Genomic DNA, 110486 nt, shown 5'->3' with positions numbered 1-110486 from the left:
TGGCAACTGGCGCAGGCGAAGTGCCCCGAGGCGGACAGGCGCGGTTCGTTGAACAGCGCCTGCCCCAGTTCAGCGAGCGCGGCCTCCCTGCCTTCCAGCTTGGGCCGGGGCGGCAGCGGGCCGAATTCCTCGAACACCGCGCCTTCGCCGAGCTGCGGGCGCGGCCATTGCTCCGGCGGGCCGGAATAGAGCTCGCGCAGTTCCTGCGGTGGAGGGACCGCGTTGTGGCCAGTTCCTGCCGCCATCAGGAAGACCCCGATGGCGAGCAGGAAGACAAGCGAGGAGGGTTTGCGCGGCAGCGACACGACGCGTCAGAACCGGAACTTCGCGCCGACCCATGCCGAGCGACCGAGCTGGTAGGGATTGCTCGTGCTGATGTAATCGGTCGCCGGGACCGTATCGAGCAGGTTGGTGACCCGCGCATCGAGGATCAGCGTGCCATAGCGCGAGCGGACCACTTCCGCCTGCGCGTTGAGATCGACATCGATGCTGTCGGGATAGTGCGCCAGATCGTAGACATCGTGGCGAATGCCATCGATCACCTCGTTGATGCCCGTGTCCTCGATCCGATCGAAGCTCCCCCGATAATGCACGCTCAGGTTGGTCTTGAGCCTGGCGTCGAGCCAGCTGGACGACCAGGTGGCGTTGGCGAGGATCGGCGAGGCGAAGTTGAGCGCCTGGTTCATGTCGCGGATGTCGAAGGTGGTATATTGCTCGCCTTGGTAAAGGACGGGCTCATCCTCGAAGAGGACGTTATCGACGTTGGCCGTGTAATCGGGATTGGTCCGCTTCGTCTTCGAATAGTTCGCGCTGAGCACGACGGCGTGCCTGCCGAAGCTGCGCGACCATTCGAGCGAGACGCCGCGATAGCGGGTCGTGCCGGCATTGGTCATCTCGTAGAAGCGGTAGGTGGTGCCGGTGCCGTCGCCATTGTCGACCACGTCGTCCCGCCGCGGGGAGCGTGCGAACTCGTTCTCCCCGTTGCGCAGGATGCCCTTGAGACGCGCTGTCCCGCCCAGCACCTTGCCGCTGACGGCGGCGGTGAGTTCGTCAGAATAAGGCGTGTCGAGATCGGAGTCGCGATAGCCGACGGCTGAGGTCACCCGATAGAGATACCAGTCATCGTCCGAATATTGCAGCGTGCCATCGGTAGCGGTCCCGTTTCGGCGCCACAGCGACCAGTCCGGCACCTGCTCGCGGATCGCATAGGTGACCATGCTCCGGCCGTAATAGCGGTTGGCACCAAGACTGATTTCCACGTCGCTACCCGGAACACGATAGGATGCGGCAAGGCGCGGTGCGAACACGTGATTACCGAGGAAGCTCTCGTAGTCGTAGCGCACGCCGCCCCGCAGGGTCAGCGCATCGATGCGCAGCAGCGCCTCGGTCCAGACCCCCACACTGTCGAGCGCGATGTCGATGTCGTGCTCGGGATAGACGTTATACTGGGTGAGCGCATAGGAGCCGGTCTCGCACGCAAGGCCCTGATCGCCGACGCACACGATGTCCGGATCGACATCGGCCCTGCTATACATCCGCGCTTCTTCGGGCCGTGTGTTGGCTGCATCGAGATGTTCGTAGTCGATGCCCCCGCGAAGCTGGAGATGGCTGCCTAGAAACGCGTCGAAGCTCGCATCGAGGACGTAGCTGTTCTGGCTCTGGTCGAAATCGCCGATCCCGCCGGTCGAGCAATTCCGGCTGTCGCAAAAGTCCCCCGCGCCCGTTCCGGAATCGATGCTGTAGTGGAATTGTTCGGCCTCGCGGCCCGTGTCCGAATGCGAAAAGGCGCCCGACAGCTTCCAGCTGACATCCCCTTCATGTTCGAGCCCGAGCTTGGCGGTGATGCCGCCTCCGTGGGAGTCGACGGTCGAATTGACGGCGACGGGCGTGGACGAAGTGCTGCTGTAGGGGCTGTAGACGAACTGCCCGGTCAGCTTCGTGTCGGGCGTGATATCGAGCAGGCCCTTCACCAGGACATTATCGCTGATGCTGCGGAACTGGCGCGCCCCGCCCCCGTAATTCGCGCCCGCGTAGTTGATCACCCACGCTTCGGACCGGTTGTAGCCCAGCAGCAGGGAAGCATCCTGCGAGACAGGCAGGTCGATCGTCGCGCCATAGCGCCACTTGTCGAACTCGGGCTGCTGCGGAAGCTCGCGCCCCGCTTCCTCGAAAGCGTCGCGGGCGGCCTTCGATATCTTGTAGTGGGACAGGCCGTCATTGCTGTGGGACACAGTAGCCGTGACGCCGAGGATGCGGCGCGGATCGCGGGTCTGGATGTCGACCGAGCCGCCGGTGAATTCGCCATATTCGGCCGATATGTTCGAATCGAGCACCGTGACGCTGCCGACCAGCTCGGAATCGACCCACAGCGCCTGCGCGCTTGGCCCGGCGAGTTCGAACAGGCTCTGCGGATTGTCGTTCGTGACGTCGAGCCGGGAGTTCACGCCGATCCCGTCGACGGTGAAATTGTTATCGTAATAGTGCCCGCCGGAAATCGAGATTTGAGCCGGGCGAATGTCCTGAATGGACTCGCGCGTGGCGATGCCCCGGTTCCGGTCGAACTGCGCCGTCGGCAGGATCCTCAGCAACTCGTTGACATCGCCCGAGCCGGGCGAGCGGATTTCGATATCCTGCCGCTCGATCCGCGTAACGCCGGAGTCCACACCGCTGCCCAGTTCCACCGGCGGGGCGACTTCGTCCCCCTCCGCCACGACTTCGGGCAAAGCTTCGGGCTCTTCGACCCCCGCCGTCTGCTGCGCCTGCGCGGCCCCGCTCCACAGCGTTGCGGTGGCAAGGGCTATAACGGCTGCGTGTGTCTTCATTTCGGTCTGTCCCCGTCGATTTACGATCTGGAGGCGCCTCTAACATCCGCATGCGTTATTGCAACGCATTATCATTAGGGTTTGCAAGTGCCTGAGTTGCGGCACCGGGAAGGTGCGAAATCGCAGACCGGACGGTGGCAAAGGACCGCGGTCGAAGCGCTCCACACACCTGCGCGCATCATTCGCGCTGCCGATAGGTCATCGGGATCTGGAAGCTTCGCGGTTCCCCGCGCGGCGGGCGCGGAAAGGGCGCTCCGGCGGCCAGATGGCGAAGCGCGATGCGATCGAGGACACTATGCCCCGAAGACCGAACGATCCGCCTATCACGCAGCCGCCCATGCGGATCGATGGTGAAGGCCACCACCACGGTCCCGGCCAAACGCTGTCGGCGCAGAACCTGTTCGTAGCGCTGTTCGCGCCTGATCCGCCGGTGAATCGCCTGCCCGTACGCATCATCCCCTTCCGCGCCGGTGGCGGACGCGCCTCCCTCTGCTGAAGCGGAGGAGCCTTGCGCCTCCTCCGCATAACCGGAATCGCTGCTTCCCTGCGCCACTGCGAGCGACGAAACCGCAGGCATCGCGCGTGGCGCTGCCCCCGTGATCGCGAGCGGAACGACCTGCGGCGCAATCTGCGTCTCCACCTGCTCAAGGAGAGGCACCGGAGCGGTGCGGCCGAACGTCGCGGGAGCGGGCGGGCGCGCTTCCTGCGCCGGATCGCCATCGCCCTGCGGTGGCGTCGGCGCGTCTTCGGGGCGCGGCGATTCGATCCGCTCGGCCTGCGGAAGGGCAAAGCTGACCAGCCTGCCCTCGGCCGCGCCCTCCCGTTCCACGATCACATCCAGCGTAAGCAGGCCGACACACAGCGCGCCCGGCACCGCAAGGGCGAGGAGCACGGACGAAAAGCGCTCGGTTGGACTCAGATAGGATGGTGCTCGAAACATTGTTCGCGCGAGCCGATAAGCGACTGCAGTTGAAATTGCGAATCGCTTTCATTTGCTGCGCGACATCTTCTCCCCGGCCCTCCCCGATGGCGATCCGAATGGAGATTGCGCGGCAAGTAGCCGCGAGCCAGCGGTTGCCCCGCAATCAGCGGATTACGCGCGCCATTCGGAGCGGTTTCGTCCAGCACCTTTCGCCGCGTACAGCGCCTTGTCCACGGCCTCCAGAACGGCGCGGCGATCCTCCGCGCTGTCTTCGACGTCGCCTGGGATCATCATGGCCCCGGCACTCACGGTCAGCGTCCCGATGGGGCTCTTGGCATGGGGAATGCCGATCCGCGCCACCGCTCGCACCGCCCCCTCGACAACGCTGCGCCCACCGCCGATGGCCGGACAGGGAATGATCGCCGCGATCTCCTCCCCGCCATAGCGGTAGATCGAGGCGCCGGGCAAAGCCGCGCAGAGCTGCGACACCACCCTTTCAAGCGCCCGATCGCCGGCCACATGGCCGTAGTGATCGTTGAAAGGCTTGAAAAAATCGACATCGAACAGCGCCAGCGCGATGGCGGTGCCCGCCCGCGCATCCAGCGTGGCCTGGCGCAGATCCTCGTCGAAGGCCCGCCTGTTCAGCGCGCCGGTCAGCGAATCCCTGCGGCCCTGGTCGCGCAGCTGGCGGTTGGCGCGTTCGAGCTCCATAGTTCTTCTGGCAACCTTGCGTTCCAGCCCGGCCCGCATGTCTTCGACCTTTTCGGCCATCTGGCGGAAACTGCGCGCGAGCGTTCCGATCTCGTCGTCCCGGCCCACCGGCAGATCGTGCGCGCTGCCCGCGATCGAGCGGTAGTGCCCCTCCGCCACGTAGTGCGAAGCCTGCGTCATCTTCCGGATCGGCGCGGAAACGCTGGTTCGCAGCACGATGATCGCGGTCAGGATGAAGGCGCCGAACAACAGGGCGATGAGGACAAGGATCGACCCGGCCGACCGCAGCGCACGCGCCTCCACCTGCGCGGGCGGGTGGATGGTGACCAGCCACCAGCCCGGCCCGTCGATGCGGGCGCTGGCGATGTAGACATCCAGATCGGGATCGAACACGACGCTCGCCTCGCCGGCTTCGTCGGGATCGGCCTGCATCAACCGGCGATAGATCCTGCCCAGCGTCGGATTGTCCGTCTTGGATATCTCGATCTGCCCGGCATCTTTGGCAAGTCCGTCGAGGTGACTGGGATAAGCCACCAGCCTGCCATCGCGCGACAGGATCAGGTCGTAGGTTCCGTCGGGCGCGCCTTCGGAGACATCGTCGATCAGCGCGGTCAGGCTGACGTCCATGCTCGGCGTAAAGAGATGGCGCCCTTCCCGATCGACCGGCCTCTGGTAGGTGATCGTCCAGTTCGATGCCGTCGCGTCGTAATAGAGGCCGGTCCACACCGGGCGACGATCGGGATTATGAGCCTGCAGCGTGGAGCGCAGTACAGAGCCTTCGATCATGTTCAGATCGCTCGCCGCATCGAGGCCCCATGCCTTTTCGGGCCAGTACATGATCAGCGCATTTTCCGGCAGGCTGGCATGCACGTTCGCCAGATCGGCCGAGGCGCCCGGCCCGAACCGCGCCACGATTTCGTAGGTCAGCATGAGTCGCCGCTGCAGTTCGGGCGTCAGAGGCGGCCGGTCGCGTGCGACGATGCCCGACACGCCCGTGCTGCCGGGCAACACGCCCTTCCCGTCGCGATTGCCAGAAAAATACTCGGGCCGAAGGCGGATCGTGCCGTCGCCGGGGCGGTCGAAATAGTCGGAAAAGTCGGCCGGGGACGCGACATCGGGATTGGCATAGAGGGCGAGGAAACTCTCGGCCATGCGATCGGCCAGTTCCTCCGCGAGCAAAAAGCGCCGGCTCTCGTAACGTCCGCGCAGTTCGATCTGCGTCTTCCACTCGGCGATCAGCGTCTCCTCCGCCTCGTGCTTGGCGGCATGGAAGGAATACAGCGCAACGATCCCGGTCGCGCAGAACGCCAGAACGATCATCCGCAAGGCCGCCTTGCGCGCCAAGGACACGCGACGGCGACTGAAAGCCTCTTCGACGTGCCGGCCAACCTCGCCGGGAACAGGAATGCCTTCGTGCCTCACAGATCTCCGGTCCTCACAGTCGTGTCGTCCCCAGCGGTCGGCCGGGCTGGCTATTGGGCCATGGTTAACATCGCGTAAGGGCGGGCGCAGACAGCGCGCCAACAGGCAGTGCGCCCAGAGACTCTGGGCAACCGCAGGGCAAGCGCTTCTCTGCCGCAAGCCGATCTGGCATGGCCGGGGCATGACCGTCGAAACGCGCACCTCCGGCCCAGCGGCCGAAGCTTCCCCGCCCTTGCTCGACAAGCTGCACGAAGTGTTCGGATTCCGGTCGTTCCGGGGTGTCCAGCAGCAGGTCGTCGACCGGATCATGGCGTCCCGGTCCACCCTGGCCGTGATGCCCACCGGGGCCGGCAAGTCGCTGACCTACCAGCTGCCCGCCACGCTGCTGGAGGGGACCTGCGTGGTGATCAGCCCGCTGATCGCGCTGATGCACGACCAGCTGCGCAGCGCGAGCGCCAATGGCATCCGCGCCGCCACGCTGACCAGTGCGGACGAGAACCGCGCCGAGACGGTCCAGCGCTTGCGCGCGGGCGAGCTCGACCTGCTTTACGTCGCGCCCGAACGCGCGAGCCAGGGGCATTTCCGCGATCTGCTCTCGCAATGCAAAATCTCGCTGTTCGCGATCGACGAGGCGCATTGCGTGTCCGAATGGGGGCACGATTTCCGGCCCGATTACCGCCTGCTGCGCCCACTGATGGACCAGTTTCCCGAGGTGCCGCGCCTTGCGCTGACCGCGACGGCGGATGCGCATACGCGAAGCGACATCCTGACCCAGCTCGGGATCGCGCCCGAGGGGCTGATCGTCGCCGGGTTCGACCGGCCGAACATCCGCTACACCATCCGTCCGCGCAATTCGCTGACCCAGCAGCTGCGTCAACTGCTCGCCGAAAATCCCGGCCCCGGCATCGTCTACGCGCAGACCCGTGCGGCGACCGAGCGACTGGCTGCGTCCCTCTCCGACGGAAAGCGCGAGGTGCGCTGCTATCACGCAGGCCTGCCGCCCGAAGTGCGTGCCGCCAATCAGGCGGCGTTCGTCGCGAGCGAGAACATGGTGATCTGTGCCACGGTCGCCTTCGGCATGGGGATCGACAAGCCCGACGTGCGCTTCGTCGCCCATGCCGGCCTGCCCAAGTCGATCGAATCCTATTACCAGGAAACCGGCCGCGCCGGGCGCGATGGCGACCCTGCCACGGCGGAGCTGTTCTGGGGTGCCGAGGACTTCGCCAAGGCGCGGATGCGGATCGGCGAGGTTGGCGAGGCGCGCCAGCAGGGCGAGCGCGCGCGGCTGGCGGCGCTGGGCGCGCTGGTCGAGACTGCCGGATGCCGGCGCGCAATCCTGCTGCGCCATTTCGGCGAGAACCCGCCCGAGACCTGCGGCAATTGCGACAATTGCCTCAATCCGCCCAAGGCGGTCGATGCTACGGTCGTGGCGCAGAAATACCTCTCGGCCGTCGCGCGAACGCGGCAGATGTACGGCGCGGGCTATGTCGAGAGCATCCTCACCGGCCAGTCGAGCGAGCGCAGCCGGTCGCAGGGGCACGACAAGCTATCGGTCTTCGGCATCGTCGAGGGGGAGGAAGCCGCACTGCTCAAGCCGGTCCACCGCGCGCTGCTGGTGCGCGGCGCGCTGCTGCCGACCGAGCACGGCGGGATGATGCTGGGCCCCGAAGCACGCGGTTTCCTGAAGGGGGAGGAGCCGCTCGATCTGGTGATCCCACCCAAGCGGGCAGGCGGAAAGCGCGCCGGGCGCGGTGCTGGCTCCGGTCAGGAGCTCAACCCCGTTGGCGATCCGCTGTTCGATGCGCTGCGTGCATTGCGGCGCGATCTGGCGAAGGAAAACCAGGTGCCGCCCTACGTCATCTTCCACGATTCGGTGCTGCGCGACATGGCCGGATTGCGCCCGCAGACCCGCGCGCTGCTGGGCGAGCTGCCCGGCATCGGGGCGAAGAAGCTGGACGCCTATGGCGACGCCTTCCTCGAAGTTATCCGGCAGCACGAGCGATAGCGATCGCCGGACTGCGGCCCCGCGACCAGAAACCCGCGCGCTAGAGATAGGCCCCGCGATCGAGCCGTCCGCTGGCGCGGAGCAGCGCCGCCTGCGCGATCAGCACGTCGCTGCGCGCGCGGGCGAGCGCCAGCTGGGCGCTGCGATAGCTCTGTTCGGCCAGCAGGATATCGATCGTCGAGCGCAGGCCGAACTCGTATTCCGCGCGCACCCCGTCGAGCGCGAGCTGCGCGGCGGCGAGCCCGTCCACGCTCGCCTGTTCGCGTCGTCCGGCCGCCTCGAGCGCGGCCCATGCAGTCTCGACCGAGCGCATCGTCTCGCGCGCTTCGGCCAGCACCGCATATTCGTCCGCGCGCCGGATCGCTTCGGCTTCGCGCACCTGCGAGGCGACCAGCCCGCCGGTGAACAGCGGGATCCGCAGCGTCAGGCCCATGCTGGCAGCACTGTCGTAGCTGCGCAAATCTCCGCCCGTCTCGTGCAGGCCGCGCCCGAAGGCACCGGCGAGGTCGACGCTCGGCGCACCTTCGGCGCGGGCGCGGGCGATGCGCGCTTGGGACGCCTCGGCGACGCGCAGCCGTTCGAGAAGGCGTGGGTTGGCCTGCTCGGCAGAGGCGCGCGCGGCGGCCAGATCGGCAGGAAGCAGCGCGGGCGGCGGCACGGCGGCCGCCAGTTCGCCCGGAGCCTCCCCCACCACCGCGCGGTAGCCCGCCCGGGCGCTGGCCAGCGCGGCTTCGGCATCGGCGAGATTGGCAATGACGCTCGATCGCTGCGCCTCGAGCTGGGCGACGTCGGTGCGGGTCGCCTCGCCCATGTCGAAGCGCGATTGCGCCTCGCCAACCTGCCGGTCGAGCCGCTCGATCCCGATCCGCGCGACCTCGACCTCTTCCTGCGCGAACAGCAGGTCGGCATAGGCCGCAACCACGCGTTCGAGCATCGCGGCCTCGCTGTCGCGCACGCTCTCTTCGCCCGCCGCGACGTCGAAGGAGGCGGCACGGACGGCGGAGGAGACGCGCCCGCCGGTCCAGATCGGCATGGCCGCGCGCAGATCGGCGCTGCCCGCGCTGCCGTAGCCGAGATCGTCATGGCCGCCATCGACGCTGGCGGAGATCGTTGGACGGCCTTGCGCACGCTCCTGTTCGGGCTGCTCCTCCAGCGCGTCCTGTCGCGCACGAGCCTCGGCCAGCGTGGGGTTGGTGGCATAGGCCGCCGCGATCGCCTCGCGCAGCGTCTCGGCATGCGCCGCGCCGCTGGGCAGCAGCACCGCGCCGGCGAGCAGGGCGGCCCTGATCAGCGCGCCCCTAGTCATGACGCAGCGCCCAGGCCGGTGCGGTGCGGCTTGCGCGGAGCGACTGGCCGAGCACGGTCAGCACCGCAATCGCGATCGCGATCACGCTGGCGGCGATGAAGAACACCGGCGACAGGGCGATCCGGTCGTCGAACCCGGCCAGCCAGGTGCGCATCGCGTAGTATGCCAGCGGCCAGGCGATCAGGTTGGCAATGATGACCGGGCGCAGGAACTGGCCGACCAACAGCTTCACGATGTCGCTCGCCGACGCGCCGAGCGACTTGCGGATGCCGATCTCCTTTGTGCGCCGCGCGGTGTTGAAGGAGGCAAGCCCCCACAGGCCGACCACGCCGATCAGCACGGCGAGCCCGGCGCCGATGGCGAAAAGCCGCGCGGTCCGCTCGTCGTCTTCGTAAAAGGTTTCGAGCCGTTCGTCGGCGGTTTCCATCCCGAGCGGAAGCGCTCCGGCACTTTGTTGCCAGGCGGCCTCCACAGCGGCCTGCACAGGGCGCGGATCGCCCGTGAACCGCAGCGTAGGGATGGCGAAATCGGGAAGCTGGCTCTTGTAGACGTAGAAGGTCGGCCCGATTTCGGCGCGCGCCGACGTGTACCGCACATTGTCGACCACACCGATGATGGTGCGCGGCTGACCTTCGCCCACGACCTTGCCGATCGAGTCTTCGGGCGAATCGAAGCCGAGAACGGGCACGGCGTTGCGGTTGATGACAATGTTGAAGTTGCCCTCTCCGTCGGTATCGGTCGCGTCGTCGCGGCCGAATTCGGGGCTGAACACCCGGCCGGCGAGAGTCTCGATGCCGTAGGTTTCGAAGAACTTGTCCCCGACATCGATCTTGCGCAGGCTCGGGCCAAGTCCGGGCACGCCGGGCAGCTGGATGTTTTCGCCCGTATTGCTACCGCTGCCGCCCGCCGCCATCGTCGCGGAAGTGGCCGCGGTCACCTGCGGAATTTCGCGGAAGCGCGCCATCAGCGTGCCGCGCGCCGCAGCATCGAGCCCGGGATCGTTGAAGGTGCTCATCACCAGCAGGCCTTCGCGGTCGAAACCGAGTTCGGCGTTCCGGACGTAGCTGGTCTGCGCCATCATGACGGCGGTGCCGATCATGAAAGCGATCGACAGGCCGAACTGGAACACCACCAGCGCTTCGCGCACCCGTGTGCCGCCCTTGCCACCGCCCGGCGAGCGCGAGGAGGCGAGCACGGCGGCAGGCTGAAACCGCGACACGACCATCGCCGGATAGAAGCCCGCCAGCATTCCTGCGACGATCGCCAGCACGACCAGGGCAGGGACGACCAGCGCGTAGGGAATGTCGAGTGACAGCCCGCCTGCCGAATTGACGAAGGGTAGCCCCAGCTCTGCCAGAATCAGCCCGAGGAGCGAGGCGATGGCGACCGTCAGGATCGCTTCTCCCATGAATTGGCGCATCACCTTGCCGCGATCCGCGCCCAGCACCTTCCGCATCGCGACCTCGCGTGCCCTCAGGCCGGACCGTGCGGTGGCAAGATTGACGTAATTGGTGAGCGCGATCAGCAGCGTGACGAGCCCCACGATGCCGAGAGTGGCAACGGTCTGGCGTAGACTGTCGGATATGCCGAGATGAAAGCCGGCAATCGGTTCGACCACGTAGGACAGCATCCCATCCGGGTCCTCGCCGAGGTCGTCGCCATGCTGGCGAACGAAAGCAGGCATCTTCTCCAGGAAGCCCTGTGCATCCGCGACCCTATCGAAACGCACGTAGGTGTAGGCGCTGAGCGCGCCGAGATTGCGCTGCTCGGCGATCTCATCCGGCGTCGTCGGTTGTTCGAACGGGACCAGCATCGTGAAATCGAGATGCGTGTTTTCCGGCAGATCGCGCAGGATCGCAGCGACGGTGTAGTTCGTCGGGCCATCGTCGCGAGAAATCGTGATGGTCTGTCCTATCGCATCGCCCGAGGGGAAGTAGCGTTCGGCCGCGCTTTGGGTCAGCACCGCATTCTGCGGCGACTTGAGCGCGTCGCGCGAGCCGCCTGCCAGCTCGAGCCGGAAGAAATCCAGAAAGCCGGGAGCGACCGGAGCGATATCCTCTCCGGTTCCGACTCCGCCCTGGATCACGGTGCCATAGGCGGGCATGATCTTGGTACCTTCGAGGTCGGGGTCGGTCTCCCGGAGCATCTCGAGCAGGGCCGTCGGGGTCTGCGGAGTCATCCCGTCGAACGGGCTCCCGGGCAGGTTCCAGTCGCCCTGAACCATGTAGAGATTCTCATGATCCGGAACCCAGCGATCATAGCTGGTCTCGAACCGGACATAAAGGCCGAGCACGATGAACACGGCGATGCCGATCGCGAGCCCGCCGATATTGAGCGCAGCGTAGAGCTTGTGCCGGGTGAGCGAGCGATAGAGCGAGAGCAAGGCGAAGCGGTTCATGGCTGGGTTCCGGTAGTGGATCGGTTCAATCGCAGGAGGCGCTGGCCTCGCCGCCCTTGCTGAGCGTGCAGGTCGCCCCGCCGGTGACGCGGATGCTGCTCACGCCCGAGGCCGAGAGCGCGGCGGTCCGGCTGGCATGGGCCCTGATCGAGGCAGTGCCCGAAGCGGTGGCGGTGACCTGCGGGGCCAGGAGGTCGCGCGTGTCCGCCTCGCTCGCACCGCTGCTGCCGATCGCAACCACCTGGGCCGCTCCGGCGATGTTCGCTTCCGAGGCACCGGAGAGGTCGAGCGCGACGGTGTCCGCCGTGATCGATGTGGCCCGCAGTTCGGACGCGCCGGAGAGGTGCAACTCGGCCTCGCCGATCTCGAGTCCGGTCAGGTCGAGCGCGCTTGCGCCGGAAAGCTCTGCTTCGAAGCGGGGCCCGGAGAAACGTTCGATGGCCATGCGCGTCGCACCGGACAGCTCGATCTCGCGCAGCGCCGGCAGCGTGATCTCGATCGCGATCGGGACGTAGCCATCCTTGCAACCGCCCTTCTTGCGGTCGAGCGTCAGCCGGGTCCCGTGCGTCTCGGCTTCGAGCACCGCAAGGTCGCGCTGGGTGCCGCGGACGGTCACCACGAAGGAAGCGCCCGGCCGCACGGTGGCTTCGTCGCAGCTCGAGAGCCTGATGGTGTCGAATCCGTCCAGCGTGAGCACGCCGCCGACCTTCTCGGCGCTTTGCGGAGAGGCGGTCGGTTTGGGCTGCCCATGCGCGTCGGCGGCGCAGGCGATCAGCGGGAGAGCGAGAAGCGAAAGCGTAAGTTTGCGGATCATGGGAGCTGTCCTTGAGTCAGATGGCGCGCATGGCGCTGGCAACGATGCGGCCGTCGAGCATGTCGATCCGGCGCTTCGCCATGTCGGCGTGGCTGGGCGAGTGGGTGACCATTACGATGGTCGCGCCGCCGTCGTTGAGCGCGGTGAGAATGTTCATCACCTGCTCGCCATTGGCGGTGTCGAGATTGCCGGTCGGCTCGTCCGCCAGGATCAGTTTCGGCTCGCCGACGATCGCGCGGGCGATGGCGGCGCGCTGCTGCTGGCCGCCCGATAGCTGGTGCGGGAAATGGCGCGCGCGGTGGGCGATGCCGACCGTGTCCATCGCCGCGGCGACCCGGTCGCCCTTGTTGCCGTCGACGTCCTTGCGATAGGCGAGGCCCAGCGCGACGTTCTCCTCGATCGTCAATTCGTCGATCAGATTGAAGCTCTGGAACACGAAGCCGAGCTGCGCGCCGCGAAACTTCGCCAACGCCTTCTCGTCCATCGCAGCTAGGTCGGTGTCGCCGAACCAGTAATGGCCCGAGGTCGGCCGGTCGATCGTGCCCAGCGTGTTGAGCAGGGTCGATTTGCCGCAGCCCGACGGGCCCATGATGGCGAGGAATTCGCCCTCGGCGACTTCGAGGTTCACATCGACGAGCGCGGTCGTCTCGACCTCGTCCGATGCGTAGCGGCGTTCGATATTCTCGAGCTTGATCACGAAGGTCTTCCCTCTTTTCAGCGGATATTGATGGTGTCGCCCTTCACCCGGGCGAGATTGCTGGTGACGATGCGCTGGCCCGGCTCGAGGCCCGACAGGATCTCGACCTGGCGCGGATTGCGGCGGCCGATGTTCACGCTCACGCGGCGCGCGTGGTCGCCATCGGGACCGAGCACGAAGACTGAGGAGCCGCCTTCGGTCAGCCAGCCGCCGGTCGGGGCGATCAGCGCGGGCTTCGACGCGCCAAGCGTGATCCGAACGTCGAGGGTCTGCCCGCGATTGAGGTCCTGCTTCGGCATGGTCTCGAAGGTCAGCTCGACGCGGAAGCGCCCGTCCCTCACAGTCGGTAGAACCTTGGATACGGTCAGCGTCGCACCGTCCGAAGTGCGCGCTTTCTGGCCGAGCTCGACCCGGCCGAGGTAATACTCGTCGACTTCGGCTTCGAGCTTCCACGCACCTTCGCTGTCGACCTGTCCGGCCGGGTCGCCCGGCGCGAGCGTCTCGCCCGGCTGGAGTTCGAAATTGGTGAGGCGTCCGGCCATCGGCGCGCGGATCGTCAGCGCATCCAGGCTGCCGCGCACGGCGGCGAGATTGTTCTGCAAGCGCGCGCGGGTGGCGTCGAGCATCTGGCCCTGCGTCGCGGTGATCCCGGCTTCGGTAGCACGGCCCCTTCGCAGCTGGGCGAGGCGCTGGGTCTGGTAATCGACCTCCTCCTGATAGCTCTTCACCCCCGCATCGGAGACGAAGCCCTTTTCGTGCAGCTGGCGGCGGATATCGAGATCGCGGCGCGCGCGGATCAGGTCGTATTCGGCGGCGGCGACCTGCCCGGCGCGATCGACCTTCGAGCGCTGGATGCCGAGGTTCTCGCCCGCCACCCCGCCGAGCTGGCTGGCGATCTGGGCCTCCTGGCTGAGCACGGTGAGTTCGAGGTCGGGATTGGCGAGCCGGGCGAGCGGCTGGCCCTTCGTGACCAGCGCGCCGTCCTGCACGAACAGCTCCTCCACCTGCCCACCGCTCATCACGCCGACCAGCGTGGTGGTCGCGGGTACGACGCTGGCGCGCACCGGCAGGTAGTCGTCGAACGCGGTGCGCGTCACTTCGGCGGTCTGGAGCTCGTCGGCATCGACATCGGTCGATCCGGTGGCGGGCATCGCGCGCCATCCGACGATCGCGATCGCAATCACTGCGATCCCGATCAGGAAACGCCTGTCGCGCCACCACGGCGCACGCGTCTTTTCGACCTTGCGATCCATCGCTGCGCCCGGTGCAGGAGACGGCGTCGGCGAGGACAAAGTGTTGGACTGTTCGGCTGTCTGCGTCATCATGCAGCCATTATCGCCGAACCCGGCCGAAAGACCTAAAGCACTATGATTGCACGATATTCTCGCATCACCGCCGCGCCAGACCGTCCGTCATCGGACACGGTGTCCGCAAATGGACACCCGCGCGACGGGTCAAGCCGAAAGGCAAGCCTCGCGATTCTGCTGATCGACGACCGGCCCGAAGTCGCCACCGCCATGGAGATCGCCTTTCGCATGGCGGGGCACGATCTCACCGTGGCGCACGATCCCGAGGAGGCCTTCTCGCAGCTCGCGCGCTCCCGGTTCGACGGGATCGTGCTCGACCTCAATTTCTCTCCCGGCAAGAGCGACGGGAAGGAAGGGCTCGCCTGCCTCGAACGGATCATGGCCGACGATCCGGCAGCATGCGTGGTGGTGCTGACCGCACATGGCGGCGTGCGCATGGCGGTCGCCGCCATGCAGGCGGGCGCCCGCGACTTCGCGGTCAAGCCGTGGAACAATGCCGATCTGGTCGCCAAGGTCGAAGCTGCGGTGGCGCGCGCGCCCCTCGCCCCACCCGCACCAGCCGACACCCTCTCGCCGGACCGCGAGGCTGCGCCCGCTCGGATCCTCGGCGAGAGTGCGACGATCGAGCAATTGCGCCAGATGATCCGCCGCGTCGGGCCGACCATGGCGGGCGTCGCGATCACCGGCCCTTCGGGTGCGGGGCGCATGCTCGCCGCGCTCGCGGTTCACGCAGCTTCCGCCGATGCCGCGAACGCACCGCTCAGGATCGACCTGCGCGAGGACCACGCGCTCGACTCTCTGGACGCGGCGACGGGCAGCGCGATCCTGCGTTTTCCCGACCGGCTGGACGAGCTGGCGCAGGATCGCCTCGCGACGCTCCTGTCCGATCGGATTCGCCCGATCGCGATCGTCGATCGGATCGATGCGCTCACCCCGACGCTGCGCCGCCGGATTGCGACGATGGAGCTGGCCGTGCCGCCGCTGGCGCAGCGCCGCGACGACATTGCGCTGCTTGCGCGCCATTTCGCCACCAATGCGGCGACCCGCTTCGGGCGCCCCGCGCCGCGCCTCACCCAGGCCGCCGAGAGCGCCTTGCGCGAAGCCGACTGGCCGGACGAGGTGCGCGGCCTCGCCGCGGCGATCGAACGGGCGGTGCTACTGTCGGACGATGGCACGATCGACACCGGGGCGCTGGCGCTCGGCATGCATGCACCGTCCGCTGCGGCGGGCGAAGGCGACCGGTCCAGTTACGATCTCGACCGGTCGGAAAAGGCGATGATCGCCGCCGCGCTGGCCGAACATCATCACAATGTCAGCCACGCGGCCAAGGCGCTGGGGCTCAGCCGCGGGGCGCTTTACCGGCGGATGGAGCGCCACGGGCTATGAAGCTGTACCATCGGCGCGGATGGCGGGCGGCGGCGCTGGGCGTGGGGTTGCTCGCCAGCGCACTGGTCGCCGCCTTCGCTTGGGATTCGGGCCGCTGGGCCCTGCTGACGGGGGCGGTGCTGGCCGGGGTCTGGGCGTTGGCGCTCGCCTGGTGGAACGCCGCGCTGATGCCCTCGCGCCCACCCGAGGTCGGGAGCGATGCCGAGGACGAGGCGGCGGCGGTCCATCGCCTGCTGCTCGATGCCGCGCCCACGCCGCTGCTGGCGCTCGACCGCGATACCGCCCGCGTGCTCAACCGCGCCGCGCGCACGATCTTCGGCGCCGACGACCGGATCGTGCCCCCGCCCGCCGCGCTGCTCGACCCCGCTGCCGCCACGCTGCGCCACGAGGGGCGGCTGTGGCGGATCGACCGGGTCGAAGCCTCGACCGGGGTGACCGTGGCCGCGCTGATCGACGTCGAGCGCGAGGAGCTTGCCGCCGAAGCGCGTGCCAGTGCGGACCTGATCGAGGTGCTGGGGCACGAATTGCTCAACAGCCTGGCGCCCATCGTGTCGCTGGCCGAAAGCGCGGAGGCGGCGGCGGCGCAGGAACCGGTCGACACCGCGCTGCTGGCCGAGATTCTCGGCCCGCTCGCCCGCCGTGCCGAAGGCCTGCAGCGCTTCGCCACCGACTATCGCGCGCTTGCACGCCTGCCCGAGCCGATCCGTGCGCACGTCCCGCTCGCTCAATTCGCGCAGGATCTGGCGCACCTGTTCGCCCGGCGCTGGCCCGATGCCGCGCTGACGCTCGAGCTGGGCGGGGAGAGCGAATGGCCGATGGACCGCGACCAGATGCATCAGGCGGTCTGGGCGCTGCTGAACAATGCCGCCGAAGCCGCGCGCCTTGCCGAGACGCCGCAAGTGGGCGTGTCCTTCACGCGCGAGGACCATCGGCTGGCGATCATCGTTACCGATAATGGCGCGGGCGTGCCGCCCGAAAGCGCGGCGCTGATCTTCCGCCCGTTCCACACGACCAAGCCCGAAGGATCGGGCATCGGCCTCTCGCTCGCGCGGCAGATCGCCCGCGGCCATGGCGGCGCACTCGAACTGACCGGCGCCCACCCGACCGCGTTCCGGATCAGTCTGCCGCAGGCAGAGTGATGAATTTTGGGAGGGGGCGCCAGCGCCCGCTCAGCCCTCCTGTCCCTCCCTTGCGAAGCGCTTGGTCGCGGCGACCGCGTCCTGCCAGCGGGCCAGCTTTTGCGCGCGCAGGTCCGCATCCATCGCGGGGGTGAAGCGCGCGCTGGCCCCGCCCTGCTGGGCGAGGCGCAGGCCCGAATCGATCAGCCCGACCGCGCGCCCGGCGATATAGCCCGCGCCCACCGCCGTCGTTTCGAGGTTCGCGGGCCGCTCTATCGTCACGTCGAGAATGTCCGCCAGGAACTGGCACATCCAGTCGTTGCGGGCCATGCCGCCATCGACCCGCATGGTGCCCGCCGCCATCCCGTCGCTGGCCATCGCGGTCATCAGGTCGGCGGTCTGATAGCCCACCGATTCGAGCATCGCGGTGGCGATTTCCGCCGGGCCGGTCGCCCGCGAGATGCCGTAGATCGCACCACGCGCGTCGGGCAGCCAGTGCGGCGCGCCCAGCCCGGTCAGCGCGGGGACGAAGGCTATATCGGTGCCCGTATCGAGGCTGCGGGCCATCGCCTCGCTCTGCGCCGATTCCTCGATAATGCCGAGGCTGTCGCGCAGCCACTGCATCCCCGCCCCCGCGACGAAGATCGACCCTTCGAGCGCGTAGGCGAGTTCGCCAGAGAAGCGGTAGGCGACGGTCGAGATCAGCCGGTGGTCCGAGCGTACGATCTCCGCCCCGGTATTGAGGAGGATGAAGGCCCCCGTCCCGTAGGTCGCCTTGGCCTCCCCGGCGGCGTAGCACTGCTGGCCGATCAGCGCAGCCTGCTGGTCTCCCGCGATGCCGCGAACCGGGATCGGCCCGTCCGCGCCCTCCAGCTGCGCCGGGCCGAACTCCGCATCGCAATCGCGCACTTGCGGCAGCATCGCGGCGGGGATGCCGAACAGCTTCAGCAGATCCTCATCCCAAGCCAGTTTGCGGATATCGTAGAGGCTGGTGCGCGAGGCATTGGTGATGTCGGTCGCATGCACCGCGCCCCCGGTCAGCCGCCAAAGCAGGAAGCTGTCGATCGTCCCGCAGGCCAGCCGGCCCTGTTCGGCGGCGGTGCGCGCGCCGTCCACATTGTCGAGCAGCCAGGCGATCTTGGTGGCGGAGAAATAGGGATCGAGCAGCAGGCCGGTCCTCTCCGCAACCAGATCCTGCGCGCCGTCTGCACGCAGGCGCTCGCACTGCGGGGCGGTACGCCGGTCCTGCCAGACGATCGCGTTGTGGATCGGCTTGCCGCTCTCGCGGTCCCACACCACCACCGTCTCGCGCTGGTTGGTCATGCCGATGGCCTGCACCGCGAAGCCTTTCGTGCATGCCTGTTCGAGCGCATCGCGCGTCGTGGCGAGCGTCGCCTGCCATATCTCGTCCGCGTCGTGCTCCACCCACCCGCTCGCCGGGTAGATCTGCCGCAGGTCCTGCTGGCTCGTCGCAACCACCCCCATCGATGGATCGAACACGATTGCGCGGGTCGAGGTAGTGCCCTGGTCGATCGCGAGGATGGCTGGTTTCATGGCGTCTTGTCCGGTGTACAGGGGATCGTGCCCATTGGTCGATCAATGGCGGCGGATTGGCAAGGGTGCGTTCGCGGTAGTCCCAAGGCCCCCTTCATGCGATGGCTGCGTTGTCCTATCTGGAAGGGTACCGACACCCAGATTTCGGCCCCGACACCGGCCAGCGAGCGAACAGACATGCCAACCCCTCCCGCCCCATACGACATCGCCGTGATCGGCGGCGGCATCAACGGCTGCGGGATCGCACGCGATGCGGCGGGGCGCGGGGCGAACGTTCTGCTTCTGGAGGCGCGCGACCTCGCCAGCGGAACCTCGTCTGCCTCATCCAAGCTGATCCACGGCGGGCTGCGCTATCTCGAGCACTACGAATTCGGCCTCGTGCGCGAGGCGCTGGGCGAGCGCGAGCGGCTATGGGCGATCGCGCCGCACATCATCTGGCCGATGCGCTTCGTGCTGCCCCATGTGCAGGGCCTGCGCCCGCGCTGGCTGCTGCGCGTGGGCCTGTTTCTCTACGATCATATCGGCGGGCGAAAGAAACTGCGCACCGCGAAGAGCATCCGGCTGCGCGATCATCCTGCGGGCGCGCCGCTGAAGGCAGAATTCACCCACGGCTTCGTCTATTCGGATGCCTGGGCGGACGATGCCAGGCTGGTCGCGCTCAACGCGCGCGATGCCGCCGATCATGGCGCCGACATCCGGACCCGCTGCCGCGTCACCGCCTTCGCGCGCGAGGGCGACCTGTGGCGGATCGAGGCAGACGGAGAGACCTTCCTCGCCCGCGCGCTCGTCAATGCCGCCGGTCCTGCCGCCGTGCGCGTGCTCGAGGGGAGCGGGATCGAAGAGGACCGGCGCATGCGGCTGGTGCGCGGATCGCACATCGTGACGCGCAAGCTGTTCGACCACGACTTCGCCTATTTCTTCCAGCTGCCCGACGGGCGGATCTTCTTCGCGATCCCCTACGAGGAGGACTTCACCCTGATCGGCACGACCGACGCCGATCACGAGGGCGACCTCGCCCATGTCGAGGCGAGCGCGGAGGAGATCGCCTACCTGTGCGAGGGCGCGAGCCGCTTCTTCCGCCAGACCATCACCCCTTCAGACGTAGTCTGGAGCTTTGCCGGGGTCCGCCCGCTGGTCGACGACGGGTCGGGCAAGCCCGAGGCAGCGACGCGCGGCTACCAGCTCGAACTGTCGGACGAGGCGGAGGGCGCGCCGCTGCTCAACGTCTTCGGTGGCAAGCTGACCGTCTATCGCCACCTTGCCGAAGACGCGGTCGGCAAGCTCGCCACGCGGCTGAGCTTCGCACGTCCCGATGCATGGACCGCCACCAAACCGCTGCCCGGAGGCGATTTCCCGGCGGGCGAGGCCCACGCGCTGATCGCCCGGATCGCCGCGCGCTATCCCTTCCTAGGGTCCCGCACGCACCGCCGACTCGCCCATTCCTACGGGACGGATACGTTCGCGATCCTGGGCGAGCCCGAGAACCTGGAGGGGTGCGGCACGCATTTCGGCCACGGCCTGACCCAGCGCGAGGTCGACCACCTCGTGGCAAGGGAATGGGCGCGCAATGCGCAGGATATTCTGTGGCGTCGGACCAAGCTTGGCCTGCGCCTCGATGCGGACGAGGTCGCCGCGCTGGAGCGCTATCTCGAACGCTAGGCGGTCGCTTCGGAGCCCTTGGGCAGAGGCATGACGAGGCGGAACGCCGTCCCGCTGTCGCACGGGACATAGCCGCCGTCGGCGTGGAGCTGCGCGGACAGGGCCTGGACGATCCGCATGCCCAGCCCGGTCCCTTCCGCCGTGCGAGAGGCACCCTCGAAGCCGACCCCGTCATCCGCAATGGTCAGCACCAGATGCTCGCCCTCGATCCGGGTGCTCAGCGTGACCGTGCCCGCCTCGCCCGCAGGGAAGGCATATTTGGCCGAATTGATCGCCATCTCGACTACGATCAGCGCCAGCGGCACCGAATATTCGACGCCCAGTTCCACCCGCTCGCCCTCATGCTCGAAAGCATAGCGCACATCCCCCTCGGCATGGCCGATGGCCTGCACGACGTTGACCAGCAGGTCTTCCAGATACCCGACAATCTCGACCCGGTCGTGCGCGCTGGTATCGTAGAGCCGCTCGTGCACGCGGGCGACGGTTTCGACCCGGCTGCGCGCCTCGCGCAGGTGGCCTGCAAGTACCTCGTCGCCCATCCGCTCCTGCAGCTTGAGCAGCGAGGTGATGATCTGGAGGCTGTTCTTCACGCGGTGGTTGACCTCGTGCAGCAGCGCATCCTTGGTCTGCAGCGCGGTCTCAAGGTCGCGCTCGATCTCCTTGCGCGAGGTGATGTCGAGCGAGGCGAGAAACACCCGCGTATCCGAATTGCGCATCGGCGTGATCGTCGCGACGAACCAGCGGTGCACCCCGTCCGATTCCCACGGATATTCGACGATAGTTGGCTCTGCGGTCTGCTGTGCCTTGCGCAGCGATTCCATGATCCAGTCGGCATATTGCCTGCCCAGAACCGCGCGGCCCGATTGCCCGCACAGCGTATCGACCCCGAAGGCGGTCGCCATCCGCTGATTGCCCATCACTAGGCGGAAGTCGTCTTCCTCGACATCGATCACCGCGGTGTAGACGCCCGCCGTTTCGAAGAAGGCACGCACGGTCTCCTCGCTCTCGCGCAGTTCGTGGCGGGCGAGCATGGTGTCGGTCATGTCGCGAATGGTCAGGACGGCGCCGATCCGCTCCCCCTTCTCGTCGCGCAGCGGCCTCGCGCTACCGACCGCCCATATCTCGGTGCCGTCGGGCCGGCGGATGATCCATGGCGCGTCGAACACCTCTTCGCCGCGCACTGCGCGCACCAACGGCAGCTGCTCGAACGGGTGCGGATCGCCATCGACGGTGAACAGGTGGTAGCGGTGCGAATAGTCCTCCGGCTCGACATACAGGTCGGCAACGCCATGCATCTCGCGCGCGGCGTTGTTGACGTAGCGGATCGCGCCCGTCTCATCGGCGACGATGACCCCCTCGGCCAACTGGTCGAGCACGGGGGCGGAGGCGAGCTGGTCGAGTTCGAATATGGCGTGCGGCATTGTCGGGCGTGCTGATCCTGAAGCAACGTCCTTCGCGCCACCACCCGCAGCCGGACCAAACGGCGGTGCAATTATCACAGGCCGAAAGGCGGCGGAAGCTGCTGCGTGACGCCCGCGTCCCGGCGAGCGGGCCTAGCCTGCGGGCGACTCGGTGGTGCCCACTTCCTGGGCCTGCGGATTGTTGGGCACGAGGATCAGCGTACCCCCCTCCACCCGCCATTGGGCGAGGCGGCTGAGCAGGTTCATCCCGATCACGTTGGTTTCGCCGATATTGGGCGCGATCACCGCATCGAGCCCGAGGGCCGCGACATTGCCGAAGCGCAGTTCGTCCACCGTTGTGGTGGCGACCGAGATCGTGCCGTTGGCGGTGGTCATCATCACCGGCAGGCGATCGCGGCGCGGTTCCAGTCCGGCGGAGCGCGCTGTGTCGGCGGAAATCGCGGTCAGCGTGGCACCGGTATCGACGAGGAAGCGCGCGGGCACCCCGTTGACCTCGGCTTTGAGCCAGTAGTGCCCGTCCGGCGCGAGCGCGACGCGTGTCTCGCCGCCGACCACACTCTGTTCGGGCAGGCCGACATCGGACATCGCGACATCGAAGCGCGGATCCATCCGTGCCAGCTGGAGCACGATCAGCACCAAGACGCCGCACAACGCCAGCGTGGCCCCCGTGCTCATGATGCGCCCGATCAGGATATTGCGGCGGGCAAGCGCACCGCCGACCCATCCGATCAGGAGCGCGCCGACCGCCACGACCAGCAGCCCGCTCTGCGGGATGCTGCCGATGGTCGCGGCCAGCTGGTCGAACACAGGCTTTATGTCCATTTGCTCGATATAGAGCGTCGCAGTGCTCTATTCCATGAATGGGTTGCCCAAAAAAAACCCGGTCAGGGCGCGCGCCGCGGCACGCTCGCTTCGGCGAGGACCACGCTGAAGCGCCCCTCGCTGTCGAGCCAGCGCGCGATCGGCGTCCATTCGCCCGCCAGCAATTGCTTGTCCGCGCTGCGGCGGTCGAACTTGTGGCTGTTTTCGGTGTGGATCGTTTCGCCTGCCTGCATCGCGAATTCCTCTCCCGCGATCGTGAACGCGATATCCTCGGTCGCGACCAGGTGCATCTCCACCCGCGCGAAGAGGTCGTTCCAGCGGGCCGAATGTTCCAGCTTGTCGACCGGGATCGTGCCATCGAGCTCGCGGTTGACCCGCCGCGCGAGGTTGAGGTTGAACTCGGCCGTCACGCGCCCCGCATCGTCGTAGGCCGCTTCGAGCACGGAGACGTCCTTGATCAGGTCCATGCCGACCAGCAGCATGGAACCCTCGCCCAGCGTTTCGCGCATGGTGCGCAGCAGGTCGGTCGCGGTGCGCGCGACCATGTTGCCCAGCGTACCGCCCGGAAAGAAGCCGAGCTTGGGCATGTCGGCAACCTCTGGCGGCAGCTCCACCCGGCGCATGAAGTCGGCCTCCACCGGATGAACCGGCAGGCCGGGGAACTTGGCCGAAAGCTCGGCCGCGGCGGCGCGCAGGAAATCGCCGGCAATGTCGAGCGGGACGTAGGCCGCCGGATCGATGGCGGAGAGCAGCGCGGGGGTCTTCACCGAAGAGCCGCTGCCGAACTCAACCACCGCGCGCCCTTTGCCGATCGCTTGGGCAAATTCGGCCCCGCGGGTCTTCAGGATCTCGGTCTCCGCGCGGGCCGGGTAATATTCCGGCACCTGCGTAATGTCTTCGTACAGCTGCGATCCCGCATCGTCGTACAGCCAGCGCGCAGGGATCGCCTTCTGCTCCTCCCGCATGCCGGACAGCACGTCGGCGCGGAAGGCCCGGTCGACCCCCGTTTCATCGAGATCGACCAGCTTGAGGCCGCTATTGTCTGGCATCAGATATCCCTTGCGAGCCGCAGGCCGGTGAACTGCCAGCGCTGGTGCGGGTAGAAGAAGTTGCGGTAGGATGCGCGCGAGTGGCCCCGCGCCGTCGCGCAGCTCGCGCCCTTGAGGACGAACTGCCCGCTCATGAACTTGCCGTTATATTCGCCGACCGCGCCGGGCGCAGGCTGGAAGCGCGGGTACGGCAGGTACGCACTGCGGGTGAACTGCCAGCAGTCGCCGAACAGCCCGGGGGAGCCCACCGGGTGCGCCGGGCCTGCGGTGTCGAGCTGGTTGCCCTCGGCCGGATCGTGCGCGGGCGCCTCTTCGGCATGCTGGCCGCGCGCGACCGCTTCCCACTCGAATTCGGTCGGCAGGCGCGCCTTGTCCCATTGGGCGGCGGCCCAGGTCGCGAAGGCATCGGCCTCGTAATAGGAGATATGCGTAACAGGCGCATGCGGATCGCGCTTCTGCCATCCGGCGAGGGTAAAGTGCGCGTCGTCGCGCCAGTAGAGCGGCGCCGAAACGGCATTGTCGTTTACCCACGCCCACCCGTCCGAAAGCCACAGGCCTGCGGTCTCGTATCCGCCATCGGCGATGAAGGCATCCCATTCGGCATTGGTGATCAGCGTGTCGGAAAGCGCGAAGGGTTCCAGCAGCACCCGGTGGCGCGGACCTTCGCAATCGAAGGCGAACCCGTCGCCCTTATGCCCTACCGCCCCGATCCCGCCGGGATGCTCGGTCCAGCCGCGTGTCCGCGCCTCGGCCTTCGGCAAGTCGGCATCGAACATCGCAGGGCCGAGCGGGTTCTGGAACAGCGCGTGTTTGATATCGGTCAGCAGCAATTCCTGATGCTGCTGTTCGTGCGCGACGCCCAGCTCGATCAGCGGGGCGAGTTCGGGATCGCCCAGCAGATCGCCCATCGCCTGCGTCACATGCGCACGCCAGCCGAGCACTTCCTCGACGCTGGGACGCGAAAGCATCCCGCGCGAAAAGCGCCCGATGCGTTCGCCCTCGGCCTCGTAATAGGAATTGAACAGGAACGGCCAGCGCTCGTCGTGCAACCGAAAGCCGTCGAGGTGATCGCGCAGCAGGAAGGTTTCCCAGAACCACGTCGTATGCGCGAGATGCCACTTGGCGGGCGATGCATCTTCCATCGACTGGATGGTCGCATCGCTCTCGCTCAGCCGTTCGCACAGCGCTTCGGTCAGCGCGCGGGTGGCGGCAAAACGCTCCGCGAGCGGGCTTACCTCTGCCTGCGTTTTGAGTCTTGTCGAAGCCACGGATTCTCTCCCACCTGGCGAGCAATCCTGACCCACCCTAGAGAGAGGAATGCCGGAGAGGAAACCCGGTTTCCGGAATTACCCTTTGTATAGTCCAAAGCAGCAGGTAGCGGCCCCGGGCAGGCTCAGGCTGCGGCGGCCGAGCGGTCCACCTGCGGCTGCAGCATCTCGGCGATCGAGAACGCCAGTTCCAGCGCCTGCGCCGCATTGAGCCGCGGATCGCAATGCGTGTGATACCGGCTGGAAAGCTCCGCATCGGTGATCGCCACGGCCCCGCCGACGCATTCGGTGACGTTCTGCCCGGTCATTTCCAGATGCACGCCACCCGGATAGCTGCCTTCGGCGCGGTGGACGGCGAAGACATCCGCCAGCTCGGCCTTGATCCGGTCGAAGGGCCGCGTCTTGTAGCCGCTTTCCGACTTCACGACGTTGCCGTGCATCGGATCGCTGCTCCACACCACGGGGTGCCCTTCGCGCCGTACGGCCCGGATCAGCCCCGGCAGGTGCGCTTCCACCTTGTCGTGCCCGTAGCGGGTAATGAGCACGATGCGCCCGGCCTCGCGTTCCGGGTTGAGCGTGTCGAGCAGCTTCAGCAGCACGTCCGGATCGAGGCTGGGCCCGCATTTCACGCCGATCGGATTGCGGATGCCGCGCATGTATTCGACATGCGCGCTGCCTTCGAAGCGCGTGCGGTCGCCGATCCAGACCATGTGCGCGCTGGTATCGTACCATTGCCCGCTGCCCGGATCGCGCCGGGTCAGCGCCTGTTCGTAAGGCAGCAGCAGCGCTTCGTGGCTGGTGTAGAAATTGGTGCCCTGCAATTGCGGCAGTTCGGACGGATCGATCCCGCAAGCGGCCATGAAGTCCATCGCTTCGGTGATCCGGTCGGCCATGGCGGAGAATTTCTCCGACCATTGCGAACGGCCCATGAAGTCCAGCGTCCAGTCGTGCACCTGCCGCAGGTTGGCATAGCCGCCGCCCGCATACGCGCGCAGCAGGTTGAGCGTGGAGGACGCCTGATAATAGGCGCGCACCATGCGCTGCGGATCGTTACGGCGTGCCTCGGGCGTGAAGTCGATCCCGTTGACGTTGTCGCCGAAATAGCTCGGCAGAGTGACTTCACCCTGGGTTTCGGTGTCGCTGGAGCGCGGCTTGGCGAACTGGCCCGCCATGCGGCCCACCTTCACCACCGGCAGCGATCCGGCATAGGTGAGGACGACCGCCATCTGCAGGATCACGCGGAAGGTATCGCGGATCGTATCCGGCGCGAATTCGGCGAAGCTTTCCGCACAGTCGCCACCCTGCAACAGGAAGGCCTCGCCCGCCTGGACCCGCGCAAGCTCTCCCTTCAGCGCATCGGATTCGCCGGCGAAGACCAGCGGCGGGCAGCTGCCCAGCTCCGCCTCGGCCTTGGCCAGCGCCTCGGCATCCTCGTAGGCGGGCAGGTGCTTCGCCTCGAAATTCGTCCAGCTGTTGGGGCTCCAGTCGGAAGCCATGGCACTATGCTCTTTTTGTTCGATCCGTTCGCTTAGGCAAAACGACTGGCAACTGCGATGCGCGCACGCAACCCCATTTGTTCTTTAGTGGCTGTCGATCTGCCTTCGCGAAACCCCGTCACTCGGGCAGATCGGTCCCCTCGGGCACGATCGCGATTTCCAGCGGCTCGCGGCTGGCGAGATATTTCGCCGCCAGCGCCTGCATGCGTTCGGGCGTGGTCTGCGAATAGTCGTCGAGCAGCGAACCGATCGCCCGCAGGCGCTGCGGATCGCGGCTCGCGCCGCGCAGCTGCCACATCCAGAAGCCGTTGCCGGTGGTCGCGCGCAGGATCGTCTGCCGCAGCGGCTCGGTCACCCGCGCCAGTTCGTCGGCAGTCGGGCCATTGGCGGCAAGATCGCGCACGATCTCGTGCGATGCGGCGTAGAAGGGCTGCACATCGTCGGGCCGTAGCTGGGCGAGCGCGATGATCGTCCCGCCGCCGACATCGTCCATCGGCCAGTCGACGCGCACCTGCGGCGCATAGCTGGCCCCGGCACGCTCGCGCATCTCGTCGAACAGGCGGTTCATCACGATCTGGCCGAGGATTTCGAGCTGGCGGCTGTCGCTGACCTGCGCAAGCCCGCTGCCCACCGGCCAGGCGACCACTGCCGCCGCCTGGTTGGCGTCGCCGCGGTGGTAGAGCACCTCGCGCCCTCCCGCCTCGGGCTCGGCGGGTCGCGGCGCGAAGCCTGCCGGGTCCAGCGGAGCGCGCGGGGGCAGCGCCCCGAAGCTCTGCTTGAGCGCTTCGATCGCGCCGGCACGGTCGAAATCGCCGAAGATCATCACCTCGATCTCGCCCTGCTTCAGCAGCGGTTCCCACACCTCGCGGAAGCCTTCCACGCTCGTCCCCTCGATCATCGCGGGGCTGGGCGTGGCGAAGCGCGGGTCGCCATCGCGGATCAGGCTTTCGAGATCGCGATTGAGCAGGCCCGCCGGGCTGGTGGAATAGGTATCGTAGGCCAGCCGCGTGCCCGCCTTCGCGCGCTCCACGGGTGCGGCGTTCCACTCGGGCAGCGCCAGCTTGGCGGCGAAGAGGTAGAGCTGGTCGGCAAGATCCGCCTGCCGCGTGTTGGCGGAGAAGGTGAAGGCGCCCTGCCCGACCGCGAAGTTGAAGCCCAGCTTGCGCCCGGTCGCCAGACGGTCGAGATCTTCCTGGTCGAGCCCGGCCAGTCCCGAACTGATCAGCGCGGTCTCGCCCAGCGTGATGTAGGGTGCATCATCGGCATCGAAGGCGCGAATGCCCGCACCGAAGTGCACGTTGACCGCCACCCGGCCCGGTTCGGCATCGTTCGACCACAGCAGCGCTGTGACCCCGTTGGCCAGTTCCACCCGCTCGATGTCGAGCACACCCAGCGGGCCCGCCGAGACGACTTCGCCGGGCGCGCCGATCTTGGGCAGCTGGTCGAAATCGACCGTGCTCGCGGCGATCCGGGCGGAGCCGTCGGCCTCGACCGGCGCGGCCAGCGCAGCGCGCAGCGCAGCGGCACTCGCCTCGCCTTCTTCGGGGGTGACGTAGACTCCGCGAATCACCTCTCCGGCGAACAGCGCCTGCGTGCGTTCGAGAACGCGCTCGGGCGTGATCTTCTCGCGCATTCCGCGAAACACCTCGAGCACGGTCTCGGCCGAGGCGACCGTCTCGCGAATGTCGACCGCGTTGACCAGCGTGTCCGCCAGATCGGCGCCGGGTTCGACCTCGGCTTCCTCGACCCCCGCGACGAAGGCCACGTCGAACTCGGCGATCTCGCGCGCGAGCTCTTCCTCGGTCGGCGGATTGGTGGTCGCATCGGCGATCACCGCGCGCACATCGGCCAGCGCCGCCTGCCAGTCTTCGGTCAGCGGAGCGAAGCTGACGAAGGTCGCATCGGTGCTGCGGCTGACGTCTTCCTGCTGGACCTGCGCATAGAGATAGTCGCCGCCGCCACGCGCCCGCGATTCGAGCCGCCGGTTGATCAGCGACTGGGCGAGCGCATCCATCAGCAGGCCCTCGTTATATTCGATGGTGTCCTGCACCGGCCGCCAGTCGCGCAGGATCGAAAAGGTCAGCGAACGCGGCAGGTCGGGCTCGACCAGCACGCCGGTCTCGCCGACCGGGTTGGCCGGATCGACACCGGCGGGGGCCTGCGGATCGCCGAAATCGGGCTCTGCGGACACGTCGCCTGCAACCTGCCAGTCGCCGAAATACTTCTCGATCAGGTGGGCGAACACGCGCGGATCGGCGTCGCCGGCGACCGCGATCACGGTTTCCTGCGGGCGATACCACCGCTCGTGGAAGGCCTCGACCGCGTCGGCGCTCGCCGCCAGCAGCGTTTCTTCCGCGCCGATCGGAGGGCGGCTGGCGAGCCGCTGCCCCTTGAAGAAGACTTCGCGGCTTTCGCGGCTCACCCGTTCGGCGGCGCCGCCGCGCTCACGCTTTTCGGCCAGCACGATCGGCACCTCGGCATCGATGTTCGTCTGGCTGAGAACCGGTGCCTGGATCATGCCCGAGAGCAGGCGGAAAGCCTCGTCCAGCTTCGCGGGATCGGCTTCGGGCAAGTCGAGCTGGTACACCGTCTGCGTCGGGCTGGTCAGCGCGTTGGTATCATTACCGAACGTCGCGCCGAGGCGTTGCCAGGTCGGGATCGTCTCGCCCACGCCGAGATAGCGCGACTGGCGGAACAGCAGGTGTTCGAGCAGGTGGGCAAAGCCGCGCTCCTCCTCGCTCTCGAACAGCGAACCGGCGTCGATGCGGATCCGGATCGAGACCTGGTCGGGCGGGACGCCGTTGTCGCGGGTCGCGTAGCGCAGGCCGTTGTCGAGCACGCCGAAACGCCATTCCCGGTCGACCGGGATATTGCTGCCTTCGTAGAGCCACGGCGTCTCGTCGGCCGGCTGCAGCGAGGCGGGTTCTGGAAGCGCGCCGCTCTGCGGCGTCGGGGGCGAGAGCGCATTGCCCTGGGTGCGTGCCGGTTCGGCAGGCTGCCGGGGCGCCAGATCGGACGATTGCGGGGCCGGTGCGCTCGAGGTGGCAGGCTCGATCGTCGCCTCGAGAGAGGGCCCCGGGGTCGCACAGGCCGCTGCAAGGAGAGGGAGAATCAGCGCAAGGCGGCGGAACGCGAACGGAAATGCATGCATGAGGTCAGCCTATAGGGGGCCAGGAAGTGAAGGTCGGGTGAACATCGGCGGCAGAAGGAGACGGGAAAAGGGGCAAGAGTGCGGGCGCACATCCCGATCCATCATCCGACAAAGACGAGCCATCGCTTGTCGCGTTCCCGCCGCGCACCTACATTCGGTGGCGATGTATATAGAAACCGAAACCACGCCCAATCCCGCCACCCTCAAGTTCCTGCCCCAGCGGCAGGTGATGCCGCAGGGCACGCGCGACTTCGCCAGCCCCGAGGATGCGGAGGCGAGCCCGCTGGCGCAGGCGCTGTTCGACACCGGCGAGGTCACGGGCGTGTTCTTCGGGTCCGACTTCGTCTCCGTGACCAAGGGCGAAGGCGCACAGTGGACCGATCTCAAGCCGCAGGTCGTCGCGGTCCTGCTCGACCATTTCGTGTCCGAGGCGCCGCTGTTCCACGGCGGCAGCGCGGCGGGCATCGCGGTCCCTGCCGAGGAAACGCTGAGCATCGAGGAAGACCCGGCGGACGCCGACATCGTCGACCAGATCAAGGAACTGCTGGAAACGCGCATTCGCCCTGCGGTCGCGGGCGACGGCGGCGACATCGCCTATCGCGGCTACCGCGACGGGGTGGTCCACCTGCAGTTGCAGGGTGCGTGCGACGGCTGCCCGTCGGCCACCGCCACGCTCAAGCACGGGATCGAGGGCCTGCTGAAACATTACGTTCCCGAAGTCGTTGAGGTGCGGGCGGCCTGATCGCCCCCTCCCCCTTCACGGACCCCGAAAGAAAAGAAGACCCCATGACCAAGCAGTTCCACGGCCACGAATTGTCGCACGAAGCGCTCGAACAGCTGTTCCTCGAAGCGCGCAGCTATAATGGCTGGCTCGACAAGGACGTGTCCGAGGATCAGCTGCGCAAGATCTACGATCTGCTGAAGATGGGGCCGACCTCCGCCAATCAGCAGTCCGCGCGCTTCGTGTGGTGCACGTCGCAGGACGCGAAGGACCGCCTCGCCAAGCACGCGAGCGAGGGGAACAAGGAAAAGATCAAGACCGCGCCGGTCTGCGTCGTCATCGGTTACGACATCGATTTCCATGAAGAACTGCCGTGGCTGTTCCCGCATACCGATGCGAAGAGCTGGTTCGAAGGCGATGTCGAGGGCCGGATCACGCAGGCCAAGCGCAACTCCGCGCTGCAGGGCGCTTACCTGATGCTGGCCGCACGCGCGCTCGGCCTCGATTGCGGGCCGATGTCGGGCGTCGACCTGGAAGCGGTGACCGAAGAATTCTTCGCCGACCAGCCGCAGTATCGCGCCGACTGGATCTGCTCGATCGGCTATGGCGACAAGGAGACGATCTTCGATCGCAGCCCGCGCCCCGATTTCGAAAAATTCAACCGCATCGCCTGACGCATTCTGGGCTAGGGTCGGACGGCGCGGCGGTCATTCGACCGCGCGCGCGGTGAAGGGGTTGAGACGATCGGCGTTGCACGCACACTGGTGATCGACTGTGCCACACCGGCCTGCTCGGTGGCGCTGTTCGACGGGGACGAAATGCTCGCGGGCACCTTCGAGGTGCTCGGGCGCGGCCATGCCGAACGCCTCGTGCCGATGATCGCGGACCTGCCCGGGCGCGGGCGGGCATCGCGCATCGCGGTCGCACGTGGCCCAGGCAGCTTCACCGGTGTGCGGATCGGCTTGGCGGTAGCGCGCAGCCTCGCCTTTGCGTGGCAGGCAGACCTTGCCGGCTATTCCACCATGGCGCTGGTCGCGGGGATGACCCGGGCGCGCGTCGGCGAAAAGCCGCTCACGGTCGCGATGGCGGGCGGGCACGGCGAATGGTTCGTGCAGGGCTTCCGGCCGGACGGCATGCCCGTGGGCGATCCCGAATCGCTGCGGCCCGAAGAGGCCGTAGCGCGGCATCGCCTTGCTGTGGTCGCGGGCACGGTGGCGCAAGACTTCGTCGCCTTGGCGCAGGACGGCATCGCGCATCAGCTCCACAGCGATGCGCGCGCCTTTCCCGCCCTGCCGTCGCATGCCCTCACCCCCGAAACCACGCCGATCTACGGCCGCGGGCCCGATGCGAAGCCAGCCGCAGCGCCCGCCGCAAGGCCCGGGGGTGCGACATGAACCACTCGCCGGGCGACGCCGAACTCGATGCCATCATGCGGATCATGCAGGCCGCATTCGAGCCGCAATGGGGCGAGGCATGGAACCGCAACCAGGTCGGCTCGGCGCTGATGATGGCCAACACCCATCCCACCTTGCTGGCCGACGATGGCACCCTGGCGCAAGATCCCGCAGACGCCGTCGCCTTCGCGATCGTGCGCGCCGCGCCGGGTGAAGAGGAAATCCTGCTGATCGCGGTCGACCCCGCATGCCGTCGCAAGGGGCTGGGCGGGAAGCTGATCGCGTTCCTCGCAACACATGCCGAACAGCGCGGGGCAGAGCGGCTGTTTCTCGAAATGCGGGAGAACAATCCCGCCCGGTCACTATACGAAACGCATGGCTTCGCCCCGATCGGGCGTCGGAAGGCCTATTATAGTCTTAGCGACGGGGCGCGGATGGATGCGATTACGTTCGGGCTGGATCTCGGCCAGCGTTAAAACTGCAGTAGCTACTCCCGAGTAGAAAATATCTACGCAAGCATTGCATTTGCGAAGTCAATGATACAGGGGCTTATGCGTATGCAGCCCAAATCCCCCGTGGCCCGGCATCTGAAGACCCTAGAGGAAATTGATGGAAGACCAAGATCTCGAAATGACGCAGACGCTTATCGCGTTCACGTCCAACATCGTCGAAGCCTATGTCGCCAATAACTCGGCCTCGCTGGACGACGTCCCCGTGCTCATCAACACCGTCTATTCGGCACTCTCGGGCCTGTCCGGCGAGACCGCCGAGGAAGAGCCCCGGCCCGAACCCGCAGTCTCGGTCCGCGCATCGGTGAAGCCCGACTATCTCGTCTGCCTTGAAGACGGCAAGAAGCTGAAGATGCTCAAGCGCTATCTGCGCACCAATTACGACATGAGCCCCGAGGAATATCGCGAGCGCTGGAACCTGCCGAGCGATTATCCCATGGTTGCGCCCAACTATGCCGAAAAGCGCCGCGAACTGGCGAAGAAGATCGGCCTTGGTCGCGCACCGGGCCAGAAGCGCGGTCGTCGCAAGAAAACCGCCGAATAAAACTCCGCACTCGCCGGTCGCCTGCCCACAGGTCGACCGGCGAGGCTTGAGCGGGCCGCGCACCCGTCCTATGCCCCGAGCGAAAGCCTGAGGAATCCCGCGTGCCCCATAAAATCGATCTCGAACAGCTGTGTGCCGACAAGGGCCTGCGCATCACCGAACAGCGCAAGGTCATCGCGCGCGTCCTGTCCGACAGCGAAGACCACCCCGATGTCGAGCAGCTGCACGAGCGCGCCTCGAAGATCGATCCCAAGATCTCCATCGCGACCGTCTATCGCACGGTCCGCCTGTTCGAAGAGGCAGGCGTGCTCGACCGGCACGATTTCGGCGACGGTCGCTCGCGCTACGAGCCCGCGCCCGAAGCGCATCACGACCACCTGATCGACGTCGAGAGCGGCAAGGTCGTCGAATTCGTCGATCCCGAACTCGAAGCGCTGCAGAAGCAGATCGCCGAAAAGCTCGGCTACCGCCTCGTCGATCACCGGATGGAACTCTATGGCGTCCGCCTCGAACGCGACAACTGACAGCCGCACCGACTGGGAGACGCGGCAGGCCGCCGCGCGCGGCGAGAAGACGCCGATTTCCCTCATGGGCTGGGTCCGCCTGTGGACCCGCACCATCGCGCTGGTGGTGGTGATGCTGCTGTTTGTCGTGCCGCTCTACGTCACGCGCATCTTCACCTATGGGTCGCCATGGCCGAAGTGGTATCTCGCGATCGCGACATGGATCGTCGGTGCGCGGATCGAGCGCCACGGCACGCCCCTGCGGCGCGATGTCTTCTTCATCGCCAACCATGTCAGCTGGGTCGATATCCTCGCGCTCGCAGGCGCCAGCGGCACCGCCTTCGTCGCCAAGGCGGAACTGGCCAAGGCGCCGCTCGTGGGCTGGCTGTGCTCGCTCAACCGCACGGTCTTCGTCCAGCGCGAAGACCGGCTGCGCGTGGCCGAGCAGATCAACGCGCTACGCGAGGCGCTGATGGACAACTGGTCCGTCACCGTCTTCCCCGAAGGCACCACGACCGACGGGCATTCGCTGCTGCCGTTCAAATCCTCGATGCTGAGCGTGCTGGAGCCGCCGCCGCCGGGCGTGCTGGTGCAGCCGGTGGTGCTCGATTACGGCGCGATGGCCGAATGGATCGGCTGGATCGGCGAGGAAGACGGCCTCAACAACTTCAAGCGGGTGATGGCGCGCAAGGGCACCTTCACCGTCAAGCTGTTCTTCCTCGAACCCTTCAGCCCGATCGAGTTCCGCGGCCGCAAGGCGATCGCCGCCGAATCGCGCGCCCGGATCGAAGAGTGCCTGCGCGAAACGATGGGCCACGAACTGCGCCCCTTCGACCACGATGTCGCGCCCATCCGCTACAGCAAGGCGAAGTTTGCGCCGCTGGAGCACCCTGCGCCGTCCTCAGAGGCCGACGACACACCGACAGGCTGATCTCGGACGCTGTCTGCAATCCTGCGCATCTTAGCTAAGGTTGGTTTCGCACCCGGTGTACCCCGCCCCGCATTGTGCCCGCTATGGATGCCAGTATGGTTCTCGACCAACGGGTCGAACAATTCGAAAATGTGGTCAAAGGCCCCTCCTTCCCCTGCGTTGGCGCCAAGTCGGCGCTGGCGACGGGGAATATGGAATTCGTCCTCGCACGCGATCTCACCAGCGCGTGGAACGACATCAAAATCCACGAATCGCTGATGGCCTGGGCCAAGCGGGACTTGCCGGCCGACCGGTTGCGCAGTCTGGTCGTCATTTTCGACGGGCCGCTCGATCTGGACGAGGTGCAGTTCGAACGCGCGATGTGGGAGCGGATCCAATCGCTGTCGGACAAGGACGTGTGGCTTTCGCAAAAGCCCGACCCGACCGTCAGCAGCAATCCGGCCGAGCCCGATTTCTCGCTCAGCTTCGGCGGGCAGGCGTTTTTCGTGGTCGGCCTGCATCCCAACGCCTCGCGCCCCGCGCGTCGCTTCCCCAAGCCATCGCTCGTCTTCAATCTGCACAAACAGTTTGAATGGCTGCGCGACAGCGGCATGTACGAGCGAATGCGCCAGCGCATCCTCGACCGCGATGTGTCGCTTGCCGGCGACATCAATCCGATGCTTTCGCGCCACGGCGAGAGCAGCGAGGCACGACAATATAGCGGGCGCGCGGTCGAAGACGACTGGGCCTGCCCATTCAGGGGGCGAACATGAGCGAAACGATCGAGATACCGCCGCGCAGCGGCACCGCCTTCGTGGTGAAGGCCGGGCAGGCGTTTACCGTGATCGACCCGCAGGGCACGCAGGTCTCCGACATGGTCGCCTATGCGCAGGACGACGTGCGCGAGGTCATGTCGAACGGGCGCACCTTCGATTATGAAGAGACGATCCAGCTCACCACGGGCAACCGGCTGTGGTCCAACCGCTCCAACGTGATGCTGGAAATCGAGGAGGATTCTCTGGGTCAGCACGACTACCTGCTGACCCCGTGCAGCGAGGATACCTTCCGGCACTTCTACCCGGACAAGCTGGTCCATCGCGGGTGCTTTGGCAACCTGGCCGAGGCGCTGGCACCTTACGGGATCGAGCGCGACGCGATCCCGACCGCCTTTAATGTCTTCATGAACGTGCCGGTCGATGGCGGCACGGGCAAGCTCTCGGTCGATCCGCCCGCCAGCCAGCCGGGCGAGGCCATCCGCTTCCGCGCGAAGATGGACCTCGTCATCGGGCTGACAGCATGCTCGGCCTATGCGTCGAACGGGGGCAGCTTCAAGCCGATCCACTACCGGATCGAGAGCGCGGCATCTCCGGGCGATTGAACCGGGCGGCGCGATCGCGTAAATGCGCGCCTCCCATGAAAACCACGACTCCTCCCAAAACCTACCGCGTCAAGAGCTTCGGCTGCCAGATGAACGTCTATGATGGCGAGCGGATGGGCGAGCTGCTCGGCCAGCAAGGCATCGTGCCTGCGGCCGAGGGCGAGGACGCCGATCTGGTGGTGCTCAACACCTGCCACATTCGCGAGAAGGCGACCGAGAAGGTCTATTCGGACATCGGCCGGTTGCGGCGCGAAGACGGCACCAGCCCGCTGATCGCAGTCGCGGGCTGTGTCGCGCAGGCCGAGGGCAAGGAGATCATGCATCGAGCGCCCGCAGTCTCGATGGTGGTTGGCCCGCAGGCCTACCAGAAGCTGCCCGCGATGCTGGAGCGCGCCACGAAGGGCCAGCGCACGACCGAGATGGACCTTGCCGCCGAGGCGAAGTTTGCGGGCCTCCCGCAGCGCCGCACCGCGCCCCCGTCGGCCTTCCTCACGATCCAGGAAGGGTGCGACAAGTTCTGCACCTATTGCGTCGTGCCCTATACGCGCGGCGCCGAGATCAGTCGGCCGTTCGCCGAACTGGTCGGCGAGGCGCAGAGGCTGGTCGAGGGCGGCGCGCGCGAGATCATGCTGCTGGGCCAGAACGTTTCGGCATGGAGCGGCGAGGACGCCAAGGGCCACCGGATCGGGCTCGCCGGGCTCGTCCGCGCGCTGGCGAAAGTGGATGGCCTCGCGCGCATCCGCTACACCACGAGCCACCCGGCGGACATGGACGAGGACATCATCGCCGCGCATGGCGAGCTCGACAAGCTGATGCCCTACCTCCACCTGCCGGTGCAGGCGGGCAATGACCGCGTGTTGAAGGCGATGAACCGCAGCCACACGGTCGAAAGCTACCTCAGGCTGATCGAGCGTTTTCGAGACGCGCGGCCCGACCTGGCGCTGAGCGGCGATTTCATCGTCGGCTTCCCGGGCGAGACCGAGGCCGAGTTCGAGGATACGCTCAAGGTGGTGGACGAAGTCCGCTACATGCACGCCTTCAGCTTCAAATATTCGCCCCGCCCCGGCACGCCCGCGGCAGGCATGGACGGGCAGGTCGCGCCCGAGGTGCTGAAAGACCGGCTCGCCCGCCTGCAGGACCGCCTCAACCGCGACCAGCACGCGTTCAACATCGCGAGCGTGGGAAAGACCTGCGAAGTGCTGGTCGAGAAGAAGGGCAAGTATCCCGGGCAGTGGCTCGGCAAGTCGCCGTGGCTGCAATCGGTGTTCTTCGAACGCGATGCGAGCGTCGGCGATCTGGTCGAGGTGGAACTGGTCGAGGCGGGGCCGAATTCACTGGCGGGGAAGGTGCGCGAGCCGACGCCAGTCTGATCAGGAACCGATCGGCCTCAGATCGCCTTGCGCAATGACCGGCGTGCCGATCGTGTTGATCGGCTCAGCGGGCGGCACCGTGGGGTTGGCCGGGTAGGTCCGCCCGTCGAAAAACAGCACGCGATGGCCGAAGGGCATTCCGCCACCGCCCACGGACACGACGATATCGCGCATGCCGTGACGGCGCGTATCGAGGACCCCGATCGGCAGCTGGGTCACGCTAGTGCGCGCGATCGCTGCGATGCCGTCGGCGGTGTTGCGCAGCACGTAGAGGCTGCAGCCGCCACTTCCGCATCGTCCGGGGCCGCCGACGTAGACCAGCATCTCGTCGATGCCATCGCCATCGAGATCGACATGCCCGCTGCGGTACAGCGCGTCTGCGCCTTCCTCCTTCTGCAACCACACCTTTGCGCTGCGATCCAGAAGCGGCACATCTGCGGCGGGGGGAACCGGGGCGCAGGCAGACAGAGCCAGCGGGAGAAGGATCGGGAGCGTGCGGGACATACAAGACCTCTGCCGTGGCGAAGCACTGCTCGCAAAATACCGAGAAGTCCCACTCCCTCAACGGCTTTTCGCAACTGCCACGCGCCCTTACAAAAACGCCTGACCCCATACAGGGATCAGGCGCTCGCGCTTCAACTGGCGGCAATCACCAGAAAAAGCTGTCGTACACCGTCAGCACGCGGCCGTTGCGGGTGTCGATCAGCAGCACGTCGTTGCCGTAGCGGATCCACCGCTGATAGCCGTAGCGCGGCTGCGGCAGGTAGTAGTCGTAGGGGTCGATCCAGTAGCGCGAGCCCCAGAAGACGTTCGCCCGCAGCAGTCCGCCTGCACGCACCGGACGATAGTAGTAGCCGCGCGGGGCGACATAGGCACCGCGGCGGAAGGCATGCCGATCCGCCTGGCGATAGGCGCGCCAGTCGCGATACTGCGCGCGGCGGGCCTGGCGGTAGTCGCGGCGATCTTCCCGGCGATCCTGACGCCAGTCGCGGCGGTCGTCCCGGCGGTCGGCACGCCGATCATCACGGCGGTCTTCGCGCGCCTCGCGTCGGTCGTCGCGCCTGTCCTCACGCCGATCCTGCCGCGCCTCGCGCTGCTGCTGTTCGGCATAAGCCGCGCGTGCGGCCAGCCGTGCGCGCCACTCGGGGCTCGCATTGCGGGGCTGCGCATCGGCTTCGACGCGCGCATCGCGGCGGTTCTCGGGGCTACGCTGGGCATTTGCAGCAGTCGGCAGAACGAGCCCCGCGGCAACCGCCAACATCACTAGATTACGCATTACGGTCACTCCTGAAACATGCCCGCAACCGAGCACGCATTCATGTTTACGCCGCTTAATATGAACAGATGGCCACATATCGTGTTCATGCAGACATTTTTTTGCGCCCGGCCCGCAACGGTGCCGCCGGGTGACACCTGTGTGACTTTCCACCGTGCCGAGTACGGCCTGCGCTTGCCTCCCACCCAGCGCACCTTACATTCACGACTCGCAAACGCCTTCGCACGAAAGGAGCGCATGGGCCGCAGACCAACCCGCGCCGCAGAGCCGCGGCTCTCCCCGCCACCCCACCCGGGCCGCGAGATTCGTCGTGCCAAAGTGGATTTGGAGTTCGAGAACCAGTCGCTGCTGGTGCCGCTCTTCGGGCAGTTCGACGCCAATCTGGTGCAGGTCGAAAACCGCCTGTCGGTGTTCATCTCCGCCCGCGGCGACAAGGTTATGATCGAAGGGCCGGAAGACTCGGTCGCGCGTGCACGCGATGTTCTCCAGGCGATGTACGACAAGCTCGCGCTGGGGCAGGACCTCGACGAAGGCGCGATCGAGGCGATCATCGCGATGACCAACGAGCCAACGCTCGACGGGATCATCAAGGGTCGCAAGCCGGGCGAGGATGGCGCGCCGCCGATCATGATCCGCACCCGCCGCAAGACGATCGTTCCGCGCAGCGCGGTGCAGGCGCATTACATGCGCTCGCTCAGCCGCGACGACATCATTTTCGCATTGGGCCCTGCGGGTACCGGCAAGACCTACCTCGCGGTCGCGCAGGCGGTCAGCCAGCTCATCAGCGGCAGCGTGCAGCGCCTGATCCTCAGCCGCCCGGCGGTGGAAGCGGGCGAGAAGATCGGCTTCCTGCCCGGCGACATGAAGGAGAAGGTCGACCCCTTCCTGCGCCCGCTCTACGACGCGCTGTACGACTGCATGCCGCCCGAACAGGTGGAGCGGCACATCGCCAGCGGCGTGATCGAAATCGCGCCGATCGCCTTCATGCGCGGGCGCACGCTGGCCGATGCGTTCGTCATCCTCGACGAGGCGCAGAACACCACGCGCGAGCAGATGAAGATGTTTCTCACCCGCTTCGGGCAGAACGCGCGGATGGTGATCGCGGGCGACCCGCGACAGGTGGACATCCCCGGCGGCGACCGCATGAGCGGCCTCGCCGACGCAGTGGACAAGCTGGAGGGCATCGAAGGTTTCGGCACGATCCGCTTCACCAGCGCCGACGTGGTGCGCCACCCGATCGTGGGCCGGATCGTGGATGCGTATGAGGGCACGGGGGAGTAGCTTCGGCGCTCCCCCTCTCCATTCTCGTCACGGACTGACCGCGGCGATCACCCTTGCGTAGCGGCTCAGCGGCGGCGAGCCCTTGTCGGTAACGCGCAGGATGAAATGCAGCTCGCATTCGCGGTCGACCTCGGGAACGGTGAAGCCGCGTTCGTAGAGGTTGGCCGCGCCCGAGGGGACCGCACGCGCCGGGCAGCTGCCCGCTTCGGGATATTCGAACCAGTGATAGCTCAGGCTGTCGCCGTCGGGGTCGGTGGTGCCGAGCGCGTTCAGGCCGACATGCTGACCGCTGCGCACCCGCAGCCGGGCAGGGGTCACGATCTGCACGTTGGGAGGATGATTGGCCTCGGCAGGGGCCCGCACGGTCCAGTCCATCCGCGCGGCGAAATCGTTCTGGAAATCGTCCCGCCACCGCCAGATAGTCTCGCGGTAACCGCGATATGTCCGTTCCATCGGTACGATCGTGACGCCGAAGTCGTTCTTCCGAAAAGGCGTCACGCTGTCGGACGCATTGGTCCAGATCGGGCGCGTCTCCACCGGAATGGGCACGCCGCCCGTGAACCCGTCGGGATCGGTTTCCTCGCGTGCGGGCGTGCGTAGCACATAACGCCCGGACCAGCCGCCCCAGTCCGGGTGCTCGGGCGCATTCAGCCCGTTGGGGATCAGGCCGAGGAAGGATGGCGTGTCGCCCTCCATCCCGTAGGCCACATCGGGGTAGCTCGCGCCGAACGGGCCGTGGCCCTGCTGGATGTTGTCCGCGATCCAGCCGTTCGAGATCGTGCTGTTGTCGATGCCGTCGACCACCGCGCTCATCCCGATCCATGTCGCCGCGCCGTATCCTCCCGGGCTGACGATGTAGAACAGGTCGGGAAACTGCTCGCGCATCCACGGTCCGGAATCGTCTTGGTCCGAAATCGCATAGACGCGAAGTTTCGCGATCAGCCGGTCCGCCTCCTCGGCAGAACGGGTCGCGCGGATCGTATGGAGCGCCTGCGCGAGCGTGTTCGGCCCACCCCACGCCGCGACCCAGAGCGGGCGCGGATCGGGTCGTTCGAGCGCGTTGATGAGCGCACGAGAACCTGCGCTGTTTTTGCCCTCGCCTACGCCCGCCATCCCGTAGTCGAGCTGGCCCGCGCTCACCACAGCGCCGAGCGCGGGAGGCGGGGGATAGGCGGGATCGTGCAGGGCCAGATTGTCGCGGACCTTGGCGTATTTCGCGATCACCCCACGGATCCATGCGGTCGAGGGTGCGGACTTCTTGTGGGTCGAAGTCGTCGCAACCAGCCCCTCAATGTCGATATCGTTGGCGTAGAGCAGAAGGCGGATCAGCGACTGCATATCGTCGGGGTCAGCCCCGATATCGGTCAGCACGAAAAGACGCGCTTTCGGATTGGGAGCGATGGGGGGCGTGGGCACAGACTCGGCCGCAGACACGCCAGAAGCGCACAGACACAGTGCAAACGCCGCCAGCAGCCCCGATTTCATGTGCTCTTCCCCTTGCCCCGTTATGCCGAGGGTCGTCGAGCGCGGGCGTCAGGTCAAGCGGCAGGGGAATCGAAAGGGGCGGACCTCTCGGCCCGCCCCATCCTAGATCAGCCGCCCATCCCGTCGACAGCCTTGCTGACGAGGATGTTGACCGCAACACGGCGGTTCTGCTGCTTGCCGTAATCGGTGCTGTTGTCCGCTGCCGGATCGGCCTGCGCCATGCCGGTGGGCGTCAGCATGCGGTAGGGCTTCCAGCCGCACTGCTGCTGCAGGTAGTTCACCACCCGCTCGGCCCGCTTTTCGCTCAGTTCCTGGTTGATCTCGTAGGTGCCGGTCGAATCGGTGTAGCCGACCACCAGCAGCAGGGCGTTGTCCATCTGGTCGGCCTGCGCGGCGGCACCGCAAAGCTCCGCCTGCGCCTGACCCGACAGCGCATATTCGCCGGTGTCGAAGTAGACGTTGGTCGTGCCCTTCACATTGTAATTGTCGATATCGGCCACGCGCCCGCGCAGCGCCTCGGTCGCGGCGGTCTGTTCGGCGAAGCCCTGCTCGGTCCCGCGCTGGATCATCGCGGCGGTCTTCAGATCGCTGTCCTTCATGCTGATCCGCTGGGCGATCAGGCGATCGTTCCACTGCACGGTCCGCACCGTCACCGGCACGCCGTTATACAGCTGACCATCGTCGAGCGAGGTGCGGCCGAGGCCGAGGAAGCCGCCGCGGGCCTTGATCTCGGTCCCGTCGCTGACCAGCACGATCATCTGCGAGCCGTCTTCGCCCGTCACCTGGATACGGTCGTCCTGTCGGGCGGAAATGAACCCGTCGATTTCGGGGCCTTCAGGCAGCTCGGAAATATCGGCCGGCAGGGTGCCGGTGACGGTCAGCGTATTTTCGCCAGTCGTCTGATCCCATTGCTGCTGCGCCGAGAGGCTTGCCGGCATGGCAAGCGCGGCGATCCCGCACACGAACGCGGCCTTGGTGCTGGTGAAGGTGCTTTTCATCGTTTTCGACTCCATCGAATTGGCCCGCGCCCCGTTTCCGGATCCGCGAGGATTGGGCCGGTCGTCTCCTCAGGAGGGACCGGCTATGTGAAGCCCCCGTCAGACATCGTGACGAACGTCGAACTGACGAGCCAACCCAATGCCACTCCCGTCGCGGCGTTCCGCGCCGGACACGATGCAGACACGATTTCGCGACGATTCGAGGCATCACAGGGACAGGCCGAGGATGCGACGCTGCGGCCCTAGTGGCGCGCGTTCGCGCGGCGCAGCAGTTCGGGCAGGATCGCGGTTTCGTACAGCCGCTCGCTCTTCGCGTGGGCATCGCGCTGGCCGTAATTGGTGGTCGTGATGACCGTGACCGAGTTCGTTTCGGGCTGGATGATCACCTTGTTGCCGCCATTCCCGTTCATAAGCCGGGCGCGCACGCCCGTGTCGCCGACGCTGAACGGCTGGATCCACAACAGGTAGCCATATTCGAACCCGCGCCCGTCATCGATCGCGACCTGCGGGGTCATCGAGGACTCGACCCAGTCGCGCGGCAGGACCTGCCGGTCGCCGGCGCGGCCTTCGTCGAGGAAGAGCTGGCCCAGCCGGCCCAGCGTGCGGCTGGTCAGTTCCAGCCCGCCGCCGCCCATCGCCAGGCCGAGCGGGCTGAACTGCCACGAGACGGCGTCGACACCCAGCGGGCCGAACAGCCGGTCTTGCGCCAAATCCTCCAACTGCTGCCCGGTCGCCTTCTCGACCGCCGCGCCGAGCGTGACCGTGCCCGCCGTGCAGTAGGCGAAGGATCGGCCATATGGGCTGTCCTCCGGCTTCGTGTCCCAGGCCGCGAAGCCCTTCACGGGCAGGTCGAAATAGAAGCCGACCCAATCCTCGATCAGGTACATCCGCTCCTCGTTGCCGCGCGAGTAGGCGTTGGAATCATTGCATTCCGCGATCGAGCTCATGGTCAGCAGGTCTTCTACCGTGACCTGTTCCTTGCGCGGATCGGGGTTGGCGGGAGTACGCTCGGGGAAGAGGGTGCGAATGCGCGTGTCGCGGGCCAGCTTGCCCTCCCCCACCGCGATCCCGGCGAGCATGCCGGTCACCGTCTTGGTGGCGGAGCGGGTGTTGCGTAGCGCCTGCGCTCCGCCCTCGTCGAGGTAACGTTCGGCGATCACCTCTCCGTCCTGCATCACGACCACGCTGGTCGTGCCCGCAAACCGATCGCCCTCCAGCGCCGCGTCGAGCTCGGCGAAGGTGGGGCCAGCAGGCTGCGCCACGGCGACGGGCGCGGCGAGGATGGAGGCGGCGAGGCACGCGAGGAATCTGGAGGCTGCGATGTTCACGGGTGAAGGACCTTTGCTGATGGGGATCGCCGGGCCATGCCCCCGGAGCCGCGCGGGTTCTTGTACGTTTCAAACATGCGGGCGGCGGCTCCGGAACCGGCCCGGTGGCATCGCAGCGCGGCGCGAGAAGAAGCGCGAGAAATGCGCCTGGTCGCAAAAGCCGAGGTCGAGCGCGATTTCGGCGATCGGCATCTCTCCCTCGGCCAGCATGGCGCAGGCGCGTTCGAACTGCCGCTCTCGGATCAGTTCGCCCGCCGTGCGCCCCCATTTGCGCCGGAAGGTCCGCGCGAGGTGGACCGGATGGACATCCGCCTCGACGGCCAGCCGGTCGAGCGTGACGATGGAGGGGCACTCGTCCATCACCATCTCGTAGGCGCGGCGGATCCAGCCAGGCTCGCCTTCATCGCGAGGCTTCGCACTTTCGGCGGGAGAGCGGATCGCTTCGGCGACCTCTTCGAGCAAGACCGTCGACGCGTCGAATTCCAGCTCCGCCACGACGCCGAGCATGCGTGCGATGTCTTCCGGGTGGCGGGACGCGCGCGCCACGCCTTCCGAGGATGCCTCCGGCGCGAGGTTCATCGTCAGGAAACAGCCTTCGGGCCGCAGGAAGCGGTCGCGGTGGGCGGTGCCGGCAGGGTTGTCGACGAGGATCGGCGTGCCCGAGACCGGCGGCGCGCCTTTCGCGGAGGTGATGTAGTTCCCCTCGAACACGAAGACGAGGTGGCGGTCTTCATGCACATGCGGCTCGATCACGATGTCGAGCGGGCGCAGGACGCCGAAGCGCACGTCGCGGATCACGAGGTCGTACGCCCGCTCGCCCCATATCTGCCCGGCTCCCCGCCGAATGTCCTGCGCCATGATGCGCCGCTCTATGGCAAGCGCACCGCGCGCGCGGCAAGCAATTGCTCTTGGCGGGATGGCCCATAGCCCCCTATCCCCCCAGCCAAAGCCAATCGGCCGAAGCCTATCGGAAGGAACTCTCGCGTGCCCATTCCCGCTGCCCGGAACGACCATCCCGAAATCCGCGATGCGGTGCGCGCGCTGGTACGCGGTTTCGGCGATGCCTATTTCCGCGAGAAGGACGACGCGCGCGAATACCCGGAAGAATTCGTCGAGGCGCTGACCAAGGAAGGCTGGATGGCCGCGCTGATCCCCGAGGAATTCGGCGGCGCAGGGCTCGGCCTCACCGAAGCCAGCATCATCATGGAAGAGATAAACCGGGCGGGCGGCAATTCGGGCGCGTGCCACGGGCAGATGTACAACATGAACACGCTGCTGCGGCACGGCAGCGACGAGCAGAAGGCGAAGTTCCTGCCCGAGATCGCCAGCGGCGCGCTGCGGCTGCAATCGATGGCGGTGACCGAGCCGACGACCGGGACCAACACCACCGATCTGAAGACACGCGCGGTGCGCAAGGGCGATACCTACGTGGTCGACGGGCAGAAGGTGTGGATCAGCCGCATCCAGCATTCGGACCTGATGATCCTGCTCGCCCGCACCACCGCGCGCGAAGAGGTGAAGCGCAAGTCGGACGGGCTCTCGATCTTCCTCGTCGATCTCTCGCAGGCGATCGGCAACGGGATGGAAATCCGCCCGATCCGCAACATGGTCAACCACGAGACCAACGAGGTGTTCTTCGACGGCCTCGAACTGCCCGCAAGCAGCCTGATCGGAGAGGAAGGCAAGGGCTTCCGCTACATCCTAGACGGGCTGAACGCCGAACGCGCACTGATCGCGGCGGAGTGCATCGGCGATGGCTACTGGTTCGTCGAGAAGGCGGCCGAATACGGCAGCGAGCGCGTGGTGTTCGACCGGCCGATCGGCCAGAATCAGGGCGTCCAGTTCCCCATCGCCCAAGCCTACATGGACATTCGCGCGGCGGACCTGATGCGGTACGAGGCGTGCCGCCTGTTCGACGATGGCGAGCCGTGCGGGGCGGAGGCCAACATAGCCAAGCACCTCGCCGCCGAAAGTTCGTGGAAGGCCGCCAATGCCTGCATGCAGACCTTCGGCGGGTTCGGCTTCGCTGCGGAATACGATGTCGAGCGCAAGTTCCGCGAAACGCGGCTCTATCAGGTCGCGCCGATCAGCTCGAACCTGATCCTGAGCTATGTGGGCGAGCACATACTGGGCATGCCCCGGTCTTTCTGACGGGCGTCAGCCGTGCTTCACCAGCTTGAGTTCGGGCCCGGATGCGCGTGAGCGCGACGCGGCCGGGGCTTCGCCCTCGTCCGGTGCGGCGACCTCGCAGCGATTGCGGCCCCGCGCCTTGGCCCGGTAAAGCGCCTGGTCGGCCCGGCGCAGCGCCGAGCCCATCGGTTCTCCGGGCATCGCCTGGGACAGGCCGATGCTGACGGTCACCGGCTCCGATTCGGCAAAGGTCAGGCGCGAGATCGCCAGACGCATGCTCTCGCAGCTGTGCAGCGCGCCGGTCTGTTCCTTGGGCAGGAGAGCGACGAACTCCTCGCCGCCGAGCCGGGCGAGGCGCGCGGCGGAGGGGCGATTGCGATCGAGGCTGGTGGCGACGGCGCGAAGCACCTCGTCGCCGACATCATGGCCGAACCGGTCGTTGAACTGCTTGAACCGGTCGACGTCGATGACCGCCACGGTGACCGGTTCGTGCGGTTCCTCGCAGTTCGCCAGCGCGTCGAACCATTCGTCCATCGCGCGCCGGTTGGGCAGGCCGGTCAGCGCATCCGAATTCGCCTGCTGCTGCGTGTTGCGCAGCACGGTCTGAAGGAAACCGATCAGGATCAGCAGCGCGACCGCGATCATCAGGACGCCGCTGCTGGTCTGCGAAAGCACCGCGTAGAGCGTGAAGACGTAGTCGTGTTCGGTATGCCCGTTGCCAAGCATGACCGACGCGACCGCCTTTAGCGGGAAATGCACCATGGAGACGAGAAACAGCACGAACAGCAGCGAATTGAGCGGCGTGCGCGCCGCATGCATGCGCACGGTATAGGCGCACATCGCGGAAGCGAGCGCGTACCAGCCCTGGAACAGGAACTCGTTCCAGGGCTCATCGCGCGGCACGCCCAGCGTCACGAGGCGATAGGTGAATCCCGCGAGCACGATGGCCGTCGCGATCCGCCACATCGGTTTGCGCCCGTGGAAGTGCGAGAGGGCCAGCGACAGGCCGATCAGCGCGATGAGAAAGGTCGTAAAGCCGACCAGCCGCGCGGGCTGTGGGGGGACTCCGAACCAGACCGACAGGTTCGCGAGCGGTTCGGCGATGCCAAACAGGAAGCATACCGCAAACCAGCGCGCCCTGCTGACGATCGGGTGGGCATGCGCTACCGCCATGAATCCGGCGACGAACATGATCGCCACCATCATATTCATCAGCAATGGCAGAACCGCCTGAGGCATGCTTCCCGAACCCGTCTCTTTCCCGTTTCCCTGCCCGCACCCCCATGCAGGCTTTCGGGGGGCTTATGGCAACGAGCTTGCGATCGGGTAAACTCTTTTGCGAAAAATCACGCAATTCGCGAAACAAGATGTCCAAAGCACACTCTTAAATGCCAGAAAATAAAGCAGTCCATGAAATCTGGCCAGACCGCGAAGCATAAGGCCGAACAGATCAACTACCGCCCTATTCACCGATGATGGGGGCGCGCTGCTGTGTTCATGTGCGCCAAAAGCGCCGCAAGAATACAGCGCGGTACCCTGCAATGAGCGCCCGATTCGGCTTGCCCCGCCCGGTCGCCGCCGCGGCTAGTTCAATGGTCCAGCGGCTCGAGATTGGCCTCGATGGTGCAGACGACCCCGTCGGATTCGTGACGCAGATCGACGCGGGTCCCGCGCTTGGAGCTGATCCCCCGCCGGATCAGCTTGCTGCCGAACCCCTCATGGCTCGGCGCCTCTACCGGGGGACCACCGGTTTCGCGCCACTCGAGCTTCAGCACATCGCAATCGCCCGGGCCGCAGTCTTCGGGTGTGCAATCCGTCTTGCGCGCTATCGTCCACGACACGGTGACCACACCCGCATCGTTGGAGAGCGCGCCGTACTTGATCGCGTTGGTGGTCAGTTCGTGGAGGATCATGGTCAGCGCCAGCGCGACTTCCGGAGCGAGAAGGAAATCGGGCCCTTCCAGCCGCAGGCGATCCTCCGGCGGGCCGAAAGCGGCCTCTACGGTCAGCTCTACGATCGTGCCGACCCGCGCCGGGCTCCAGTTCGATTCGGTCAGCAAACCATGCGCCGCGGCCAGCGCCTGCAGGCGTGCCTTGTAGGTGGCGACCGTATCGCCGGCCCCTTCGAGACCGCGAAAGGTCTGCTGGGCAAGTCCCTGGACCACCGCCAGCGTGTTCTTCACCCGGTGGTTGAGCTCCTTGATCAGAAGCTCCTGCCGCTCCTCGTACTCGACCTCCTCGGTCACGTCGTTGCCCTGGATGATGATCCCGGTGACCGTGCCATTGCCATCGGCAATCGGCTGGAAGATGAAGTTCAGCACCCGGCGGGCGTGCGCCGGATCGTTGGAGCCATGCAGCACCACCGGCTCGCGCTTGCCGAAATAGGGCTGGCCCGTCCGGTAAACGCCGTCGAGCACCTCTGGGAAGCCCTGCTCGACAACCTCTGGCAGCGCCTCCTTGACCGAAAGGCCCCGGATATCGTCCCGCCCGACCAGGCTGAGATAGGCCGCATTGGTCATCTGGAACACATGCTCGGGCCCGGCGAGGACTGCGACGAAGCCGGGCGCCTGTTCGAAGAACTCGAACAGCCTCTGGCTCTCCCGCTCAAGATCGCGATTGCGGGCCTGCACCGCGCCCGCGACCTGCACCAGGTTCATTTCCTTGCGCATCTGCCGCAGGGTCTGCAGCTCGGTCACGTCGACGGTGTGCTGCAAGATGTAGTCCGGTCGGCCTTCGGACCCGGCGAACGGTGTATGGGTCGCGCTCCAGTAACGGGTCTGCATGTCGCCGCCGGGGCCGGCGATATCGTACCGGATCAGCGCGATCTCGTCCGCCTCCCCCGTCTCGAGGACATGCCGAAGCGATTCATCGAGCAGTTGATAGCTCTCCGATGCCGGATCGCTCGGGAAGACTTCGAACAGCGGCTTGTCGATAATATCGGCGCGGCTGCGCATCGTCGCCGCGAGGTAGGCGCGGTTCATCCAGACGAGGCGGAGGTCTCGGTCCATCAGGACATACGGATTGGGCGACGCCTCGGCCAATTCGAGTGAAGATATGTTCAAGTCGGCCAACATTGTCTGGACCAACCTCCCAGCACCGGTCCCGTTCCCGAAACCACGGTTTTCTGCGCCCCCCATGACGAATAAGGAGACTTAACAAATGGTTCCTCCCGATCCGCCTTTCCTACCGCCGGTTCGCTTCGCTAGAGCACGGGCATGAACCACGCCGCCCCGCCCCGTCCGCACGCCATCCCGCAGCTGCGCAGTGAAGTCCGGATTTCCGCTTCTGGACACTGTGTCAGGTGTGTCAGCCCCGCACGCGAGGCGCGCCGTCATGCAGCTTGAGATCGACGTCGACGAGTGGCCTGGCGCGGATGAAGACGGCGCCGACTGGCATGCGCTCGCCACCAGCGCCGCCGAAGCTGCCGCGCGTGCCGAACCGGCGCTGGCCAATGCGCGACTCGAAGCGAGCATCCTGTTCACCTCGAACGAGAAGGTTCACGAACTCAACCGCGACTGGCGCGAGAAGGACAAGCCGACCAACGTGCTGTCCTTCCCCATGCTGGAGCGCGACGAGCTGGTCGCGCTGGACCCGCAGGGGCCGCCGGTGCTGCTGGGCGATATCGCGCTGGCGCGCGAGACCTGCGCGCGCGAGGCGGCGGAAAAGGGCGTCGCGCTGGCAGACCATGCCAGCCATCTGGTGATCCACGGCCTGCTCCATCTCGCCGGGCTCGACCACGAGATCTCGACAAGGGATGCGGAGGAAATGGAGGCGCTGGAGGTGAAGGCGCTTGCGCAGCTGGGCATCGCCGACCCATATGGGGACCGCTGAAGCAAGAGGAGTGCAGCACAGGGCCATGCCCGACGGTGATAGCGATAGGGACACTGGCGCGGGAGACGCGGACAGTAGGCGCGGGCTGTGGCTCGCGATGCGCAGGTTTTTCGACCAGCATGGCGGGGAACGCAGCCTCCGGCGCGAGCTGGAAGAGAAGATCGACGAGCACGAGGGGGACGAGGCCGCCAGCGGCGATTCGCCCCACGATGGCGATCTGTCGCGCGAAGAGCGCGAGATGGTGCGCAACCTGCTCCATTTCAGCGAACACGATGCGGACGATGTCGCCATCCCGCGCGGCCAGATCATCGCGGTGGAAGCAGGCTCCAGCTGGGCCGAACTGCTCGAGGTCTTCTCCGAACACGGCCATTCGCGCCTGCCGGTCTATCGCGAGCAGCTCGACGATGTGATCGGCATGATCCACATCAAGGACGTGTTCCCCTACCTCACCAACGGCAAGCCGCCGCCCGAGGAGTGGACCACGCTGATGCGCCAGCCGCTCTACGTGCCGCAAAGCCGCGGCGCGCTCGACGTGCTGGCCGACATGCGCGCCAAGCGCATCCACCTCGCGATCGTGGTGGACGAGTTTTCCGGCACCGACGGGATCATCACGATCGAGGATCTGGTGGAGGAAATCGTCGGCGAGATCGAGGACGAGCACGACGATGCGGCGGAGGAATGGATCCAGCCGCTGGGCGATGGCGTGTGGGAGATCGACGCGCGTGCGGAGCTGGACGACATCGCCAAGCGGATCGACCCGGCGCTGGCGGAAGTGGAGGAATCGGTCGACACGATGGGCGGCCTCACCTTCATCCTCGCCGAGCAGGTGCCCCAGGTCGGCGCGCGGGTGGAGCACCCCCACGGCTGGACGATCGAGGTGATCGAAGGCGACGAAACGCATGTGAAGCGCGTGCGCCTGCACGCGCGGGAGGGCGAGGGCGAAGGCGGCGAGGAGTAATAGCCGCAGGGCAATCCGGCTTGGTGCAATCCTTGCAACATCACCCTGCCCTAAAATAACGCTTTTGTGCGGCCGCGCATTTTGCGACAGGTCGAATAATGGCCAATCGTCGCTTACCTCCGTTGCGTTCTCTCGAAGCGTTCATGTTCACCGTTCGCCTCGGGTCGGCCCGGGCGGCGGCCAATCAGCTCGGCCTCAGCCCCTCGGCGCTCAGCCGCCGGATCGCGACGCTGGAAGAGTTCATCGGCAAGAAGCTGTTCACCCGCGCGCGCCAGGCCATGCAGCTGACCGACGAGGGCGCGGCCTTCCACGAAGCGGTGCTGCCGCATTTCGAAGCTCTCGCGCGGGCGGTCGAAGGACAGTCGGAAAGCACCTCGCACCTGCGGCTGCACCTCGGGGTGCTCCCGCTGTTCGGCAGCCAGCGCCTGTTCCCGCGCCTGCCCGAACTGCGCCGCCTCCATCCCCTGCTCCATATCGATATCGATACCGGCCCGCATCTCGAAGACCGGGTGGGCGACACGCTCGACGCCGCGATCGTCCTGACCCGTGGCCCGTCGAGCGCGCTTCACGCCGTCCGGCTGGACGAGAACAAGGTCCACGCCATCGTCAACCGCGCGCTTGCCGATACGATCGGCAAGGTTCCCGATGCCGAGCTGCTCGCGCGGCAGACCTTCCTGATCCACAGCGAACTGCCGGAAAGCTTTACCGCCTGGAAGGCGGCGCTGGGGATGCACGATCTCGAACCCGATGCGATCGATCATTATGATTCGGGCCAGCTGATCCTCGAAGCGGCGGCGCAGGGCCTTGGCGTGGCGATCATGCATGACGACCACTTGCGCCGGGCGGCCGATCCGCGCCTGACCGAACTGTACGAGGTCGAGGTCGACAGCCCCTATTCCTACTGGTTCGTGTGCAAGCCCGGTGCACTGGAAGAGCGGCCGGTGCGCATGTTCCACGACTGGCTGGTCAAGGCCGGGCTCTAGGCCCCGCGCGCCTCTTGCCGCACTCCAGCCTGCGCGGCATAAGCTGCTGCAAACGGGATTGGATTTCGAAAGAGGACCCGATGGAAGCGACCAAACTGCGCCGTGCGCGCGACCTGGACGGCAAGCCGATCGGCATCGCCGAGGATTTCATCACCGAAGGGGAACGCAAGCAGCTGCTGTTCTTCGCCACCAATCCCGATGCGCCGTGGGAGCATAACCTCCCCAAGGGCGATGTGTGGAACGGGCGGATGATCAACCCGAGCAACATGCCGCCCAAGGTGCTCAAACTGATGAGCAAGATCCGCCGCCGCGCGGCCAAGCATATCGCGCAGGATTACGGGATCGAGCAGCCGGTCTACGCCGACACGCTGCAGCTGGTCCGCTGGCGGCCGGGCGACGACCAGGCACCCCACGCCGATTGCGAAGAGCCCGACGGGCGATCGAACCAGTTCCCCTGGCGCGCATTCGCGTCGATCATCTACCTGAACGACGAGTTCGAGGGCGGGCAGATCCACTTCCCCAAGCTGGGGATCGTACCGCCGATCAAGCCACGCATGCTCGCCTATTTCCCCTCCACCGCCAGCTACCTGCACGGGGTGAAGAAGATAACCAGCGGGATGCGCTACACCTTCAGCTGCTTCTACACCTTCGACGAGCGGATGCACGACGGCCACAAGATGTAGCTGCACGCTCGGGCGCGCCGAATCGTGCGCCCGCGAGTCGTTCAGCACAGCATCCAGAACGCCGCCATTCTCATGGCGGCGCGAGGAATTCGTGTTCGCGGCGGATGGTGCGGGGGAGATGGACGGCTGGCTGGTCGGCACCACGCTCAGCCTCGCGGCGCGCGCGACCGAACTGCACGTGCTGCGCGCGGGCGACGTCGCGGGCGGGCCGATCGCGACATGGCGCGCGGGCCATGCGCTCCCGATCTCGTTCCACGGCTCGTTCGCGGCCGGTTGAGCCGCACGCTCAGGCCGAATGGCCCTCCTTGGGTATTGGGGCTGGGGGTGCGCACCATAGAGCTGGGCGCACCCCAAGCCGGCCTCCCCCGCGAAGGGGAGGAACAGCACCGTTCTTACGAAACGGTCGCCTTGACGATCTTGCCCGGGTTTGCGGGCGGCTCGCCCTTGGGCAGCGCATCGACATGCTCCATGCCCGATTCGACCTGACCCCAGACGGTGTACTGGCCGTCGAGGAATTCGGCATCGTCGAAGCAGATGAAGAACTGGCTGTTCGCGCTGTCGGGCACCTGGGTGCGCGCCATCGAGCAGGTGCCGCGCGTGTGCGGCTCGCTGTTGAACTCGGCCTTCAGGTCGGGCTTGTCGCTGCCGCCCATGCCGGTGCCGGTCGGGTCGCCGCCCTGCGCCATGAAGCCGGGGATCACACGGTGGAACACCACGCCGTCGTAGAACCCGTCCTTGGCGAGTTCGGTGATCCGCTCGACATGGCCCGGCGCGAGGTCGGGACGCAGCTTGATGACGACGTCCTTGTTTTCGCCGTCGCCGGTGTCGAGCGTGAAGGTCAGTTTTTCTGCCATGAGCAATCTCCTTGAGGTTTTGCGTTGGCCGCTCGCTAGACGTCGCACCGTGCCCTGTCGAGTTGGAGCCGGGTCGCGGCTGCCCCGGCTTGCTTTTGCGGGCCATCGCCTTAGGGGCCGAAGGCGATGAGCGCCGATCCCCTCCTCGACGAAAAAATCGATCCGGACATGCCGGTCGCCGAGGAAGGCGGGCGCCCGGACGACCGCGTCGACGACGAGCGGCACGACGAGGAAAACCGCCTCAAGCCCGAATATGTCCGCGCCGTGCGCGAGGCGCTGGAGGAAGACCGGCGCGGCGAGGTCTACGAGCTCGTCGAACCGCTCCACCCCGCCGACGTCGCCGACCTTCTCGAACTGCTCGACAATGACGAGCGCGGCGCACTGACGATCGCGATCAGCGACCTGATGACGGGCGAGGTCGTCGCCGAGCTGAACGACTGGGTCCGCGAAGAGATGATGGAGGGCCTGCCCGCAGAGGCGGTGGCCCTGATCGCCGGGCAGCTGGAAACCGACGACGCGGTCCAGATGATCGAGGATCTGGGCGCGGACGAGCGTGAAGCCGTCCTCGCCGAGATGGAGGCGGAGGGCCGCGCGGCGATCGAAAGCGCGCTGTCCTACCCGGAAGAGACCGCCGGCCGCCTGATGAGCCGCGAGTTCGTGGCGGTGCCCGAACATTTCTCGGTCGGCGACCTGATCGATTACCTGCGCGTCCACGGCACGCTGCTGGGCGATTTCTTCGAGGTGTTCGTGGTGGACGAGGCGCACCATCCGGTCGGCACCTGTGCGCTGAGCTGGATTCTCACCACCCCGCGCCAGATCGCGCTGACCGACGTGATGAAGCGCGACCAGACCGTGATCCCCGTCCTGATGGATCAGGAAGAGGTCGCGCTGATGTTCCAGAAATACGCGCTGATCTCGGCTGCCGTGATCGACGGGACCGGGCGGCTGGTCGGCCAGATGACGGTCGACGACGTGGTCCACATCATCTCCGAAGAAGCGGGCGAGGATGCCCTGCTGCTCTCGGGTGCGGGCGACGGCGACATCAACGAGCCGATCCGCGAGGCTTACTCCAGCCGCGTGCGCTGGCTGGTCGCGAACCTCGGCACCGCGCTGGTCGCCTCGCTCATCATCGCGGCTTTCGGTGCCGCGATCGAGCAGCTGGTGGCGCTCGCGATCCTGATGCCGATCGTCGCCAGCATCGGCGGCAATGCGGGCACGCAGACCATGGCGGTGACCGTCCGCGCGATCGCGACCAACCAGCTGACCAAGGCCAACACCGGCAAGATCCTGCTGCGCGAATTGCGGGTCGCGATCCTCAACGGCGTGACCATCGCGGTGCTGGTGGGAATCGCGACCGCGCTGGTGTTCGACTGGAAGCTGGGCGGCGTGATCGCGCTGGCGATGGTGATCAACGTCGTGACCGCAGGGCTGGCGGGCGTGCTGGTCCCCGTGCTGTTCGAGCGCGCCAAGCAGGACCCGGCAGTCGCCTCGTCCGTGTTCGTGACGATGGTGACCGATTCGATGGGCTTCTTCGCGTTCCTCGGCCTGGCGGTGGCGAGCGGGCTGACGGGTTAGCAGGCCGTCTTTTCGGGTGCCTATCGGGGTGCGTCGGATCAGTTGCCCAAGCACAACCCGATGACTCCAACCGAAACTTGTGGCATAGCGCCCGTGCTGGAAGGGGTCAGATTATCGCAAGTTCGCAAATAGATGCCCGGCCCGAGAGGATCTGGGACATAGCGCCGGACCTGTTCGGCATTCTCGACGATACCGGGATCTTTCGGCATACCAATCCGGCATGGCATTCGGTCCTGGGATGGACGCCCGATGAGGTGGAAAGCCGCAGTTTTACCGACTTCCTGCACCCCGACGATGCCGACGCTTCGATCGCGGCCTTCGAAGCGATGCAAGGCGGCAAGCCGGCCCTCCATTTCGAGAACAGGTTCCGCCACAAGGACGGGAGCTACGTGTGGCTGTCATGGAACGCGATTCCGGATGGCGGCATCTATTACTGTACCGCGCGCAACATCGACACCGACAAGCAGAACAAATCCTCGCTCGACACGAGTCGCGAGCAGGCAAAGCTTCGCGAACAGTTCATCGCCGTGCTCGGCCACGATCTGCGCAATCCGCTCGCGGCGCTGCGCGCCGGCGTGAGGATGCTGGAGCGCGAGGAGCTCAGCGATCGCGGAACGATCATCATCGCGGAAAGCGAAAAGTCCATCAAGCGGATGTTCGACATGATCGAGGACCTGATGGACTTCGCGCGATCGCGGCTCGGCAGCGGGCTGTCGCTCGCCATCGAAGAGAGCGCCGATCTCGCGCGGACGCTGGAAGATGTCCTGCAAGAGATCGCGGTCGCCCATCCCGAGGCACGCTTGCTGCCCGATATCGCGATCAATGGCCCCGTCCGCTGCGATCCGGGGCGGATCAGCCAGCTTACGTCCAACCTGCTCGCCAATGCCGTGACGCATGGCGATGCCAATGCGCCGGTCACGCTGCGCGCGCGCGGCGGCGGCGACTGGCTGGAAATCCGCGTGGGCAATGCGGGCGAGCCCATCCCCGACGCGGTTCGCAAGGGTCTGTTCGAGCCCTTCGTAAGGGAGGAAACACGGCCTTCCCAGGAAGGACTGGGGCTGGGCCTCTTCATATCGTCCGAGATCGCCAAGGCGCATGGCGGAACGCTTTCCGTCAAGTCGGACGCCGACGGGACGTATTTCACCTTCTCGATGGGACAGGCGCAGGGCTGACCGCCGTCCACGCACCCGGCTTGCCCCGCCCCCACCCCGCACCTACCTCGTCCCCATGCCGCTCAACCTGACCAAGATCGCGTTCGGCGCGCAGTCCTTCTCCGACCTCGAAAGCTGGTACGCGAACCGGCGCAGCCCCAATCTCACCACCCGCTATCGCCCCACGCGGTGGAAGGAGTGCATCGGCGGGTCGCTGTTCTGGATCCACCAGCACAATCTGGTCGCACGCAGCGAAATTCTCGGCTTCAGCGAAACCGAGAACGGCCGCTGGTCGATCGACCTCGAGCCGCGGCTGATCCCGGTCTATCCGCAACCCAAGCGTGCGCATCAGGGCTGGCGATACCTCAAGGGCGAGCCGCCGCGCGATCTCGCTGAGGGTGAAGAAGTGGGCGACGTGCTGCCCGGTGCGCTGGCGACCAAGCTGCAACGGCTCGGCCTGATCTGAAGATTTCGCCGCATTGCCGCTGCGCTGCTTGAGTGCGGTTTCGGAACGCTCTCCCTCCCCTAACCATTGAAGGGGAAAGGAGAATTTTTATGCCCGAACGCCAGAGCCGTCACCCCGACAACGAACTGATCGACGCCATCACCGAAGAAGCGACGCCCTCGCAGCAGGGCCGCGCCGAGGGCGACGTCAATCGCCGCGTCGGTGCGCGAGACGAACTCAACCGCGCGACCGACCCCGACAACCGCGAACCCACCGTCGGCTCCGACAATCCCGAGCAGGACGCACGCAAGGGCGACAAGACCATGCGCGCGATCAAGAACGGCAACCAGGCCTGATCGGGCCGCAGTCCGCATGAACACCGGGCGGGGTGCCATCACGGCGCTCCGCCCTTTTCATGTCAGTCAGAGACGGAACATGTGCGGGGTGCGGGTCCACCCACCCAACCTCATTCACGGCCCGGCGCACAAAGGGTTGATGGCCAACAGCATCGTCACGAGGTGCGCGCCCGATCGAAATTTTACGAACGGGAGCTCCCTGAATGAAACTCTTGAACACCGCCATCGCAGCCACATCGCTCGCCCTGCTTGCCTCGCCTGCCGTCGCGCAGCAGCCCGAGGCGCCCGCCGCGCAGGAAATGGCGCCGGTCACCGATGCCGAGCTGGAAAACTTCATCATCGCCGCCTCGATGCTCGGCCAAGTCCAGCAGGACAGCGAGCTGGAAGCGGCGGAGAAGGAAAAGGTCTCGATGCAAATCCTCGCCAAGGCGGAACTGACGCCGCAGCGCTTCAACAGCATCGGCGCAGCACTGCAGAGCGACAAGGAGCTTCAGGCGCGCGCCACCGCGGCCGTCGCCAAGCTGCGCGAAGATCAGGCCGAGGGCTGATTGGCCCGGCGCTGATCCACCAAGGTCACGGAGAACCCCGCTCCACCCGGCGGGGTTTTTCGTATGTGGAGGCTACCGCGCCGCCAGCCAGGGTGACTCGACGCTCCAGAAGATCACGTCCACGCCGAGGTAGTCGCGCGCGAAGGCGACGAATTCCTCGCGGGTGAATTTCTCGCCCGTCTCGGGATTGGTGTAGGTCAGCGTCGGCTCCTGGATCGCCATCGCGACCAGCGGCAGATCGTCCTTGTGGCGGTTGAAGAAGGGGTAGCTGTTCTTCATCTGCGCGCGTTTGTGCGGCACGATATCGGGCCCGCCCGCGCCGATCCCCTGCTCGACGGCCAGCGCGAAGGCGCGCTCCATGTAGCGGTGGTCGTTGTTCCACTCGCACGGCCAGAAGTTGAGATACTGGACCACGTGCGTCTCTTCGAAGGCGGCACGCGCGGCGCGCATGTTGTCGAGCGTGGCGTCGAAATAGGCGTCGCAGGTAAAACCGTTCTCGTCGCCGTCCTCCGAGAGCGGATCGAACGAACTCTCGGGCAGGTTCACGCCATACAGGCGCCCGTCGAACCGCTCTCCCAGCGCAGCGAGAAGCGCCTGAAAGCGCGCCCGGACCGCCGGGTTCCAGTGCATCGCGGTCCAGCCCTGGCCGGTCGGCTCGCCCTCGCCCGGATTGTCGTACTGGCGCGCCAGTCCGCCGCCATACTCGGGATCGTCGAGCAGGTATTGCGGCACGTTGCGCGCGGTCGGAAGGAAGAAGCGATCCTGGATCTGCGCGAAGAGCTGCTTGTCGCGCGCATCAGCGAGCGCGAGATCGGCCTCGATCACGCTGAAATCGTAGACGCCCTTCTCGGGCTCCAGCATCCGCCAAGTGTAGACGATCTGCACGCCCTCGATATCGGAACGGTCGAGCAGGGCGAGGTTCGCCTCCAGTTCGCCATGGCCGGTGTAGATGAAGTCGCGCGGCCCGGTTGCCGCAGCAGGCGCTGCGAGGAAGCCAAGCGAGCACAGCAGTGCAATCAGGATTCTAAGCATTGGCGCCCTCCTTCTCCGCCACGCGGCGCAGCGCGTTGACGTAAGCCTCCGGCGGCTGTGCGCCGGGGATCAGGAACTTGCCCGCCACGATCATCGCCGGCACGCCGGTGATGTTCATCTCGAAGGCGGCGCGTTCCTCGCTGCGGACGGTGTTCGCGTAGTCCGCGCTTTCCAGAGCAGCTTGCGCCTGCGCACGGTCCAGCCCGGTTTCCTCCGCCACGTCCAGCAGCACCTCGTGCTCCCCGATCCGTCGGCGTTCGTGGAAGTGCGCCGCAAACAGCGCAAGCTTGAGCTCGGTCTGTTTCGCCGCCCCTTGCGTTTCCAGCGTCCAGGCGAGCAGCTTGTGCGCGGCAAACGTGTTCCACATCATCGCTGGCGGCTCGGGTTGGTCACTCCCGTTCACTTGGGGCACGTAGTTGAGCGAGACGCCCGCCGCATCGGCGGCCGCGCGCATCTGCCCCTGCACATCGCGCGACTGCTCCAGCGTGCGGCCGTATTTGCGCGCGATATGCGCGGTTCGCTCCTCACCCTGCGGCGGCATGTCGGGGTTGAGTTCGAAGGCATGCCAGCGGATGTCCGCCTCGATCTCTCCGTCCAGCTGGTCGAGCGCTTGGCGCAGGTTGCCCCAGCCGACGAGGCACCACGGGCACATCACGTCCGACCAGATGTCGATGGCGAGCTTCGTCGTCATTGCGCGATCCACCAGCGCATGAGCTGGTGCGCGATGGTATGCGGCGGGGGGGAGACGAAGGGCGCATCGTCCCGCCCCTCGATCGCGGCCTCCACCTGTCCACGGGTGTACCAGCCCGCCTCTGCCAGCTCGGTCTCGTCGAGGGTGATCGCCTCGTCATCGGTATAGCCGACACAGCCGATCATCAGCTGGCTGGGGAAAGGCCATGGCTGGCTGACGATGTAGCTGACATCGTGCACCCTGAGGCCGACCTCCTCCAGCACTTCGCGCGCGACGCCTTCCTCGATCGTCTCGCCCGGCTCGACAAACCCGGCGAGCGCGGAGAAGCGCCCTTCCGGCCAGCCGAGCCCGCGGCCCAGCATCAGGCGGCGTTCGCTGCCCGCCCGGTTCTCGACCAGCATGATCGTGACCGGGTCGGTGCGTGGAAAATGGTCGGTGCCGCAGCTCGTGCAGCTGCGCTGCCAACCGCCCTTGGCGACCTTGGTCGATCCGCCGCATTTGGCGCAGAAGCGGTGCCGTGCGTGCCAGTCCACCAGGCTGCGCGCGCCACCGTAGAGCGCTAGCTGATCGGGCGCGAGGCTGGTCATCAGCGACCAGAGCTGCGGGTTGGCCATGCGCGGGCGTGCATCGCCTTCCGGCGGCACGGCTGCGAAGCAGGCCTTGCCACTCTCGCTTTCGCTCCTGTCGAGGCCGAGGAACACCAGCTCGGCATCCTCTGGCGCATCGGCCAGCGTCCCCCAGGCGAGCCCTCCGTCATCGCCCAGAGCGGGCATCAGCCCGTCGAGCAGCAGCAACCGGGCCTTCCAGTCCATCCGCGCGGCGAGCCCGTCCGGATCGGCGCGCAGGTTGTCTGCCCGGTCGAGCGGGGATCCGGAAAAGGCGATGGGAAGCGTAATGCCGCCCGCCTCAGCCATGGGTTTTTTCGAGGTCGGCGCGCACGAGTTCGGGGAACTTGCCCTGGATGGGGTAGGCCTCGCTCGGCATGTACTGGGTGAAGAAACCTGCCCGCAGGCCATGATCGTAATCGACGAAGGCGGCGGTGCCTGCCGCACCGCCCCAGCCGAAACTGCGCCCGATCACGCGCCCGCCTGCGCCGAAGCCCTGCCCTTCGGTCCAGCTGCCGGTCGTGTCGACAGTGGCGGGCAGGATGTTCGACGTACCGATTCGCACTGCTGCCTCGCTCAGCACACGGGTGCCGTCGATCATCCCCATGCCAAGCAGCATGCGCAGGAAGCGGTCGTAATCGCTTGGCGAGGTGACAAGCCCCGCTCCGCCGAAGGGGAAGGGAGGCTTGTCGAGATAGATCGAGCTGGCCGCCGGATCGATCGGGAAAAGCCGCTCGCCCAGCACTGCGTAATTGGTGGTGAACCGGCCGATCTCGCTCTTGGGTACGGTGAAGAAGCTGCTCGTCATGCCGGCCGGATCGAAGATCCGTTCCTGCAGCACCTGGTCGAAGGGCTTTCCTTCGACCACTTCGATCACCCGGCCCATCAGGTCGAGCCCGACCGAATAGCTCCACTTCGTGCCCGGCTGGTACACCAGCGGCACGGTGGCGAGCGTGTCCGCGAAAAGCTCGAGACTGCCGAGCGGCTTTATCTCCCCCATGCCGGGTATCGGCATGCGGCTCACCACGCCGGGCATCAGGCCCAGCCGCTCGTATTCGTCCTTCAGCGGGCCCTGCTGGATGATTCCGTAGCCGAGCCCGGCCGTGTGCGTCAGCAACTGGCGGATGGTGATCGGGTTCTTCGCAGGCTCCAGATTATCCTCGGTGATCGGGCCGTCATATTCCTTCTGTACCTGCATTTCGGCAAAGGCGGGCAGGATGTCGGACAGCGGCTGGTCGAGCCCCATCTTGCCTTCGGAAATCAGCTGCATCGCCATCATGCCGGTGACCGGCTTGGTCATCGAATAGATGCGATAGAGCGAATCGATATCGGCCGGGGCACTGCTGCCGAGCGCCAGCGTGCCGCCACCCACAGTGTGGGCCTTTGGATCCTGATCGAACCCGAAAGCCGCGATGGCGTTGGCAAGCTTCTTTTCGGTGAGATAGGTGTCGATCTCGGCCGCGACGCTCGGCCATGCTTCGCTGACATCGTGCGCCAGCAGCGCGGACGAAAACGGCATCGAGGCGAGCATGCTGCCACCGGCAAAATATGCACCGCCGCGCAGCAACCCGCGGCGCGAAAGCCCGCCGTCCATGAAATCCCGATAGGCCATCTCTACTCTCCGCCAATACGTTTTGCCGCGAAACTTAAAGCCCGGCCTCGTCCCGTCAATCGCGCATTTTACGTCTTGTCAGCGACAGGTGCCTTATCCATATAAGACACATGCTCAACATCCTTTCCTGGCTGCTCGGCATTCTCGGGCTGATCATCGTGATACCCGCAACCATACCGTTTCTGGGCTGGGCGAACTATTTCGCGATGCCTTTCCTCATCCTCGGTATCATTTGCGGCCTGCTGTCCTCGCATCGCAGCGGGGGCAATTTCTGCCTTATCGTGACGGTCATCGCGGTGATCCGCCTGATGCTGGGCGGTGGCATCCTCTGATAGGGCGCTAGAGCAGGCGCTCGGACGCCGCTCTGGCCACCTGTGCCGCCTTGGCGAAAAGGGTCGGCAGGCCCGCTTCGTCGATCCGGTCGAGCGGCCACCACTCGCCTGTTCCGCTCGGGTCCGCAGGAGCGCCCTCCAGGCGCATCACCGCCAGCTCGATTGCGAAGTGGGTGAAGACATGGCGCACCGTGCCCGCGTTCTCCCACGCGCCCTCCAGCGGTGCTTCTGCCGATCCGTCACCGCGTGCCGACCAGCCATCGTCGGGCAGCGCGCGCATTCCGCCGAGCATCCCTTCGGGCGCACGCTGGACCAGCCAGACGGCCCCCTCGCGCTCGATCCAGTAGGCGCGCCCCTGCCGGACAGGCTTGGCCTTCTTCGACGCCTTGACCGGCAGGCGTTCGGGATCTTGCGCCCGCGCAGCGCAATGGCTCGCAAGCGGGCATTGATCGCAGCGGGGTGCGCGCGGCGTGCAGATGCGGCTGCCCAGATCCATCATCGCCTGCGCGAAATCGCCCGCGCGTACCTGCGGAGTGACGCGGTCGGCGGCGGCACGGATCGCCTTGCGCGCTGCGGGCAACGGCTCGTCAATCGCGAACAGCCGCGCAACCACCCGCTCGACATTGGCGTCGACCACCACCGCCCGCTGCCCGAAGGCGATCGCAGCGACCGCGGCAGCGGTGTAGTCGCCCACTCCCGGAAGCTTGCGCAATTCTTCCTCGGTTTCGGGAAAGCCGCCCAGCTCTGCGACCGCCCGCGCCGCCTTCACCAGATTGCGTGCGCGCGAATAATATCCCAGCCCCGCCCACGCAGCCATCACGTCTTCCTCGGGCGCGGCGGCCAGCGCCTCCACATTCGGCCAGCGCCGGGTGAACGCCTCGAAATAGGGCTTCACCGCCGCGACGGTGGTCTGCTGCAGCATGATTTCGGACAGCCAGACACGATACGGATCGGCAGGTGGCGTGCCCGGCAGCGCCCGCCACGGCAGCGCGCGCGCATGGGAATCGTACCAGGCAAGCAGTGCGGGAGCGATTTCATGGGGGGAATGGCTGGCGATCACACGCGCGCTATGGCATCGCTCGCGCTCCGATGGAACGCCAGCCACCCAAGTCACCCTCCGCCAAAACGCGCGGAACGAAAAAGGGCAATGTCCGCCCCTTCACCCGGCCACGCGGCGGCGGGGCGAAATCGGTGGGCGATCTGATGCCGCAGGTCGGGCGCACCGCCTTTCGTCGCTATGGCTTCGTCCAAAGTTCGGTCGTCACACGCTGGCCCGAGATCGTCGGCCCGCAGCACGCCAAGGTCTGCGCGCCGGAGGCAATCCGCTTCCCGCCCGGCGAACGCTCCGAAGGCATTCTCCAGCTGGTCGTCGCAGGCGGCCACGCGCCGATCATCCAGCACGTGCTTCCCGAGATCATAGAGCGGGTGAACCGCTTTTTCGGCTACCGCGCCGTCGCCAAGGTCAAGATGCGGCAAGGCACGGTTCAGCAACCCGGCGCCAAGGCCGAGCGCGCAACGCGCCCGCCGGAGCTCAAGCCGATTCCGATGGAACTGGGCGAAAGCCTGCGCGATATCGGCGACCCCGAACTGCGCGCCGTGCTCGAAGGGCTGGCGCGCACGCTGGGTGACGACGATACGCCGAGCGGCGACTAAGGAGTGCACGGGACAGTGAAACGTATTCTGGCAGGCATGCTGGTCCTGGTGGCCGGCTTTGCGAGCATCGCGGCGACTCAGAACTGGCTGACGACGGTCGAACGCACGCCGGTGTCGCACTTCATCGGCAATCCCGATGCGCCCGTCACGCTGACCGAATATAACAGCTACACCTGCCCCCACTGTCGCGCCTTCGCGATGGAAGGGGACGAGATCCTCAAGCTGGGTTACGTGCGCGAGGGTAAGCTGCGGATCGAATACCGCCATGTCGCGGCGAATGTGGTGGACCTGACCGCCGCGATGATGGCGCGCTGCGGTGCGCCTGCGAAATTCCCCGGCAACCACGCCGCGCTGATGGCCGCACAGCCGCAGTTCAACGCGCTGCTCAAGCTCGCCACCAAGTCGCAGACCGACCGCTGGCTGCATGGCGACCCCGCCGCGCGCCGCCGCGCGGTTGCCAGCGACCTTGGCCTCTATGCGATTTTCGAACGTCGTGGCTATTCTCAGGTCGAGCTCAACCAGTGCCTCGCCGATCAGGATCTGGCCGAGCGGATCGAAGCCGCCGCCAAGGCCGATCACGAGGATAAGGGCGTGCGCTATACGCCCAGCTTCGCCGTCAACGGCACGCTGCTGGAAGACGTGCACGACTGGCAGGCGCTCCAGGCCGCGCTGGGCGGCACCCTGCCCGTGGCATCCGGCACCGACTAGTGCCGGTGGAGAACCCGTCGCACCCTACTTCCGAATCGCAGGCCCCAGCGCCTATCCTTGCCAATCGGATCGAAAAGGACCGTCCATGATCGCCCCGAAGACTACCCGTATGAACGCCCGCCCGAGTGCCAGGCCCTTCGCCCTGACCGCCATTGCCCTGCCGATCGCGCTCGCGCTCTCCGCATGCGGATCGAGCGATGAGGGCGATGCGGCCCTCGCCAGCGAGCCGGTGGCCGCCGTGCCCGCGCCCGAAGGCCAGGCATGGTCCGAAGTGGCCGAGATGACCGACCGCAACGGCTTCCTCGTCGGCAACCCCGATGCGCCGATCAAGCTGATCGAATACGGATCGCTGACCTGCCCGGGCTGCGCGCAGTTCTCCCAAACGGCGAGCGAGCCGCTGATGAACGACTATGTCGATACCGGCCGGGTCAGCTTCGAATTCCGCAGCTTCGCGATCCACGGCCCGATCGATCTCGCGCTTACCCGCCTGATCGAATGCGGCTCTACCGAACAGGCCGTGCCGCTCGCCGATCAGGTCTGGGCGAACGTGCAGACCATCGTGCCGCGGGCGCAGGAACGCCAGGCGCAGCTCGAACAGGCGCTTGCGCTGCCGGAAGACGAACGCTTCGTCGCCTTCGCCGAAACCGCCGGCCTGCTCGATTTCTTCGCCTCGCGCGGGGTCAGCCGCGACCAGGCCCGCACCTGCCTCGCCGATGCGGAACGCATCACCGAGCTGGCCGAGGCGTCCGAATCCTACGGCACACAGGACGATATCCGCGGCACGCCGACCTTCGTGCTCAACGGCCAGCAGCTCGACGGCAGCAGCTGGCAGCAGGTCGAAGCGGCCCTCCAGCGCGCAGGTGCGCGCGACGAGTAATGGCCAGCTAAGGCGCCTCGATGGAATTACGGCGACTTCGCCTTTCCGGCTTCAAGAGCTTCGTCGAGCCTGCCGAACTGCGCATCGAACCGGGGCTGACCGGCGTGGTCGGCCCCAACGGATGCGGCAAATCCAACCTGCTTGAAGCGATCCGCTGGGTGATGGGGGAAACCTCCGCCAAGTCGATGCGGTCGGGCGGGATGGAAGACGTGATCTTCGCCGGGACCGAACAGCGCCCGCCGCGCCAGTTCGCCGAAGTCGTGCTGACCGGCGCGGACGACAGCGGCGACGAGCTGGAGGTGGTGCGCCGGATCGAACGCGGTGCGGGCAGCGCCTACCGCGTCAACGGCAACGACGTGCGCGCGAAAGATGTCGCGCTCGCCTTCGCCGATGCGGCAACGGGCGCGCATTCGCCCGCGCTCGTCAGCCAGGGCAAGATCGCGCACATGATCGCGGCCAAGCCCGCAGAGCGCCGCCAGATGCTGGAGGAAGCGGCGGGAATCGCAGGGCTGCATGTCCGCCGCAAGGATGCCGAGAGCAAGCTGCGCTCGACCGAGAAGAATCTCGAACGTCTCGAAGACCTGCTCGCCGGGCTCGACAGCCAGATCGCCAGCCTCAGGCGGCAGGCCAAGCAGGCCGAACGCTATGCCAAGCTGACCGACGAGATCGGCGTCGCCGAAGCGCGGCTGGTCTTCGCCCGCTGGCGCGACGCCGCCGCGAGTGCGGAGGCGGCCCGCAAAGCCGCGGCGCAGGCGACGAGCGCGGTCGACGAGGCCAAGACCCGCGCGGGCGAGGCCGAGACCGCCCAGCGCGAGGCGGCCGAGACGCTGGCCGATGCGCGCGACGCGCTGGTCGCCGCGCGGACGGATGCGGGCGCGCAGGAACAGCGGCTCGCCAGCCTCGAAAAGGAACGCGACTCCGCCCTCGCCCGCCTCGCCGATCTCGACCGACAGGCGCAAAGGCTGGAGGAAGACCGCGAAGATTACGGGCGGACCGGGCGCGATGCGGCCGATGCGCTCAAGCGGCTCGAAAGCGAACTGGCGGCAAGCGAGACATCGCGCGCGCAAGCCGAGGCCGCGCTGCCGCAGGTGATCGCCGACGCCGAGCGGGCCGAACAGGCGGAGCGTGCGGCGGAGCTGGACCTCGCGCGCGCCAACGCCGATTACGCCGCGCTCGATGCCGAATGGCGCGTCGCACGGGCCGCGCTCGAACAGGCGGAACGGCGCGTCGCCACGCTCACGCGGGAGGCCGAGCGTCTCTCGGAGACGGCGCGCGCGCAAGCGGAGGAGGACGATCCCGCGAATGCGCTCGAAGCGGCGCAGACGTCAGCGAAGGACGCCACGGGCAGGCGCGAGGCGCTGGCGGCCCGGATCGACAGCCAGCGCGACACGCGCGAGACGGCGCGCTCCACGCTCGAACAGGCGCAGGCGGCCCTGGCCGAGGCACGCGCCGAACTCGCTGGGATAGAGCGCGAGCACGCCGCGCTCGAACGGGACCGCGTGGGCCGCGACAAGGCGCGCGCGGCCAAGCAGGGCAAACCCGTCCCGCTCGACCGGGTCCGCGCCGCGCCGGGCTACGAAGCCGCGCTCGCCGCCGTGCTCGGGCGCGACGGGCGCAGTCCGCTTGGGCCCATGCCCGAGGGCGAAGAAGGCCGCTTCTGGACCGGGGCTCCGCAGCCCGATCCCCTCCCCGACGCGCTGCTGGGCCACGTGGCCGATTGCCCGGAGCAACTGCGCGCGCGCCTCGCCCGTGTGGTGGTGGCCGACGACGATGACGGCCGCGCGCTCGATCCCGGCACCTGGCTGGTCACGCTGGACGGCGCGCTGCGGCGGTGGGACGGCCTGATGGTACGCGGCGAAGGCGGTGCGGAAGCCGCGCGGCTCGAAGCGGCCAACCGGCTCGCGGCGCTGGCGGAGAAGCTGCCCCCGCTGAAGGCCGCGGTGGAGCACGCCGAGACGCACTCCGCCCGCGCACGCGCCGATCTCGACGCCGCGCAGGCCGCATTCTCCCGCGCCGAAGGGGAGCGCGAAGCTGCCGCGCAGGACGAGCGCGAGGCGCTGCGTGCGCTCGACCGCGCCGAGGCCGCACTCGCCAGCCATGCCGACAAGGCGCGCCAGCTGGAACAGGCGCGCGAAGAGCTGGCGGACCAGCGCGCGACTGCCGACCGCGAGCTGGAGGCGGCGCAGGCCGCAATCGCCGAGTTGACCGATCCCGAAGCGCTCGCCGCCCGCCGCGATGCCGCGCGCGAGCGCCACGAGACCGCGCGCGGCCAGCTTTCCGCCGCGACCGCCGCACGCGCCGCGCAGGAACAGGCGCTGGCGGTCGCGAAGGAACGCGTCAGCGCGCACCGGGCCGATCGCCAGCACTGGGACCGCCGCGCCGACGAAGCCGCCCGCCGACTGGCAGAGATGGACAGCCGCGTGGCGGAGATCGATACCGCGCGCGCGGCGATTGGCGACCAGCCCGAAAGGCTCGGCGCCGAGATCGAGGCCGCCCGCGCAAGCCATGCAGAAACCGCCGCGCGTCTCGCCAGCCTGCAGGACACGCTCGACACCGCGCAGGCCACGGCGGACGAAGCCGACCGGGCGCAGCGCGCCGCCAACGAAGCGCTGGCCGAAGCGCGCGAACGGCGCGCCCAGCTCGCCAACCAGGCCGAGAACGAGGATGCCCGCCGCGCGGAAATGGCGCGCCTCTCGGGCGAGCGGTTCCACAAGCCCCCGCCACTGCTGCCCGCCGCATTCGAATTCGACGAGAGCGATGTCGCCGATCGCGAGGCGGAAGCCGAAGCGCTCGACCGGCTGACCCAGTCGCGCGAGCGGATCGGCCCGGTCAATCTCGTCGCCGCCGACGAACTGGCGAAGATCGAGGAAGAGCACGGCTCGACCGCAGCCGAGCGTGAGGAGCTGACCGAAGCGGTGCACCGCCTGCGCGGCTCGATCGGGCAGCTCAACCGCGAGGGGCGCGAACGTCTCAAGGCGGCATTCGAACAGGTCGACGAGCATTTCCAGAAGCTGTTCGCGCGGCTGTTCCAGGGCGGGCAGGCCCATCTCGCGCTGATCGACAGCGACGATGTGCTCGAAGCCGGGCTGGAGATCTACGCCCAGCCGCCGGGCAAGCGGCTGCAATCCCTCACCCTGCTGTCGGGCGGCGAACAGGCGCTGACCGCGATCGCGCTCACCTTCGCGCTGTTCCTGACCAATCCCGCGCCGATCTGCGTCCTCGACGAGGTCGACGCCCCGCTCGACGATGCGAACATCGATCGCTTCTGCGACCTGCTCGAGGCGATGACGCAGGAGACCACCACCCGCTACCTGATCGTCACCCACAACGCAGTGACGATGAGCCGGATGCACCGCCTGTTCGGCGTGACCATGATCGAGCAGGGCGTCAGCCGCCTCGTCAGCGTGGACCTGCAAGCCGCCGAACTGCTGGCGGCGGAGTAGCGCGCAGCCGGGATCAGCCAGCCGCTGCCGAATGGCCGGTACCAAAGCCCACCAGCTCCGCCGCCAGAACCGGCGCGAGCGTGGCCAGGAGGCAGGCTGCCATCGTCAGATTGAAGGCTTTCAGCCGGGTCGGACTGGACAGCCACCGCGCGGCCTGCGTGCCGAGCGCGGTCCACGCGAAAACGCAGGGGAAATTGATCACACCGAACACGGCAGCGACCACGATCAGCGCGAGCATCGAGTCGCCGGGGGCGTAAAGCGTGATCGCACTCAGGGCCATCATCCACGCCTTGGGATTGACCCACTGGAACAGCGCGGCCTGCAGGAATGTGAAGGGCCGTCCCCGCGCTCCACCCGTTCCGGGCGGCGCGGCATGGGCGATCTTCCATGCCAGCCACAGCAGGTAGAGCGCGCTGACCACCGTCAGCAGAAGGCGGATGATAGGAAATGCGTCGAACAGGCGCGCCAGCCCCAGCCCGACCAGCAAGAGCATCACGACGAATCCGCAGGCAATACCGAGGATGTGCGGCACGGTGCGGCGCAGACCGAAATTGGCGCCGGACGCCATCACCATCACATTGTTCGGTCCCGGCGTGATCGACGAGACGAGGGCAAAGCCTGCGAGGGCTGCTAGCAGTTCGAATGTCATGCGCGCGATGATATTCGAACTCGCGGCGAATGAAGTTGCGATTATCGACCCTCTCCGGCTAAATGCACAATCTATGGCCAATCTGGATGCTATTTCGCGAAAGATATTGCACGAGCTTTCGCAGGACGGGCGAATCAGCAATCTGGAGCTGGCGCAGCGCGTCGGCCTCTCTCCCTCCGCATGCCTGCGTCGGGTGCAGGAGCTGGAACGCAGCGGCATCATCGACGGCTACCGGGCGGTCCTGAACCGTGCCGCACTCGGCATCGGGTTCGTCGCCTATGTCGCAGTGGGGCTGAACAAGCACACCAAGGCCGCGCAAGAGGCGTTCGAAGCGAAGATGGCGGAGGCGCCCGAAGTGACCGAGTGTCACAACGTAACCGGCTCGGTCGAATATCTGCTGCGTGTCGAAGCGGTCGACCTGAGCGATTACAAGCGCTTCCATACGCAGATTCTGGGTACGGTCGAGCAGGTGCAGTCGATCACGTCCTATGTGGTCATGGGGTCGCCGAAAGACGAACGCGCCTGATGGGAGAACGCTAGTCCCCGATCGCCTCGGCGAGGCTGTCGCGGATCGCCCGCAATTTCTCGACCAGGGCCCTGTCGGCAGCGCGGAGCAGCGGCGGATCGGCGCGGTGCGCGGCGAGCTCCTCTTCGTCGGGCAGGTCGCGCGCGGTGAGGTAGCGGCGCATGCCTTCGCGCGGCGCTTCGGGCTGTTCGTCGTCTTCGTTTGCAGGGTTCATGCCTGCCCGCCCCTTCTCGATCGCCGCGCGCGCGCCCTTCAGGGTGTAGCCTTCTGCGTTCACCAGCCGGTCGATGGTTTCCACCAGCGCGACATCCTCGGCGCGATAGTACCGCCGCCCCCCGCTGCGCTTCAGGGGATTGAGCATCGGGAACTGTTCTTCCCAATAGCGCAGGATGTGAGGTTTGAGGCCGAGCGCCCGGCCAAGCTCGCCGATGGTGCGGAGCGCATCGGCCTCCTTCCCATCGTCGAAGCTCGAACGGGTCATGGCAGCAGGATCATATCAGCTTGCGCTGGCGATCCGGTCGCGCAGGGTCTGGCTGGCGCGGAAGGTCATCACGCGGCGCGGCGTGATCGGCACCTCGACCCCGGTCTTGGGGTTGCGGCCGATGCGCTCTTTCTTGTCGCGCAGGACGAAGCTGCCGAAGCCGGAAATCTTCACGTTCTCGCCGTCTTTCAGCGCATCGCACATGTGTGCGAGCAGCGATTCGACGAGCGCGAGCGACTCGACGCGGCTGAATCCGAGTTTGCGGTTGATCGTTTCGGCCAGATCGGCCCTGGTCAGCGTACCTGCTGAGCGCGACATCGTTTCGAATCCCCTGATTGTTGTTCTGGTTCTCGGCTTACGATCCGGTGTAAGAGCCTCGCAGCGCTAGCGATTGTTGCGTAGGATCGCAATCTCACTGACCGTTTTTTGCTCAGCGTCCCGGGATGCTACATCCGCACGAGGCTCGCCCCCCAGGTGAAGCCCCCACCCATCGCTTCGAACAGGACGAGGTCGCCGGGCTTGATCCGCTTGTCCGCCCACGCGGCGGCGAAGGCGAGCGGGACCGACGCGGCCGAGGTGTTGGCGTGGCGGTCCACCGTGACGACCACCTTTTCCGGTGGCAAGCCCAGCTTCTTCGCGGTCGCTTCGAGGATGCGGATATTGGCCTGGTGCGGCACGACCCAGTCGATCCGGTCGACCGGGATGCCCGCCTTGGCCACCACGTCGGACAGCACCTGCGCCAGATTGCCCACCGCGTGGCGGAAAACCTCGCGCCCTTTCATCCGCAGGTGGCCGACGGTCTGCGTGGTCGAAGGGCCGCCATCGACATAGAGCAGGTCGTGCTGGCGCCCGTCTGCGTGGAGCTGCGAGGTGAGGATGCCGGGGCCGTCTTCCGCGACGTCCTGCGCTTCGAGCACGATCGCGCCTGCCCCATCGCCGAACAGCACGGCGGTGGTGCGGTCTTCCCAGTCGAGGATCCGGCTGAAGGTTTCCGCGCCGATCACCAGCGCGCGCTTCGCCTGCCCGCTCACCAGCATCGCGTCGGCGGTGCTCATCGCATAGAGGAAGCCGGAGCACACGGCGGCCACGTCGAACGCGGGGCACGGGTGGCAGCCGAGCGCGGCCTGCACCTTGGTGGCGGTGGCCGGGAAGGTGTTGTCGGGCGTCGCGGTGGCGAGCACGATCAGGTCGATATCGCCGGCATCGATGCCCGCATCGGCGAGTGCGGCGCGGGCGGCATCGGTCGCCAGCGTGCTGGTCGTCTCGCCCTCGCCAGCGATGTAGCGTTGGCGAATGCCGGTGCGCTCCACGATCCATTCGTCGCTCGTCTCGAGCCGTGCGGCCAGTTCGTCATTGGTTACGACACGTGCCGGCAGGGCTGCCCCTGCCCCCCGGATTACCGAACGAATCACTTGCTGGCGCTCTCGATCTTGTTGGAAGGCGGGCCCTTGGCGGAACCATTGCCGCTGGCCTTGAGGTCGTCGCCCAGTTCGCGCAGGTCTTCGCCGATCCGCGCGGTCAGGTCCTCCTCGAGCAGTCGTGCGGCGACCGTGACCGCGTTGGCCACGCCCTTGGCATTGGCGCTTCCGTGGCTTTTCACGACCACGCCGTTGAGGCCGAGGAAGACCGCCCCGTTGTGGTTGTTGGGGTCCAGATGGTGGCGCAACAGCTCGGTCGCCGGACGCGAGACGAGGAAGCCGACCTTGGAGCGGAAGGAGGAGCGGAAGGCGGTCTTGAGCAGGTCGGTCACGAAGCGGGCCGAGCCTTCGATCGCCTTGAGCGCGATATTGCCCGAGAACCCGTCGGTCACCACCACGTCGACATCGCCGCGATTGATCTTGTCGGCTTCGACGAAGCCATCGAAATCGAGCGCGAGGGTGCTGGCTCCGCGCAGGTGCTGTGCGGCTTCCTGCACCTCGTCGGTGCCCTTGATGTCTTCGGTGCCGATATTGAGCAGGCGCACGCGCGGGCGTTCGCGCCCGGTCACGATTCGCGAATAGGCGGCGCCCATGATCGCGAACTGGACGAGGTTGCGCGCATCGCACTCGGTATTGGCACCGAGGTCGAGCATGATGACGTCCTGCTCTTCGAGCGTGGGCAGCAGCGCGGCGAGCGCGGGCCGGTCGATCCCCGGCAGAGTGCGCAGCGCGACCTTGCTGATCGCCATCAGCGCGCCGGTATTGCCCGCGCTGACCGCAGCGCCGGCCTCGCCGCGCTTCACCGCGGCGACGGCTTCACCCATCGAGGTGCCCTTGGCGCGGCGCAGCGCCTGCGAAGGCTTGTCCTCGCCTTCGATCACCGAGTCGCAGTGGCGGATCTCGGCTGCACCGGCGAGGCCAGGGTGCTTTTCCAGCGCGCGTTCGATGCGCGCCGAATCACCCATCAGGAGGAAATTGAACTTCTCGTGCTGGCGACGGGCGAGGGCTGCACCCTCGACCATCACGCGCACGCCCTCATCGCCGCCCATCGCGTCGATAGCGATACGCGGCAGGCTCATGTCACTCTCCGACAGGAATCAAACGGCGCGATCAGAGACCGACGGCGACGACTTCGCGACCGTTATAGAACCCGCAATGCGAGCACAGGTTGTGCGGACGCTTCAGTTCGCCGCAATTGTCGCATTCGTGGAAGGCTTCGACCTTCAGCGAATCATGCGAACGCCGATTGCCACGGCGATGCGGCGATACTTTTCTTTTTGGGACAGCCATGGCGGCACCTAATCCTGCGTTTTTTCAATTACTCGTGAGCCGCCTTATGCGAGGGGCAGGGCCAGCACAACGGCTATGTCGTGCGGCACATACGCTCCGTCAATGGCGGAAGAGGCGCGCCTAATAACGATTCTGGCGAATGATGCAAGCGATGCTTCACCACCAAGGCGCCCGCTTGGCCGCCCCGCCGGATGCGTCCATACCATGCGCAGGCACGGTGATGGAGGGAAAAGTCGCCATGGAATTCGCACTCCCGGTCTCGCTCACCAGCGCGGCCATGTTCGGCCTGCTGGCCCTGTGGCTCGCCGTGCGCTGCGGACGGGCGCGGCTGAAGGCTGGAGCAACCCATGGCGACGGGGGCGATGCGCTGCTCGCCCGGCGGATGCGGGCGCAGCTGAATTTCGTCGAGACCGCGCCCTTCGTGCTGGTGCTGATCATCGTTCTCGAACTGGCCGGGCGCGGCGGCATATGGCTGCACGGCGTTTCGATCCTATTCGTGTTCGGGCGCGTGCTGCACGGGATCGGGATGGATGCCGACAGCGCCGGGCTGGCGCGGCAGATCGGAGTCGGCGTGACGATGCTGACGCTGCTCTGCCTGAGCCTCGCTGCCACCCTTGCCGGGCTGCGTTTTATCTGACCTCCAGGATTGCCGACCGCGACTACGCCAGCGCGGCATCGCCGACGAAGGGGTTGGTCCGGCGTTCCTGACCAAAGGTGCTGGTCGGCCCGTGGCCGGGAATGAAGGTCACGTCGTCGCCCAGCGGCCACAGCTTCTGGGTGATCGCATCGATCAGGCTCTGGTGGTCGCTCATCGGGAAATCGGTGCGCCCGATGCTGCCCTGGAACAGCACATCGCCGACGATCGCGAACTTGCGGTCGCGGTTGAAGAAGATCACGTGGCCCGGCGTGTGCCCCGGGCAGTGGATCACTTCGAGCGTGAGATTGCCGACGGTGACGGTGTCGCCATCCTCCAGCCAGCGGTCGGGCTCGAAACTGGCGGCCTCCATCTGGAAGCGCGCGCCATCTTCATCCAGCCGCGCGATCCAGAACCGGTCCGCCTCGTGCGGGCCTTCGATGGGCAGCCCCAGCTCCTTCGCGAGCATCCCCGCCTGCCCGCAATGATCGAGATGGCCATGGGTGATAAGGATTTTCTCCAGCTCCACCCCGGCCTTGGCGACCCCTGCCTTCAACTTGTCGAGGTCGCCGCCCGGGTCGATCAGCGCAGCCTTGTTCGTCTCGGTGCACCAGATCAGCGAGCAGTTCTGCTGCAACGGCGTCACCGGCAGGATCGCGGCTTTCATGGGGGATGTCGTCTCTGTCATGGGGCCTGAGATGGAACACCGATTGATCGGTGGCAAGGGGATCGGTAGCCTTGGCGAAGGCATCCAGGAGAGACAGCCCGCCATGAAATCGCAACTCGTTCTGATCGGAGCCTTTGCCACGCTCGCGCTGACGGCGTGCCAGTCTCCCGCCCCAGGCAGCCGGGCAGCCGACGCCACCACGCTGCCGACCCGCGCGCAGTTCGCCGAGGCCGATGCGGACGGTGTGCCGATGCTGGTGGGCGCGGTGTGCGGCAGTTGCCACGCGGTGACGCCGGGCACGCTCTCGCCCTTGCCGCAGGCCCCGACCTTCCCCGCCATCGCCAACCGCGAAGGGCTGACCCGCGAAACGCTGACCGCGTATCTGCGCGACGCGCATAACTACCCGGACATCATGGATGTCGGCCTGACCGAAGAGGATGTTGCGCTGGTTACGGATTACATGCTGACACTGAAAGACCCGGACTACCGCGCAACACCGTCCTGAGAGGGGCTCACAACCGCCCGCTTTTCCACACCACGCGGCCGAGCACCTCGACCTCGTCGAGCGCGACTTCGATCGGGGGATAGGCCAGGTTCTGGCTAAGCAGCACGATCCGCCCCGCCCCCGCGCTAGCCAGCCGCTTGACCATCAGCGTGTCGTCCATCCGCACGACATGCACCCCGTCCCGCTCGAACCGCGACCCGCGATCGACCAGGATTTCGTCCCCATGGCGCAGCAGCGGCTCCATCGAGTCGCCCTCCACCTTGAGCGCGGAGAGCATCTTGGGGTCGAAGCCGTTTTCGCGCAGCCAGCGGCCCGAAAAGCCGAAATTGTCGAACGGGGCCTCGCCACCCGCAAACTGGCCCGGCCCGGCCGCCGCTGCCAGCGAGAGGCGCGGGATGGCATGGAAATCCTCGTCCGCCGAGGCTTCCCGGCGCGTCGGCGCGTAGTATTTTTCCTCCGCCCCGCCGAGTTCGCTTTCGTCGACACCGAAGAATTCGGCGAGCGTGCGGCGGTCGCGCTCCTCCAGCCGACGCGGGCTGCCCTTGCGGATGAACTGCTGCAGATAGCTGGAATTGCGCCCGATCAGCGCCGAAAGCCCGGCGAGGCTCGACCCGCGGGACTGCGCCAGTTCGAGAAGCCGCGCGCGCGCATCGTCGGCGCGCATGCCCGCCCGCTCGTCCCCGCGTTCGCTCGAAGCCGGTGTAGGATCATCTGCCATAAGCAATTTCCTATATGAAAGATTGTTCCTAGACAAGTAGGATTTCGCGGGCGACCAATCCTTCACCGCGGCGGCAGATTCAGCAAGTGTGAGGGAAAAATATGTTGATTCGAAGGATTGAGAAGTTCCTGCGCGAGACGGACATGCCCGCGACCCGCTTCGGTCGCCTCGCCGCCCAGGATCCGCGCTTCGTGCTCGACCTGCGTAATGGTCGCATGCCGCGCTCGGGCACCGAGGCCCGCGTCGACGGCTTCATGAGCGAATGGCGCGCACGGCTGCAGGGCGACCGGCAGGAGACGCACGATGCGCGTTGACCCGATCGATGCGCCCGCCGCCCGCCCAGCCCGCCGGGGCTTCACCGGCAGGCTGGAAGCCGCGCTGATCGCGCTGGCCCATGGCGAGGGAGACGTGATCGACCATCGCGAACGCAACTGGGCCAGCGTCACCTTTGCCGGCACGCGGCACAGCGTGCGGATCGCATTCGAGGGCACAGCGGCGATCGATGGCGGGGAAGCGCTGATCGCCGCGCTGCCCGATCACGAATTCACGTTCCCCCGCCGGCTCGTCGCGGATGCGACGGTGAGCGCGGTCGACCATGCCTTGGCGCCCGCGCCCCGCATGGTCGTCACCTGCGAATTGCTCGTGCTGGAGGACGGCTGACCGGCCGGACGTCTTTTGCTCCTGGACACTGTGTCAGGTGTGTCAGGGCGGCGCGCGGGGACCTAGTAGCCGAGCGCGAGGTCCAATTGCGGCGCGACCGCCTCGCCCGCGTGCCAGCGGGCAAGGTTCTCGACAAAGCGGTCGGCGCTGCGCTGGAACATCTTGCTCTGTGCGCGGCCCGACAGGTGCATGGTGACCTGCGCGTTGGCGAGGCTCCACAGCGGATGATCCTCGGGCAGAGGTTCGGGGTCTGTCACGTCGAGCAGCGCGGCTTCGATGGCTCTGGCCTGGAGCGCTTCGACCAGCGCTGCCTGGTCGATCACGTCGCCGCGCGAGACGTTCACGAGCACGGCGGTGCTCTTCATCGCCGCGAGTTCGTCGGCGCCGATCATGTGATGCGTTTCGGGTGTCGAGGGCACTGCGAACACGATCCAATCGAAGTCGCCCAGCTTGCCGCGCCACTCGTCGGGTGTGAGCGCGCCGTCCGCGCCCGAACGCCGCACCGGCACGACCTCCATATCGAAGGCCTCGAGCCGCGTCTTCACTAGCTTGCCGATCGCGCCGAGGCCCTGCAGCAGCACCCGCTCGCCCGCCAGTTCGCGCTTGCCCGGGCTGTCCAGCAGCCATTCGTGCCGGTCCTGCGCGCGCACCACGTCGCGGTAGCCCTTGGCGTGGGTCAGCATCAGCATCACGACATATTCGGCAATCGTGATCGCGTTGATTCCCGCGCCATTGGTAACGATGGTCCCGCGCTTCTCCAGCAGGTCGAGCGGCAGGAAATCGAGCCCGGCGTAGATCGAATTGAGCCACTTGAGGTTCTCGGCTGCGGACACGACCTCGCACATCGGCGAAGGTTCGTTGAAGTCGAACCAGCCAATCTCCGCGCGCGGCGCCAGCTCGAGCGCTTCCTCCTTGCTGGAGAACCACAGCGGCTCGACCCAGTCGGGCAGGCGCGGCTCCACCAGCGGGCGGATCAGCGCGGAAAGAACGGCGGTGGTCATTCACTCCCCTCCCGCTTGCGGGAGGGGCCGGGGGTGGGCTCTTCTTGGAGCGCGGTGCGGATGGTTTCGATCACGCCGTCCGTGTTGCCGAGTACATCGGCATTTGAAAAGTGCAGAACGCGATATCCTTCGCTACGAAAATACGCATCGCGGGACTCGTCACGCTCAGGCTGCACATCGTGCGAATGGCCGTCCACCTCGACGATCAGCTTGCGAGAGCGGCACAGGAAATCGGCGAAGAACGGTCCGACCGGCATCTGGCGGCTGAACCTCACACCGAGCTGGGACTTGGCCAAGTGCTTCCACAACTCCCGCTCCGCAGGTGTGGCGGCATTGCGCAATTCGCGGGCGCGCTTGGTGTCGCGTTCGGTCCAGTTCGGCACGGGCGTACTTGTGCCCACCCCTAACCCCTCCCGCAAGCGGGAGGGGGATTATCAGCCGAGCTTCCATTCCCAGCCGAGCGGGTCGCCGTCCATCACCTCGACGCCCTTGGCGGCGAGATCGTCGCGGATGGCGTCGGATTTGGCGAAGTCCTTCTCGGCGCGGGCCGCCTTGCGGTCGGCGAGGGCCTGTTCGATTTCGTCCTCGGTGATGACGGCGTCCTTGGGGCGGATGCGCAGGTCTTCGCGGGAAAGTGTGAGCAGGTTGAGGCCGAGGACCTCATCAAGGGTCGCAAGGTGATGCCAACGAAGCTTGTTGCTCATCGCTGGATCACCCAAGATCGATTCGATAATAGGAAGCGCCTTCGGCGTGTTCAGATCATCAGACATCGCTTCTTCAAAATCTTGAAGATAGCCGAGAGCGGCCTGCTCGTGCCACCGATCACGAGGGATAGGCTCGAAGTTACTCGGTGCATCAATCGGATTGCCCGTTGCCTCGTATTCCTTCCAACCTTGGACCGCGACAACCTTAAGCATCCGCTTCAACCGCGTCAGCGCCGCGCCGAGGCCTTCCCACGAAAACTCGAGCTCGCTGCGGTAATGCGCCTGCAGGCACATCATCCGATACGCGAGCGGGTGATAGCCCTTGTCGATCAGCAATTGCAGCCGCAGGAACTCGCCCGACGACTTGCTCATCTTGCCCGTCCGGTCGACGAGGAAGTTGTTGTGCATCCAGTACCGCGCTCCCGAATGCGCGGTATCGTCCAGGCCCCCAGAACCCTTGGCGCAGCCGCAGTAGGCCTGGTTCTGCGCGATCTCGTTGGGGTGGTGGATTTCGCGGTGGTCGATCCCGCCGGTGTGGATGTCGAACGGGAAGCCGAGCAGCTTGCCGCCCATTACCGAGCATTCGAGGTGCCACCCGGGCGCGCCGCGCCCCCATGGCGAATCCCACTCCATCTGCCGCGTCTCGCCTGCGGGCGTGGCGCGCCAGATCGCGAAGTCGGCGGCGTTGCGTTTGCCCTCGACCGTGTCGATCCGGCCCTCGCCCTCTTCGGTCACGGCACGCGCCAGCCGCCCGTAATCCTCGACCGTCGAGACATCGAAATAGAGCCCGCTCTCCAGCTGATAGCAGTGCTTCGCCTCGATCTGCTTGGCGAAGTCGATCATCGCGTCGATGTAATCGGTCGCGACCGACCATTCGGCAGGCTCGCGGATATTGAGCGCCTTGACGTCCGCCTTGAAGGCCTGCGTGTAATGCTCGGCAATGTCCCAGATCGACTGCTTCTGCCTGGCAGCCATCTTCTCCAGCTTGTCCTCGCCCGCATCCGCGTCGTCGGTCAGATGGCCGACATCGGTGATGTTGATGATATGGGTGAGCTTATGGCCCGTCCAGCTGAGCGTGCGCCCGAGCACATCGGCGAACACATAGGCGCGCATATTGCCGATATGCGGGTAGTTATAGACCGTCGGCCCGCAGGTATAAACGCGCGCTTCGCCCTCGTGGATCGGAACGAAGGGTTCGAGCTGGCGGTTGAGGCTGTTGAACAGCTTGAGTTGCGGCGCATCGGTCATAGGCCGCGCAAATGGGCCAAGCCGCGCGACTGCGCAACACCGGAGCGATCATATCAGTAAGGATTCAGGCACCGACACCCTCTCACGCATGCTGGGCGGCGTGGCCATTGCGGGCTGCGCGATCGCGGTCGTGTGCGACCTGCTGGGGGCGGCGCTGTCCGACAGGATCGGCCTCGCCAGCGACACGATCAGCAATCTGGCGGCGGGCGAGTGGGACATTCTCTCCGACCTCGGCATCTACGCCTTCGTCGTCGGGGTGCTGGCGGTGACGGCGGGGCTGATCCGCTGGCGGGTTTCGCGCTGGGACTGGCGGATAGGCACGGTGCTGCTGGTGGTGCTGGCACTCGATTACACGCTGATCGCGGCGTACGAGGCCTATTCCACCGGCGAGGGGATCCAGATCCACTACAAGCTGGTCTACCTGATGGGCGTCGCCTTCCCGCTGACCGTGCTGCTGACCGCCGGACAGTTCTACGAACTCGATCGGCGGCTGGGCATCGCGCTGTATATCGGCGGCGCACTGTGGGCGCTGGCCGCGCCGTTCCTGTTTTTCGTGCCGACTGCGTGGGACGGGCTCTACGAACGCGCGCTGGCGCTGGGCAAGCTGGGCTGGTTCGTGACCATGGGCGTGATGATCTGGCGCGACCCGGACATCGTCCGCCGCGTGCCAGAAGAGGAGCGGAGCTAGAGCCCTTCGCAGTATTCCGGATTGTCAGAAGTATCCCCGAACTCGCAGCCGCGCTTCAGCTCGGCGCGGATCGTGTCGCAGGAATTCTGGATATTGCACGCCGGACGCGTGGCGGGCGACATATTGTAGCACTGCTCGGACAGGGTTTCCGCCTCCTTGCGCCCCAGTTCGGCAAGGCAGGAGCCTTCGGTCGGCTCGGCGGTGCTATTGTCGAGGGCGGGGCGGCTGTTCGCATATTCGTCGCTTGGCGGAGTGGGTTCGGCCTCGCTCGGGCCGACCGGGTCGATCACCGGCGCAGGGTCGGAGGCCTGCACCTCGCTCGGCTCCGCCTCGGGCTCGGCCGTGTCGGGTGCGTCGCACGCCGCAAGCGCGCAGACTGCCGCCATGGTCGAAATCCAGCCGATGATACGCATGTCCGCTCCTTCAAATCCGTGCCATGTTCAATCGCCCGACCGACTTGCGGTTCCGCGTCTCAGCCGCCCATCGCAGCGATCGTCGCGAAGATCACGATAGCCACGCCTGCGATTCCCATGACGATCATCAGCCCGAGCGGAAGCCCAGCGCCCTGCCCCCCGCTCGCGTTGCGGCCGCCAGCGGTCAACACCGCCGTGCCCAGCAAGATCGCCAGCGCGGTGCCCAGCCATTCGAGCGTCTCCAGCAGCGACGACATCGGCACCGGCGTCACCGGGAAGATCGCGAACAGGTCGAGCAGATAGACCGCCGCAAAGCCGATCGCGGCAAGCCCGCTCCACACGCGCCGAACGCCGCCGCGCCAGGTCATCCACGCCAGCACCAGCGAGCCGAGGCCGAGCACGGTCAGGAAGATGTTGAAGCCGGCCAGCACGCTCGCCGGATAGGCGCTGAAATCGCGGGTCTCGACGAAGCCGCCGGGGATCATCAGCGCAAGGTTGATCGCCGACAGCGCGAGCAGCAGGGCGACGAGATGGCGCGGGTTCATGGCCGCGTATCCCTATTCGAAGCCTTCGAAGCGAACATGCTCTTCCAGCGGCACACGGTTGCGATCGAAGGTGTTCACCGGCGCGTCGGGATCGCGATAGCCGATGCCCATGCCGCAGAAGAAGCGGTGCGTATCGGTGCTCACCCCGATGTGTTCCATGATCGGATCGGCGTAGTAGGCCATGAATTCCTGCGGGCAGGAATCGAGCCCCTCCTCGCGCAGCAGCAGCATGATCGTCTGCAGCCACATGCCCGTGTCGGACCACTGCGCTTCCTTCATCAGCCGCGGGAAATAGCACAGCAGAAGAACGGGCGCGCCGAAGCTGACCACGTTGCGCCCCATCGCAGCGGCGCGGCCCGCCTTGTCCTCGCGCGCCACCCCGAGCGATTCGAACATGCTCGCGGAGAGTTCGTAAAGGCGCTGCTTGTAGCGATCCTCCTGCTTGGGTGCGTCCCAGTCGTAATCGGGCTGCTTCATTTCGGAGCCGCTCAGTTTCTCGCGCAGTTGCGCTAGAGGTTCGCCCGTGAGGATGGTCGCCTCCCACGGCTGGTAATTGCAGCCCGAAGGGGCCCAGCGCGCGGTGTCCATCACGCGCCGGATCGTCTCCAGCGGCACGGGCGTATCGAGAAAATCGCGCACCGAACGGCGCGAGGTGACGGCTTCGGAAACGGACATCGGGGTATCGCTCATGGCCACTCGGCTAGCGGCTGAGCCCCTGCGCGCCAACCCGCCTCGATCGAGTCCGTGCTGTCCTACTTGGAAATTGCCCACTAGCTGGATTCGCCCTGCGACTCTTCTTGCGAGAACCATCATGGGCGATCCCACCACCTACCATTTCGATCTCGACCCCGCCGCGCGGCCCGCCTTTGCCCCGCTTGAGGAACGCTGGTGGCCCGGCATCCGCGATGCCGCGCTCAGGGCGTCAAGCGCGCGGATCTATGACGCGATTCTCGGCGTGCGCGCTATCGTGATTCACGCGACGGCGGGCGGCAGCTCGGCGGGCGCGGCGAGCGTGATCTTCGACCGGCGCGCGAGCTTCCACTGGCTGGTCCCCGACGAGGACGAGCCGCAGCATGGGCAATTCGTGTGGGCCACCTGCCACGAGGCACGCGCGGCCTGGCACGTGCGCAATGGCTGCTGTCATCCAATGCTGGGGGGCGGGCGCGGCCGGATCAACCACTGGTCGCTCGGCATCGAGGTGGTGAACCGTCAGGTCCGCTCCGACGCCTTCTCCGACTGGCAGATCGAGGCCACCGCGCAGATCGTCCGCTACGCCTGGGCCAAATACCCCAACCTGCGCCACGTGGTCAGCCACGCGATGCTCGATCCTGCACGCCGCAGCGATCCCGGCAGCCTGTTCCCGTGGGAGCGGTTCAAGGAGGCGGTGCTGGATGCGCGCGAGGATCGCATGCCGGAGCTGGTGGCGGGAGCAGCGGAGTTGGAGGCGGTTCTGCCGTCAGCGCCGTTTTGCATGGTGGTGTGATGTATAAGCCGATCGCTTCAAGCGGACAGGTGTATCCAACGCCGTCGAAAATCCATCATGTCTCTCTGTAGATCTTTTAGATCCTCGTAGGCGAGCATGAGATGGGTGCTTGCACCTCGCAGAACGTTCGCCCTCTCCTCATCTGAAAGCGCCCCCTCGTTCACACTCAAAAGGGCTTCGCAGATGGTAATGAACTCAGGCAATGCCACTTCTGCTCGAGCTGGGCTTGGAGGTAGGTTTCCTTGTGCCTGAGCACGCTTTGACGCGAAATCGCTGTTACTAAGTTCAGCAACAACAAACCTCGCGCCGTCGAGATACATAGTCAATTTGGCATTCGATCGCTCAATTGCTTCGTCGTGAAACTCGTGAAAAATCTGAACGATCGTTCCATGAGCCATGCTGGCTAGTCTGCCCACCTGTTGAACGAGCAAAAGCCGCTCGTAGGCTTGGAATTTCATCAGTTCGACATGTTGCTCGCGTCCTTGCCGGATTTGCCTAGACAGAACGCGAACGGTCCATGCTGCCGCTATGAGCGCAGCAATTCCCGCCGCCCAGCCGCTTAGTGCAGAAATCCATTCTCGAGTGCAGCTAACGTCTTTCGCCGGGCAAAGGCCTGGAAGCTTAAGCGCATGAGCAAGAACGAAACCGAGGACCGCGCCCGCGAAAACACAATAGAGCGCCAGCAAGCCTTGGTCCCGATCTCTCACCTCACCCATCCACCTCGAACAGATCCGCCATCTGCCCGATCATCGTGCCGCCCAATTGTTCGACATCCATGATCGTCACCGCGCGCTTGTAGTAGCGGGTTACATCGTGGCCGATGCCGATGGCGACCAGTTGCACTGGCGACGCCTTCTCGATCCACCCGATCACCTTGCGCAGGTGCGCTTCGAGGTAGCCTGCGCGGTTCACCGATAGCGTCGAGTCGTCCACCGGCGCGCCGTCGGAGATGACCATCAGGATGCGGCGATCCTCGGGGCGGGCGAGCAGGCGCTGGTGCGCCCACATCAGCGCCTCGCCGTCGATGTTCTCCTTCAGCAGGCCCTCGCGCATCATCAGGCCGAGGTTGCGGCGCGCGCGGCGCCAGGGCTCGTCGGCCTGTTTGTAGACGATATGGCGCAGGTCGTTGAGGCGGCCGGGCTGCTGCGGCTTGCCATCAGCGAGCCATTTCTCGCGCGTGTGCCCGCCCTTCCACGCGCGGGTGGTGAAGCCGAGGATTTCGGTCTTCACCCCGCACCGCTCCAGCGTGCGCGCAATGATGTCCGCGCTGATCGCGGCGATGGAGATCGGGCGTCCGCGCATCGAGCCCGAATTGTCGATCAGCAGGGTGACGACCGTGTCCTTGAACTTGGTCTCACGCTCGCGCTTGTAGCTCAGCGAATGGCCGGGGCTGATGACGACGCGCGCCAGCCGCGCGGCATCGAGCATCCCCTCTTCCTGATCGAAATCCCAGCTGCGGCTCTGCTGCGCCATCAGCCGCCGCTGGAGCCGGTTGGCCAGCCGGGTGACGACGTGTTGCAAGCCGGTCAGCTGGCTGTCCAGATAGGCGCGCAGCCGGTCCAGCTCGTCCGCATCGCACAGCTCGGTCGCAGCGATTTCCTCGTCGAACTTCCTCGAATAGACCTGGTAGTCGAAGTCGTCGGGAATATCGGTCCAGTGGCGGTTGGGGCGCACGGGCATCATGCCCTCTTCGCCGTCGTCCCCCGCGTCGTCGCTGTCGCCGTCCTCTTCGGAAAGCTCGGCCTCGCCATCCTCGTCGGCATCGCCCTCGGCCATTTCGGACGCGGCCTCGGGGCTCTGCTGCGGCGACTGGTCGCCCTCATCCTCCTCGTCGGTCTCGTCCTCGGGCGATTCGCCGTCGTCCTCGTCGCCTTCGTCGTCGGCATCGTCGGGCGAAGGATCGGCGCCCTCGATCAGGTCGAGCTGGCGGAGCATCTCGATCGAGAGGTCCTGGAACGCCTTCTGGTCATCCAGCTTGTCGGCAAGCGAGGCGAAATCGCCCCCGGTCCGCTCTTCGATAAAGCCGCGTACCAGATCGACGCCCTTGCGTGCGCGTTCGGGGATCGGCTTGCCGGTCAGCGCCTCGCGCATCATCAGCGAGACGGCTGTCGAAAGCGGCACGTCGCGCGCCTCGGTGGCGCGTGCGATGGGGTCGCTGGCGGCGCGCAGCTCGGTCGCTGCGGCGAGGTTCTCGCCCACGCCCGCGAAACCTTGCGCGCCGAGCGCCTCGTAGCGGACTTGCTCGACCGCGTCGTACACCGCGCGGGCGACCGGCTCTCCCGGAGCGCCCGCATCGTGCAGCGCATTGTCGTGCAGGCGAATCTTGAGCGCGAAACTGTCCGCAAAGCCGCGCGCCTCGGCCGCCTGTTCGGGCGGCAACTGGCGCCCGGGCAGCGGCACGCGGAAGTTCTTGCCCGCCGCGCCCGGACGGTCCGCGCTCCACGCGACTTCTACCTCGGGCTCGCGCGCAATCGCCCGCGCGCCGCCGGTCAGCGCGCGTTTGAAGCGATCGAGAGGGGTTTCTTCGCTCAAGTCAGGACCTGCCTAGAGGATGCAGATTAAAGGATCGACTGCCCGGTGGACTGCCAGTCCTTCAGGAAGCCCACGATGCCCTTGTCGGTCAGCACGTGGTTGACGAGGCCGCGGATCACCTTGGGCGGCGCGGTCATCACGTCGGCGCCGATCTTGGCTGCCTGCAACACATGCGTCGCATGGCGCACGCTGGCGACGAGGATTTCGGTCTCGAACGCATAGTTGTCGTAGATCAGGCGGATATCTTCGATCAGCTGCATGCCGTCGAAGCCGTTATCGTCATGGCGGCCCACGAAGGGCGAGATGAAGGTCGCGCCCGCCTTCGCAGCCAGCAGCGCCTGGTTGGCGGAGAAGCACAGCGTCACATTGACCATCGTCCCATCGTCGGTCAGCGCGCGGCAGGTCTTCAGCCCGTCGAGCGTCAGCGGCACCTTGATGCAGACATTATCGGCGATTTTCCGAAGCTTTTCCGCTTCCTTCATCATCGTTTCGTGATCGAGCGCGACGACTTCGGCGCTGACCGGACCATCGACGATCCCGCAAATTTCCTTCGTCACCTCAAGGAAATCGCGGCCCGACTTGTGGATCAGCGAGGGGTTGGTGGTCACCCCGTCGATCAGGCCCGTCTCGGCCAGGTCCTTGATATCCGCAATATCGGCGGTGTCGGCGAAGAATTTCATATCTGTCGTATTCCTGTCATATTGTATAGCGGTCGCGGCGCGCGTGCGGTCGCGCTTTCACGAACAACGTCAGAGCCCGTCATGAATCGCCCACGTCTCGCGAAACGTCTTCTCCCACTTGCCGCCGCGGCCCTGCTTTTGCAACCGAGCGCGGCACTCGCCGACGATAGCGAATTCTGGGTCGAGTTTGCTGCAAAAGGCGACATTGCGCCGGGGACCAGCCTCAAGGTCGAGGTGGAGGAACGTCGCAAGGACGGGCCGAACGAATATATCGTGGGCGCGGTGGTCGACCGCGAGGTAGGTGAGGGCTTCTTGATCGGCGGCGGGATGGAGGTGCACGACACCGACGGCTTTACCGAACTCCGGCCCTACCAGCAGGTCGGCTATTCCAGCGGCATCCTGTCGCTGCGCACACGGATCGAGGAACGCTTCTACGATGATTCGGACCGCATGGCCCTGCGGCTGCGCCAACGCGTGCAGGTGAGCGATACGATCGCCCCCAAGCTGAAGGCGGCGGGCTCGGTCGAATTGCTCTACCAGCTGCGCGACCGAAATGATGGCGGGCCGCAACGGATCGACCAGTGGCGCTTTAATGCAGGCCTCACCTACCGTCTCGCAGAGCGGTTCGAGGTGACCGGCGGTTATTTGCTGCAACTGCGCCCCCGCCCGGGCGGCGACACCTATACCCACGTGCCGCAAGTGAGCGTCGCGTACCGGTTCTAGGCGACGGCAAAGCGCAGGGTCATCTTACCCTCCGCCGCAAGAGAAGTCGGTTTCGGCCCGGCGGAAGCCGTCCGATCTCATGCAAGTCCGGGTGATGGCGAAGCGCTGGTGCTGCGTGCAGCTAGAGCCGCGAACCTACGCCCAGCGTGCCGATCAGCACCGGATCGTTGGTGCTGCGCGGATCGGCGCGGATCGCGGCTTCCTCGCGCCCGATCTCGGTCCAGATCGTGTCGTTGACCTCGCCCGCGACCCGGCCCGCAACGCCGCCGACATCGACTCCTGCAAGGCTGGAGAGCAGCTGGCCGATCAGCGGATCCTGCGCCAGCCGCATCGCCTCGCCCAGTTCGGGCACCATCGCGTCGATTACGCGGGCCCCCGCTTCGGCGCGCAGGTAACTCGTCGCTGCGGTCGGTCCGCCGGTGATGAGGTCGATAGTGTTGCGCACCCCGATCAGCCGAATCGTATCGAAGATGACCGGCGCGGCGCGCTCGCTCGCATCCACTGCGAAACCCGCGAACTCGCGCTCCACCCGCGCCTTGACGAGGCCCGAGGTGAGAATGCTGGCCAGCACGTTGCCCCGCGCGCCGAGCAAACCGTCGAGGCCGATCTGGCCGACCTGCCGGTCCCAAAAGCCGCCGGGTGCCGTCAGGCGCGCGAAGGCGCGTTCGCTGGAAAGCAGCAGCAGCCGCTCGATCACGTTGGTCACGCGGTCCTCGTAGGTCATGCACCCGCCGAGCATCAGCGTGCCCGCTCCGGCGCCCATCATGCCCAGCAGGCGGCGTCGGTTCAGGCCATTTTCGAGAATTCCGGTCATCGTCTCACCTTCCATCCTTGTCGCGCGGGAGCCCCAGCGCCCATATTGGCGGCCGACCAATGCGCCGTATCCGCCTCCTCGTCCTCAACGCCGCGCTCGGCGTGCTCGATTACCGTGTGCCCGAGGGCATGGCGGTCGAGCATGGCAGCGTCGTGGTCGCGCCGCTCGGCCCGCGCCAGGTCACGGGGATCGTGTGGGAAGAGGAACGCCTGCCGGGCGAGTCGGTGCCCGACGCGAAGCTGCGGCCGATCCTCTCGGTCCTGCCGGTCGCGCCGGTCCGCAGCGAACTGCGCCGCCTGATCGAATGGACCGCCGACTATTACTGCGCGCACATGAGTTCGGTCGCGCGCATGGTGCTGGCAAGCGGCGGCGCGCTCAAGGGCGGCGTGACCGTGACCGAATATCGCCTGACCGGCGCGCAGCCCGACCGGATGACGCCCCAGCGCAAGGCCGCGCTCGACGCGCTGGAGGGCGCGCAGGGCACGATCCGCGAGCTGGCGGCCATGGCCGGCGTTTCCGAGGGCGTGCTGCGCGGCCTCGTGAACCAGGGTGTGCTCGAACCCGAGGAGGTCGACGCGGACCGCCCCTACCCGCGTGCCTGGCCCGACCATGCCGAGCCCGTGCTCTCTGAGCAGCAGGAGGAGGTTGCGGGCGAGCTGGTGGCGGCCGTGCAGGCGCAGGATTTCGCGCCCATCCTGCTCGACGGGGTGACCGGATCCGGCAAGACCGAGACCTATTTCGAACCCGTCGCCGCCGCGATCCGCGCGGGCCGTCAGGTGCTCGTCCTGCTGCCCGAAATCGCGCTAACCGAGAACTTCCTGCGCCGATTCGAGGATCGCTTCGGGGTGGTGCCGGTCTTGTGGCACTCCTCGCTGAAGTCGTCCGAGCGCCGCCGCGCCTGGCGCGCCATCGCGCGCGCGCCACAGGATAACGGCGCGCAGGTGGTGGTCGGCGCACGCTCCGCGCTCTTCCTGCCCTACGCCAATCTCGGGCTGATCGTGGTCGACGAGGCGCACGAGGTCAGCTTCAAGCAGGACGACGGCGTGCGCTACAACGCGCGCGATGTCGCGGTGATGCGGGGCCATTTCGAGCGCATACCGGTGGTGCTTGCAAGCGCCACGCCCGCGCTCGAAAGCCTGCATATGGCGGAGACGGGCACCTATCGAAAGCTCGACCTTCCAAGCCGCTTCGGCGGGGCCACGCTGCCCACGATCCGCCTGCTCGACCTGACCGAGGAACCGCCCGAACGCGGCCGCTGGCTTGCGCCCACGCTGGCGCGCGAGCTGTTCGCGCGGATGGAGCGCGGCGAGCAGACGCTGCTGTTCCTCAACCGGCGCGGCTACGCTCCGCTGACGCTGTGCCGCACCTGCGGCTACCGCTTCCAGTGCAAGCAGTGCAGCGCATGGCTGGTAGAGCACCGCTTCACCCACAAGCTCGCCTGCCACCATTGCGGGCACGAGGAGCCGACGCCCGAGGCGTGCCCCGAGTGCGGCGAGAAGGACAGCCTCGTCCCTTGCGGCCCCGGCGTGGAGCGCGTAGCCGACGAAGTGCGCGAGATCGCGCCCGAGGCGCGCATCGCGGTGGCGACGTCAGACACGCTCAATACGCCTGCCCGCGCCGCAGAGTTCGTCGCCATGGCGGAAAGTGGTGCGATCGACGTGATCGTGGGCACGCAGCTGGTGACGAAGGGCTTCCACTTCCCCGACCTGACGCTGGTCGGCGTGGTCGATGCGGACCTTGGCCTCGAAGGCGGAGACCTACGCGCCGCCGAGCGGGTCTACCAGCAGATCGCGCAGGTCGCGGGCCGCGCGGGCCGTGCCTCAAAGCCGGGCGAGGTGCTCATCCAGACGCGCCATCCCGAAGCACCGGTGATCGCGGCGCTCGCCGCCGGGGACCGGGACGCCTTCTATGCTGCCGAATTGGAGGCGCGCCGGCATGCGGGTGCCCCGCCCTTCGGCCGCTGGGCGGCGATCATCGTGTCGAGCGAAGACGACCGGGAAGCTCGCGCCGCCGCCGCGCGGATCGGCGATGCCCGCCCGCATCTCGACGACATCATGATCCTGGGTCCCGCACCCGCCCCGCTCGCGCAACTGCGCGGTCGCTATCGCTATCGCCTGCTCATCAATGCGCGGCGCACCGCCGCCCTGCAGGACGCGATCCGCGATTGGCTCGGCCCGCTCGACCTGCCGCGCGGGGTGCGTGTGGGGATCGACATCGATCCTTACAGTTTCGTCTGACAGGGATGATCGCCCGGCGAGAAGTCCGGAGGCGCCATCCTTCGCCTAGTCCAGCTGCTCCGCGCTCTCGTCTGATGTGCCAGGCCAGCCCGGCTTGGCCTCCCAGAACACTCCACCGCGCCGAGGGCTGAGGGCTCGATTGAAATCAACCGCATTATGAATTAGCCTGCCCGAATCAGGCCAGACATTGGGCCAAGTATTTGGACACTGGGGGGAAAATTCACAATGCGTTTGATCGCATCACTATTCGTTGCGCTGTCGGTGCTGGTCGCCGTACCGGCGTCGGCGCAGAGCTGGCACCGCGCCGAGACGCAGCACTTTATCGTCTACGCTGAGGACGAGTCCGACAGCACCAAGGAGTTCGCGCAGGATCTGGAGCGCCTGGACGAGGTCTTGCGCATCCTCACCGGTATTGGTCCAGACGACGGCAGCATGCCGAAATCGTCCAAGGTGACGGTCTTCCGCTTCGGCGAGACGCGCGACATGGCAACGCTGGCCGGCAATCGTAACAGCGGCGTCGGCGGATTCTTCATCGGTCGCGCAGACGGTGCGGTGGCGTTCGTGCCGCGCCAGCTGAACAAACGGCGGGGCCGCAGTCGGCAACGCGATGTCGATTCGGCGATGATGCTCGATCCGCAGGGCGTCCTGTTCCACGAATACGTGCACTATTTCATGTTCCAGCACAGCGATGCGCCCTATCCGCTTTGGTATAGCGAAGGCTTCGCGGAGCTGTTTTCCAACGTCGAGTTCTACGACGATTACTTCGTCATCGGCGAAGTGCCTACCGCACGCAGCTATTCGCTCGCGAGCATCCCGATCGACCTCGAAAAGACCTTCGATCCGCCGGCCAAGCGGGATCGGAACACCACCGGTCGCACCTATGCTCACGGCTGGCTGCTGGCGAGCCACCTCAACCTGAACCCCGAACGCCGGGGCCAGATGGGCAAGTACATGGAGGCGATTGGCCAGGGCAAGACGCGGATGGAAGCCGCAAGGATCGCGTTCGGCGACCTGGATGTCCTGCGCAAGGAGCTGGAGGAATTCCGGCAGGGTCAGGCGCGCACACTCAAGGTGCCCTATGCCACCCAGGCCGATCCGGCAGTCGAGGTGCACAAGCTCAATGAGGCGCAGGCGGCACGCATGGAAGCGATGATCATCACCAACCGTGGTGTCGACGAGGATGAGGCCGCAAGCGTCGTACGCAAGACCCGACCGCTGGTGGAGCGTTTTCCCCAGAGTCCGGAAGTGCTGCTTGCAGCGACCGAGGCCGAAATCTATGCGCGCAACTATGCCGAAGCCGAAGGCTTGGCGCAGCGCGCCATGGCGGCCGATCCGGACTCGACCGAGGCAGCAATGTTCTATGGCGACATCGCACTTCGCCAGTCGTTCAACGACCCGTCCAAGCTCGGCGAGGCGCGCAGCCGCTATGCCGTGGCCAATCGGATGGAGAGCGATCACGCCTATCCGCTCTACCGCTATTACCTGACCTACCTCTTCGACGAGGGAGAAGAGGTACCGGATGTGGCAAAGGCCGGGCTGGAAAGCGCGTTCCGCTATGCGCCCTACGATTACTCCATCCGTCAGGCGTTGGTGCATATGCTCCTGCTCGAGGATCGCCCGGATGAAGCGAAGATCGTGGGCGCGCCGTTCCTTGACGGTCAGGGCGGCCAACAATGCATGCTTCGCAAGATGTTCACCGAGTTCCAGGACGGCAAGCGCGAGCCGCTTCTGAAGGAAATCCGCCCCGACCACCCCGGTGAATACAAGGACGAGGCTGCACGCAAAGCCGAGCGGGAAGCGCTTGAGAAAAGGATCGAGGAGTATGGCTGCGAGGTCGACTGACCGCTGACGCCGACAGACTGTTCGATGGAGATCGGGCCGGGAGCATCGCGCTTCCGGCCCTTTTCATTGCTGCCAAGGGGGTGCTTGAAGGCCGATCATGGGGCCCTGCCCCGCAGGCTGCTGCCCCACTCTGCCGCTTCGTGCATTGAGCGGACATGGCAGATTCTCCCGCGAGTTCTATCGAAGGCCCCATCCTCGTGCCGCTGCTGGGCGACCAGCTGACCCGCAACCTCGCCTCCCTCAGGGGGCGGGCCAAGGACGACACGGTCATCCTGATGATGGAGGTGTGGGACGAGGCGACTTATGTGCGCCATCACAAGCAGAAGATCGCACTGGTTTTCTCCGCGATGCGGCATTTCGCCGCCGAGCTGCGAGATGCGGGGTGGACGGTCGATTACGTAAAGCTAACCGACGAGGATAATGCCGGCAGCTTCACCGGCGAGGTCGCGCGGGCGGTAGAGCGGCACGAACCGCGCGCGATCCATGTGGTCGAGGCGGGCGAGTGGCGCGTGCAGCAGCAGATCGAGGAATGGCCGGACAAGTTCGCCTGCGAGGTCGAGGTCCTGTCCGACGACCGCTTCGTGTGCTCGCTCGCCGATTTCCGCGAATGGGCGGAGGACCGAGACACGTTGCGAATGGAATTCTTCTACCGGGAGATGCGCAAGGCAACCGGGCTGCTGATGGATGGCAACAAGCCCCAAGGGGGCGAGTGGAACTACGACAGCGAGAACCGCAAGCCGCCCAAGGAAAGGCTATCCGCGCCGCAGCGCCCGCTGTTCGAACCCGACGAGATCACGCGCGAATGCATTGAACTGGTTGAAGAAAATTTCGGCGATCATTTCGGCAGCCTCGAGAACTTCGGCTGGCCGGTCACTCGCGACGAAGCCGAGCAAGCCGCCGACGCCTTCTTCGGCGAGCGGATCGAGTGCTTCGGCCCCTACCAGGACGCGATGGTCGATGGGCAGGACGACCTGTTCCACTCGATGCTGTCCACCAGCATCAACCTCGGCCTGCTCGACTCGCTCGATCTCTGCCAGCGTGCCGAACAGGCATACAAGGAGGGCAAGGCCCCGCTCAACAGCGTCGAGGGGTTCATCCGCCAGCTGATCGGCTGGCGCGAATATATCCGCGGCTTCTACTGGCTGCACATGCCGCATCTCCAGAAGGCGAACGCGCTCAATGCGCAGCGCGCGCTGCCCGAATTCTTCTGGACCGGCGAGACCGACATGCGCTGCCTGGCGGACTGCATCCGCTCGACTCGCGACAATGCGCACGCACATCATATCCAGCGGCTGATGGTGCTGGGGAACTTCTGCCTGATCGCGGGCATCGACCCGCGCGAGGTGCAGGACTGGTATCTGGTGGTCTATGCCGATGCCTATGAATGGGTCGAGCTGCCCAATGTCGCGGCGATGATCCTCTATGCCGACGGTGGCAAGCTGGCGTCAAAACCCTATGCGGCCTCGGGCAACTACATCAACAAGATGAGCAATTACTGCTCAAACTGCACTTACAGCGTGTCGAAGAAGACCGGCGACGGTGCATGTCCGTTCAATTCACTCTACTGGCATTTCATGGACCGCCACCGCGACCGGCTGGAAAGCAATCACCGCATCGGCCGGATCTATTCCAACTGGGACCGGATGGGGGAAGTTCGCCAGCGCGATTATCTCGACACCGCCGAAGCGTTTCTCGACACGCTGAAGCCGGCGGATTCGGGCTGGGCCCGCGCCAGCTAGGCGGGCTGCGCCTCCGCATCCTCGCGCTTGGCCAGCTTATGATCGTCCTCGGCCAGGCCCGCCTTCCAGTAGCTGGAGATGTAGAGCGAAGGTCCGCGCAGACCCAGTCCGTCGCGAAGGAAGGCGCGCAGCTTGCGCATCGAGGAAAACTCGCATGCGGCCCACGCGGCCAGTCTGCCCTGGGGGAGCGTGACACTGCGCAATTCGTCGACCAGCAGGTCGGGCTGGCTGCCCGGCTTGCGGTTGACCAGCCAGCGGATTTCGACGCCTTTGGGCTTGTCCAGCGCGATCCGGTCGGCCTCGTTCTGCACCTCGATCACTGCGACACCGCGCGCATCTTGAGGCAGAGCGGCGAGGTTGACGCTGATCGCAGGCAACGCGGTCATGTCGCCGGTAATCAGGTAGAAGTCGTGATCCGAAGGAAGCGGCTTTGCGGCGCCGGGGCCGCCCACCTTTATCGTCTCGCCCGGCTCGGCGGTAAGCGACCAGCGCGTCGCCGGGCCAGCCGCGTCGCCGCCGTGCAGCGCGAACTCGATATCGAGTTCGCCGGGCCGCTGGTGACGGATGGTGTAGGTCCGCACGATCGGCTTGCCGGTTTCGCCCTCCCCCAGGAACAGCTTGAGATAGCCACCTTCTTGATTGGCCGGGAACCCATCGAGCCCCGGGCCGCCGATGGTGACGCGCTGGAGCGAGGGGGTGATGCGGTTGCGTTGGAGGACGGTCAGTTCGCGGGGTTCGGGTCTGGTGCTCATGGCGCGGCAGTTAGTGAGACTGCCTCGCAAATGCAAGAAGGCGGTGATCTCATTGCGGAGCCTTGCGACAATCGGGAACGGCACCGCCCTCCCGCCGATTGAAGAGGCAAACCCTTTCAAGGAAAGCGACCCCCCCCAATGAGCGACGTTACCACCATCAATCCCGCCAATGGCGAGCAGCTGGAAACCTACACCCACCTCACCCGCGACGAGGCCTTCGCGAAGGTCGATGCCTGCCATGAAGCCTTCTCGCAGTGGAAGTTGCGCAGCCTCGAAGACCGGGCCGAAGTCATCAAGAGCCTCGGCAAGGCGCTGCGCGACAACAAGGAAGAGCTGGCCCAGCTGATGACCGCGGAAGTCGGCAAGTTGATCGGCGACAGCCGCGACGAAGTGGAGCTGTGCGCCGCGATCTGCGACTACACCGCCGCTAACGGTCCCGAGGAGCTGGCCGACGAGCCGCGCGACCCGAACAATGCCGGGCGCGGTATCGTCACCTACTCGCCCATCGGCGTGGTGTACGGCATCCAGCCGTGGAACTTCCCCGCCTATCAGGTGATCCGCTACGCAATCGCCAACCTGATGACGGGCAATGGCGTGCTGCTCAAGCACGCGGCGAACTGCACCGGCAGCGGGCTGAAGATCGAGGAGATCTTCGCGAAGGGCGGGCTGCCCGAAGGCTTGTTCACCGTGCTGGTAATCGACCATGACCTGTCCGACGAGGTCATCGCCTACGACAAGGTGCGCGGCGTCACCCTCACCGGGTCGGACGGCGCGGGCAAGCACATTGCGGAAGAAGCGGGCAAGGCGCTGAAGAAGACCGTGCTCGAGCTGGGCTCAAACGACGCCTACATGGTGCTCGAGGACGCCGATCTGGACAAGGCGGTGGGCATCTGCGCGAGCGCACGACTCTACAATAACGGCCAGACCTGCATCAACGGCAAGCGCTTCATCGTGACCGAAAAGGTCTATGACGAATTCATCGAGAAATACGTCGCCAGGTTCGAAGCCGTGCGCGTAGGCGACCCGACGTCGGACGACAGCGATATGGGGCCGATGGCGCGCGAAGACCTGCGCAAGACGCTGCAGGAACAGGTCGACAAGTCGGTCGAGAATGGCGCGACCATCGCCTGCGGCGGGAAAATCCCCGAAGGCCCCGGCGCATATTATCCGGCCACAGTGCTGACCGATGTGGCCCCCGGCCAGCCCGCCTATGACGACGAACTGTTCGGCCCCGTCGCCTCGGTCATCAAGGCGAAGGACGACGAGGACGCGATGCGCATCGCCAACGACAGCCGCTACGGCCTTGGCGGCGGGATCATGTCGAAGAATGTCGACCGCGCGATCGAACTTGCCAGCAAGCACTTCGACACCGGCATGGTGTTCATCAACACCTTCGGGGTGGCCGACCCATCAATGCCCTTCGGCGGCGTGAAGAACTCGGGCTACGGCCGCGAGCACGGTGGCTTCGGCGTGAAGGAATTCGCCAACGCCAAGGCGATCTTTGTCGGCGCGGAGTAAGCAGGCAGCAACAGGGCCCAACCTTGTGATCGGCCATGCGGGACGGTAGCGTTTCGCATGGCCGATGCGCATTCCCACCAGCAACAGAAACCCAAGGGCCGCCCGCGCAGCGAGGAAACGCGCGAGGCGATCCTGCTCGCCGCCCTGCGGCTGCTGGTGCGTGACGGGTACGCGAACCTCTCGATAGAGGGCGTCGCGCGCGAGGCGGGAACCGGCAAGAGCACGATTTACCGCTGGTGGAAGGGCCGCAGCGATCTGGCGGTCGACGCCTTCTTCGCAGGGATCGACGAAACGCTCGACCTGCACGAAAGCGGTTCGGCCAAGGCCGATTTCCGCGCGCAGATCGCCGGTCTCGCCGATCAGTTGCGCGGTCCGAGCGGACAGGCGTTTGCCGCCATGCTGGCCGGCGGGCGGGAGAGCCCCGCAATGGCCGCAGCGGTCCGCAAGCGCTGGCTCGATCCACGGCGCGACTGGGCCCGAATGCGGATGGCGCGCGCCGCCGAAGAAGGACAGCTGCAGGACGGAGTAGAGCCGCGCGCGGCGCTCGCGCTGCTGTACTCGCCGATCTATTCGCCGCTGCTGTTCGGCAACGACATCCCTTCACGAAAAGACCTCGACGCCTGTTTCGAGCTCGCCGCGCGCGCGATCTTCGCGGGCTAGCGCATCCTGCCGAGCCGCTCGTGAAAGGCGGCTGCATCGTCGAGCTTGAACGCGACTTTCGCAATCGTCCGGTGCCTGCCGAGAACGCCCGGCACCACCATCGGCTCACGCAGGTCGATCATGATTTCGGGCCATGAGAGAAGCGCCGCGTTCAGTGTGGTCTTCGCCTTGACCTCCTCCGGCCCGGAGGGCCCGCGAACCTCGGCGATCTGCGCGAACGGGACCAGCACATCGATCAGGAAGCCCCCGCGCACCCGCACGCCTTCGTGCGTCAGCAGGACCGGGTTGAGGCGCAGGCTCTTTAGCAAGGCGAGCATCCACAGGATGCCCCACGCGCTGATCGCCAGCAGCACCCACGCAAGCTTGGGGCTCCAGAGCATGACCAGCATGTGAACCACGCCCAGCTCGATCAGCTGGAGAACCAGCAACACGCCCAGCATCGGGGTGAGATAGCGGTGGTAGGCAAAGCCGGTGGTGCCGGCGGGAATATCCGCCGGCCGGCCCCAGCTGAGCAAGGCGATGTGAAGCACCCGGGCTTCGGCGAGTGCGAGCGAGACGATGGGCGCGGGGAAGACATGCGCCAGCGCGCGGTCGAGCGATCCCGTCGCGCGCCACGCCTCCAGCGCCTTTCTTCCCGACCAGCCGAGATAGCCGATGATCGTCAGCACCAGGGCGAGCGGAACGGCGGGCAGCGCGAACAATGCCTCGCGCACCGGCCCCCGGCTCCCGACGAGAAGCACCAGAGCCGCGAGCGCGAAGGCGCCCAGCAACGCCCGGGCCCCGGGCCGCTTCGTTTCGTGCCTGGCGATCGCGCCCAGCGCGAGCGCGTCGGCCACGATCCAGCACAGGAGGGCCGCCCCGATGCCGGGATGAGACGCTGCCCAACCGCTCGCCGACAGCGCGAGCGCGGCGAAGACCGCGAGGGGCGGCAGGATCGTCGCCAGGGCGCGGCGCGAACCGATGGGGAATGCGGTCACCATACGCCCGTTCTACGCGATGCGCCGACCGCGCGCCACACTTGCGAGCCTAGCTCCCGCCCAGCGCCGCGCGCGCGGCCTCTTCCAGCCAGGCCTGCATGGCGAGCCACGGCCCCGGCCCCCAGCTGAGCCGCGCGACACCGAGCCCGGCCAGGTGCGGGACCGCAGGCACGCCTTCGCGCATCATCACGTTGACGGGTAGCGAAACCTCCCGGCAGAGATACTCGATCAGGCCCGCATCGGCGAGGCCGGGAACGAAGAAGCCCCGCGCGCCCGCCTGTGCATACAGCGCCGCGCGGGCGATCGCCTGTTCGACCAGTGCCGGGTCTTCGGGGTTTCCCCCCGCCATCAGCTTTGCCAGGAACAGGTCGGTGCGCGCATTGACGAAGAGGCCGCTGGCCGCGATCGCGGCGATCCGCTCGGCCTGCTGTTCGGCGGGATGGAGCCCCTCCCCCGCGACCACGCGATCCTCGAAATTGCAGCCAACGACGCCCGTTTCGGCGAGGGCCCTGGCATTCGCAGCGAGTTGCCGGGGCTTCTGCGCATATCCGCCTTCGAAATCGACCGTCACCGGCAGGTCGACCGCAGCCACGATCTCGCGCGCCGCACGCAGCAGATCGTCCAGCGGCAAGGCCTCGCCATCCTCGTAGCCATGGGCGCCCGCCACCGACATGCTGCCGGTCGCAATCGCGCTGGCCCCGGCTTTGGCGACCGCACGCGCCGATCCGGCATCCCAGACATTGTACAACAAAAGCGGATTGCCCGGTCGGTGAAGCGCCGCGAATGCGTCCAGAAACCTCATTGGTCCTGCTCCCGTCTGAGAAGCTCTTCCTTGATCCGTGTCCCGTAGGCGTAGCCCCCGGTCGTGCCGTCGCTGCGGATGACGCGGTGGCAGGGGATCAGCACCGCGACATTGTTTGCTCCATTCGCGCTGCCCGCCGCGCGAACCGCCTTCGGACTGCCCGCTGCCGCTGCGATTTCGGAATAGGTCCGCGTCTCACCCGGCGGGATGGCGCGCAGCGCTTTCCAGCACGCCTCCTGGAAAGCCGTGCCCTTCACGTCGAGCGGAATGTCAGGTCCGGTCCCGGGCGTCTCGACCGCGGCGATGACCTGTTCGAGCAGGTGCGCGAAATCCCGCCCGCCAGCGACCAGCTCCGCCTCGGGAAAGCGTGCGTGCAGTTCCGCCTCTCCTTCACCGAAGCTCAGGCGGCACACGCCCTTTTCGGTCGCAGCGACCAGCATCGCGCCGAGCGTGGTCTCGACCACCGCCCAGCGGATCGTCGCACCGCGCCCGCCATCCTTCCATGCACTCGGGCTCATGCCCAGTCTCCCTTCCATCGCGGCGTAGAAGCGGCTCGGCGCTTCGTAGCCTGCCTCGTAGATCGCGTCGGTAACGCTGTGCGATCCGGTCAGCGCATCGCGCGCACGCTCTTCCTTCAGCGCGCGGGCGTAACCGGCAGGCGAGAGGCCGGTGGCGCGCTTGAACACGCGCTGGAAATGGCTCGGCGAATAGCCGGTGATCGTGCCCAGCTCGGCAAGCGTGGGCGATTCGCCCGATCGGATCGCGTCGATCGCGGCGCGCACCGCCGCCTCGTCGCGCGCGACGTCGTCGGGCAGGCAGCGCTTGCAGGCGCGCAAGCCCGCTGCCCGCGCCTCAGCCCCGCTGGCGAAGAAGCGCACATTGGTGCGCGCCGGGTGACGGGCCGCGCAGCTAGGGCGGCAATATATCCCGGTCGAAAGCACGCCGGTGACGAAGTGCCCGTCGCACGCCCGGTCGCGCCGCATCACTGCCGCCCAGCGGGCATCGTCGTCGCCTGATGGAAGAGCCGTGTCGTTCGTCATACCGTGAAGCTTTAGACTGCGCGACGCATCGCCGCATCCCGAAGCTTGCGGCCAAACCCGCGCGCGGTCAAAAGGGCGCCGATGATGCGACTCCCGATCCTGCGCCTGCTGCTCCTCGCCATCCTGCTGGCTCCGCTCGCCCCCGGCGCGCCCGCCCACGCCGAGCCCGCCGATATCGACGCGGCCGCGCGCGGCGTCGTGCGGATCGTCATTTTCGACAAGAGCGACGAAGGCGGCGAGGAAGAGCTCTATCCCCTCAGCCACGGCACCGGCTTCGCGGTCTCCTCTCAGCGAATCGTCACCAATGCCCATGTCGTGCGCGAAGCGATGCAGCCCGGCCCGTTCGGGGAAGACCGGGTGATCGGAATCGTCCCGCCCGACGGCGGCGCATCCACCTTCGCGCGAATCGTCGCGATCGATCCGGGCACCGACCTCGCCCTGCTGTCGACCCAGGGATCGTTGCGCCTGCCGCCGCTGACGCTCGCGGCCAGCCGCCCCGCCGGCAGCGGCAGCGAAGTGACCTCGGTGGGCTACCCGATGAATGTCGACCGCGCGCAGGGCCTGTCGATCCAGGATATCGTGCGCTCCCAGCCGCCGGTGAAGAGCCGCGGCTTCATCTCGGGCGAACGGCCCAGCCGCCAGTTCGACACCATCCTGCACACCGCGCCGATCGCGCGCGGCAATTCGGGCGGTCCGCTGCTCGATACCTGCGGGCGGGTGCTGGGGGTCAACTCCTTCGGCGCGGAGAGCGACGGGACCGATGCCGAATTCTACTTCGCGGTCTCGAATCGCGAGTTGATGCCGTTCCTGCGCGCTCACGGCGTTTCCCCCCAGCTCAACGACCTGCCCTGCCGCAGCCTTGCCGAACTCGACGAAGCGGAGCGCCAGCGCCGCGCCGAGGCCGCCGCGGCCGCGCGCCAGCAGATGGAAGCACGCACCGAAGCGGCGAGCGAGCGGCGCTCGCGCCTCCAGCTCGAAGCCGCGCTGGCAGTGCAGGAAGAGCGCGAGAACCGGATCGCGATGGCGCTGCTGTGCCTGCTCGCCGCGATCGGGCTTGGCGTGCTCGGCTATGCGCTGTCCCAGCGCCGCGAGAAGGAACTGGCGGCGGGCGAGGCGGTGACCGAGCAGGAGATCGCCGAGGGCCGCGAGTGGGACGACGATGTCCGCCGGGGCCTGCCCGGCTGGGTCCCCTATGTGTGTTACGCGCTCGCAGCGGTGCTCGCGGTGACCGCCGCAGCGCTCTATCTGACGCGCCCCGGCCTCGATGCGATCGACCGCCGGGTGGCCGCGGGCCTGGAAGAGGAGACGGGCAGCGAACGCGCGGGCGACGATGCCTCGGCCGCGACCGCCGGGCGCTTCACCTGCATGCTGGAGCCTTCGCGCAGCCGCGTGACCGGAGAGCCTACGCGCAGCGTCAAGCTGCGTTGGTCGGCGGATGGCTGCGTGAACGAACGCACGCAGTATGGATTCGCGAACGGTCAGTGGGCGCGCGTCTTCGTGCCGAACGAGGAGGATATCGTGAGCGTCGCGCGCTACGATCCGCACACGCGCACCTATCGCGCCGACCGTTACCTGCTGTCGCGCGAGGCGATCGCCGCCGCCCGCGAAGCGCGGGGCAGCTATTCGGCGCCGTCGTGCGATACGGCCGACGGTGCCGCGAAGCTCGGCCGCCAGCAGGACGCCGTGCTCGCCGCCCTGCCCTCGCAACCCAACGAGCGGCTGGTCTATTCATGCCAGCCCGCAGATTAGCGCAAACACGAATCATCCCCCCTCGGCTTGCGCTTCGCGAACCCCGATGCTAGGCGCGCGCCATCCTTGCCTGAACGGCCTGCGTTCCCATGGATGCGGCCCGTATCGGCAAGCTTTGCAATCGTTTTTCCCGGACCCGAAGAGGACCCAGGCGTGGATATTTCCGCCGGTATTCAGACCAGCCTTGCAGGGCGCTACGCAGCCGCGCTGTTCGAGCTGGCCGCCGAAGACGGCGTGGTGAGCGCAGTCGAGAGCGATCTCGACACCGTGTCGACCGCTCTGGCGCAGTCGCCCGAGCTGACCGCGCTGACCACCAATCCGCAGCTTGGCCGCAAGGCCAAGATGGCGACCATCGAAGATGTCGCCAAGCTGCTGGAGGTCAATCCGCTGACGCGCCGCTTCCTCGGCGTGCTGGCGGAAAACCGCCGCCTTGCAGAACTGCCCCGGATGATCCGCGCCTTCCGCGACATCGCCGCCGCCCAGCGCGGCGAGGTGAGCGCCGAAGTGATCAGCGCGCATCCGCTGACAGAAGATCAGCTATCGTCGCTCAAGACAAAGCTGACCGCGCGCGAAGGCCGCACGGTCAAGCTGACCAGGAGCGTCGACCCCGACATGCTCGGTGGCCTCATCGTCACCATCGGCTCCAAGCGGATCGACGGATCGGTCCGCACCCGTCTCAACGCGCTTACGCAGGCAATGAAAGGCTGACAGTACTTCTCCGGAAGAACTGTCGATGAAAGGCTAAGGCAATGGATATTCGCGCCGCTGAAATCAGCAAGGTCATCAAGGACCAGATCGCCAACTTCGATTCGTCCGCACAGGAAAGCGAAGTCGGCACCGTGCTCTCCGTCGGTGACGGGATCGCCCGCATCCACGGGCTGGACCAGGTCCAGGCCGGTGAAATGGTCGAGTTCGACGGCGGCGTGAAGGGCATGGCGCTGAACCTCGAAGCCGACAATGTCGGCGTCGTGATCTTCGGCTCCGACACCAACATCAAGGAAGGCGACACCGTTCGCCGGACCGAAACCATCGTGGACGTGCCCGTGGGCAAGGCCCTGCTGGGCCGCGTGGTCGACGCGCTGGGCAACCCGATCGATGGCAAGGGCCCGATCGAAACGACCGAGCGCCGCCTCGTCGAACAGAAGGCCCCGGGCATCATCCCGCGTCAGGGCGTGAGCGAGCCTGTGCAGTCGGGCCTCAAGGCGATCGACGCCCTCGTCCCCGTCGGCCGCGGCCAGCGCGAACTGATCATCGGCGACCGTCAGACCGGCAAGTCCGCCGTCGCGATCGACACCTTCATCAACCAGCGCGACGCGCATAAGGGCGATGACGAGAACCAGAAGCTGTACTGCATCTACGTTGCGGTCGGCCAGAAGCGTTCCACCGTGGCGCAGATCGTCAAGTCGCTCGAAGAAAACGGCGCGATGGAATACTCGATCGTGGTCGCCGCGACCGCATCCGAGCCTGCGCCGCTGCAGTACCTCGCGCCCTACACCGGCGCCGCGATGGGCGAATTCTTCCGCGACAACGGCATGCATGCCGTGATCGTGTACGACGACCTTTCCAAGCAGGCCGTCGCCTACCGCCAGATGTCGCTGCTGCTTCGCCGCCCGCCGGGCCGCGAAGCCTATCCGGGCGACGTGTTCTACCTCCACAGCCGCCTGCTCGAGCGTGCGGCGAAGATGAGCGATGCGATGGGCGGCGGTTCGCTGACCGCACTGCCGATCATCGAAACGCAGGCGGGCGACGTGTCGGCCTACATCCCGACCAACGTGATCTCGATCACCGACGGTCAGATCTTCCTCGAAACCGACCTGTTCTACCAGGGCGTGCGTCCGGCCATCAACGTGGGCCTGTCGGTCAGCCGCGTGGGCGGTGCCGCACAGACCAAGGCGATGAAGAAGGTTTCGGGCTCGATTAAGCTCGAACTCGCGCAGTACCGCGAAATGGCGGCCTTCGCGCAGTTCGGTTCGGACCTCGACGCGTCGACGCAGAAGCTGCTCAACCGCGGTGCGCGCCTGACCGAGCTGCTCAAGCAGCCGCAGTTCTCGCCCATGCCGTTCGAAGAGCAGACCGTCTCGATCTTCGCGGGCACCAACGGCTATCTCGACGATGTCGCGGTGGACCGGGTGACCGAATACGAAACCCAGATGCTCAGCTTCATGCGCCACGAACATGCGGACGTCCTCAAGGACATCCGTGAAACCAAGAAGTTCGAAGGCGACATCAAGGACCGCACGGTCAGCGCGCTCGACGCGTTCGCCAAGCAGTTCGCGTAAGCCCTAGACAGACGCAGGAGCCGAAATGGCTAGCCTCAAGGAACTCAAGGGCCGGATCAAGTCGGTCAAGTCGACGCAGAAGATCACCAAGGCCAAGCAGATGGTCGCGGCGGCTAAGCTGCGCCGTGCACAGGAAGCTGCCGAGGCCGCGCGCCCTTACGCCGAGCGGCTCAATGCCGTGATGGCGAGCCTGGCGAGCAAGGTCGGCGACGGCGAGAGCGCGCCCAAGCTGCTGAGCGGCACGGGATCGGACCAGCGCCACCTGCTGGTGGTGGTCAACACCGACAAGGGCCTGTGTGGCGGTCTCAACGCCAACATCGTCAAGCAGGCGCTGCGCAAGGCAGCCGCGCTGCGCGACGAAGGCAAGCAGGTTGAGTTCTACCTCGTCGGCAAGAAGGGCCGCGCGCCGATCAAGCGCAGCAATGCCAGCGCGATCCTGAAGCACTTCGACACCTCCGACGTGCGCACGCCCGGCTTCGACGAGGCCGAGGCGATCGCCAACGAGCTGATCGAGATGTTCGATGCGGGCAAGTTCGATGTCGCGCACCTCGTCTACCCGATCTTCAAGTCGGCGCTGGCGCAGGATCCGACCGTGCAGCAGCTGATCCCCGTCCCCGCCCCGGCGGCGGACGAGGTGCAGGCAGGCGCGGGTTCGGGATCGGTCGTGGAATACGAACCGGGCGAAGAGGAAATCCTCGAAGAACTGCTGCCGCGCTATGTCCGCACGCAGCTGTTCGGCGCGCTGCTGGAGCGCGAGGCGTCTGAACAGGGCGCCTCGATGACCGCGATGGACAACGCTACGCGCAACGCGGGCGACCTGATCAAGAACCTCAACATCGAGTACAACCGCCAGCGCCAGGCGGCGATCACCACCGAACTGATCGAGATTATCGCAGGCGCCGAAGCGCTCTAGAGTTACGGACCAAGGAAACGAACATGGCCACCGCCGCAGACATGACCACCACCAAGCCCAACCTGACGGGCAACGGCACCATCTCGCAGGTGATCGGCGCCGTCGTCGACGTGCATTTCGAAGGCGAACTGCCGCCGATCCTCACCGCGCTCGAAACGAAGAACGGCGGTTCCACGCTGGTCCTCGAAGTCGCGCAGCACCTTGGTGAAAGCACCGTGCGCACCATCGCGATGGACGGCACCGACGGCCTCGTGCGCGGTCAGGACGTCATCAACACCGGCGCGCAGATCTCCGTGCCCGTCGGCCCCAAGACGCTCGGCCGGATCATGAACGTGATCGGCGAAGCGATCGACGAGCGTGGCCCGATCGGGGCGGAAAAGTCCAACCCGATCCACGCCGAAGCTCCCGAGTTCGTCGACCAGTCGACCGAATCGAGCATCCTCGTCACCGGCATCAAGGTGATCGACCTGCTCGCGCCTTACGCGAAGGGCGGCAAGATCGGCCTGTTCGGCGGCGCCGGCGTCGGCAAGACCGTGCTGATCCAGGAACTGATCAACAACATCGCGAAGGGCCACGGCGGCGTGTCGGTGTTCGCGGGCGTGGGTGAGCGTACCCGTGAAGGTAACGACCTGTACCACGAATTCCTCGACGCAGGCGTCATCGCCAAGGATGCCGACGGCAACGCGACCAGCGAAGGTTCGAAGGTTGCGCTCGTCTTCGGCCAGATGAACGAGCCTCCCGGTGCGCGTGCCCGCGTGGCGCTGTCGGGCCTGACCATGGCGGAATATTTCCGCGATGAAGAAGGCCAGGACGTGCTGTTCTTCGTCGACAACATCTTCCGCTTCACGCAGGCCGGTTCTGAAGTGTCCGCTCTGCTCGGCCGTATTCCTTCGGCCGTGGGCTACCAGCCGACGCTGGCAACCGACATGGGCAACCTGCAGGAACGCATCACCTCGACCAACAAGGGCTCGATCACCTCGGTGCAGGCCATCTACGTGCCGGCCGATGACCTTACCGACCCTGCACCTGCCACCTCGTTCGCCCACTTGGACGCAACGACCACGCTGAACCGCGCGATTTCGGAGCTGGGCATCTACCCGGCGGTCGACCCGCTCGACTCGACCTCGCGCGTGCTCGAGCCGCGCATCGTGGGCCAGGAGCACTACGAGACCGCGCGCAAGGTCCAAGAGACGCTGCAGAAGTACAAGAGCCTGCAGGACATCATCGCCATTCTGGGCATGGACGAGCTTTCGGAAGAAGATAAGCTGACCGTCGCCCGCGCGCGCAAGATCCAGCGCTTCCTCTCGCAGCCGTTCCACGTGGCCGAGGTGTTCACCAACATCCCGGGCCAGTTCGTGCAGCTCGAAGACACGGTCGCCAGCTTCAAGGCGGTGGTCGACGGCGAATATGATCACCTGCCGGAAGCCGCCTTCTACATGGTTGGCGGGATCGAACAGGCGGTCGAAAAGGCCAAGAAGCTGGCCGAGGACGCTTAAGCGGACATGGATGCGGAGCGGCAGGCTTCGGCCCTTTTCGGGGTCGACTTGCTGCTCCGGCGGCTTCTGCAGCTCGCGATCGCCGATTTCCTGCTGATCTCGGCCTTCGATATCCATCGCTGGCGCCGCGAGAACTGGCAGCTGTTCGAGGACATGTTCCGGATCGCAGCGGACCGCGTGTTCGACCAGCCCGCCCAGCCGATCTGGCTCTACGCCTTCGCCTTCCCCTTCGTGGCCGCCAATTTCGGCTGCATGGTCCAGTGGTTGCGGGGCAAGCGGGCGCCGATCATGCTGCCGCTGTTCGTGATCAGCGCGCTCGCGATCGCCGCCATGCCGCTCGCCGGATGGCAGATGGTGATCCATCGCATGATCTGGCCGGACATCCTGAGCTTTATCGGCTATGGGCTGGGCGGCGCCATCGCAATCATCATCGGGCTGCGGCTCGACAGCACATCGCAGGCTGCCGCGACCGCGCAGCTGAAGAATACGGAGATCTGATCCAATGCCGCTCCATTTCGAACTGGTGACCCCCGCCCGCCACGTCCGTTCGGACGACGTGCACATGGTTGTCGTGCCCGGCACCGACGGGCAGTTCGGCGTGCTCGAAGGCCATGCGCCCTTCATGTCGACGATCAAGGACGGCGCGGTGCAGATCTACAAGACTGCCGGTGCCAGCCCCGAGACGATCGAAGTGCGCGGCGGCTTCGCCGAAGTGGGCGAGAACGGCCTGACGATCCTCGCCGAACACGTCGAGAGCTGAGCGAACTTCATAGCGGTTCTTCCGCATGGCCCGCATTTCCATGACGCCGCCGCTGGTACGGCTGATGCGCTTCACCCTCGTCGTGTGCATCATCGTCGCCTTTGTCATTGCCATCATGCCGGGCGGCAGCGGGCCAGGCGGTCTGAACGACAAGCAACTTCACGCGCTGACCTTCTTCGGCCTCGGCGGGCTGACGGGGGCGGGTTTCCGCAAGCGGGGCATGGTGCCCCTGTTCCTGGCGCTGACCTTCCTCGGCGGATTGATCGAGATCGCGCAATGGGCGACCGACTGGGGACGGTCCGCCGAGTGGGCGGACCTGTTCGCAGACATGATCGGAGCCTCGGTCGGCCTGATCGCCTCGCGCATCATGACCCGGAAACCCCGGCCTGTGGTCGATGGTACGGTAAGCGCCTAACTGCGCGTAGGCGCGTGGAAATCGGGCGGCTTGTCCGCGATCCACCGGACGAATTTCGCGACCGCTTCCTTCTCTTTCAGCCTTGCTGGATCGTCACCGATGCGCGCCAGCTCGGCATTGGTGAAATTGGCGTGGATCGTGCGGTGACATATCGGGTGCACCGGTACGGTCGTGCGGCCCTTTTTCGCCTTGGGAACGGGGTGGTGCCATTGCAATCGGGTCGCGATGGCTCGCCCGCATAACCAGCAGGTCAGGGGGCCGCCATCGCGCCCGTTCGCATGGGCATCACCGTCAGTCGTAATAGAACAGCTCGTTCGCGACGCCGCCGTAGGAACCGCCCGCCGTCACATCGACCGATTCGACCTTGGCGGTGCAATTGCGCTCGGCAATGACGTCGCCGCCGCGCACCACCATCACGCCGTCGGTGAATTCGGGCTTGTTGCCCTCATCATCGAACCCGGTGCGCACCGTTCGGCTGTAGACGATGTAGCGCACGCCGCCGTTGGCGAATTCGATCTGCGATTCGCCACCGCCCGAATAGGGCACGTTCGCAAAGCGACCACCGTCGAGCACGATCTCCGGCTTGCCAGCATTGCCGAAGCGGTATTGCGCAGTCTTCTGGCCCTGCGCATTGGTCACGCCGCACACCGCGAGCCGCTTTGTGCCGGCGGTGCAGGAGAACAGTTCCTTCTCGTCCGCCGCGCAGGCAACCTTGGCTACGGCCGGTGCAGCCGCGTCCGTCGAAGTATCAGCCTGCGCCGCGTCCTCGCCTGCTTGGTCAGCGGCGCCAGCCTCTTTCGCGGGCGTCGATGCCTCATCGGCAGTCGCCTCGCTCGCGCCCTCGGGTGCTGTATCGCCATTTTCAGCCGCGCCATCGCCGCAAGCTGCCAGTGTGAGGGCCAGTGCGCCCGTCAGAATTACTCTCTTCACTTGATTCCTTCTCGTTTCTTTTTCTTCATCGTGTCGTGGAATCGATCTGCCCAGCCGGGTTTGATCGACTGTTCGGCGCGTTCCATTCGCAATTCGCCCGCCGCGACATCGCGCGTGACCGTGCTGCCCGCTGCGACAATCGCATCGGCGCCGATCTTGACGGGCGCGACCAGAGCGGAGTTGGAGCCAATGAACGCCCGCTCCCCAATCACGGTCTTGTACTTGAAATAGCCGTCGTAATTGCAGGTGATCGTGCCCGCGCCGATATTGGCACCGGCACCGACTTCGGTATCGCCGAGGTATGTGAGGTGGCTGGCCTTCGCACCCTCGCCCAGCGTCGCCTTCTTCATCTCGACGAAATTGCCGACGAAGGCGTCCTTTTCCAGCACCGCGCCGGGGCGCAGCCGAGCATAGGGGCCGACCTGCGCGCCCTCGCCCACGCTAGCCCCTTCGAGATGGCTGAACGCCTTTATATGCGCGCCGTCGGCCACGCGCACGCCGGGGCCAAAGACCACGTTGGGATCGATCGTCACGTCCCGGCCGATCTGGGTATCGTAGCTGAAGAAGACGGTTTCGGGCGCGCGCAGCGTTGCGCCGTTTTCCATCGCCTCCTCGCGCTTCAATTCCTGCCACTGCGCTTCGGCGCGGGCGAGTTCGGCGCGGCTGTTGATGCCGGCAACCTCGCCCGGATCGCTCGCGGTCACCGCCGCGCAGGTCTCCCCGTCGGCGATCGCGATATTGACGATGTCGGGCAGGTAATATTCGCCCTGCGCATTGTCGTTGCCGACGCGGCGCAGCAGGTCGAACATGTCCTGCGCGCGCGCGGCCATCAGGCCCGAATTGCACAAGGTGCAGGCGCGCTCCCTCGCGCTCGCATCCTTGAACTCGACCATCTTGGAGATGCGCCCGTCCTCGTCCGCGATCACGCGACCATAGGAAAGCGCGTCGTCGGGCTCGAAGCCCAGCACCACCACCTTGGGCGCATCTTCGGCATGCAACCGGTCGAGCATCGCCTGCATGGTCTCGCCCTTCACGAAGGGCACGTCGCCATAGAGGACCAGCACGTCGCCGGAGAAATCGCCCAGCGCGTCTTCGGCCTGCTGGACCGCGTGGCCGGTGCCCAGCTGCGGTTCCTGAACACGCGTCTGCGCATCCTCGCCCAAGGCCTCTTCCAGCTGCTCGCGACCGGCACCCACGACCACGACCTTCTTCTTCGGCCCCAGCGGATCGAGCGAGTCGATCAGGTGATGCAGCATCGCCCGGCCCGCAATCGGGTGGAGCACCTTGTGCAGATCGGACTTCATGCGGGTGCCCTTGCCCGCGGCGAGAATGATGGCGGCGAAATCTCTCATAAGCCGCGCTGTGCCACCATCGGCTTGCAGAATGAAGAAGCTTTCGCCACCGGTGGGCGGATGAGTGATTTTCCCTTCGATGCGATCGGCCTCGATCTCGACGGCACGCTGCTCGACACCAAGATGGATCTGGCCGCTGCGGTGAACCATGCGCTGGCCGAGGGTGGCTACCGCCAGGTGCCCTCCGAAGAGGTCGAGGGGCTGATCGGCGGCGGGGCGAAGGTCATGCTCGCCCGCGCGATCGAGAGGCAGGGCGGCAGCATGGCTGAGGAGGATTTCCGCCCGCTCTACAAGAGCCTGCTGCGCTATTATTCCCAGCACAACGCGGTCCACACCGCGCCCTTCCCCGGCGTGATCGAGACGCTGGACGCGCTCGCGGAAATGGACGTGAAGCTGGCGGTGGTGACCAACAAGTTCGAAGGCTTCGCCGCCGACATCCTCGGTTCGCTCGGGCTGAGCGACCGCTTCGTCACGCTGATCGGCGGAGACAGTCTGGGCAAGGATGCGGACGGCAATTTCCGCGCCAAGCCCGCCGCCGATCCCGTCCTTGCGGCGATGGAGCGATGCGGTTCGCGGCGCTTCGCCTTCGTCGGCGACAGTTCCTACGACGTCATGGCCGCGCGCGCGGCGCGCGTACCGGTGATCGCGGCGGGTTACGGCTATTGCGACAAGCCGGCGGACGAACTGGGCGCGGATGCGGTGATCGCGCGGTTCGACGAATTGATCCCCGCGCTCAGGAAAATCGACCAAGCCGCGCGTCCAATCGACGAAGCCGCGCGATGACCCGTCGAACGGCATTGGCGAAGGCGCGCCCGGTGGAAACTATCGCCGCATCTGATACTGGTTCGAAACGGCTTTCCTCGGAGATTGCACATCATGAAATCCGCATCCGTCCGCACGCTCGCAGCATCGCTGGCACTGTCCGCAGCCTGGGCACCCGCCCTTGTCTCACCCCTTTCCGCACAGGATTCGAACACCGTCATGGAGCCTGAATACGAGGCCGAAAACGATCCCTTCATCTGGCTGGAGGAAACCCGCAGCGATCGCGCGCTCGAATGGGTCGAGGCGGAGAACGAGAAGACCGTCGCCGCGCTCCAGTCCGACCCCCGGTTCGAGGAACTGAAGGCCGAAGCGCTCGCCATCTACGACGCCGAAGATCGCATCCCCGGCGTCGCCTTCACGCCCCACGGCATGGTCAATTTCTGGCAGGACGCGAAGAACCCCAAGGGCATCCTGCGTATCACCACGCTGGAAAGCTGGCGGACCGACAATCCGGAATGGGAGACCATCCTCGATGTCGATGCGCTGGCCGTCGAAGAGGGCAAGGAATGGGTCTATGGCGGGATGAGCTGCCTGCCGCCCGACGGCACGCACTGCATGGTCTACCTCTCCGATGGCGGGAAGGACGCCAGCGTTGCGCGCGAGTTCGATATGGCCACGCGCAGCTTCGTGGATGGCGGGTTCGAACTGCCCGAAAGTCAGGGCAGCGCCGGCTGGGTGGACGAAGATACGCTGCTGATCAGCCGCGATTTCGGCGAAGACACCGTCACCGATAGCTTCTACCCCTTCACCACGCGCGAATGGAAGCGCGGCCAGTCGATCGACGAAGCCAAAGAGATTTTCCGCGGTGAGAAAAGCGATGTGTCCGCCGGCGCCTACCTGCTGCGCGATAGCAGCGGCACGATCCACGGCCGGATCGCCTATCGCGGTGTGTCCTTCCACGAGCGCGAGTATTTCTTGGACGTCGACGGCGAGTGGGTGAAGCTGGACCTGCCTAAAAAGGGCAGCCCCTATGGCATCATCGACGGGCGCATCCTGTTCTCGACCGATGTGGACTGGGAAACGCAGGGCAAGACCTTCCCCGCCGATGCGCTCGTCTCCGCCGATCTGGAAGAATGGAAGGCGGACCCCAACGGCGCGGAGCTGTCCCTCGTCTGGGCTCCTGGCGACCGCCAGACCAAGCGCGGGGCGGGCAGCAACAAATCCAGCCTCTACGTCAACCTGCTCGACAATGTGCGCGGCAAGGTGCTGAAGTTCGATTTCGAGGATGGCGAGTGGGTCAGCCAGGAGATCGCGCTGCCCGAAAACGCCACGGTCGGCGTCACTGCCTCGTCGGACGAGACCGATCAGATCATGTTCTCCTCGACCGACTTCCTGACCCCGTCCACGATCTATTACGCCGAGGACGGCGTGACGCTGGAAAAGGTCAAGGAAAGCCCCAGCCGGTTCGATGCATCCGGCATGGAGATCGAGCAGTTCGAGGCGACCAGCACCGATGGCACCAAGATCCCCTACTTCCTGGTCAAGCCCAAGGGCATGACTATGGACGGGACCACGCCCACGCTGCTGTATGGCTATGGCGGGTTCCAGGTGCCGCAGCTGCCATCCTACCTCGGCTCCACCGGCAAGATGTGGCTCGAACGCGGCGGAGCCTACGTGCTCGCCAACATGCGCGGCGGGGGCGAGTTCGGCCCGAACTGGCACCAGAGCGCGATCCGCGAGAACAAGCAGCGCACGTGGGACGATTTCATCGCCGTGGGCCGCGATCTGGTCGCGCGCGGGATCACCAGCCCCGAACATCTCGGCGTGCAGGGCGGCTCGCAGGGCGGGCTGCTGGTCGGCACCGCGTTCACCCAGGCGCCTGACCTGTTCAACGCGGCGATCGTCCAGATCCCGCTGTTCGACATGCTGCGCTACCAGTATATCGGCCGCGGTGCCTCGTGGATCGGCGAGTATGGCGACCCGCGCATCCCCGAGCAGCGCGAATGGATCGAAGGCTATTCACCCTACCAGAAGCTGCTGGAACAGAAGGACTACCCCAAGCCCTTCTTCGTCACCTCCACCGCCGACGATCGCACCCATCCCAGCCATGGCCGCAAGGCCGCGGCGCGGATGGCGGCGCAGGGCGACGACTACCTCTATTACGAGGACATGCAGGGCGGCCATTCGGGCGGCGTCGACAACGAACAGCGGGCCAAGCTGCGCGCGATGCAGATCGTCTATCTCCTCCAGCAGCTGGCGGACTGAGGCAGCGGAGGACAGCGCTCGATCCTGCTCCCCTCCCTTGAGGGAGGGGCTGGGGGTGGGGGTTCGGCCCCGTCTGCCAGCCCCCGACACCCAAAAAATCCACCCCCCACAAACGGGTGGAGTTAAA

The 110486-nt window shown here is 66.4% G+C and carries 109 protein-coding genes and 1 pseudogene (1 of these 110 running past the window's edge); 55 read left to right on the top strand and 55 right to left on the bottom strand.

All coding sequences use genetic code 11. The features are described 5' to 3' along the window. From ACYQ0L_RS13945 to ACYQ0L_RS13930, 4 genes are all read right to left on the bottom strand, one after another. On the bottom strand, nt 1-305 hold the beginning of the coding sequence (locus ACYQ0L_RS13945; RefSeq protein ID WP_459789944.1) for a cytochrome-c peroxidase. Its footprint begins 790 nt before the window's first position; the window shows 305 of its 1095 coding nt (coding positions 1-305); its start codon is at nt 303-305; its stop codon lies off the left edge, out of view. Nucleotides 306-311: 6 nt separating this feature from the next. After that, nucleotides 312-2822, bottom strand: coding sequence for a TonB-dependent receptor plug domain-containing protein (locus tag ACYQ0L_RS13940; RefSeq protein ID WP_459789943.1), 2511 nt, complete (start codon nt 2820-2822; stop codon nt 312-314). Between the two features lie 178 nt (nt 2823-3000). Further along, nucleotides 3001-3714, bottom strand: a complete 714-nt coding sequence (locus ACYQ0L_RS13935) for an energy transducer TonB family protein (RefSeq protein ID WP_459789942.1) — start codon at nt 3712-3714, stop codon at nt 3001-3003. 201 nt (nt 3715-3915) lie between these two features. After that, entirely contained in the window at nt 3916-5775 is a 1860-nt protein-coding gene (locus ACYQ0L_RS13930) for a diguanylate cyclase (RefSeq protein ID WP_459789941.1), read from the bottom strand. A gap of 283 nt (nt 5776-6058) precedes the next feature. Between ACYQ0L_RS13930 and recQ the strand changes: the two genes are divergently transcribed. Beyond that, entirely contained in the window at nt 6059-7882 is a 1824-nt protein-coding gene (gene recQ, locus ACYQ0L_RS13925; RefSeq protein ID WP_459789940.1) for a DNA helicase RecQ, read from the top strand. A 40-nt stretch (nt 7883-7922) separates the two neighbouring features. On the opposite strand, the gene ACYQ0L_RS13920 is transcribed toward recQ, so the two are convergent. The 5 genes from ACYQ0L_RS13920 to ACYQ0L_RS13900 are packed head-to-tail and all read right to left on the bottom strand — an operon-like array spanning nt 7923 to nt 14422. Further along, nucleotides 7923-9188: a TolC family outer membrane protein gene (locus tag ACYQ0L_RS13920; protein ID WP_459789939.1), complete on the bottom strand. Its 1266-nt coding sequence runs from the start codon at nt 9186-9188 to the stop codon at nt 7923-7925. Next, entirely contained in the window at nt 9181-11586 is a 2406-nt protein-coding gene (locus ACYQ0L_RS13915) for an FtsX-like permease family protein (RefSeq protein WP_459789938.1), read from the bottom strand. The genes ACYQ0L_RS13920 and ACYQ0L_RS13915 overlap by 8 nt, the downstream gene beginning before the upstream one ends. A gap of 25 nt (nt 11587-11611) precedes the next feature. Beyond that, on the bottom strand, nt 11612-12400 hold the full coding sequence (locus ACYQ0L_RS13910; RefSeq protein ID WP_459789937.1) for a GIN domain-containing protein: 789 nt from the start codon (nt 12398-12400) through the stop codon (nt 11612-11614). A 16-nt stretch (nt 12401-12416) separates the two neighbouring features. Then, complete coding sequence (locus tag ACYQ0L_RS13905) at nt 12417-13097, bottom strand: ABC transporter ATP-binding protein (RefSeq protein WP_459789936.1); 681 nt, start codon at nt 13095-13097, stop codon at nt 12417-12419. A gap of 17 nt (nt 13098-13114) precedes the next feature. After that, on the bottom strand, nt 13115-14422 hold the full coding sequence (locus ACYQ0L_RS13900) for an efflux RND transporter periplasmic adaptor subunit (protein WP_459789935.1): 1308 nt from the start codon (nt 14420-14422) through the stop codon (nt 13115-13117). 99 nt (nt 14423-14521) lie between these two features. On the opposite strand from ACYQ0L_RS13900, the gene ACYQ0L_RS13895 reads away from it, so the two are divergent. Then, complete coding sequence (locus ACYQ0L_RS13895) at nt 14522-15790, top strand: sigma-54-dependent transcriptional regulator (RefSeq protein ID WP_459789934.1); 1269 nt, start codon at nt 14522-14524, stop codon at nt 15788-15790. Further along, on the top strand, nt 15787-16929 hold the full coding sequence (locus tag ACYQ0L_RS13890) for a sensor histidine kinase (protein WP_459789932.1): 1143 nt from the start codon (nt 15787-15789) through the stop codon (nt 16927-16929). Before ACYQ0L_RS13895 ends, ACYQ0L_RS13890 begins: the two co-directional genes overlap by 4 nt. A 30-nt stretch (nt 16930-16959) precedes the next feature. Here the strand turns inward: ACYQ0L_RS13890 and glpK are convergent, their stop codons facing one another. Then, entirely contained in the window at nt 16960-18462 is a 1503-nt protein-coding gene (gene glpK, locus ACYQ0L_RS13885; protein ID WP_459789931.1) for a glycerol kinase GlpK, read from the bottom strand. Between the two features lie 177 nt (nt 18463-18639). On the opposite strand from glpK, the gene glpD reads away from it, so the two are divergent. Next, the gene (glpD, locus tag ACYQ0L_RS13880) at nt 18640-20121 is read left to right on the top strand and encodes a glycerol-3-phosphate dehydrogenase (RefSeq protein ID WP_459789930.1); all 1482 of its coding nucleotides are present in this window, start codon (nt 18640-18642) and stop codon (nt 20119-20121) included. Here the strand turns inward: glpD and ACYQ0L_RS13875 are convergent. The 6 genes from ACYQ0L_RS13875 to ACYQ0L_RS13850 all read right to left on the bottom strand — a co-directional run bounded on the left by ACYQ0L_RS13875 (nt 20118) and on the right by ACYQ0L_RS13850 (nt 29328). Next, nucleotides 20118-21542, bottom strand: a complete 1425-nt coding sequence (locus ACYQ0L_RS13875) for a sensor histidine kinase (protein ID WP_459789929.1) — start codon at nt 21540-21542, stop codon at nt 20118-20120. The two genes, glpD and ACYQ0L_RS13875, sit on opposite strands and share 4 nt — an antisense overlap. Before the next feature lie 132 nt (nt 21543-21674). Then, nucleotides 21675-22364 carry a retropepsin-like aspartic protease family protein gene (locus tag ACYQ0L_RS13870; RefSeq protein WP_459789927.1) on the bottom strand — a complete coding sequence of 230 codons (690 nt, stop codon included), beginning with the start codon at nt 22362-22364 and terminating at the stop codon, nt 21675-21677. A 62-nt stretch (nt 22365-22426) separates the two neighbouring features. Next, entirely contained in the window at nt 22427-23413 is a 987-nt protein-coding gene (gene egtD, locus ACYQ0L_RS13865) for an L-histidine N(alpha)-methyltransferase (protein WP_459789926.1), read from the bottom strand. Further along, a complete protein-coding gene (gene egtB / locus ACYQ0L_RS13860) occupies nt 23413-24681 on the bottom strand; it encodes an ergothioneine biosynthesis protein EgtB (RefSeq protein WP_459789925.1) in 1269 nt (422 codons plus the stop codon). The genes egtD and egtB overlap by 1 nt, the downstream gene beginning before the upstream one ends. Nucleotides 24682-24806: 125 nt before the next feature. After that, nucleotides 24807-26177: a class II 3-deoxy-7-phosphoheptulonate synthase gene (locus ACYQ0L_RS13855; protein ID WP_459789923.1), complete on the bottom strand. Its 1371-nt coding sequence runs from the start codon at nt 26175-26177 to the stop codon at nt 24807-24809. 118 nt (nt 26178-26295) lie between these two features. Then, nucleotides 26296-29328: a M16 family metallopeptidase gene (locus tag ACYQ0L_RS13850; protein WP_459789922.1), complete on the bottom strand. Its 3033-nt coding sequence runs from the start codon at nt 29326-29328 to the stop codon at nt 26296-26298. Nucleotides 29329-29491: 163 nt separating this feature from the next. Here ACYQ0L_RS13850 and ACYQ0L_RS13845 point away from each other — a divergent pair, with 163 nt between their 5' ends. From ACYQ0L_RS13845 to miaB, 10 genes are all read left to right on the top strand, one after another. Continuing rightward, nucleotides 29492-30070: a NifU family protein gene (locus tag ACYQ0L_RS13845; RefSeq protein WP_459789921.1), complete on the top strand. Its 579-nt coding sequence runs from the start codon at nt 29492-29494 to the stop codon at nt 30068-30070. A gap of 44 nt (nt 30071-30114) precedes the next feature. Further along, nucleotides 30115-30723 carry a malonic semialdehyde reductase gene (locus tag ACYQ0L_RS13840; protein ID WP_459789919.1) on the top strand — a complete coding sequence of 203 codons (609 nt, stop codon included), beginning with the start codon at nt 30115-30117 and terminating at the stop codon, nt 30721-30723. Between the two features lie 90 nt (nt 30724-30813). Continuing rightward, nucleotides 30814-31443 (top strand): tRNA (adenosine(37)-N6)-threonylcarbamoyltransferase complex dimerization subunit type 1 TsaB, encoded by a 630-nt coding sequence (gene tsaB / locus ACYQ0L_RS13835; RefSeq protein ID WP_459789918.1) that lies wholly within the window; start codon nt 30814-30816, stop codon nt 31441-31443. After that, entirely contained in the window at nt 31440-31919 is a 480-nt protein-coding gene (locus ACYQ0L_RS13830; RefSeq protein WP_459789917.1) for a GNAT family N-acetyltransferase, read from the top strand. Before tsaB ends, ACYQ0L_RS13830 begins: the two co-directional genes overlap by 4 nt. Nucleotides 31920-32052: 133 nt before the next feature. After that, nucleotides 32053-32496 carry a Ros/MucR family transcriptional regulator gene (locus ACYQ0L_RS13825; protein ID WP_459789915.1) on the top strand — a complete coding sequence of 148 codons (444 nt, stop codon included), beginning with the start codon at nt 32053-32055 and terminating at the stop codon, nt 32494-32496. 101 nt (nt 32497-32597) lie between these two features. After that, complete coding sequence (locus ACYQ0L_RS13820) at nt 32598-33020, top strand: Fur family transcriptional regulator (protein ID WP_459789914.1); 423 nt, start codon at nt 32598-32600, stop codon at nt 33018-33020. Next, nucleotides 32992-33930 carry a lysophospholipid acyltransferase family protein gene (locus ACYQ0L_RS13815; RefSeq protein ID WP_459789913.1) on the top strand — a complete coding sequence of 313 codons (939 nt, stop codon included), beginning with the start codon at nt 32992-32994 and terminating at the stop codon, nt 33928-33930. Before ACYQ0L_RS13820 ends, ACYQ0L_RS13815 begins: the two co-directional genes overlap by 29 nt. 95 nt (nt 33931-34025) lie before the next feature. After that, complete coding sequence (gene gntA, locus ACYQ0L_RS13810; protein WP_459789911.1) at nt 34026-34682, top strand: guanitoxin biosynthesis heme-dependent pre-guanitoxin N-hydroxylase GntA; 657 nt, start codon at nt 34026-34028, stop codon at nt 34680-34682. Continuing rightward, nucleotides 34679-35287: a DUF1989 domain-containing protein gene (locus ACYQ0L_RS13805; protein ID WP_459789910.1), complete on the top strand. Its 609-nt coding sequence runs from the start codon at nt 34679-34681 to the stop codon at nt 35285-35287. Before gntA ends, ACYQ0L_RS13805 begins: the two co-directional genes overlap by 4 nt. A gap of 35 nt (nt 35288-35322) precedes the next feature. Then, nucleotides 35323-36657, top strand: a complete 1335-nt coding sequence (miaB, locus tag ACYQ0L_RS13800) for a tRNA (N6-isopentenyl adenosine(37)-C2)-methylthiotransferase MiaB (protein ID WP_459789909.1) — start codon at nt 35323-35325, stop codon at nt 36655-36657. Here miaB and ACYQ0L_RS13795 read toward each other — a convergent pair whose 3' ends face one another. Further along, the gene (locus ACYQ0L_RS13795) at nt 36658-37161 is read right to left on the bottom strand and encodes a hypothetical protein (protein WP_459789907.1); all 504 of its coding nucleotides are present in this window, start codon (nt 37159-37161) and stop codon (nt 36658-36660) included. A 145-nt stretch (nt 37162-37306) separates the two neighbouring features. After that, nucleotides 37307-37933, bottom strand: coding sequence for an RcnB family protein (locus ACYQ0L_RS13790; protein ID WP_459789906.1), 627 nt, complete (start codon nt 37931-37933; stop codon nt 37307-37309). A gap of 237 nt (nt 37934-38170) precedes the next feature. On the opposite strand from ACYQ0L_RS13790, the gene ACYQ0L_RS13785 reads away from it, so the two are divergent. Continuing rightward, nucleotides 38171-39214, top strand: coding sequence for a PhoH family protein (locus tag ACYQ0L_RS13785; protein WP_459789904.1), 1044 nt, complete (start codon nt 38171-38173; stop codon nt 39212-39214). A gap of 27 nt (nt 39215-39241) precedes the next feature. Here the strand turns inward: ACYQ0L_RS13785 and ACYQ0L_RS13780 are convergent, their stop codons facing one another. Together ACYQ0L_RS13780 and ACYQ0L_RS13775 are read right to left on the bottom strand one after the other, a co-directional pair. Next, nucleotides 39242-40585 (bottom strand): DUF1593 domain-containing protein, encoded by a 1344-nt coding sequence (locus tag ACYQ0L_RS13780; protein ID WP_459789902.1) that lies wholly within the window; start codon nt 40583-40585, stop codon nt 39242-39244. 221 nt (nt 40586-40806) lie between these two features. Next, nucleotides 40807-41697 carry an OmpA family protein gene (locus ACYQ0L_RS13775; protein ID WP_459789900.1) on the bottom strand — a complete coding sequence of 297 codons (891 nt, stop codon included), beginning with the start codon at nt 41695-41697 and terminating at the stop codon, nt 40807-40809. A gap of 87 nt (nt 41698-41784) precedes the next feature. Here ACYQ0L_RS13775 and ACYQ0L_RS13770 point away from each other — a divergent pair, with 87 nt between their 5' ends. Next, nucleotides 41785-41943: a hypothetical protein gene (locus ACYQ0L_RS13770; RefSeq protein WP_459789899.1), complete on the top strand. Its 159-nt coding sequence runs from the start codon at nt 41785-41787 to the stop codon at nt 41941-41943. Here ACYQ0L_RS13770 and ACYQ0L_RS13765 read toward each other — a convergent pair. Continuing rightward, a complete protein-coding gene (locus ACYQ0L_RS13765) occupies nt 41940-43025 on the bottom strand; it encodes a serine hydrolase domain-containing protein (protein WP_459789898.1) in 1086 nt (361 codons plus the stop codon). The two genes, ACYQ0L_RS13770 and ACYQ0L_RS13765, sit on opposite strands and share 4 nt — an antisense overlap. A gap of 69 nt (nt 43026-43094) precedes the next feature. Then, nucleotides 43095-43883, bottom strand: coding sequence for a helix-turn-helix domain-containing protein (locus ACYQ0L_RS13760; protein WP_459789897.1), 789 nt, complete (start codon nt 43881-43883; stop codon nt 43095-43097). A 126-nt stretch (nt 43884-44009) separates the two neighbouring features. On the opposite strand from ACYQ0L_RS13760, the gene ACYQ0L_RS13755 reads away from it, so the two are divergent. Next, nucleotides 44010-45176, top strand: coding sequence for an acyl-CoA dehydrogenase family protein (locus ACYQ0L_RS13755; RefSeq protein ID WP_459789895.1), 1167 nt, complete (start codon nt 44010-44012; stop codon nt 45174-45176). A gap of 6 nt (nt 45177-45182) precedes the next feature. Here the strand turns inward: ACYQ0L_RS13755 and ACYQ0L_RS13750 are convergent, their stop codons facing one another. Together ACYQ0L_RS13750 and ACYQ0L_RS13745 are read right to left on the bottom strand one after the other, a co-directional pair. Then, nucleotides 45183-46394 carry a GGDEF domain-containing protein gene (locus tag ACYQ0L_RS13750; RefSeq protein WP_459789894.1) on the bottom strand — a complete coding sequence of 404 codons (1212 nt, stop codon included), beginning with the start codon at nt 46392-46394 and terminating at the stop codon, nt 45183-45185. A gap of 350 nt (nt 46395-46744) precedes the next feature. Next, nucleotides 46745-48229 (bottom strand): sensor histidine kinase, encoded by a 1485-nt coding sequence (locus ACYQ0L_RS13745; protein ID WP_459789893.1) that lies wholly within the window; start codon nt 48227-48229, stop codon nt 46745-46747. 259 nt (nt 48230-48488) lie between these two features. Here ACYQ0L_RS13745 and ybeY point away from each other — a divergent pair, with 259 nt between their 5' ends. From ybeY to ACYQ0L_RS13720, 5 genes and pseudogenes are all read left to right on the top strand, one after another. Next, a complete protein-coding gene (gene ybeY / locus ACYQ0L_RS13740; RefSeq protein ID WP_459789891.1) occupies nt 48489-48986 on the top strand; it encodes an rRNA maturation RNase YbeY in 498 nt (165 codons plus the stop codon). A 25-nt stretch (nt 48987-49011) separates the two neighbouring features. After that, entirely contained in the window at nt 49012-49944 is a 933-nt protein-coding gene (locus ACYQ0L_RS13735; protein WP_459789889.1) for a hemolysin family protein, read from the top strand. Nucleotides 49945-50042: 98 nt separating this feature from the next. Further along, the gene (locus ACYQ0L_RS13730; protein ID WP_459789888.1) at nt 50043-50927 is read left to right on the top strand and encodes a LysR substrate-binding domain-containing protein; all 885 of its coding nucleotides are present in this window, start codon (nt 50043-50045) and stop codon (nt 50925-50927) included. Nucleotides 50928-51007: 80 nt separating this feature from the next. Then, nucleotides 51008-51610, top strand: a complete 603-nt coding sequence (locus ACYQ0L_RS13725) for a 2OG-Fe(II) oxygenase (protein ID WP_459789886.1) — start codon at nt 51008-51010, stop codon at nt 51608-51610. Between the two features lie 82 nt (nt 51611-51692). Continuing rightward, nucleotides 51693-51887, top strand: a pseudogene (locus tag ACYQ0L_RS13720) (carotenoid oxygenase family protein); the annotation flags it as partial. A gap of 115 nt (nt 51888-52002) precedes the next feature. Here ACYQ0L_RS13720 and ACYQ0L_RS13715 read toward each other — a convergent pair. After that, nucleotides 52003-52464 (bottom strand): peptidylprolyl isomerase, encoded by a 462-nt coding sequence (locus ACYQ0L_RS13715; RefSeq protein WP_459789885.1) that lies wholly within the window; start codon nt 52462-52464, stop codon nt 52003-52005. Between the two features lie 126 nt (nt 52465-52590). Here ACYQ0L_RS13715 and mgtE point away from each other — a divergent pair, with 126 nt between their 5' ends. The 5 genes from mgtE to ACYQ0L_RS13690 all read left to right on the top strand — a co-directional run bounded on the left by mgtE (nt 52591) and on the right by ACYQ0L_RS13690 (nt 56539). Beyond that, nucleotides 52591-54039: a magnesium transporter gene (mgtE, locus tag ACYQ0L_RS13710; protein ID WP_459789884.1), complete on the top strand. Its 1449-nt coding sequence runs from the start codon at nt 52591-52593 to the stop codon at nt 54037-54039. Between the two features lie 77 nt (nt 54040-54116). Then, nucleotides 54117-55211, top strand: a complete 1095-nt coding sequence (locus ACYQ0L_RS13705; RefSeq protein WP_459789883.1) for a PAS domain-containing sensor histidine kinase — start codon at nt 54117-54119, stop codon at nt 55209-55211. Nucleotides 55212-55266: 55 nt separating this feature from the next. Then, on the top strand, nt 55267-55656 hold the full coding sequence (locus ACYQ0L_RS13700) for a DUF1489 family protein (protein ID WP_459789881.1): 390 nt from the start codon (nt 55267-55269) through the stop codon (nt 55654-55656). An 89-nt stretch (nt 55657-55745) separates the two neighbouring features. Continuing rightward, the gene (locus ACYQ0L_RS13695) at nt 55746-55991 is read left to right on the top strand and encodes a hypothetical protein (protein WP_459789880.1); all 246 of its coding nucleotides are present in this window, start codon (nt 55746-55748) and stop codon (nt 55989-55991) included. Nucleotides 55992-56194: 203 nt separating this feature from the next. Next, the gene (locus ACYQ0L_RS13690) at nt 56195-56539 is read left to right on the top strand and encodes a DUF4168 domain-containing protein (protein WP_459789879.1); all 345 of its coding nucleotides are present in this window, start codon (nt 56195-56197) and stop codon (nt 56537-56539) included. Between the two features lie 72 nt (nt 56540-56611). Here the strand turns inward: ACYQ0L_RS13690 and ACYQ0L_RS13685 are convergent, their stop codons facing one another. Genes ACYQ0L_RS13685 through ACYQ0L_RS13670 form a run of 4 tightly spaced genes read right to left on the bottom strand, consistent with a single transcriptional unit; the run spans nt 56612 to nt 60479 of the window. After that, on the bottom strand, nt 56612-57571 hold the full coding sequence (locus ACYQ0L_RS13685) for a hypothetical protein (protein WP_459789878.1): 960 nt from the start codon (nt 57569-57571) through the stop codon (nt 56612-56614). Continuing rightward, nucleotides 57564-58262, bottom strand: a complete 699-nt coding sequence (locus tag ACYQ0L_RS13680; RefSeq protein ID WP_459789876.1) for a DsbA family oxidoreductase — start codon at nt 58260-58262, stop codon at nt 57564-57566. The genes ACYQ0L_RS13685 and ACYQ0L_RS13680 overlap by 8 nt, the downstream gene beginning before the upstream one ends. Further along, a complete protein-coding gene (gene nudC / locus ACYQ0L_RS13675) occupies nt 58259-59176 on the bottom strand; it encodes an NAD(+) diphosphatase (RefSeq protein WP_459789875.1) in 918 nt (305 codons plus the stop codon). Before nudC ends, ACYQ0L_RS13680 begins: the two co-directional genes overlap by 4 nt. Continuing rightward, a complete protein-coding gene (locus ACYQ0L_RS13670; protein WP_459789874.1) occupies nt 59169-60479 on the bottom strand; it encodes a serine hydrolase domain-containing protein in 1311 nt (436 codons plus the stop codon). The genes nudC and ACYQ0L_RS13670 overlap by 8 nt, the downstream gene beginning before the upstream one ends. Nucleotides 60480-60589: 110 nt before the next feature. On the opposite strand from ACYQ0L_RS13670, the gene ACYQ0L_RS13665 reads away from it, so the two are divergent. After that, nucleotides 60590-60811 carry a hypothetical protein gene (locus tag ACYQ0L_RS13665; protein WP_459789873.1) on the top strand — a complete coding sequence of 74 codons (222 nt, stop codon included), beginning with the start codon at nt 60590-60592 and terminating at the stop codon, nt 60809-60811. A gap of 7 nt (nt 60812-60818) precedes the next feature. Here ACYQ0L_RS13665 and mutY read toward each other — a convergent pair whose 3' ends face one another. Continuing rightward, nucleotides 60819-61871, bottom strand: a complete 1053-nt coding sequence (mutY, locus tag ACYQ0L_RS13660; RefSeq protein WP_459789871.1) for an A/G-specific adenine glycosylase — start codon at nt 61869-61871, stop codon at nt 60819-60821. Between the two features lie 29 nt (nt 61872-61900). On the opposite strand from mutY, the gene ACYQ0L_RS13655 reads away from it, so the two are divergent. The 4 genes from ACYQ0L_RS13655 to ACYQ0L_RS13640 all read left to right on the top strand — a co-directional run bounded on the left by ACYQ0L_RS13655 (nt 61901) and on the right by ACYQ0L_RS13640 (nt 67492). Beyond that, on the top strand, nt 61901-62464 hold the full coding sequence (locus tag ACYQ0L_RS13655; RefSeq protein ID WP_459789870.1) for a DUF721 domain-containing protein: 564 nt from the start codon (nt 61901-61903) through the stop codon (nt 62462-62464). Between the two features lie 15 nt (nt 62465-62479). Beyond that, nucleotides 62480-63172, top strand: coding sequence for a thioredoxin domain-containing protein (locus ACYQ0L_RS13650; protein ID WP_459789869.1), 693 nt, complete (start codon nt 62480-62482; stop codon nt 63170-63172). A gap of 85 nt (nt 63173-63257) precedes the next feature. Continuing rightward, nucleotides 63258-64049: a thioredoxin domain-containing protein gene (locus tag ACYQ0L_RS13645; RefSeq protein WP_459789867.1), complete on the top strand. Its 792-nt coding sequence runs from the start codon at nt 63258-63260 to the stop codon at nt 64047-64049. A gap of 20 nt (nt 64050-64069) precedes the next feature. Next, nucleotides 64070-67492, top strand: a complete 3423-nt coding sequence (locus tag ACYQ0L_RS13640; protein ID WP_459789866.1) for an AAA family ATPase — start codon at nt 64070-64072, stop codon at nt 67490-67492. A 13-nt stretch (nt 67493-67505) separates the two neighbouring features. On the opposite strand, the gene ACYQ0L_RS13635 is transcribed toward ACYQ0L_RS13640, so the two are convergent. Further along, nucleotides 67506-68141, bottom strand: a complete 636-nt coding sequence (locus tag ACYQ0L_RS13635; RefSeq protein ID WP_459789865.1) for a LysE family translocator — start codon at nt 68139-68141, stop codon at nt 67506-67508. A gap of 73 nt (nt 68142-68214) precedes the next feature. Here ACYQ0L_RS13635 and ACYQ0L_RS13630 point away from each other — a divergent pair, with 73 nt between their 5' ends. Further along, nucleotides 68215-68667: an Lrp/AsnC family transcriptional regulator gene (locus ACYQ0L_RS13630; protein ID WP_459789863.1), complete on the top strand. Its 453-nt coding sequence runs from the start codon at nt 68215-68217 to the stop codon at nt 68665-68667. A gap of 10 nt (nt 68668-68677) precedes the next feature. Here the strand turns inward: ACYQ0L_RS13630 and ACYQ0L_RS13625 are convergent, their stop codons facing one another. From ACYQ0L_RS13625 to rpmF, 5 genes are all read right to left on the bottom strand, one after another. Continuing rightward, nucleotides 68678-69148, bottom strand: a complete 471-nt coding sequence (locus ACYQ0L_RS13625; RefSeq protein ID WP_459789861.1) for a MerR family transcriptional regulator — start codon at nt 69146-69148, stop codon at nt 68678-68680. Nucleotides 69149-69163: 15 nt separating this feature from the next. Beyond that, a complete protein-coding gene (locus ACYQ0L_RS13620) occupies nt 69164-69466 on the bottom strand; it encodes an integration host factor subunit alpha (protein WP_459789859.1) in 303 nt (100 codons plus the stop codon). A gap of 128 nt (nt 69467-69594) precedes the next feature. Continuing rightward, entirely contained in the window at nt 69595-70560 is a 966-nt protein-coding gene (locus tag ACYQ0L_RS13615; protein ID WP_459789857.1) for a beta-ketoacyl-ACP synthase III, read from the bottom strand. Then, nucleotides 70557-71645 carry a phosphate acyltransferase PlsX gene (gene plsX, locus ACYQ0L_RS13610; protein WP_459789855.1) on the bottom strand — a complete coding sequence of 363 codons (1089 nt, stop codon included), beginning with the start codon at nt 71643-71645 and terminating at the stop codon, nt 70557-70559. The genes ACYQ0L_RS13615 and plsX overlap by 4 nt, the downstream gene beginning before the upstream one ends. Before the next feature lie 31 nt (nt 71646-71676). Next, a complete protein-coding gene (gene rpmF / locus ACYQ0L_RS13605) occupies nt 71677-71856 on the bottom strand; it encodes a 50S ribosomal protein L32 (protein ID WP_342509036.1) in 180 nt (59 codons plus the stop codon). A 238-nt stretch (nt 71857-72094) separates the two neighbouring features. Here rpmF and ACYQ0L_RS13600 point away from each other — a divergent pair, with 238 nt between their 5' ends. Then, nucleotides 72095-72493 (top strand): MAPEG family protein, encoded by a 399-nt coding sequence (locus ACYQ0L_RS13600; RefSeq protein WP_459789854.1) that lies wholly within the window; start codon nt 72095-72097, stop codon nt 72491-72493. A 22-nt stretch (nt 72494-72515) separates the two neighbouring features. Here ACYQ0L_RS13600 and ACYQ0L_RS13595 read toward each other — a convergent pair whose 3' ends face one another. After that, a complete protein-coding gene (locus tag ACYQ0L_RS13595) occupies nt 72516-73157 on the bottom strand; it encodes an MBL fold metallo-hydrolase (RefSeq protein ID WP_459789853.1) in 642 nt (213 codons plus the stop codon). Nucleotides 73158-73260: 103 nt separating this feature from the next. On the opposite strand from ACYQ0L_RS13595, the gene ACYQ0L_RS13590 reads away from it, so the two are divergent. Further along, complete coding sequence (locus tag ACYQ0L_RS13590) at nt 73261-73662, top strand: hypothetical protein (protein ID WP_459789851.1); 402 nt, start codon at nt 73261-73263, stop codon at nt 73660-73662. A 7-nt stretch (nt 73663-73669) separates the two neighbouring features. Here the strand turns inward: ACYQ0L_RS13590 and ACYQ0L_RS13585 are convergent, their stop codons facing one another. After that, entirely contained in the window at nt 73670-74380 is a 711-nt protein-coding gene (locus tag ACYQ0L_RS13585; protein WP_459789850.1) for a S24 family peptidase, read from the bottom strand. Nucleotides 74381-74481: 101 nt separating this feature from the next. On the opposite strand from ACYQ0L_RS13585, the gene ACYQ0L_RS13580 reads away from it, so the two are divergent. Next, nucleotides 74482-74694, top strand: coding sequence for a hypothetical protein (locus ACYQ0L_RS13580; RefSeq protein ID WP_459789849.1), 213 nt, complete (start codon nt 74482-74484; stop codon nt 74692-74694). Continuing rightward, complete coding sequence (locus ACYQ0L_RS13575; protein ID WP_459789847.1) at nt 74684-75040, top strand: hypothetical protein; 357 nt, start codon at nt 74684-74686, stop codon at nt 75038-75040. Before ACYQ0L_RS13580 ends, ACYQ0L_RS13575 begins: the two co-directional genes overlap by 11 nt. Nucleotides 75041-75102: 62 nt before the next feature. Here the strand turns inward: ACYQ0L_RS13575 and ACYQ0L_RS13570 are convergent, their stop codons facing one another. Genes ACYQ0L_RS13570 through cysS form a run of 3 tightly spaced genes read right to left on the bottom strand, consistent with a single transcriptional unit; the run spans nt 75103 to nt 77993 of the window. Then, nucleotides 75103-76041 carry a D-2-hydroxyacid dehydrogenase gene (locus tag ACYQ0L_RS13570; RefSeq protein ID WP_459789846.1) on the bottom strand — a complete coding sequence of 313 codons (939 nt, stop codon included), beginning with the start codon at nt 76039-76041 and terminating at the stop codon, nt 75103-75105. Further along, nucleotides 76038-76442 (bottom strand): endonuclease domain-containing protein, encoded by a 405-nt coding sequence (locus ACYQ0L_RS13565; protein ID WP_459789844.1) that lies wholly within the window; start codon nt 76440-76442, stop codon nt 76038-76040. The genes ACYQ0L_RS13570 and ACYQ0L_RS13565 overlap by 4 nt, the downstream gene beginning before the upstream one ends. Before the next feature lie 33 nt (nt 76443-76475). Beyond that, entirely contained in the window at nt 76476-77993 is a 1518-nt protein-coding gene (gene cysS / locus ACYQ0L_RS13560) for a cysteine--tRNA ligase (protein ID WP_459789842.1), read from the bottom strand. Between the two features lie 88 nt (nt 77994-78081). Between cysS and ACYQ0L_RS13555 the strand changes: the two genes are divergently transcribed. Further along, on the top strand, nt 78082-78681 hold the full coding sequence (locus ACYQ0L_RS13555) for a DUF998 domain-containing protein (protein WP_459789840.1): 600 nt from the start codon (nt 78082-78084) through the stop codon (nt 78679-78681). On the opposite strand, the gene ACYQ0L_RS13550 is transcribed toward ACYQ0L_RS13555, so the two are convergent. The 3 genes from ACYQ0L_RS13550 to ACYQ0L_RS13540 are packed head-to-tail and all read right to left on the bottom strand — an operon-like array spanning nt 78678 to nt 80329. Beyond that, nucleotides 78678-79094, bottom strand: coding sequence for a hypothetical protein (locus ACYQ0L_RS13550; RefSeq protein WP_459789839.1), 417 nt, complete (start codon nt 79092-79094; stop codon nt 78678-78680). The two genes, ACYQ0L_RS13555 and ACYQ0L_RS13550, sit on opposite strands and share 4 nt — an antisense overlap. A 59-nt stretch (nt 79095-79153) precedes the next feature. Next, nucleotides 79154-79639, bottom strand: coding sequence for a DUF8051 family protein (locus ACYQ0L_RS13545; protein ID WP_459789838.1), 486 nt, complete (start codon nt 79637-79639; stop codon nt 79154-79156). 12 nt (nt 79640-79651) lie between these two features. Then, the gene (locus ACYQ0L_RS13540) at nt 79652-80329 is read right to left on the bottom strand and encodes a nitroreductase (RefSeq protein WP_459789837.1); all 678 of its coding nucleotides are present in this window, start codon (nt 80327-80329) and stop codon (nt 79652-79654) included. Nucleotides 80330-80450: 121 nt separating this feature from the next. Here ACYQ0L_RS13540 and ACYQ0L_RS13535 point away from each other — a divergent pair, with 121 nt between their 5' ends. Continuing rightward, nucleotides 80451-81122, top strand: a complete 672-nt coding sequence (locus ACYQ0L_RS13535; protein WP_459789836.1) for an N-acetylmuramoyl-L-alanine amidase — start codon at nt 80451-80453, stop codon at nt 81120-81122. 17 nt (nt 81123-81139) lie between these two features. Here ACYQ0L_RS13535 and ACYQ0L_RS13530 read toward each other — a convergent pair whose 3' ends face one another. From ACYQ0L_RS13530 to fsa, 3 genes are read right to left on the bottom strand one after another with little or no spacing between them, the layout of a single operon-like run. Next, nucleotides 81140-81808 carry a hypothetical protein gene (locus ACYQ0L_RS13530; protein ID WP_459789835.1) on the bottom strand — a complete coding sequence of 223 codons (669 nt, stop codon included), beginning with the start codon at nt 81806-81808 and terminating at the stop codon, nt 81140-81142. Nucleotides 81809-81830: 22 nt separating this feature from the next. Continuing rightward, a complete protein-coding gene (cobT, locus tag ACYQ0L_RS13525) occupies nt 81831-83654 on the bottom strand; it encodes a cobaltochelatase subunit CobT (RefSeq protein WP_459789834.1) in 1824 nt (607 codons plus the stop codon). Between the two features lie 26 nt (nt 83655-83680). Beyond that, entirely contained in the window at nt 83681-84334 is a 654-nt protein-coding gene (gene fsa, locus ACYQ0L_RS13520) for a fructose-6-phosphate aldolase (protein ID WP_459789833.1), read from the bottom strand. Nucleotides 84335-84415: 81 nt separating this feature from the next. Between fsa and ACYQ0L_RS13515 the strand changes: the two genes are divergently transcribed. Continuing rightward, the gene (locus ACYQ0L_RS13515) at nt 84416-85057 is read left to right on the top strand and encodes a DUF2490 domain-containing protein (protein WP_459789832.1); all 642 of its coding nucleotides are present in this window, start codon (nt 84416-84418) and stop codon (nt 85055-85057) included. Between the two features lie 121 nt (nt 85058-85178). Here the strand turns inward: ACYQ0L_RS13515 and ACYQ0L_RS13510 are convergent, their stop codons facing one another. Then, the gene (locus ACYQ0L_RS13510) at nt 85179-85871 is read right to left on the bottom strand and encodes a DUF4197 domain-containing protein (protein ID WP_459789831.1); all 693 of its coding nucleotides are present in this window, start codon (nt 85869-85871) and stop codon (nt 85179-85181) included. Nucleotides 85872-85930: 59 nt separating this feature from the next. Between ACYQ0L_RS13510 and ACYQ0L_RS13505 the strand changes: the two genes are divergently transcribed. The 3 genes from ACYQ0L_RS13505 to ACYQ0L_RS13495 all read left to right on the top strand — a co-directional run bounded on the left by ACYQ0L_RS13505 (nt 85931) and on the right by ACYQ0L_RS13495 (nt 91689). Continuing rightward, nucleotides 85931-88108 (top strand): primosomal protein N', encoded by a 2178-nt coding sequence (locus ACYQ0L_RS13505; RefSeq protein WP_459789830.1) that lies wholly within the window; start codon nt 85931-85933, stop codon nt 88106-88108. Nucleotides 88109-88333: 225 nt separating this feature from the next. Beyond that, nucleotides 88334-89950: a hypothetical protein gene (locus ACYQ0L_RS13500; RefSeq protein ID WP_459789829.1), complete on the top strand. Its 1617-nt coding sequence runs from the start codon at nt 88334-88336 to the stop codon at nt 89948-89950. A gap of 155 nt (nt 89951-90105) precedes the next feature. Continuing rightward, on the top strand, nt 90106-91689 hold the full coding sequence (locus ACYQ0L_RS13495; protein WP_459789828.1) for a cryptochrome/photolyase family protein: 1584 nt from the start codon (nt 90106-90108) through the stop codon (nt 91687-91689). Here ACYQ0L_RS13495 and ACYQ0L_RS13490 read toward each other — a convergent pair. After that, entirely contained in the window at nt 91686-92441 is a 756-nt protein-coding gene (locus ACYQ0L_RS13490) for a siderophore-interacting protein (RefSeq protein WP_459789827.1), read from the bottom strand. The genes ACYQ0L_RS13495 and ACYQ0L_RS13490 overlap by 4 nt on opposite strands. Before the next feature lie 138 nt (nt 92442-92579). Between ACYQ0L_RS13490 and ACYQ0L_RS13485 the strand changes: the two genes are divergently transcribed. Both ACYQ0L_RS13485 and ACYQ0L_RS13480 read left to right on the top strand, forming a co-directional pair. Further along, entirely contained in the window at nt 92580-93959 is a 1380-nt protein-coding gene (locus ACYQ0L_RS13485; protein WP_459789826.1) for an NAD-dependent succinate-semialdehyde dehydrogenase, read from the top strand. A 57-nt stretch (nt 93960-94016) separates the two neighbouring features. Then, the gene (locus ACYQ0L_RS13480) at nt 94017-94619 is read left to right on the top strand and encodes a TetR/AcrR family transcriptional regulator (RefSeq protein WP_459789825.1); all 603 of its coding nucleotides are present in this window, start codon (nt 94017-94019) and stop codon (nt 94617-94619) included. Here the strand turns inward: ACYQ0L_RS13480 and ACYQ0L_RS13475 are convergent. The 3 genes from ACYQ0L_RS13475 to ACYQ0L_RS13465 are packed head-to-tail and all read right to left on the bottom strand — an operon-like array spanning nt 94616 to nt 97438. After that, on the bottom strand, nt 94616-95599 hold the full coding sequence (locus tag ACYQ0L_RS13475; RefSeq protein ID WP_459789824.1) for a hypothetical protein: 984 nt from the start codon (nt 95597-95599) through the stop codon (nt 94616-94618). The two genes, ACYQ0L_RS13480 and ACYQ0L_RS13475, sit on opposite strands and share 4 nt — an antisense overlap. 46 nt (nt 95600-95645) lie before the next feature. Beyond that, nucleotides 95646-96398, bottom strand: a complete 753-nt coding sequence (locus ACYQ0L_RS13470; protein ID WP_459789823.1) for an isocitrate lyase/PEP mutase family protein — start codon at nt 96396-96398, stop codon at nt 95646-95648. After that, entirely contained in the window at nt 96395-97438 is a 1044-nt protein-coding gene (locus tag ACYQ0L_RS13465) for a bifunctional transcriptional activator/DNA repair enzyme AdaA (protein ID WP_459789822.1), read from the bottom strand. Before ACYQ0L_RS13465 ends, ACYQ0L_RS13470 begins: the two co-directional genes overlap by 4 nt. Before the next feature lie 81 nt (nt 97439-97519). Here ACYQ0L_RS13465 and ACYQ0L_RS13460 point away from each other — a divergent pair, with 81 nt between their 5' ends. The 8 genes from ACYQ0L_RS13460 to ACYQ0L_RS13425 all read left to right on the top strand — a co-directional run bounded on the left by ACYQ0L_RS13460 (nt 97520) and on the right by ACYQ0L_RS13425 (nt 105050). Next, complete coding sequence (locus tag ACYQ0L_RS13460; protein ID WP_459789821.1) at nt 97520-99187, top strand: S1C family serine protease; 1668 nt, start codon at nt 97520-97522, stop codon at nt 99185-99187. A gap of 153 nt (nt 99188-99340) precedes the next feature. Then, nucleotides 99341-99895 carry a F0F1 ATP synthase subunit delta gene (locus ACYQ0L_RS13455; protein ID WP_459789820.1) on the top strand — a complete coding sequence of 185 codons (555 nt, stop codon included), beginning with the start codon at nt 99341-99343 and terminating at the stop codon, nt 99893-99895. 41 nt (nt 99896-99936) lie between these two features. Further along, a complete protein-coding gene (atpA, locus tag ACYQ0L_RS13450; RefSeq protein WP_459789819.1) occupies nt 99937-101466 on the top strand; it encodes a F0F1 ATP synthase subunit alpha in 1530 nt (509 codons plus the stop codon). A 25-nt stretch (nt 101467-101491) separates the two neighbouring features. Further along, nucleotides 101492-102379: a F0F1 ATP synthase subunit gamma gene (locus tag ACYQ0L_RS13445; protein ID WP_459789818.1), complete on the top strand. Its 888-nt coding sequence runs from the start codon at nt 101492-101494 to the stop codon at nt 102377-102379. A 41-nt stretch (nt 102380-102420) separates the two neighbouring features. Next, nucleotides 102421-103875, top strand: coding sequence for a F0F1 ATP synthase subunit beta (gene atpD / locus ACYQ0L_RS13440; protein WP_459789955.1), 1455 nt, complete (start codon nt 102421-102423; stop codon nt 103873-103875). Nucleotides 103876-103881: 6 nt separating this feature from the next. Then, complete coding sequence (locus tag ACYQ0L_RS13435; protein WP_459789817.1) at nt 103882-104373, top strand: hypothetical protein; 492 nt, start codon at nt 103882-103884, stop codon at nt 104371-104373. Nucleotides 104374-104377: 4 nt separating this feature from the next. Next, nucleotides 104378-104635, top strand: a complete 258-nt coding sequence (locus tag ACYQ0L_RS13430) for an ATP synthase F1 subunit epsilon (RefSeq protein ID WP_459789815.1) — start codon at nt 104378-104380, stop codon at nt 104633-104635. Nucleotides 104636-104660: 25 nt separating this feature from the next. After that, a complete protein-coding gene (locus ACYQ0L_RS13425) occupies nt 104661-105050 on the top strand; it encodes a VanZ family protein (protein WP_459789814.1) in 390 nt (129 codons plus the stop codon). On the opposite strand, the gene ACYQ0L_RS13420 is transcribed toward ACYQ0L_RS13425, so the two are convergent. The 3 genes from ACYQ0L_RS13420 to glmU are packed head-to-tail and all read right to left on the bottom strand — an operon-like array spanning nt 105047 to nt 107332. Continuing rightward, nucleotides 105047-105304 (bottom strand): HNH endonuclease, encoded by a 258-nt coding sequence (locus ACYQ0L_RS13420; RefSeq protein WP_459789953.1) that lies wholly within the window; start codon nt 105302-105304, stop codon nt 105047-105049. The genes ACYQ0L_RS13425 and ACYQ0L_RS13420 overlap by 4 nt on opposite strands. Before the next feature lie 37 nt (nt 105305-105341). Continuing rightward, on the bottom strand, nt 105342-105980 hold the full coding sequence (locus ACYQ0L_RS13415) for a hypothetical protein (RefSeq protein ID WP_459789813.1): 639 nt from the start codon (nt 105978-105980) through the stop codon (nt 105342-105344). Further along, nucleotides 105977-107332: a bifunctional UDP-N-acetylglucosamine diphosphorylase/glucosamine-1-phosphate N-acetyltransferase GlmU gene (gene glmU, locus ACYQ0L_RS13410; RefSeq protein ID WP_459789812.1), complete on the bottom strand. Its 1356-nt coding sequence runs from the start codon at nt 107330-107332 to the stop codon at nt 105977-105979. The genes ACYQ0L_RS13415 and glmU overlap by 4 nt, the downstream gene beginning before the upstream one ends. A gap of 60 nt (nt 107333-107392) precedes the next feature. On the opposite strand from glmU, the gene ACYQ0L_RS13405 reads away from it, so the two are divergent. Together ACYQ0L_RS13405 and ACYQ0L_RS13400 are read left to right on the top strand one after the other, a co-directional pair. Further along, the gene (locus tag ACYQ0L_RS13405) at nt 107393-108115 is read left to right on the top strand and encodes an HAD hydrolase-like protein (RefSeq protein ID WP_459789811.1); all 723 of its coding nucleotides are present in this window, start codon (nt 107393-107395) and stop codon (nt 108113-108115) included. 93 nt (nt 108116-108208) lie between these two features. Continuing rightward, complete coding sequence (locus tag ACYQ0L_RS13400; protein WP_459789810.1) at nt 108209-110359, top strand: prolyl oligopeptidase family serine peptidase; 2151 nt, start codon at nt 108209-108211, stop codon at nt 110357-110359. Nucleotides 110360-110486: the final 127 nt, after the last annotated feature.

This window comes from Alteriqipengyuania triglochinis (assembly GCF_054655655.1).
Note: the sequence above shows the minus strand (reverse complement) of the source record. Positions and strands in the feature narration are given on the sequence as shown.

What these genes read in the sequence shown, in the direction of transcription:
- ACYQ0L_RS13695 (WP_459789880.1), top strand. Translation starts at nt 55,746, where the DNA reads ATGCCCGAACGCCAGAGCCGTCACCCCGACAACGAACTGATCGACGCC.
- ACYQ0L_RS13725 (WP_459789886.1), top strand. Translation starts at nt 51,008, where the DNA reads ATGGAAGCGACCAAACTGCGCCGTGCGCGCGACCTGGACGGCAAGCCG.
- ACYQ0L_RS13735 (WP_459789889.1), top strand. Translation starts at nt 49,012, where the DNA reads ATGCCCGACGGTGATAGCGATAGGGACACTGGCGCGGGAGACGCGGAC.
- ACYQ0L_RS13510 (WP_459789831.1), bottom strand. Translation starts at nt 85,871, where the DNA reads ATGACCGGAATTCTCGAAAATGGCCTGAACCGACGCCGCCTGCTGGGC.
- atpD (WP_459789955.1), top strand. Translation starts at nt 102,421, where the DNA reads ATGACCACCACCAAGCCCAACCTGACGGGCAACGGCACCATCTCGCAG.
- ACYQ0L_RS13575 (WP_459789847.1), top strand. Translation starts at nt 74,684, where the DNA reads ATGCGCGTTGACCCGATCGATGCGCCCGCCGCCCGCCCAGCCCGCCGG.
- ACYQ0L_RS13445 (WP_459789818.1), top strand. Translation starts at nt 101,492, where the DNA reads ATGGCTAGCCTCAAGGAACTCAAGGGCCGGATCAAGTCGGTCAAGTCG.
- ACYQ0L_RS13815 (WP_459789913.1), top strand. Translation starts at nt 32,992, where the DNA reads ATGGCGTCCGCCTCGAACGCGACAACTGACAGCCGCACCGACTGGGAG.
- ACYQ0L_RS13830 (WP_459789917.1), top strand. Translation starts at nt 31,440, where the DNA reads ATGAACCACTCGCCGGGCGACGCCGAACTCGATGCCATCATGCGGATC.
- ACYQ0L_RS13790 (WP_459789906.1), bottom strand. Translation starts at nt 37,933, where the DNA reads ATGCGTAATCTAGTGATGTTGGCGGTTGCCGCGGGGCTCGTTCTGCCG.
- recQ (WP_459789940.1), top strand. Translation starts at nt 6,059, where the DNA reads ATGACCGTCGAAACGCGCACCTCCGGCCCAGCGGCCGAAGCTTCCCCG.
- ACYQ0L_RS13930 (WP_459789941.1), bottom strand. Translation starts at nt 5,775, where the DNA reads ATGATCGTTCTGGCGTTCTGCGCGACCGGGATCGTTGCGCTGTATTCC.
- ACYQ0L_RS13750 (WP_459789894.1), bottom strand. Translation starts at nt 46,394, where the DNA reads ATGCCTCAGGCGGTTCTGCCATTGCTGATGAATATGATGGTGGCGATC.
- ACYQ0L_RS13785 (WP_459789904.1), top strand. Translation starts at nt 38,171, where the DNA reads ATGGGCCGCAGACCAACCCGCGCCGCAGAGCCGCGGCTCTCCCCGCCA.
- glpK (WP_459789931.1), bottom strand. Translation starts at nt 18,462, where the DNA reads ATGAAACCAGCCATCCTCGCGATCGACCAGGGCACTACCTCGACCCGC.
- ACYQ0L_RS13855 (WP_459789923.1), bottom strand. Translation starts at nt 26,177, where the DNA reads ATGGCTTCCGACTGGAGCCCCAACAGCTGGACGAATTTCGAGGCGAAG.
- glpD (WP_459789930.1), top strand. Translation starts at nt 18,640, where the DNA reads ATGCCAACCCCTCCCGCCCCATACGACATCGCCGTGATCGGCGGCGGC.
- rpmF (WP_342509036.1), bottom strand. Translation starts at nt 71,856, where the DNA reads ATGGCTGTCCCAAAAAGAAAAGTATCGCCGCATCGCCGTGGCAATCGG.
- mgtE (WP_459789884.1), top strand. Translation starts at nt 52,591, where the DNA reads ATGAGCGCCGATCCCCTCCTCGACGAAAAAATCGATCCGGACATGCCG.
- ACYQ0L_RS13775 (WP_459789900.1), bottom strand. Translation starts at nt 41,697, where the DNA reads ATGAAAAGCACCTTCACCAGCACCAAGGCCGCGTTCGTGTGCGGGATC.
- ACYQ0L_RS13425 (WP_459789814.1), top strand. Translation starts at nt 104,661, where the DNA reads ATGGCCCGCATTTCCATGACGCCGCCGCTGGTACGGCTGATGCGCTTC.
- ACYQ0L_RS13600 (WP_459789854.1), top strand. Translation starts at nt 72,095, where the DNA reads ATGGAATTCGCACTCCCGGTCTCGCTCACCAGCGCGGCCATGTTCGGC.
- ACYQ0L_RS13435 (WP_459789817.1), top strand. Translation starts at nt 103,882, where the DNA reads ATGGATGCGGAGCGGCAGGCTTCGGCCCTTTTCGGGGTCGACTTGCTG.
- ACYQ0L_RS13430 (WP_459789815.1), top strand. Translation starts at nt 104,378, where the DNA reads ATGCCGCTCCATTTCGAACTGGTGACCCCCGCCCGCCACGTCCGTTCG.
- ACYQ0L_RS13585 (WP_459789850.1), bottom strand. Translation starts at nt 74,380, where the DNA reads ATGGCAGATGATCCTACACCGGCTTCGAGCGAACGCGGGGACGAGCGG.
- ACYQ0L_RS13920 (WP_459789939.1), bottom strand. Translation starts at nt 9,188, where the DNA reads ATGACTAGGGGCGCGCTGATCAGGGCCGCCCTGCTCGCCGGCGCGGTG.
- ACYQ0L_RS13760 (WP_459789897.1), bottom strand. Translation starts at nt 43,883, where the DNA reads ATGGCGCAGGACATTCGGCGGGGAGCCGGGCAGATATGGGGCGAGCGG.
- ACYQ0L_RS13845 (WP_459789921.1), top strand. Translation starts at nt 29,492, where the DNA reads ATGTATATAGAAACCGAAACCACGCCCAATCCCGCCACCCTCAAGTTC.
- ACYQ0L_RS13745 (WP_459789893.1), bottom strand. Translation starts at nt 48,229, where the DNA reads ATGTTGGCCGACTTGAACATATCTTCACTCGAATTGGCCGAGGCGTCG.
- ACYQ0L_RS13670 (WP_459789874.1), bottom strand. Translation starts at nt 60,479, where the DNA reads ATGGCCTATCGGGATTTCATGGACGGCGGGCTTTCGCGCCGCGGGTTG.
- ACYQ0L_RS13465 (WP_459789822.1), bottom strand. Translation starts at nt 97,438, where the DNA reads ATGACGAACGACACGGCTCTTCCATCAGGCGACGACGATGCCCGCTGG.
- ACYQ0L_RS13645 (WP_459789867.1), top strand. Translation starts at nt 63,258, where the DNA reads ATGATCGCCCCGAAGACTACCCGTATGAACGCCCGCCCGAGTGCCAGG.
- nudC (WP_459789875.1), bottom strand. Translation starts at nt 59,176, where the DNA reads ATGGCTGAGGCGGGCGGCATTACGCTTCCCATCGCCTTTTCCGGATCC.
- ACYQ0L_RS13685 (WP_459789878.1), bottom strand. Translation starts at nt 57,571, where the DNA reads ATGCTTAGAATCCTGATTGCACTGCTGTGCTCGCTTGGCTTCCTCGCA.
- ACYQ0L_RS13940 (WP_459789943.1), bottom strand. Translation starts at nt 2,822, where the DNA reads ATGAAGACACACGCAGCCGTTATAGCCCTTGCCACCGCAACGCTGTGG.
- ACYQ0L_RS13690 (WP_459789879.1), top strand. Translation starts at nt 56,195, where the DNA reads ATGAAACTCTTGAACACCGCCATCGCAGCCACATCGCTCGCCCTGCTT.
- ACYQ0L_RS13545 (WP_459789838.1), bottom strand. Translation starts at nt 79,639, where the DNA reads ATGAACCCGCGCCATCTCGTCGCCCTGCTGCTCGCGCTGTCGGCGATC.
- ACYQ0L_RS13495 (WP_459789828.1), top strand. Translation starts at nt 90,106, where the DNA reads ATGGCAGATTCTCCCGCGAGTTCTATCGAAGGCCCCATCCTCGTGCCG.
- ACYQ0L_RS13620 (WP_459789859.1), bottom strand. Translation starts at nt 69,466, where the DNA reads ATGTCGCGCTCAGCAGGTACGCTGACCAGGGCCGATCTGGCCGAAACG.
- ACYQ0L_RS13470 (WP_459789823.1), bottom strand. Translation starts at nt 96,398, where the DNA reads ATGAGGTTTCTGGACGCATTCGCGGCGCTTCACCGACCGGGCAATCCG.
- atpA (WP_459789819.1), top strand. Translation starts at nt 99,937, where the DNA reads ATGGATATTCGCGCCGCTGAAATCAGCAAGGTCATCAAGGACCAGATC.
- fsa (WP_459789833.1), bottom strand. Translation starts at nt 84,334, where the DNA reads ATGAAATTCTTCGCCGACACCGCCGATATTGCGGATATCAAGGACCTG.
- plsX (WP_459789855.1), bottom strand. Translation starts at nt 71,645, where the DNA reads ATGAGCCTGCCGCGTATCGCTATCGACGCGATGGGCGGCGATGAGGGC.
- ACYQ0L_RS13805 (WP_459789910.1), top strand. Translation starts at nt 34,679, where the DNA reads ATGAGCGAAACGATCGAGATACCGCCGCGCAGCGGCACCGCCTTCGTG.
- cysS (WP_459789842.1), bottom strand. Translation starts at nt 77,993, where the DNA reads ATGACCGATGCGCCGCAACTCAAGCTGTTCAACAGCCTCAACCGCCAG.
- ACYQ0L_RS13730 (WP_459789888.1), top strand. Translation starts at nt 50,043, where the DNA reads ATGGCCAATCGTCGCTTACCTCCGTTGCGTTCTCTCGAAGCGTTCATG.
- ACYQ0L_RS13505 (WP_459789830.1), top strand. Translation starts at nt 85,931, where the DNA reads ATGCGCCGTATCCGCCTCCTCGTCCTCAACGCCGCGCTCGGCGTGCTC.
- ACYQ0L_RS13485 (WP_459789826.1), top strand. Translation starts at nt 92,580, where the DNA reads ATGAGCGACGTTACCACCATCAATCCCGCCAATGGCGAGCAGCTGGAA.
- ACYQ0L_RS13850 (WP_459789922.1), bottom strand. Translation starts at nt 29,328, where the DNA reads ATGCATGCATTTCCGTTCGCGTTCCGCCGCCTTGCGCTGATTCTCCCT.
- ybeY (WP_459789891.1), top strand. Translation starts at nt 48,489, where the DNA reads ATGCAGCTTGAGATCGACGTCGACGAGTGGCCTGGCGCGGATGAAGAC.
- ACYQ0L_RS13870 (WP_459789927.1), bottom strand. Translation starts at nt 22,364, where the DNA reads ATGGACATAAAGCCTGTGTTCGACCAGCTGGCCGCGACCATCGGCAGC.
- ACYQ0L_RS13655 (WP_459789870.1), top strand. Translation starts at nt 61,901, where the DNA reads ATGGAACGCCAGCCACCCAAGTCACCCTCCGCCAAAACGCGCGGAACG.
- ACYQ0L_RS13910 (WP_459789937.1), bottom strand. Translation starts at nt 12,400, where the DNA reads ATGATCCGCAAACTTACGCTTTCGCTTCTCGCTCTCCCGCTGATCGCC.
- miaB (WP_459789909.1), top strand. Translation starts at nt 35,323, where the DNA reads ATGAAAACCACGACTCCTCCCAAAACCTACCGCGTCAAGAGCTTCGGC.
- ACYQ0L_RS13475 (WP_459789824.1), bottom strand. Translation starts at nt 95,599, where the DNA reads ATGGTGACCGCATTCCCCATCGGTTCGCGCCGCGCCCTGGCGACGATC.
- ACYQ0L_RS13535 (WP_459789836.1), top strand. Translation starts at nt 80,451, where the DNA reads ATGGGCGATCCCACCACCTACCATTTCGATCTCGACCCCGCCGCGCGG.
- ACYQ0L_RS13630 (WP_459789863.1), top strand. Translation starts at nt 68,215, where the DNA reads ATGGCCAATCTGGATGCTATTTCGCGAAAGATATTGCACGAGCTTTCG.
- ACYQ0L_RS13680 (WP_459789876.1), bottom strand. Translation starts at nt 58,262, where the DNA reads ATGACGACGAAGCTCGCCATCGACATCTGGTCGGACGTGATGTGCCCG.
- ACYQ0L_RS13915 (WP_459789938.1), bottom strand. Translation starts at nt 11,586, where the DNA reads ATGAACCGCTTCGCCTTGCTCTCGCTCTATCGCTCGCTCACCCGGCAC.
- ACYQ0L_RS13890 (WP_459789932.1), top strand. Translation starts at nt 15,787, where the DNA reads ATGAAGCTGTACCATCGGCGCGGATGGCGGGCGGCGGCGCTGGGCGTG.
- gntA (WP_459789911.1), top strand. Translation starts at nt 34,026, where the DNA reads ATGGTTCTCGACCAACGGGTCGAACAATTCGAAAATGTGGTCAAAGGC.
- ACYQ0L_RS13840 (WP_459789919.1), top strand. Translation starts at nt 30,115, where the DNA reads ATGACCAAGCAGTTCCACGGCCACGAATTGTCGCACGAAGCGCTCGAA.
- ACYQ0L_RS13715 (WP_459789885.1), bottom strand. Translation starts at nt 52,464, where the DNA reads ATGGCAGAAAAACTGACCTTCACGCTCGACACCGGCGACGGCGAAAAC.
- ACYQ0L_RS13540 (WP_459789837.1), bottom strand. Translation starts at nt 80,329, where the DNA reads ATGAGCGATACCCCGATGTCCGTTTCCGAAGCCGTCACCTCGCGCCGT.
- ACYQ0L_RS13665 (WP_459789873.1), top strand. Translation starts at nt 60,590, where the DNA reads ATGCTCAACATCCTTTCCTGGCTGCTCGGCATTCTCGGGCTGATCATC.
- ACYQ0L_RS13795 (WP_459789907.1), bottom strand. Translation starts at nt 37,161, where the DNA reads ATGTCCCGCACGCTCCCGATCCTTCTCCCGCTGGCTCTGTCTGCCTGC.
- ACYQ0L_RS13635 (WP_459789865.1), bottom strand. Translation starts at nt 68,141, where the DNA reads ATGACATTCGAACTGCTAGCAGCCCTCGCAGGCTTTGCCCTCGTCTCG.
- ACYQ0L_RS13500 (WP_459789829.1), top strand. Translation starts at nt 88,334, where the DNA reads ATGCGTTTGATCGCATCACTATTCGTTGCGCTGTCGGTGCTGGTCGCC.
- ACYQ0L_RS13405 (WP_459789811.1), top strand. Translation starts at nt 107,393, where the DNA reads ATGAGTGATTTTCCCTTCGATGCGATCGGCCTCGATCTCGACGGCACG.
- egtD (WP_459789926.1), bottom strand. Translation starts at nt 23,413, where the DNA reads ATGCCAGACAATAGCGGCCTCAAGCTGGTCGATCTCGATGAAACGGGG.
- ACYQ0L_RS13595 (WP_459789853.1), bottom strand. Translation starts at nt 73,157, where the DNA reads ATGAAAGCCGCGATCCTGCCGGTGACGCCGTTGCAGCAGAACTGCTCG.
- ACYQ0L_RS13570 (WP_459789846.1), bottom strand. Translation starts at nt 76,041, where the DNA reads ATGACCACCGCCGTTCTTTCCGCGCTGATCCGCCCGCTGGTGGAGCCG.
- ACYQ0L_RS13550 (WP_459789839.1), bottom strand. Translation starts at nt 79,094, where the DNA reads ATGCGTATCATCGGCTGGATTTCGACCATGGCGGCAGTCTGCGCGCTT.
- ACYQ0L_RS13555 (WP_459789840.1), top strand. Translation starts at nt 78,082, where the DNA reads ATGCTGGGCGGCGTGGCCATTGCGGGCTGCGCGATCGCGGTCGTGTGC.
- ACYQ0L_RS13825 (WP_459789915.1), top strand. Translation starts at nt 32,053, where the DNA reads ATGGAAGACCAAGATCTCGAAATGACGCAGACGCTTATCGCGTTCACG.
- ACYQ0L_RS13640 (WP_459789866.1), top strand. Translation starts at nt 64,070, where the DNA reads ATGGAATTACGGCGACTTCGCCTTTCCGGCTTCAAGAGCTTCGTCGAG.
- glmU (WP_459789812.1), bottom strand. Translation starts at nt 107,332, where the DNA reads ATGAGAGATTTCGCCGCCATCATTCTCGCCGCGGGCAAGGGCACCCGC.
- ACYQ0L_RS13515 (WP_459789832.1), top strand. Translation starts at nt 84,416, where the DNA reads ATGAATCGCCCACGTCTCGCGAAACGTCTTCTCCCACTTGCCGCCGCG.
- ACYQ0L_RS13875 (WP_459789929.1), bottom strand. Translation starts at nt 21,542, where the DNA reads ATGCCGCACGCCATATTCGAACTCGACCAGCTCGCCTCCGCCCCCGTG.
- ACYQ0L_RS13590 (WP_459789851.1), top strand. Translation starts at nt 73,261, where the DNA reads ATGAAATCGCAACTCGTTCTGATCGGAGCCTTTGCCACGCTCGCGCTG.
- ACYQ0L_RS13460 (WP_459789821.1), top strand. Translation starts at nt 97,520, where the DNA reads ATGATGCGACTCCCGATCCTGCGCCTGCTGCTCCTCGCCATCCTGCTG.
- ACYQ0L_RS13490 (WP_459789827.1), bottom strand. Translation starts at nt 92,441, where the DNA reads ATGAGCACCAGACCCGAACCCCGCGAACTGACCGTCCTCCAACGCAAC.
- ACYQ0L_RS13580 (WP_459789849.1), top strand. Translation starts at nt 74,482, where the DNA reads ATGTTGATTCGAAGGATTGAGAAGTTCCTGCGCGAGACGGACATGCCC.
- ACYQ0L_RS13900 (WP_459789935.1), bottom strand. Translation starts at nt 14,422, where the DNA reads ATGATGACGCAGACAGCCGAACAGTCCAACACTTTGTCCTCGCCGACG.
- ACYQ0L_RS13700 (WP_459789881.1), top strand. Translation starts at nt 55,267, where the DNA reads ATGCCGCTCAACCTGACCAAGATCGCGTTCGGCGCGCAGTCCTTCTCC.
- ACYQ0L_RS13400 (WP_459789810.1), top strand. Translation starts at nt 108,209, where the DNA reads ATGAAATCCGCATCCGTCCGCACGCTCGCAGCATCGCTGGCACTGTCC.
- ACYQ0L_RS13480 (WP_459789825.1), top strand. Translation starts at nt 94,017, where the DNA reads ATGGCCGATGCGCATTCCCACCAGCAACAGAAACCCAAGGGCCGCCCG.
- ACYQ0L_RS13625 (WP_459789861.1), bottom strand. Translation starts at nt 69,148, where the DNA reads ATGACCCGTTCGAGCTTCGACGATGGGAAGGAGGCCGATGCGCTCCGC.